Annotated in this window: 118 protein-coding genes, 1 tRNA gene and 1 riboswitch (2 of these 120 cut by a window edge); of the genes, 62 read left to right on the forward strand and 57 right to left on the reverse strand. The window is 63.1% G+C overall.

Annotation, left to right across the window (positions count from 1 at the left end; genetic code table 11):
- The 4 genes from ribB to A0U93_RS10715 all read right to left on the reverse strand — a co-directional run.
- Positions 1-86 carry the beginning of a 3,4-dihydroxy-2-butanone-4-phosphate synthase gene (gene ribB, locus A0U93_RS10700; protein WP_077807334.1) on the reverse strand. Its footprint begins 1,219 nt before the window's first position, so the window shows 86 of its 1,305 coding nt (coding positions 1-86); its start codon is at positions 84-86; its stop codon lies beyond the left edge, outside the window.
- The gene (locus A0U93_RS10705; RefSeq protein ID WP_077807335.1) at positions 83-694 is read right to left on the reverse strand and encodes a riboflavin synthase; all 612 of its coding nucleotides are present in this window, start codon (positions 692-694) and stop codon (positions 83-85) included. The genes ribB and A0U93_RS10705 overlap by 4 nt, the downstream gene beginning before the upstream one ends.
- A complete protein-coding gene (gene ribD, locus A0U93_RS10710; RefSeq protein WP_408887680.1) occupies positions 694-1,719 on the reverse strand; it encodes a bifunctional diaminohydroxyphosphoribosylaminopyrimidine deaminase/5-amino-6-(5-phosphoribosylamino)uracil reductase RibD in 1,026 nt (341 codons plus the stop codon). Before ribD ends, A0U93_RS10705 begins: the two co-directional genes overlap by 1 nt.
- A 131-nt stretch (positions 1,720-1,850) precedes the next feature.
- A riboswitch (FMN riboswitch) is annotated at positions 1,851-1,999 on the reverse strand.
- 141 nt (positions 2,000-2,140) lie between these two features.
- Positions 2,141-2,347: an entericidin A/B family lipoprotein gene (locus tag A0U93_RS10715; protein ID WP_077807337.1), complete on the reverse strand. Its 207-nt coding sequence runs from the start codon at positions 2,345-2,347 to the stop codon at positions 2,141-2,143.
- Between the two features lie 181 nt (positions 2,348-2,528).
- Between A0U93_RS10715 and A0U93_RS10720 the strand changes: the two genes are divergently transcribed.
- Entirely contained in the window at positions 2,529-4,007 is a 1,479-nt protein-coding gene (locus tag A0U93_RS10720; protein WP_245824826.1) for a cryptochrome/photolyase family protein, read from the forward strand.
- Positions 4,008-4,051: 44 nt separating this feature from the next.
- On the opposite strand, the gene A0U93_RS10725 is transcribed toward A0U93_RS10720, so the two are convergent.
- Together A0U93_RS10725 and mutY are read right to left on the reverse strand one after the other, a co-directional pair.
- The gene (locus A0U93_RS10725) at positions 4,052-4,663 is read right to left on the reverse strand and encodes a hypothetical protein (RefSeq protein WP_077807339.1); all 612 of its coding nucleotides are present in this window, start codon (positions 4,661-4,663) and stop codon (positions 4,052-4,054) included.
- Positions 4,660-5,730, reverse strand: a complete 1,071-nt coding sequence (gene mutY, locus A0U93_RS10730; RefSeq protein ID WP_077807340.1) for an A/G-specific adenine glycosylase — start codon at positions 5,728-5,730, stop codon at positions 4,660-4,662. Before mutY ends, A0U93_RS10725 begins: the two co-directional genes overlap by 4 nt.
- Positions 5,731-5,739: 9 nt before the next feature.
- Here mutY and A0U93_RS10735 point away from each other — a divergent pair, with 9 nt between their 5' ends.
- Together A0U93_RS10735 and A0U93_RS16815 are read left to right on the forward strand one after the other, a co-directional pair.
- Positions 5,740-6,279 (forward strand): DUF721 domain-containing protein, encoded by a 540-nt coding sequence (locus A0U93_RS10735; RefSeq protein ID WP_077807341.1) that lies wholly within the window; start codon positions 5,740-5,742, stop codon positions 6,277-6,279.
- A gap of 152 nt (positions 6,280-6,431) precedes the next feature.
- Complete coding sequence (locus A0U93_RS16815; RefSeq protein WP_174807235.1) at positions 6,432-7,019, forward strand: hypothetical protein; 588 nt, start codon at positions 6,432-6,434, stop codon at positions 7,017-7,019.
- A 13-nt stretch (positions 7,020-7,032) separates the two neighbouring features.
- Here the strand turns inward: A0U93_RS16815 and flgH are convergent, their stop codons facing one another.
- The 8 genes from flgH to A0U93_RS10775 all read right to left on the reverse strand — a co-directional run bounded on the left by flgH (position 7,033) and on the right by A0U93_RS10775 (position 13,963).
- Positions 7,033-7,755: a flagellar basal body L-ring protein FlgH gene (gene flgH / locus A0U93_RS10745; RefSeq protein WP_245825188.1), complete on the reverse strand. Its 723-nt coding sequence runs from the start codon at positions 7,753-7,755 to the stop codon at positions 7,033-7,035.
- Positions 7,756-7,855: 100 nt separating this feature from the next.
- Positions 7,856-8,821, reverse strand: coding sequence for a flagellar basal body P-ring formation chaperone FlgA (gene flgA, locus A0U93_RS10750; protein WP_169852748.1), 966 nt, complete (start codon positions 8,819-8,821; stop codon positions 7,856-7,858).
- Positions 8,811-9,599, reverse strand: a complete 789-nt coding sequence (gene flgG, locus A0U93_RS10755; RefSeq protein ID WP_077807344.1) for a flagellar basal-body rod protein FlgG — start codon at positions 9,597-9,599, stop codon at positions 8,811-8,813. The genes flgA and flgG overlap by 11 nt, the downstream gene beginning before the upstream one ends.
- 30 nt (positions 9,600-9,629) lie before the next feature.
- Positions 9,630-10,370 (reverse strand): flagellar basal-body rod protein FlgF, encoded by a 741-nt coding sequence (gene flgF / locus A0U93_RS10760; RefSeq protein ID WP_077808469.1) that lies wholly within the window; start codon positions 10,368-10,370, stop codon positions 9,630-9,632.
- Positions 10,371-10,442: 72 nt separating this feature from the next.
- Positions 10,443-10,610: a hypothetical protein gene (locus A0U93_RS16470; RefSeq protein WP_169852749.1), complete on the reverse strand. Its 168-nt coding sequence runs from the start codon at positions 10,608-10,610 to the stop codon at positions 10,443-10,445.
- Between the two features lie 84 nt (positions 10,611-10,694).
- Positions 10,695-11,846 (reverse strand): GNAT family N-acetyltransferase, encoded by a 1,152-nt coding sequence (locus A0U93_RS10765; RefSeq protein ID WP_077808470.1) that lies wholly within the window; start codon positions 11,844-11,846, stop codon positions 10,695-10,697.
- A gap of 42 nt (positions 11,847-11,888) precedes the next feature.
- Complete coding sequence (locus tag A0U93_RS10770; RefSeq protein ID WP_077807345.1) at positions 11,889-12,353, reverse strand: RidA family protein; 465 nt, start codon at positions 12,351-12,353, stop codon at positions 11,889-11,891.
- A gap of 29 nt (positions 12,354-12,382) precedes the next feature.
- On the reverse strand, positions 12,383-13,963 hold the full coding sequence (locus tag A0U93_RS10775; protein ID WP_077807346.1) for a TSCPD domain-containing protein: 1,581 nt from the start codon (positions 13,961-13,963) through the stop codon (positions 12,383-12,385).
- A gap of 204 nt (positions 13,964-14,167) precedes the next feature.
- Between A0U93_RS10775 and mlaD the strand changes: the two genes are divergently transcribed.
- From mlaD to A0U93_RS16980, 7 genes are all read left to right on the forward strand, one after another.
- Positions 14,168-14,686, forward strand: a complete 519-nt coding sequence (gene mlaD / locus A0U93_RS10780; RefSeq protein ID WP_077808471.1) for an outer membrane lipid asymmetry maintenance protein MlaD — start codon at positions 14,168-14,170, stop codon at positions 14,684-14,686.
- Positions 14,683-14,898, forward strand: a complete 216-nt coding sequence (locus A0U93_RS10785) for a hypothetical protein (RefSeq protein ID WP_077807347.1) — start codon at positions 14,683-14,685, stop codon at positions 14,896-14,898. The genes mlaD and A0U93_RS10785 overlap by 4 nt, the downstream gene beginning before the upstream one ends.
- Entirely contained in the window at positions 14,895-15,665 is a 771-nt protein-coding gene (locus A0U93_RS10790) for a DUF2155 domain-containing protein (protein ID WP_245824828.1), read from the forward strand. Before A0U93_RS10785 ends, A0U93_RS10790 begins: the two co-directional genes overlap by 4 nt.
- 99 nt (positions 15,666-15,764) lie before the next feature.
- The gene (gene otsB / locus A0U93_RS10795; protein WP_077807348.1) at positions 15,765-16,526 is read left to right on the forward strand and encodes a trehalose-phosphatase; all 762 of its coding nucleotides are present in this window, start codon (positions 15,765-15,767) and stop codon (positions 16,524-16,526) included.
- On the forward strand, positions 16,514-17,857 hold the full coding sequence (locus A0U93_RS10800; protein ID WP_077807349.1) for an alpha,alpha-trehalose-phosphate synthase (UDP-forming): 1,344 nt from the start codon (positions 16,514-16,516) through the stop codon (positions 17,855-17,857). Before otsB ends, A0U93_RS10800 begins: the two co-directional genes overlap by 13 nt.
- Positions 17,854-18,357 carry a disulfide bond formation protein B gene (locus A0U93_RS10805; protein WP_077807350.1) on the forward strand — a complete coding sequence of 168 codons (504 nt, stop codon included), beginning with the start codon at positions 17,854-17,856 and terminating at the stop codon, positions 18,355-18,357. Before A0U93_RS10800 ends, A0U93_RS10805 begins: the two co-directional genes overlap by 4 nt.
- 152 nt (positions 18,358-18,509) lie before the next feature.
- Positions 18,510-18,638, forward strand: coding sequence for a hypothetical protein (locus A0U93_RS16980; protein ID WP_255318272.1), 129 nt, complete (start codon positions 18,510-18,512; stop codon positions 18,636-18,638).
- A gap of 3 nt (positions 18,639-18,641) precedes the next feature.
- Here the strand turns inward: A0U93_RS16980 and mtnK are convergent, their stop codons facing one another.
- The 3 genes from mtnK to A0U93_RS10820 are packed head-to-tail and all read right to left on the reverse strand — an operon-like array spanning position 18,642 to position 21,525.
- The gene (gene mtnK, locus A0U93_RS10810) at positions 18,642-19,841 is read right to left on the reverse strand and encodes an S-methyl-5-thioribose kinase (protein WP_077807351.1); all 1,200 of its coding nucleotides are present in this window, start codon (positions 19,839-19,841) and stop codon (positions 18,642-18,644) included.
- Positions 19,838-20,542: a hypothetical protein gene (locus tag A0U93_RS10815; protein WP_077807352.1), complete on the reverse strand. Its 705-nt coding sequence runs from the start codon at positions 20,540-20,542 to the stop codon at positions 19,838-19,840. Before A0U93_RS10815 ends, mtnK begins: the two co-directional genes overlap by 4 nt.
- A complete protein-coding gene (locus A0U93_RS10820) occupies positions 20,539-21,525 on the reverse strand; it encodes an aldo/keto reductase (protein ID WP_077807353.1) in 987 nt (328 codons plus the stop codon). Before A0U93_RS10820 ends, A0U93_RS10815 begins: the two co-directional genes overlap by 4 nt.
- A gap of 111 nt (positions 21,526-21,636) precedes the next feature.
- Here A0U93_RS10820 and A0U93_RS10825 point away from each other — a divergent pair, with 111 nt between their 5' ends.
- On the forward strand, positions 21,637-22,695 hold the full coding sequence (locus A0U93_RS10825) for a zinc-binding metallopeptidase family protein (protein ID WP_077807354.1): 1,059 nt from the start codon (positions 21,637-21,639) through the stop codon (positions 22,693-22,695).
- Here the strand turns inward: A0U93_RS10825 and A0U93_RS10830 are convergent.
- The 6 genes from A0U93_RS10830 to aroB all read right to left on the reverse strand — a co-directional run bounded on the left by A0U93_RS10830 (position 22,652) and on the right by aroB (position 30,853).
- Positions 22,652-23,533, reverse strand: a complete 882-nt coding sequence (locus A0U93_RS10830; protein WP_077808473.1) for an endonuclease/exonuclease/phosphatase family protein — start codon at positions 23,531-23,533, stop codon at positions 22,652-22,654. The genes A0U93_RS10825 and A0U93_RS10830 overlap by 44 nt on opposite strands.
- A complete protein-coding gene (locus A0U93_RS10835; protein WP_077807355.1) occupies positions 23,533-24,204 on the reverse strand; it encodes a carbonic anhydrase in 672 nt (223 codons plus the stop codon). The genes A0U93_RS10830 and A0U93_RS10835 overlap by 1 nt, the downstream gene beginning before the upstream one ends.
- A 104-nt stretch (positions 24,205-24,308) precedes the next feature.
- The gene (gene alaS / locus A0U93_RS10840) at positions 24,309-26,957 is read right to left on the reverse strand and encodes an alanine--tRNA ligase (protein WP_077807356.1); all 2,649 of its coding nucleotides are present in this window, start codon (positions 26,955-26,957) and stop codon (positions 24,309-24,311) included.
- Between the two features lie 79 nt (positions 26,958-27,036).
- A complete protein-coding gene (locus tag A0U93_RS10845) occupies positions 27,037-27,519 on the reverse strand; it encodes a GtrA family protein (protein WP_147150820.1) in 483 nt (160 codons plus the stop codon).
- Positions 27,520-27,716: 197 nt separating this feature from the next.
- Complete coding sequence (locus A0U93_RS10850) at positions 27,717-28,856, reverse strand: OmpA family protein (protein WP_077807357.1); 1,140 nt, start codon at positions 28,854-28,856, stop codon at positions 27,717-27,719.
- 311 nt (positions 28,857-29,167) lie between these two features.
- Positions 29,168-30,853 (reverse strand): 3-dehydroquinate synthase, encoded by a 1,686-nt coding sequence (aroB, locus tag A0U93_RS10855; protein ID WP_077807358.1) that lies wholly within the window; start codon positions 30,851-30,853, stop codon positions 29,168-29,170.
- Between the two features lie 141 nt (positions 30,854-30,994).
- On the opposite strand from aroB, the gene A0U93_RS16475 reads away from it, so the two are divergent.
- The 3 genes from A0U93_RS16475 to A0U93_RS10870 are packed head-to-tail and all read left to right on the forward strand — an operon-like array spanning position 30,995 to position 33,192.
- A complete protein-coding gene (locus A0U93_RS16475) occupies positions 30,995-31,246 on the forward strand; it encodes a hypothetical protein (RefSeq protein WP_077807359.1) in 252 nt (83 codons plus the stop codon).
- Positions 31,247-31,270: 24 nt separating this feature from the next.
- The gene (locus A0U93_RS10865; protein ID WP_077807360.1) at positions 31,271-32,194 is read left to right on the forward strand and encodes a tyrosine recombinase; all 924 of its coding nucleotides are present in this window, start codon (positions 31,271-31,273) and stop codon (positions 32,192-32,194) included.
- Positions 32,195-32,235: 41 nt separating this feature from the next.
- Positions 32,236-33,192 (forward strand): acetyl-CoA carboxylase carboxyltransferase subunit alpha, encoded by a 957-nt coding sequence (locus A0U93_RS10870; protein ID WP_077807361.1) that lies wholly within the window; start codon positions 32,236-32,238, stop codon positions 33,190-33,192.
- On the opposite strand, the gene A0U93_RS10875 is transcribed toward A0U93_RS10870, so the two are convergent.
- The gene (locus tag A0U93_RS10875; protein WP_077807362.1) at positions 33,189-33,944 is read right to left on the reverse strand and encodes a competence/damage-inducible protein A; all 756 of its coding nucleotides are present in this window, start codon (positions 33,942-33,944) and stop codon (positions 33,189-33,191) included. The genes A0U93_RS10870 and A0U93_RS10875 overlap by 4 nt on opposite strands.
- 115 nt (positions 33,945-34,059) lie before the next feature.
- On the opposite strand from A0U93_RS10875, the gene A0U93_RS10880 reads away from it, so the two are divergent.
- On the forward strand, positions 34,060-34,953 hold the full coding sequence (locus A0U93_RS10880; RefSeq protein WP_077807363.1) for an SMP-30/gluconolactonase/LRE family protein: 894 nt from the start codon (positions 34,060-34,062) through the stop codon (positions 34,951-34,953).
- A gap of 3 nt (positions 34,954-34,956) precedes the next feature.
- Here A0U93_RS10880 and A0U93_RS10885 read toward each other — a convergent pair whose 3' ends face one another.
- From A0U93_RS10885 to A0U93_RS16820, 3 genes are all read right to left on the reverse strand, one after another.
- Complete coding sequence (locus A0U93_RS10885; RefSeq protein WP_245824832.1) at positions 34,957-35,913, reverse strand: bifunctional GNAT family N-acetyltransferase/(deoxy)nucleoside triphosphate pyrophosphohydrolase; 957 nt, start codon at positions 35,911-35,913, stop codon at positions 34,957-34,959.
- Positions 35,910-36,977, reverse strand: coding sequence for an aromatic ring-hydroxylating oxygenase subunit alpha (locus A0U93_RS10890; protein ID WP_147150863.1), 1,068 nt, complete (start codon positions 36,975-36,977; stop codon positions 35,910-35,912). Before A0U93_RS10890 ends, A0U93_RS10885 begins: the two co-directional genes overlap by 4 nt.
- Before the next feature lie 161 nt (positions 36,978-37,138).
- Positions 37,139-37,642, reverse strand: a complete 504-nt coding sequence (locus tag A0U93_RS16820; protein ID WP_245825245.1) for a hypothetical protein — start codon at positions 37,640-37,642, stop codon at positions 37,139-37,141.
- Here A0U93_RS16820 and A0U93_RS10895 point away from each other — a divergent pair.
- Positions 37,572-39,971 (forward strand): TonB-dependent receptor plug domain-containing protein, encoded by a 2,400-nt coding sequence (locus tag A0U93_RS10895; protein ID WP_245824834.1) that lies wholly within the window; start codon positions 37,572-37,574, stop codon positions 39,969-39,971. The genes A0U93_RS16820 and A0U93_RS10895 overlap by 71 nt on opposite strands.
- Before the next feature lie 39 nt (positions 39,972-40,010).
- Here the strand turns inward: A0U93_RS10895 and A0U93_RS10900 are convergent, their stop codons facing one another.
- Entirely contained in the window at positions 40,011-40,853 is an 843-nt protein-coding gene (locus A0U93_RS10900; RefSeq protein ID WP_077807366.1) for an ATP-binding protein, read from the reverse strand.
- Between the two features lie 37 nt (positions 40,854-40,890).
- On the opposite strand from A0U93_RS10900, the gene yajC reads away from it, so the two are divergent.
- Positions 40,891-41,289 (forward strand): preprotein translocase subunit YajC, encoded by a 399-nt coding sequence (gene yajC, locus A0U93_RS10905; RefSeq protein WP_077807367.1) that lies wholly within the window; start codon positions 40,891-40,893, stop codon positions 41,287-41,289.
- Positions 41,290-41,321: 32 nt separating this feature from the next.
- On the opposite strand, the gene A0U93_RS10910 is transcribed toward yajC, so the two are convergent.
- The 4 genes from A0U93_RS10910 to A0U93_RS10925 form a co-directional block, all read right to left on the reverse strand.
- On the reverse strand, positions 41,322-41,930 hold the full coding sequence (locus A0U93_RS10910; protein ID WP_077807368.1) for a superoxide dismutase: 609 nt from the start codon (positions 41,928-41,930) through the stop codon (positions 41,322-41,324).
- A gap of 106 nt (positions 41,931-42,036) precedes the next feature.
- Positions 42,037-42,936, reverse strand: a complete 900-nt coding sequence (locus A0U93_RS10915; RefSeq protein WP_077807369.1) for an NAD(P)-dependent oxidoreductase — start codon at positions 42,934-42,936, stop codon at positions 42,037-42,039.
- Between the two features lie 63 nt (positions 42,937-42,999).
- The gene (locus tag A0U93_RS10920) at positions 43,000-43,572 is read right to left on the reverse strand and encodes a uracil-DNA glycosylase family protein (protein WP_077807370.1); all 573 of its coding nucleotides are present in this window, start codon (positions 43,570-43,572) and stop codon (positions 43,000-43,002) included.
- Entirely contained in the window at positions 43,569-44,168 is a 600-nt protein-coding gene (locus A0U93_RS10925; RefSeq protein ID WP_077807371.1) for a LabA-like NYN domain-containing protein, read from the reverse strand. Before A0U93_RS10925 ends, A0U93_RS10920 begins: the two co-directional genes overlap by 4 nt.
- 226 nt (positions 44,169-44,394) lie before the next feature.
- On the opposite strand from A0U93_RS10925, the gene rpoZ reads away from it, so the two are divergent.
- From rpoZ to gloA, 19 genes are all read left to right on the forward strand, one after another.
- Positions 44,395-44,772, forward strand: a complete 378-nt coding sequence (gene rpoZ, locus A0U93_RS10930) for a DNA-directed RNA polymerase subunit omega (protein ID WP_077807372.1) — start codon at positions 44,395-44,397, stop codon at positions 44,770-44,772.
- 90 nt (positions 44,773-44,862) lie between these two features.
- Positions 44,863-47,133 carry a RelA/SpoT family protein gene (locus A0U93_RS10935; RefSeq protein ID WP_077807373.1) on the forward strand — a complete coding sequence of 757 codons (2,271 nt, stop codon included), beginning with the start codon at positions 44,863-44,865 and terminating at the stop codon, positions 47,131-47,133.
- 7 nt (positions 47,134-47,140) lie between these two features.
- Positions 47,141-47,551, forward strand: a complete 411-nt coding sequence (gene acpS, locus A0U93_RS10940; RefSeq protein ID WP_077807374.1) for a holo-ACP synthase — start codon at positions 47,141-47,143, stop codon at positions 47,549-47,551.
- 54 nt (positions 47,552-47,605) lie between these two features.
- A complete protein-coding gene (gene lepB, locus A0U93_RS10945; protein WP_077807375.1) occupies positions 47,606-48,412 on the forward strand; it encodes a signal peptidase I in 807 nt (268 codons plus the stop codon).
- The gene (gene rnc, locus A0U93_RS10950; RefSeq protein WP_077807376.1) at positions 48,409-49,161 is read left to right on the forward strand and encodes a ribonuclease III; all 753 of its coding nucleotides are present in this window, start codon (positions 48,409-48,411) and stop codon (positions 49,159-49,161) included. Before lepB ends, rnc begins: the two co-directional genes overlap by 4 nt.
- Positions 49,158-50,048, forward strand: a complete 891-nt coding sequence (gene era / locus A0U93_RS10955) for a GTPase Era (protein WP_077807377.1) — start codon at positions 49,158-49,160, stop codon at positions 50,046-50,048. The genes rnc and era overlap by 4 nt, the downstream gene beginning before the upstream one ends.
- 110 nt (positions 50,049-50,158) lie before the next feature.
- Positions 50,159-50,896 (forward strand): UMP kinase, encoded by a 738-nt coding sequence (gene pyrH, locus A0U93_RS10960; protein ID WP_077807378.1) that lies wholly within the window; start codon positions 50,159-50,161, stop codon positions 50,894-50,896.
- Positions 50,897-50,947: 51 nt separating this feature from the next.
- Positions 50,948-51,514 carry a ribosome recycling factor gene (gene frr / locus A0U93_RS10965; RefSeq protein WP_077807379.1) on the forward strand — a complete coding sequence of 189 codons (567 nt, stop codon included), beginning with the start codon at positions 50,948-50,950 and terminating at the stop codon, positions 51,512-51,514.
- Positions 51,515-51,522: 8 nt separating this feature from the next.
- Positions 51,523-52,281, forward strand: coding sequence for a polyprenyl diphosphate synthase (gene uppS, locus A0U93_RS10970; RefSeq protein WP_077807380.1), 759 nt, complete (start codon positions 51,523-51,525; stop codon positions 52,279-52,281).
- 9 nt (positions 52,282-52,290) lie between these two features.
- Entirely contained in the window at positions 52,291-53,157 is an 867-nt protein-coding gene (locus A0U93_RS10975) for a phosphatidate cytidylyltransferase (protein WP_077808475.1), read from the forward strand.
- Between the two features lie 26 nt (positions 53,158-53,183).
- The gene (gene dxr, locus A0U93_RS10980) at positions 53,184-54,389 is read left to right on the forward strand and encodes a 1-deoxy-D-xylulose-5-phosphate reductoisomerase (protein WP_077807381.1); all 1,206 of its coding nucleotides are present in this window, start codon (positions 53,184-53,186) and stop codon (positions 54,387-54,389) included.
- On the forward strand, positions 54,382-55,491 hold the full coding sequence (gene rseP, locus A0U93_RS10985) for an RIP metalloprotease RseP (RefSeq protein ID WP_077807382.1): 1,110 nt from the start codon (positions 54,382-54,384) through the stop codon (positions 55,489-55,491). Before dxr ends, rseP begins: the two co-directional genes overlap by 8 nt.
- Positions 55,492-55,673: 182 nt before the next feature.
- Positions 55,674-58,112, forward strand: a complete 2,439-nt coding sequence (bamA, locus tag A0U93_RS10990; protein ID WP_077807383.1) for an outer membrane protein assembly factor BamA — start codon at positions 55,674-55,676, stop codon at positions 58,110-58,112.
- A gap of 59 nt (positions 58,113-58,171) precedes the next feature.
- On the forward strand, positions 58,172-59,074 hold the full coding sequence (locus A0U93_RS10995; protein ID WP_077807384.1) for an OmpH family outer membrane protein: 903 nt from the start codon (positions 58,172-58,174) through the stop codon (positions 59,072-59,074).
- A gap of 7 nt (positions 59,075-59,081) precedes the next feature.
- Positions 59,082-60,131, forward strand: coding sequence for a UDP-3-O-(3-hydroxymyristoyl)glucosamine N-acyltransferase (lpxD, locus tag A0U93_RS11000; protein WP_077807385.1), 1,050 nt, complete (start codon positions 59,082-59,084; stop codon positions 60,129-60,131).
- Between the two features lie 144 nt (positions 60,132-60,275).
- The gene (gene fabZ, locus A0U93_RS11005) at positions 60,276-60,779 is read left to right on the forward strand and encodes a 3-hydroxyacyl-ACP dehydratase FabZ (protein WP_174807234.1); all 504 of its coding nucleotides are present in this window, start codon (positions 60,276-60,278) and stop codon (positions 60,777-60,779) included.
- A 13-nt stretch (positions 60,780-60,792) separates the two neighbouring features.
- Entirely contained in the window at positions 60,793-61,653 is an 861-nt protein-coding gene (gene lpxA / locus A0U93_RS11010; protein WP_077807386.1) for an acyl-ACP--UDP-N-acetylglucosamine O-acyltransferase, read from the forward strand.
- Positions 61,650-62,501 (forward strand): LpxI family protein, encoded by an 852-nt coding sequence (locus A0U93_RS11015; protein ID WP_077807387.1) that lies wholly within the window; start codon positions 61,650-61,652, stop codon positions 62,499-62,501. Before lpxA ends, A0U93_RS11015 begins: the two co-directional genes overlap by 4 nt.
- 2 nt (positions 62,502-62,503) lie before the next feature.
- Positions 62,504-62,899, forward strand: a complete 396-nt coding sequence (gene gloA, locus A0U93_RS11020; protein WP_077807388.1) for a lactoylglutathione lyase — start codon at positions 62,504-62,506, stop codon at positions 62,897-62,899.
- Positions 62,900-62,903: 4 nt separating this feature from the next.
- On the opposite strand, the gene A0U93_RS11025 is transcribed toward gloA, so the two are convergent.
- Complete coding sequence (locus A0U93_RS11025; RefSeq protein ID WP_245824836.1) at positions 62,904-63,092, reverse strand: hypothetical protein; 189 nt, start codon at positions 63,090-63,092, stop codon at positions 62,904-62,906.
- A 147-nt stretch (positions 63,093-63,239) separates the two neighbouring features.
- Between A0U93_RS11025 and rpmH the strand changes: the two genes are divergently transcribed.
- The 6 genes from rpmH to argB all read left to right on the forward strand — a co-directional run bounded on the left by rpmH (position 63,240) and on the right by argB (position 67,527).
- Positions 63,240-63,374: a 50S ribosomal protein L34 gene (gene rpmH / locus A0U93_RS11030; protein WP_077807390.1), complete on the forward strand. Its 135-nt coding sequence runs from the start codon at positions 63,240-63,242 to the stop codon at positions 63,372-63,374.
- Between the two features lie 36 nt (positions 63,375-63,410).
- Entirely contained in the window at positions 63,411-63,758 is a 348-nt protein-coding gene (gene rnpA, locus A0U93_RS11035) for a ribonuclease P protein component (RefSeq protein ID WP_077807391.1), read from the forward strand.
- Positions 63,755-63,988: a membrane protein insertion efficiency factor YidD gene (gene yidD, locus A0U93_RS11040; RefSeq protein WP_077807392.1), complete on the forward strand. Its 234-nt coding sequence runs from the start codon at positions 63,755-63,757 to the stop codon at positions 63,986-63,988. The genes rnpA and yidD overlap by 4 nt, the downstream gene beginning before the upstream one ends.
- Positions 63,989-64,157: 169 nt before the next feature.
- Entirely contained in the window at positions 64,158-65,936 is a 1,779-nt protein-coding gene (yidC, locus tag A0U93_RS11045; protein ID WP_077807393.1) for a membrane protein insertase YidC, read from the forward strand.
- The gene (gene yihA / locus A0U93_RS11050; protein WP_077807394.1) at positions 65,933-66,622 is read left to right on the forward strand and encodes a ribosome biogenesis GTP-binding protein YihA/YsxC; all 690 of its coding nucleotides are present in this window, start codon (positions 65,933-65,935) and stop codon (positions 66,620-66,622) included. Before yidC ends, yihA begins: the two co-directional genes overlap by 4 nt.
- On the forward strand, positions 66,619-67,527 hold the full coding sequence (gene argB, locus A0U93_RS11055; RefSeq protein ID WP_077807395.1) for an acetylglutamate kinase: 909 nt from the start codon (positions 66,619-66,621) through the stop codon (positions 67,525-67,527). Before yihA ends, argB begins: the two co-directional genes overlap by 4 nt.
- Positions 67,528-67,574: 47 nt before the next feature.
- On the opposite strand, the gene A0U93_RS11060 is transcribed toward argB, so the two are convergent.
- Positions 67,575-68,897, reverse strand: coding sequence for a GGDEF domain-containing protein (locus A0U93_RS11060; RefSeq protein ID WP_211274005.1), 1,323 nt, complete (start codon positions 68,895-68,897; stop codon positions 67,575-67,577).
- 178 nt (positions 68,898-69,075) lie between these two features.
- Between A0U93_RS11060 and A0U93_RS11065 the strand changes: the two genes are divergently transcribed.
- The 4 genes from A0U93_RS11065 (at position 69,076) to A0U93_RS11080 (ending at position 72,045) form a co-directional block, all read left to right on the forward strand.
- Positions 69,076-69,315 (forward strand): hypothetical protein, encoded by a 240-nt coding sequence (locus A0U93_RS11065; RefSeq protein ID WP_077807397.1) that lies wholly within the window; start codon positions 69,076-69,078, stop codon positions 69,313-69,315.
- 144 nt (positions 69,316-69,459) lie between these two features.
- Complete coding sequence (gene dapD, locus A0U93_RS11070; RefSeq protein ID WP_077807398.1) at positions 69,460-70,290, forward strand: 2,3,4,5-tetrahydropyridine-2,6-dicarboxylate N-succinyltransferase; 831 nt, start codon at positions 69,460-69,462, stop codon at positions 70,288-70,290.
- A gap of 4 nt (positions 70,291-70,294) precedes the next feature.
- On the forward strand, positions 70,295-71,425 hold the full coding sequence (gene dapE, locus A0U93_RS11075) for a succinyl-diaminopimelate desuccinylase (RefSeq protein ID WP_077807399.1): 1,131 nt from the start codon (positions 70,295-70,297) through the stop codon (positions 71,423-71,425).
- Positions 71,422-72,045, forward strand: coding sequence for a hypothetical protein (locus A0U93_RS11080; protein ID WP_077807400.1), 624 nt, complete (start codon positions 71,422-71,424; stop codon positions 72,043-72,045). Before dapE ends, A0U93_RS11080 begins: the two co-directional genes overlap by 4 nt.
- On the opposite strand, the gene truA is transcribed toward A0U93_RS11080, so the two are convergent.
- The 3 genes from truA to def are packed head-to-tail and all read right to left on the reverse strand — an operon-like array spanning position 72,020 to position 74,277.
- Positions 72,020-72,826, reverse strand: coding sequence for a tRNA pseudouridine(38-40) synthase TruA (gene truA, locus A0U93_RS11085; protein WP_245824837.1), 807 nt, complete (start codon positions 72,824-72,826; stop codon positions 72,020-72,022). The two genes, A0U93_RS11080 and truA, sit on opposite strands and share 26 nt — an antisense overlap.
- Positions 72,819-73,724: a methionyl-tRNA formyltransferase gene (fmt, locus tag A0U93_RS11090; protein WP_077807402.1), complete on the reverse strand. Its 906-nt coding sequence runs from the start codon at positions 73,722-73,724 to the stop codon at positions 72,819-72,821. The genes truA and fmt overlap by 8 nt, the downstream gene beginning before the upstream one ends.
- 4 nt (positions 73,725-73,728) lie before the next feature.
- Complete coding sequence (gene def / locus A0U93_RS11095) at positions 73,729-74,277, reverse strand: peptide deformylase (RefSeq protein WP_077808477.1); 549 nt, start codon at positions 74,275-74,277, stop codon at positions 73,729-73,731.
- A gap of 201 nt (positions 74,278-74,478) precedes the next feature.
- Here def and A0U93_RS11100 point away from each other — a divergent pair, with 201 nt between their 5' ends.
- From A0U93_RS11100 to A0U93_RS11110, 3 genes are all read left to right on the forward strand, one after another.
- Entirely contained in the window at positions 74,479-74,973 is a 495-nt protein-coding gene (locus A0U93_RS11100) for an Hsp20 family protein (protein WP_077807403.1), read from the forward strand.
- A 66-nt stretch (positions 74,974-75,039) separates the two neighbouring features.
- Positions 75,040-75,294 (forward strand): DUF1150 family protein, encoded by a 255-nt coding sequence (locus A0U93_RS11105; protein WP_077808478.1) that lies wholly within the window; start codon positions 75,040-75,042, stop codon positions 75,292-75,294.
- A gap of 4 nt (positions 75,295-75,298) precedes the next feature.
- On the forward strand, positions 75,299-75,652 hold the full coding sequence (locus A0U93_RS11110) for a RidA family protein (protein WP_077807404.1): 354 nt from the start codon (positions 75,299-75,301) through the stop codon (positions 75,650-75,652).
- Here the strand turns inward: A0U93_RS11110 and A0U93_RS11115 are convergent.
- Together A0U93_RS11115 and A0U93_RS11120 are read right to left on the reverse strand one after the other, a co-directional pair.
- Entirely contained in the window at positions 75,630-76,598 is a 969-nt protein-coding gene (locus A0U93_RS11115; protein ID WP_077807405.1) for a hypothetical protein, read from the reverse strand. The genes A0U93_RS11110 and A0U93_RS11115 overlap by 23 nt on opposite strands.
- Positions 76,599-76,609: 11 nt before the next feature.
- Positions 76,610-77,485 carry a hypothetical protein gene (locus A0U93_RS11120; RefSeq protein WP_149026879.1) on the reverse strand — a complete coding sequence of 292 codons (876 nt, stop codon included), beginning with the start codon at positions 77,483-77,485 and terminating at the stop codon, positions 76,610-76,612.
- A gap of 235 nt (positions 77,486-77,720) precedes the next feature.
- On the opposite strand from A0U93_RS11120, the gene A0U93_RS11125 reads away from it, so the two are divergent.
- From A0U93_RS11125 to A0U93_RS11135, 3 genes are all read left to right on the forward strand, one after another.
- Positions 77,721-79,196, forward strand: coding sequence for a mannose-1-phosphate guanylyltransferase/mannose-6-phosphate isomerase (locus A0U93_RS11125; protein ID WP_077807407.1), 1,476 nt, complete (start codon positions 77,721-77,723; stop codon positions 79,194-79,196).
- 72 nt (positions 79,197-79,268) lie between these two features.
- A complete protein-coding gene (locus A0U93_RS11130; RefSeq protein WP_077807408.1) occupies positions 79,269-81,476 on the forward strand; it encodes a glycosyltransferase in 2,208 nt (735 codons plus the stop codon).
- 93 nt (positions 81,477-81,569) lie between these two features.
- Positions 81,570-83,279 (forward strand): glycosyltransferase family 4 protein, encoded by a 1,710-nt coding sequence (locus tag A0U93_RS11135; protein ID WP_169852750.1) that lies wholly within the window; start codon positions 81,570-81,572, stop codon positions 83,277-83,279.
- A gap of 21 nt (positions 83,280-83,300) precedes the next feature.
- On the opposite strand, the gene rpoN is transcribed toward A0U93_RS11135, so the two are convergent.
- From rpoN to A0U93_RS11170, 7 genes are all read right to left on the reverse strand, one after another.
- Positions 83,301-84,692, reverse strand: a complete 1,392-nt coding sequence (rpoN, locus tag A0U93_RS11140; RefSeq protein WP_077807410.1) for an RNA polymerase factor sigma-54 — start codon at positions 84,690-84,692, stop codon at positions 83,301-83,303.
- 12 nt (positions 84,693-84,704) lie between these two features.
- Positions 84,705-85,481 carry an LPS export ABC transporter ATP-binding protein gene (lptB, locus tag A0U93_RS11145; protein ID WP_077807411.1) on the reverse strand — a complete coding sequence of 259 codons (777 nt, stop codon included), beginning with the start codon at positions 85,479-85,481 and terminating at the stop codon, positions 84,705-84,707.
- Positions 85,478-86,437 carry an LptA/OstA family protein gene (locus A0U93_RS11150; RefSeq protein ID WP_077807412.1) on the reverse strand — a complete coding sequence of 320 codons (960 nt, stop codon included), beginning with the start codon at positions 86,435-86,437 and terminating at the stop codon, positions 85,478-85,480. The genes lptB and A0U93_RS11150 overlap by 4 nt, the downstream gene beginning before the upstream one ends.
- Entirely contained in the window at positions 86,434-87,210 is a 777-nt protein-coding gene (gene lptC / locus A0U93_RS11155; RefSeq protein WP_077807413.1) for an LPS export ABC transporter periplasmic protein LptC, read from the reverse strand. Before lptC ends, A0U93_RS11150 begins: the two co-directional genes overlap by 4 nt.
- A complete protein-coding gene (locus A0U93_RS11160; RefSeq protein WP_077807414.1) occupies positions 87,207-88,232 on the reverse strand; it encodes a KpsF/GutQ family sugar-phosphate isomerase in 1,026 nt (341 codons plus the stop codon). Before A0U93_RS11160 ends, lptC begins: the two co-directional genes overlap by 4 nt.
- A gap of 72 nt (positions 88,233-88,304) precedes the next feature.
- Positions 88,305-88,952: a ribonuclease D gene (locus tag A0U93_RS11165; RefSeq protein ID WP_077807415.1), complete on the reverse strand. Its 648-nt coding sequence runs from the start codon at positions 88,950-88,952 to the stop codon at positions 88,305-88,307.
- Between the two features lie 65 nt (positions 88,953-89,017).
- Positions 89,018-89,104: transfer RNA gene (locus A0U93_RS11170), tRNA-Leu, on the reverse strand.
- Positions 89,105-89,242: 138 nt separating this feature from the next.
- Between A0U93_RS11170 and A0U93_RS11175 the strand changes: the two genes are divergently transcribed.
- The 3 genes from A0U93_RS11175 (at position 89,243) to gltB (ending at position 96,285) form a co-directional block, all read left to right on the forward strand.
- Positions 89,243-90,160: a complex I NDUFA9 subunit family protein gene (locus A0U93_RS11175; protein ID WP_245824839.1), complete on the forward strand. Its 918-nt coding sequence runs from the start codon at positions 89,243-89,245 to the stop codon at positions 90,158-90,160.
- A gap of 165 nt (positions 90,161-90,325) precedes the next feature.
- A complete protein-coding gene (locus tag A0U93_RS11180; RefSeq protein WP_147150817.1) occupies positions 90,326-91,768 on the forward strand; it encodes an NAD(P)-dependent oxidoreductase in 1,443 nt (480 codons plus the stop codon).
- Positions 91,769-91,773: 5 nt separating this feature from the next.
- The gene (gene gltB, locus A0U93_RS11185) at positions 91,774-96,285 is read left to right on the forward strand and encodes a glutamate synthase large subunit (RefSeq protein ID WP_077808479.1); all 4,512 of its coding nucleotides are present in this window, start codon (positions 91,774-91,776) and stop codon (positions 96,283-96,285) included.
- A 44-nt stretch (positions 96,286-96,329) separates the two neighbouring features.
- Here the strand turns inward: gltB and A0U93_RS11190 are convergent, their stop codons facing one another.
- Both A0U93_RS11190 and A0U93_RS11195 read right to left on the reverse strand, forming a co-directional pair.
- Positions 96,330-97,256, reverse strand: coding sequence for a glycosyltransferase family protein (locus tag A0U93_RS11190; RefSeq protein WP_077807418.1), 927 nt, complete (start codon positions 97,254-97,256; stop codon positions 96,330-96,332).
- Between the two features lie 45 nt (positions 97,257-97,301).
- Positions 97,302-97,730: a DUF6525 family protein gene (locus A0U93_RS11195; protein WP_245824841.1), complete on the reverse strand. Its 429-nt coding sequence runs from the start codon at positions 97,728-97,730 to the stop codon at positions 97,302-97,304.
- A 155-nt stretch (positions 97,731-97,885) separates the two neighbouring features.
- Between A0U93_RS11195 and A0U93_RS11200 the strand changes: the two genes are divergently transcribed.
- From A0U93_RS11200 to A0U93_RS11215, 4 genes are all read left to right on the forward strand, one after another.
- Entirely contained in the window at positions 97,886-99,334 is a 1,449-nt protein-coding gene (locus tag A0U93_RS11200; protein WP_077807419.1) for an AMP nucleosidase, read from the forward strand.
- Positions 99,335-99,406: 72 nt separating this feature from the next.
- Positions 99,407-99,823: an MAPEG family protein gene (locus A0U93_RS11205; RefSeq protein WP_211274006.1), complete on the forward strand. Its 417-nt coding sequence runs from the start codon at positions 99,407-99,409 to the stop codon at positions 99,821-99,823.
- A gap of 46 nt (positions 99,824-99,869) precedes the next feature.
- Positions 99,870-101,732, forward strand: coding sequence for a M3 family oligoendopeptidase (locus A0U93_RS11210; protein WP_245824842.1), 1,863 nt, complete (start codon positions 99,870-99,872; stop codon positions 101,730-101,732).
- Positions 101,729-103,096, forward strand: coding sequence for an ABC1 kinase family protein (locus A0U93_RS11215; protein ID WP_077807420.1), 1,368 nt, complete (start codon positions 101,729-101,731; stop codon positions 103,094-103,096). The genes A0U93_RS11210 and A0U93_RS11215 overlap by 4 nt, the downstream gene beginning before the upstream one ends.
- 150 nt (positions 103,097-103,246) lie before the next feature.
- Here the strand turns inward: A0U93_RS11215 and A0U93_RS11220 are convergent, their stop codons facing one another.
- Together A0U93_RS11220 and A0U93_RS11225 are read right to left on the reverse strand one after the other, a co-directional pair.
- Positions 103,247-103,537, reverse strand: a complete 291-nt coding sequence (locus A0U93_RS11220; protein WP_077807421.1) for a hypothetical protein — start codon at positions 103,535-103,537, stop codon at positions 103,247-103,249.
- 176 nt (positions 103,538-103,713) lie between these two features.
- Positions 103,714-104,118 (reverse strand): hypothetical protein, encoded by a 405-nt coding sequence (locus A0U93_RS11225; RefSeq protein ID WP_077807422.1) that lies wholly within the window; start codon positions 104,116-104,118, stop codon positions 103,714-103,716.
- Between the two features lie 274 nt (positions 104,119-104,392).
- Between A0U93_RS11225 and A0U93_RS11230 the strand changes: the two genes are divergently transcribed.
- The 3 genes from A0U93_RS11230 to A0U93_RS11240 all read left to right on the forward strand — a co-directional run bounded on the left by A0U93_RS11230 (position 104,393) and on the right by A0U93_RS11240 (position 105,612).
- Complete coding sequence (locus A0U93_RS11230) at positions 104,393-104,734, forward strand: hypothetical protein (protein WP_077807423.1); 342 nt, start codon at positions 104,393-104,395, stop codon at positions 104,732-104,734.
- 105 nt (positions 104,735-104,839) lie between these two features.
- Positions 104,840-105,298: a hypothetical protein gene (locus A0U93_RS11235; RefSeq protein ID WP_077807424.1), complete on the forward strand. Its 459-nt coding sequence runs from the start codon at positions 104,840-104,842 to the stop codon at positions 105,296-105,298.
- Positions 105,295-105,612 (forward strand): transcriptional regulator, encoded by a 318-nt coding sequence (locus A0U93_RS11240; RefSeq protein ID WP_077807425.1) that lies wholly within the window; start codon positions 105,295-105,297, stop codon positions 105,610-105,612. Before A0U93_RS11235 ends, A0U93_RS11240 begins: the two co-directional genes overlap by 4 nt.
- A 66-nt stretch (positions 105,613-105,678) precedes the next feature.
- Here A0U93_RS11240 and glpK read toward each other — a convergent pair whose 3' ends face one another.
- From glpK to A0U93_RS11275, 7 genes are all read right to left on the reverse strand, one after another.
- Complete coding sequence (gene glpK / locus A0U93_RS11245) at positions 105,679-107,214, reverse strand: glycerol kinase GlpK (protein WP_077807426.1); 1,536 nt, start codon at positions 107,212-107,214, stop codon at positions 105,679-105,681.
- 41 nt (positions 107,215-107,255) lie between these two features.
- Positions 107,256-108,137 (reverse strand): MIP/aquaporin family protein, encoded by an 882-nt coding sequence (locus A0U93_RS11250; protein WP_077807427.1) that lies wholly within the window; start codon positions 108,135-108,137, stop codon positions 107,256-107,258.
- A 39-nt stretch (positions 108,138-108,176) separates the two neighbouring features.
- Positions 108,177-109,760: a glycerol-3-phosphate dehydrogenase gene (glpD, locus tag A0U93_RS11255; RefSeq protein WP_077807428.1), complete on the reverse strand. Its 1,584-nt coding sequence runs from the start codon at positions 109,758-109,760 to the stop codon at positions 108,177-108,179.
- A gap of 124 nt (positions 109,761-109,884) precedes the next feature.
- Positions 109,885-110,664, reverse strand: a complete 780-nt coding sequence (locus A0U93_RS11260; RefSeq protein ID WP_077808482.1) for a DeoR/GlpR family DNA-binding transcription regulator — start codon at positions 110,662-110,664, stop codon at positions 109,885-109,887.
- 63 nt (positions 110,665-110,727) lie between these two features.
- The gene (locus A0U93_RS11265) at positions 110,728-111,042 is read right to left on the reverse strand and encodes an antibiotic biosynthesis monooxygenase family protein (RefSeq protein WP_077807429.1); all 315 of its coding nucleotides are present in this window, start codon (positions 111,040-111,042) and stop codon (positions 110,728-110,730) included.
- Positions 111,043-111,063: 21 nt separating this feature from the next.
- On the reverse strand, positions 111,064-111,249 hold the full coding sequence (locus A0U93_RS11270) for a hypothetical protein (RefSeq protein WP_077807430.1): 186 nt from the start codon (positions 111,247-111,249) through the stop codon (positions 111,064-111,066).
- 3 nt (positions 111,250-111,252) lie between these two features.
- Positions 111,253-111,413 carry the 3' end of a class II fumarate hydratase gene (locus A0U93_RS11275; RefSeq protein WP_077807431.1) on the reverse strand. The gene runs 1,243 nt beyond the window's last position, so the window shows 161 of its 1,404 coding nt (coding positions 1,244-1,404); its start codon lies beyond the right edge, outside the window; the stop codon is at positions 111,253-111,255.

Raw genomic sequence — 111,413 nt, forward strand, 5'->3', positions numbered from 1 at the left:
TCGTTCTCGCGATCTTCATCGTCGACCATCATCACCATGCGGCCATCGCGCATGGCCGAGATGGCGGCGGCGAGTTGCGGCGTCATGATGTTCTCCCCGCGGCCAGAAGGCTTTCGACATATTTGGCCAGCACGTCCACCTCCACGTTGATCGGATCTCCGGCCCGCAGGCCGCTGAGGCTGGTATGTGTCCAGGTATGCGGAATGATCATCAGCTCGATCGCGGCGTTCTCGCCGTCCACCGGCCCCAGCGCATTGACCGTCAGGCTGATGCCGTCCAGCGCGATCGAGCCTTTCTCCACGACGTAACGCCGCAGTGCGTGGGGGATCGTGACCGTCAGATGATGGGATTCCCCCACGGGCGCCACCGAGGCCAGACGCCCGATGCCATCGACATGACCCTGAACGATATGGCCGGAGAGCCGCGTGGCCGGCGTGCTGGCGCGTTCGAGGTTCACGCGCGCGCCTTCCGCCAGGCGATGCAGCGCCGTGCGGTCCAGCGTCTCGGCGCTGAGATGGAAGTCCGCATCGCCATCGGGCGTGAATTCGGCAACCGTCAGGCAGACGCCGTTGACGGCGATGCTTTCGCCGAGATCCAGATCGCGCAGGCCGGTCGCCACCGTGAGTCGCATGTCCTGCGCCGTGCGCATGGCGGTGCGGACGGTGCCGATCCGTTCGATAATGCCGGAGAACATCAGGAAGCTCCTTCGAAATAACGCGGTGTCTCGTGTTCGAGACCGGTCAGGAAGCGGAGGGGGGATACGCCGCGAGCGCGGATATCGTGCGTGTCCGGCTGCGCGGCATGTTGCTGGATTGTCAGCCAGTCGTCCCAGAGACCAAGTCGATCGATTTCGCGCAGCAGCCCGGGTCCGGCCTCGACCATCGCCCAGTTGACGCCATGCGCGGCCAGCCGTGCCGGGACGCCGGCGATGTCATCCGTGACCTGCACGTTGAAACCGGCCTGTGTCATCGCTTTCCTGTAATCCGGCGGGGTGCGGCCATGGCGGTCGCAGATGACGAGCAGGCGCGGCGCGCGCGGTTCATGGTCGGCGACATGGCGGACATTGAAGCGCGGTCGGTCGGCCAGGACGGTGCCGATGCCGGTGACGATGGCATCCGTCGCGCGGCGCAGACGATGCGCCAGAACCAGCGAATCATGGTCTGTGAACGTCGTGCGACCGGCGGGCGGAATCATGCCGCCGTTGACATCCAGCGCCTGTTTGACGGTAAGCCAGCTTCGGCCGGTGACGACGCGCCTGGCGAAAGGGGCGATCAGCGCCTCGCAGTCGCGGCGATACGCACCAAGCGCCGGATAATCGGCAAGCCGGTAGACGTTCCTGCCACCCGGCTGCTGCCGGAGGCGGGCGATGCCGCCGGCGGCGATGGCATGTGGATCCTCCACCCCGAGCCAGATATCCTCGACGGGGCTCTCGCGGAGGGCTTCCGCGCAGGGCGGCGTGCGGCCTATATGATTGCAGGGTTCCAGCGTGACGAGGGCGGTGTGCGCCTGCGCCAGAAGGCCCTTCTCGCGCGCTTCCTGCAAGGCGCGTGCCTCCGCATGCGGGGTGCCGGCACGATGATGCGCGGCCACGACGAGAATCCGGCCTTCGCGGTCCAGCAGGGCGCATCCGACGGGTGGATTGGGGGCGGTCGCGCCGATATAGGCGCTGGCGGCATCGATGGCGGCGCGATAGCCGCGCCCCACGCGTGCCAAAGGCAGGCGCGGCGGCTGAACGTCAGGCGGTCCGATCGTGCTGGCTTGCTGCACGCGCTCTTGCTCCATCCCTGTTGGACGGACTCAGGGCGTCAGGGCGCACTGCCGGCACGACGCAACGCGCCGTTTCGACGGGGCCGCGTTCTCTTTCATCCGGACTATGACCGTCGGCTCCGGAGTTCGACCGGATCTGCTGACCCTCCGGCATTGTGCCGAAGGCGCTCGCGGGCTCGCGCTTGTCGCGCCTACCGCCGGTGGGGAGTTCCACCCCGCCCTGAGAACGTCTCAAAATTAACTAAAAATCATATGGGCGCGGCGGATCGCTTTGGCAAGAGTGTTCATGGAATGCAAAAAGCCGGGCCTCGCTCCCGCGAAGTCCGGCTTCCTGCGTCAGTCAGGCGCACCCGTTTTCGGATGCGCCGTGTTTTCAGTGTGTCGCAGCACTTGGCTGGGCGTTGTGCCAGGCCTGCTGCGTGCCGTTCGCGCCGTTGGAGACGTCATGACCGATGGAACTGACATCCTGTCCTGCACCACGCATCGTGTTGCATGCCGAAAGACCGGCGGCACAACCCGTCATCAGCGCCAGCGTCAGAAAGAAACGAGCGAGCGGACGGGTCTTTGTGCGGGTAATCATTAAAATGCTCCTATGAACGATTGTTCATGTGCAGATACGCCAGAGCGGCCCGGAAGTTCTTCTTGCGCATCGAAAATCCGGCCTGTCGCATGACCGTCTCGCCGAATCGTGATGCATGAATGAACAGATGACAACGTGGCGCGTCCTAATGCCTGTCCACAACAAAAGGATTCCATCGCCTGTGTCGCCACACGCTTCCACCGACCGGGAAAAGCCGGTCATCGTCTGGTTTCGCGATGATCTGCGGCTGGCCGATCATCCGGCACTCCACGATGCCATCGATTCCGGTCGTCCCGTTATCGCGGTTTATGTTCTCGATGAGGAAACGGGTGGCGTGCGCCCGTTGGGTGGCGCGGCCCGCTGGTGGCTGCATGGTGCGCTGGCCGCATTGCGCGCGCAGTTGAATGACATGGGCGGGACGCTCCTGACGTTTGCCGGCCCGGCGCCGGAGACCCTGGATCGGCTTGCGGACATCAGCGGCGCCGGCGCGCTGTATTGCCACTACCGCTACCAGAAGGAAGCGCGGGATCAGGATTCAGCGGTGTTCGACCGTCTCGCCGGGCGCAGGGTCGAGATCGTCCAGCGCCACGGGACATTGCTGCGCGCACCGGACGCTGTGAGGACGAAGACGGGCACGCCCTATCGCGTGTTCGGCGCCTACTGGAAAGCGGCCGTCAAGCTGGGGCCGCCACCCAGGCCGCTGGCCGCGCCGGGCCGGATAAGGTTCTGGTCGTCACCGACGCACTGGCCGAAAACCATGCGGCCGCTGGACGAGGATGCCCTGTTGCCGCGCAAGCCGAACTGGGCGGGCGGTCTGGAAGCCGACTGGACACCGGGCGAGGCGGCGGGTCGGGAAATCCTTCGCGATTTCGTGACGCACGCTCTGGCACACTACGATACAGGGCGAAACGAGATGGCGGCGGAAGGCAGTTCGCGCCTGTCTCCCTATCTGCGCTTCGGCCATGTATCCCCACGGCAGGTCTGGGACGCGGTATCACACATCAAGGGCACGGATGCCGAGGTGTTTCGTGGTGAGATCGGCTGGCGGGAATTCGCCTGGAACACGCTCTACCATGCGCCCGACCTGCCGCATCGTAACCTCAAGCCGCGTTTCGATATAATGCGGTGGCGTCGCGACGAGGGGGACGTGCGGGCCTGGCAACAGGGCCGGACCGGCATACCGATCGTGGATGCGGGCATGCGGCAACTCTGGGAGACCGGATGGATGCATAACCGTGCGCGGATGATTACGGCCTCCCTGCTGGTCAAGCATCTGCTGATCGACTGGCGTGTGGGGGAAGCGTGGTTCTGGGATACGCTGGTGGATGCCGATCCGGCGAACAATGCCGTCAACTGGCAATGGGTTGCCGGCACCGGCATCGAGGCGACCCCGTTCTTTCGCGTCTTCAGTCCCTTGCGGCAGTGCGAACGGTTCGATCCGGATGGCGACTATATGCGCCGCTGGGTGCCGGAACTGGCAAAGCTGACGGGCAAGGAAATTCCCGCGCCATGGACGCTGTCGCAGCAGTCCCTGCGGCAGGCTGGCGTCACGCTCGGCAAGACATATCCGGAACCGATCGTCGATCTCGATGGCGGTCGGCAACGGGCGCTGGACGCGTTGAAGGCGACCGCGCGAACACGAGAAGACGAGGCCGCGTAGGATCGTTCCGTGCCACATCGGCCGCGTGGGTGACGTCCGGTTGCCTACCGCCGCGTGAAGGTCAGGGTGTGCGTCTGGTCGCCGCTGCGGATATCGATGGTCGTCGATGCGCCTGGCGGCAGGCTGGCGATATCTTCGAGCGCTTCCGTATGGTCGCGGAGCGAGAAGACGAGGCCACCGATCGAGGCGCAGTAATTCCACTCGACCTGCAAGGGCGGCTGAGCCTCACCCATCGCATTGGTAATCGAGAGAAGCTGGGGCTGCGCAAGAATCAGCAACGCATGCAGCATGCGCTCGGACAGGACATAGAACCGTTCCCACGCGTTGATGGCGTTCGCCTGGAAATCCGCGCCGCCATTCTGAATGCTGCGCAGGTAGCGGGGCGACTCCTCGTCGCGGATTTCCAGGGAGATCAGCCCCGCTTCGTCGGACACGGCGCGCAGTGGCGGGAATGGGGCGGGGAGTGAGATGGCCTTGCGCAGATCGACGTCATACGGCACGGCCCGGCTGTCTTCCGTGAAGAAGAAAATGCCCGGATAATGGGCCGCGGCACTGAGCTTGCGGCAGTAGATGTCGTCGCGGAACGGATCGAGATCCAGCACCTCACCGAAAACATCCAGCAGCCAGTGGCGCGATCCGGTCATCGAATGGCTCATCGAGTGGTCTCCAGTAGCGTCGCAGAGTCCTGCGACAGGTCGAGGCACTTCCGCATCACGGTCGGGAGCGATTGCCCGGCCAGGTTGTCGGCCGGGCAGGCGAACCCAGCCATATCCGGGGCGAATCGATCGGTTCGTCCCTCGAATACGGTCAAACGAAGGGTCAGATGCGTGAAAACATGCGTGATGATCCCGAGTTCGCGAAAACGCACCGGCATGGGCGCATCGCGCATGGCGTCGGCCGGTCGCCATGGTGTCTCGCGCCAGGCAGTGCCCGGAAATTCAGCCATGCCCGCGAGCAGGCCCGTTTCCGGACGGCGGCGCAACCACACCGCGCCGGAGGCATCGCGCAGGATGAAGCAGGCGCCGAACCGCTCCGGCTTCGGTTGTTTCCGGGCGCGGCGCGGCAGGCTGGCGGCGATGCCGCGTGCATGGGCGGCGCAGGCCTCGCGCCATGGGCACAGACCGCATGCCGGATTGCGCGGCGTGCAGATCGTCGCGCCGAGGTCGAACAGGGCCTGGGCGAAATCGCTGGCGCGCGCCCGGGCCTGCGCACCGTCATTGAGTGTGGCGGCGCGTTGTGCGATCTGCCGTCTGCTTTGCGGCAGGGGTTCCTCGATCGCGAAGATGCGTGATGCGATGCGTTCGACATTGCCATCGACCGGAATAACCGGCACGCCGAAAGCGATCGCCGCGATGGCGCGCGCGGTGTAGTCGCCGATACCCGGCAGGGCGCGGAGTCCATCGACCGTCTGGGGAAACGCGCCCTGATCGGCCAGAAGCCGGGCGCAGGCATGCAGGTTGCGGGCGCGGGTGTAATAACCAAGCCCTGCCCAAAGGGCGAGCACGTCGTCACGCGGAGCCTGTGCCAAGGCGTCGACCGTCGGGTATTTTTCGAGAAAGCGTGCGTAATAGGCTTTGACGGTGGCGACCGTTGTCTGTTGGAGCATGATTTCGCTCAGCCAGACGTGATAGGGTGTGGCCTGTCGACCGGGACGCGCGCGCCAGGGCAGGTCGCGTCGGTGCCGGTCATACCAGTGAAGCAGCGCGGAATCGGAAGGAATCACGCTCGCGATATGACGAAGGAAACGCAGCGCGGCAAGAGGCGCACCACCACAGCACCGGCGCCGGTGTGGGAAAAACGCAGCTTCAAGGCGCGCACGCTGGGCAGCATCCTGCCGACCGTCACGCAGCCCGCCATGCGCAGGAATAACGGCGCTGCGGTGCGTCTGCTGCTGGACTGGCCGGATATCGTTGGTACGGCGCTGGCGCGTGAGACCGTGCCGCGGCGCCTTTCGGCCGGGACGCTGACGGTCGCCTGCTCGGGGCCGGTGGCGATGGAGTTGCAACATCTTGCGCCGCAACTGATCGAACGTATCAACGCCCATTGCGGTCCGAATCGCACGGGGCCCCTGTTCGCGCAGGAACAGGCGCTGGTGGTGCGGCTGAAGATATTGCAGGACGCGACCGTCGCCCAACCGGCACGGCCGAGCCCACAGGCACCCCCGGCGCCTGTCACGCTGCCCGATATGGCGGATGGGCCCCTCCGCGATGTTCTGGCGCGTCTTGGCGGGCATGTGCGTCATCGACGAGCCAGCGCGCGCAACAAGATATGACATCCATGGCGGGAAACCGTGTTTCTTTGTGACAGTTGGATGCAAACACGTATCAGGTCCGCCCTTTTCCCGGCGTAATACACAAACAATATCTGCTCGATGATCGATTGCCCGTTTAGTCCCGCACAGACATGGGACATGGAGGAAACAAAATGACGATGAGGAAAAAAGCCATCCTGTTGGTTGCGGCCTTGTCGATCGATGCTTCGTTTCCGGTCGCTTATGCGCAGCATGGCGGGGGTTTCCATGGTGGTGGCGGCTTTCACGGTGGCGGCGGCGGTTTCCATGGCGGCGGTTTTCGCGGTGGCGGGTTCGGTGGTCCGGGTTTTCACGGGGGCCCGGGCTTTCACGGTGGCATGGGCGTAGGGTTTCGCGGCGGTCCCGGCTTTCATGGCGGACCGGGTTTCGTCGGACGACCGGGCTTTTATGGCGGCTATCGTGGCTTCGGCGGCTGGGGTCGGCGTTGGGGCGGCGGCTGGCGTGGGCCCGGCTGGGGCTGGGGTGGCCCCGGGTGGGGCGGCTACGGCTGGGGGATGCCCGGCTGGGGTGGCGGCTGGGGCTGGGGCGGTTGGGGCCTTGGTTTCGGCCTGCTGACCGGTGCGGCCATCGGCGCCGCAGCCGCCTCCCCCTATTATAACGGTTACTATGGCGGAGGATATTACCCGCCGCCTGTCGCTTATGGTTATGCTCCCGGCTATGCGCCTCCGGTTTACACAGAGCCTTACCCCGGCGGTTACTGAGTCCGCATGAACGCTAGAAGGGCAGTACGGCGTCCATGAACTGCTGCCCGTAGCGCGGTTGTTGCAGTTGGGTGAGCGTGCCGCGCCCGCCATAGGAGATGCGGGCCTCGGCCATTCGGTCGTGCGTGACGGTGTTGTCGGCGGTAATATCCTGCGGTCGCACGATCCCGCTGACATTCAGCTCTCGCAGCTCGCTGTTCACCCGTACTTCCTGACGCGCCATCACGACGAAATTGCCATTGGGCAGCAGCTGCGTGATGGTGCCGGCCAGCCGGAGCGTCACGGTCTCGTTGCGTGTGATCTTTCCTGTCGATGCAGCGTCGTTACTGCTGCTGGTCGACAGTGAGTTAGCACCTGTCAGCTGCGCCACCACCTTCTGCTTGACCCCGAAAAGATTCGGAATGCCGAATTTCTCGTTGCCGGTACGTTGTGCGGTCGTGTTGTTGTTGAGGCTGGCGGTATCTGTGATATCGACCACGACCGTAACGAGATCGCCGACCTGAGATGCCCGTTGATCCTTGAAGAAGGCCCGGCTTCCACTACGCCACAGGCTCGCGGGTTCGGAAGGTGGTGCCTGCAGGGGCGGCATCGGCATGGTCAGAGGCCGGTAGCTGGCTGCCAGGGTCGGGTCCGCGATTTGTGTCATGCGCGGCGGCCGACCGATTTCCGCGATCTGCGCAAGATTGCCGCAGCCGGCCAGAAGCGGCAGGGCGAGCCATATCGGCCATCTGACGATCAACCGTGTTCCTGCTGTCTTCCGGTGCTCCATGGCATCATATCAGCATGTCGATGGTAAACCGCCGGTTAACATGGCCGGGACTGGCGGACATGGAAGATCAAAAATCATGCGCGGTGCCAGAGTGGTTGTCGAACGGCGTCGGGACCATGCCGGGAATGACCTCGATAACTGAATGATCCACGATACGACCGGTGACGACCATCCGCGTTCCGGGATTGAGCGCGCGAATCATGTCGTCGCGACCGCCGCTCTCCAGCGCAAGCCCGGAGACGGTCACGTGCATCGAGGGTGTGTTGTAGGACATGACAACCGGCATGTTCTTGCGGATCAACATGGGGTGGACAAGCTGGCGCGCCCCGACCGGGGAGCCCGCGCCGATCGTGCCGCGGGCTGTCAGGCCCAGGGCCTCCGTCGCGTCGTGCAACGTGTCGTCCGCCAGTCCGTCTTCGCGCATCATGACAAGGGTGACGTTCTCCGGAAGCACGGGATCGCCCTGTCGGATGGCATGACGCAGGACCACGACCTGCGTGCTGCGCGTGACGTCGCCGACAAGATGGAACTCGGTCGGCGTGGGCAGATCGAATGCAAGCAGGGCTGAAAAATGCCCGCTGATATTCGGTGTGTAACTGATATGCGTCAGGCGCGGCGTGGCCCCGGCATCGAGGGAAACGACGATCGGCGTGAAGTTGGATAGTTCGATATCAGTGTCGTTTTCAGGCAGATGGAGGGCGTTGCGCAGCAATCGCACGATGTCGTTCCGCCCATATGTCCGCGCACCGTGAATGACCGTCGTGCTGACCAGTGGCGATGCCTCCGGCCAGTCCACGCCATACTGTGCCGCGATGGCGGTGAGTTGCGGACCGCCGACCGTATAGCTTTTCCCAAGCTCGGGCGCATCGCCGAGCGTGGCGTCCTGCCCGGGCGGCAGGCCACCGAACAGATCGGAAAGGCGCACCTTGTCGCCATGCAGGACGACTTCCGTATGCAACGTGGCGGCGCCGGCGGGTGCCGCGCCGAGCGTCGCCAGCAGGCCAAGCACGCGGAGATGGATTTTAGCGGCCAAGATTGGTCAGCGTCTGCATCATGTCGTCGGAAGCGGTGATGACCTTGCTGTTCATTTCATAGGCGCGCTGGGCGCTGATCAGGTCGGTGATCTCGGTGACGACGTTGACGTTCGAACTTTCGACATAGCCCTGCATGACGGACCCGAAGCCGGTCGTGTTCGGCGTGCCGACGATGGGATCTCCCGATGCCTCGGTCTGGACGAAAAGATTCTGCCCCATCGCCGACAGGCCGTTCTCGTTGGCAAAGGTCGCGATCTGCATCTGGCCCACGATCTGGGGCTGGGTCTGTCCGGCGACGGTGACGCTGATCTGCCCCGACTGATCCACGGAAACGGACTGTGCGTTGTTCGGCACGTTGATCGGCGGATTGAGCGCATAGCCATCCGCCGTGACGATCGTGCCGTCATTGGCGAGCGACAGCGTGCCGTCGCGTGTATAGGCCGTCTGGCCCGAGGGCAATGTGACCTGGAAATAGCCCTTTCCCTGGATGGCGAAATCCAGGGAGTTGCTTGTCTGCTCCAGATTGCCCTGTTCGTTGATGCGATAGATGGCGGCTGTCTTGACGCCCAGACCCACCTGCGCGCCCGCCGGCACGATCGTGCCGGTATCCGAACTGGTGGTGCCGACGCGGCGCATGTTCTGATAGATCAGGTCCTGGAATTCCGCACGGGAGCGCTTGTAGCCGGTGGTCGTCATGTTGGCGATGTTGTTGGAGATCGTCTCCACGTTGGTTTGCTGCGCCTGCATGCCGGTGCCGGCGATATCGAGAGATCGCATGAGCGGATTATCCTAGAGAAGGTCTGAAGATCAGGACTGGACCTGGACGATCTTGGCGATGGCGTCCTGCTGGCGCGTCGCTTCGCTGCTGACGAATTGCGAGACGAACTGAAAATCGCGCTGGATCTGCATCATGTGCGTCATCTCGGACATGATCTGCACGTTGCTGCCTTCGATCATGCCCTGCATCAGTTTCGGGTTGTCGGCGGGGCGGGTTGGCCCTTCGGCCAACAGGAGTTTGCCGCCTTCGGACGTCATCCTGTTGCTGTCCTGCGGCATGACGATGCCGATCTGTCCGGCGATGCCGCTTTCGGTCGTTATCGTGCCGTCGGCGGAAACGGTGACGTCATGATCGGCGGCGGGCAGGCGAATGGGCTGTCCGTCGCGATCCAGAAGGGGGTTTGCGGCTTCGTCCGTAACCGTGCCGTCCGTCAGGCGTTCGAACCGTCCCGACCGTGTCAGACGGGTGCCATTCGGTGTCTGGACCGTGAAGTAGCCTTCCCCGCCAATCGCGAGATCGAGCGGATTGCCGGTCTGCTGTAGTTGCCCCTGTGCGAGATCGCGGAACGTGGCCAGATCCTGCGTGTAGGCCTGGGTCTCGCCGCCTGTCGTCACGTTGTCGCCGTCCTGCCGGGACAGATAGTCACTGAACAGGACGTGCTGGCCTTTGTAACCAGCCGTCGAGGCATTGGCGATGTTGTTGGCCACGACGCTCATGGCGCGTTGCTGGGCATCGAGTCTCGACAGGGCGATATAGGTGGCGTTTTCCATGAACCGGTCCTTGCGTTCCGGCGCATTATGGCCCGTCAATCCTTGCCAAAAGGTTGACGTCCGGACGTGATCCTATGCCGGTGACGCGCGTTCGTCGGCTTTTTCGTCAACCGGCGCCCGATCGGGGTCGAGGCCAAGAAACTCCCATGCCGACGACCAGTCCAGACTCGTTCGACGGGGTGCGGTGATGGCGAGGAGGTGAGCGATTTCCGAGGCGCCGGTCGAGAGATGTCGGATCATGCCAGAGGCTTTCATTCAGACGATGTCTGCCGCCACCATAACGATAATGATAATCGTTCTCAACAAACAAATATATCGAAGGTCTTAGTTGTCTTGCCGGTAGGGGGAGAAAGACGACAGCGCGTCGATCTCCGCATGAATGGCCAGGCGCTCGTGTTCGAGGAAATCCGCCACGGCATCGCGCAGGGCCGGGTCGCGGATGTAATGGGCGGAGCGGGTCAGGCTCGGCAGGTAGCCGCGCTGGATTTTGTGTTCGCCCTGTGCGCCGGCCTCCACGCGTGAGAGGCCTTGCGCAATGGCGAAATCGATGGCGCGGTAATAGCAGAGTTCGAAATGCAGGAAGGGCCAGTCGCCCGTGCATCCCCAGTTGCGGCCGAACAGCGTGTCCGTGCCGATCAGGTTCAGCGCGGCGGCCACAGGCGCGCCGTCATGCTCGGCTGTCATTAACACGACACGGTCGCCAAGTCGTTCGGCGAGGCGGGGAAAGAAGCTCTCCGTCAGATAGGCGCTGCCCCATTTCCGATCGACCGTCGATTGATAGAAGCGATAGAAGGCACGCCAGTCAGCCGATGTGATGGCATCGCCCTGCTTGGTATGGAAGGTCAGGCCGCAATTCTGCGCGTCACGGCGTTCGCGGCGGATGCTCTTGCGTTTGCGAGAGGAAAGGGCGGCGAGGAAATCCTCAAAATCGCCATAGGCCCGGTTGTGCCAGTGATACTGCACGCCCAGACGCGGCAGCCAGCCATCTTCCGCGAGTTGCGCCTGCTCGTTTTCGAGGCAGAACGTCGCATGCACGGAGGAAAGACCGAGTTCCCCACAGGCCTGCGCGATGGCCTGGCCCAGTGCCTGTGCAACCGCATCGGGCGCGGGCTGGTCGGGATGGACGAGCAGGCGGGGGCCCGGCACGGGTGAGAACGGGACGGCAAGCTGGAACTTGGGATAGTAGCGCCCGCCGGCCTCTTCGTAGGCATTGGCCCAGGCGTGGTCGAAGACGTATTCGCCGAAGGAATGCCCCTTGCCGTAGAGCGGTGCGACAGCGGCGACGGTCTCGTCCCCATGGCGCAGCACGGCATGGCGCGGCAACCAGCCGGTACGCGGACCGACCGAGCCGCTGTCTTCCAGGGCTGAAAGAAAGCCGTGGGTGACGAAAGGATTGTCCGGTCCCGCGCAGCGGTCCCAGAGAGCGGGGTCGATCTCGTGGATCGAGGCATGAAGCGTGAGCGACCAATCCGGCATGACCCCGAATGTGGGCCGCGCACGCGTCAAATGCAAAAACTATCAGCCGATCTCGAGGATCGCCTCGACTTCCACGGGCGCATCCAGTGGCAGGGAGGGCACGCCGATGGTCGAGCGCGCATGACGGCCGGCATCGCCGAACACGGCCACCGCCAGATCGGAGGCGCCGTTCATCACGGCGGCATGCTGGGTGAATTCCGGCGTGCAGGCGATGAAGCCGCCCAGCCGCACCACGCGCTTGACCCGGGAGAGATCGCCGATCGCGGCTTCCACCTGCGCCAGGACGTTCAGCAGGCATGCCTGCGCGCATTCCTTGCCGGTTTCGGGCGAGATGGCGGCGCCGAGTTTGCCGGTTGCCTTGAGTTTGCCGTCGACCAGCGGCAACTGGCCGGAAACCACCAGCGTGCTGCCGGTCTGCACGGCAGCGACGTAGGTGGCAACCGGGGCGGCGGCCTGCGGCAGGGTCAGGCCGAGGGCTTTCAGGCGATCCTGAGGTGTTTCGGACATGGGTGATCGGTCTCCGTTCGGGTACATCGTCAGCCGACGAGGCGCAGGCCGGGCTTGCGGCGCGGCGGGGTCGAATCTTCGGGCATGGCAAGGGGCAGCATCGGGTCCGGCTCGGCCGGTTCGACGGCATCGGGCGCGGCATCCGGCAGGCGTTTGCCGAGATAGGCGTCCGACAGGGCGCGGAAGGCATAGTCGAGCAGGGACGTCGCGTAGGCGGCGACCGGATCGCCCTCCACCGTGCCGCCGGGTCCGAAGCGCGTGTGGGCGAATCGTCCGACATACTCGTCCAGCGGCGCGCCATATTGCAGGCCGATGCTCACGGCCTGCCCGACGCTCTCCAGCAGTCCCCGCACCATGGCGCTTTCGCGTGCCGGCACGATGGCGATCTCGCCGAGCGAACCGTCCTCGTATTCGCCGGTGCGCAGGTAGAGGCGATGGCCACCGACGGCGGCGCGTTGCGTGAAGCCGCCGTGCCGCGCGGGCAGCGGGCGGCGCACGCCGCGTTCCAGCCTGACGCGGGTCGTCAGTGGCGCCAGCGGGTCGGGGCGTGCGGGCATGCGGTCCACAAAACCCGTCAGCGCCCGGTGCATGGCGAGATGTGCCATCGGGCCCGGCTGCGGCAGGGGCGTATCACCTGCCAGCGCGGCAGCCAGAGCGGTTTCCGGCGTCAGGCCGCGATGGGCAAGGCGCGCGATCGTGCTGGGTCGCAGCCGGCCATCCGCCTGCAACGGAGAAAACACCGGGGCGAGGCCGCAGGCTTCCACCCCGAGCAAGGCGTCGATGGGGCCGGGCACGGAGAAGCCGGTCTCCACGGGCGCGCGGCGTGTCGCGTCATCGTCCGCGTCGATCTCGTCGCGGATCTGTGCGCCGACATCCGCCAGACCGGGGATTGGAAAGGCGGCGGGCGGGAGCGGCACAGGTCCCGCACCCTGACGGGCGAGGGACGATGTCAGCCATGTGAGCGCGCAGGCTGCGTCACGCCCGATGTCGCTGTCATAGTCCAGGCCAAGCTGGGCCAGACAGGCGTCCAGGTTGGTCAGCAACAGCGTTCCGGCGGGACCGCTTGGCGCTTCGGCATCTGCCGCTACCGGCGCATTCGCCTGCTGTGGCGCGTCGAACAGGGGCAGTTCGCCGTTGAGGGAATCGGCGGTTTCGGTCTGCAGGCGGCGGAGCATGTCGCAGGCCAGCCGGATGGCCGCCACGAAAGCATCGCCTGCGAAAATACCGTCGAAGACGAAAGCGGCGAGATTGATGACGAAGCCCGGTCGCCGGTCGTGCAATCCCTGCCAGAGCGTTGCGCTGGGCGCGAGTTGCCGCAGCAGCAGCAGGCAGGCCAGCGAACGCCCGGGACTGGCGGTGTCGGTCGTGCCGGGCGACGCTTTCAGCGCGTCCAGTTCCGCAAGCCAGCGCCCGGCTTCGGTCGAGAGCCGGACGGGGGCCGTCGAATCCGTGCCGCGCGTGGGGGCGAGCTGCAGCAGGGCGCTGGCGGCGTCGTCGTCCCATGCGGCTGGCAGGGTGACCGTGTGGGGAATGGGATCGTCCGGGTCGGCCGTCACCTGCGCCGTGCGCATGCGGACGCCGCTCCAATATTGGCGGGCTGTCATGGACATGACTCTAGTACCACGGTCGTGCCGGCGAAAGCATGAAATGCGTGTCGGTCATCCCGGTAATGCCCCGCATAACGGGGATATGGGGGATAACCTGATGCCGGGCGGGTTGGCATGTTCAGACATGGACGGCACGTGCGATAGTCTGTAGTGCTGGACCCCGATGTTCCATCCGGTTTCAGTCATGATGTTTATCGAGGTCTTTTCATGAGTGCAGCGTCCGGCGCACGCGCGCGCCCAGATACTCTCGAACTCGTGACGGGGATGCTCGTCATGGGCGTTCTCATCGCCCTCGTCGTCCTGGCCATGGCGGGCCGCCATCACAAGGGTGGGGACGGCTACCCCCTGCGGGCCGTGTTCAGCCAGATCGATGGGCTGGATGTCGGCGCTGACGTGCGGCTTGCGGGTATCACCATCGGGCATGTGACCTCGGAGACCGTCGATCCCAAGGATTTCCGCGCCCGCGTGATCTTCACGGTGCGCAAGGATGTCTCCCTGCCTGACGACAGCGCGGCGATCGTCACCTCCGACAGCCTGTTGGGCGGTAAATATATCGCCCTGTCGCCCGGCGGCAGCGATGCGATGCTCAAGCCGGGCGCGGTGATGGTGCAGACGCAGGGATCGATCAGTCTCGAGCAGCTTCTGAGCAAGTTCATCTTCTCCGTGACGGACAACCTGCCGAAGTCGAAGGGGACGGCCCCGAAAGCGGGGGATGCCGGTCCATGACGGTCGCGGAACAGGGCGCGGTCTGGCTCGATCGGCAGGGGCAGCCGATCGGCTGTGTCGAGAAGCTCAAGGTCCTGCGCGAAAATGACGCGGAACTTCGACAGAACATGCAGGATGCCTTCGAGGATGCGCTGCTGATGGGTGTCGCGCCCGACGCGATGCGCGAGATCCTGACCGATATGGTGAAGCGACTGCGCGAGCCGGGCGCATGATGACCGGGCGCATGATGAAACGGATCGCCCTGTCCGCCATCTGCGTGACGGCGCCTGTTCCCGGGCCGATGCCGGCCCTGGGTGCCACGATGGTCGCGCCGCCGGCGATGTATCCTGCGACGATGTGGCAGGGGCGCGGGCAGGCGGTGATCCGGATTCTGGACCGGATGGATTCGCATGTCACGATGCTGACCGTGCCGGCAGGCGGCGAGACGGATTACAAGACGCTGCATATCGCCGTGCATCGTTGCGTGGATCGGCCGCCGACGCTGGCATCGGACGCGGCGATCCAGGTCAGCATCGCGGACAACACCGACAGGAACATGCATTTCGACGGCTGGATTCTGGCGGCCGAGCCGGCCCTGTCCGTTTTCCCCAGCCCGCTTTATCAGGTGCGCGTGGTCTCGTGCGCGGGTGATACCGTGGCGCCGCTGGTGCCCCCCTTGCCGCAGCCGGCCGTGCCGCAGACCGTTTCCGCCACGCCCAGCGGTGCGGACGACCAACCCGGCGACACGGGCGATCAGCCCGCCGTGCCACCACCTGTGGCGCATGGTCCAATGCCGCTGACGCCCGATGCCCCGACAGGGGGGCACACGGCGCCGCCTGCCGGCCCCATGCAGCTTGCGCCACCGGCAAGCGATGCGCCGCCGGCAGGTTCGTCATCCGGCGCCCAGAGCGGCCCGATGCCGTTGACGCCGCCCGCCGATGCACCCACGCAGACGCCCGAACACCTGCCGCCGCCACAACCTTTTCCGGACGGGCAATAATCCGGCCATATTATGGCCGTCTTGCCGTGACAGCCGGAAGGGGACCCTTCAAGTCCCTATCGCTGTGAAACCCGCTTTCATGGAGGAAGTTATTAGACCATGACTGCCGTGCCCCCCGCGCCTCATAGCGCCGCATTACGCCCCCGGATCGGTTTTCCACCGGATCAGACAGCCATTCTCCTCGATTTCGACGGGACCCTGGTGGATATCGCGCCGACGCCGGAGAGCGTCGTCGTGCCGCCGGGCCTGCGCGAAACGCTGCTGACCCTCCGCGAACGTTGCGGCGGCGCATTGGCCGTCGTGACCGGGCGGCCGATCGAACAGATCGATCATTTCCTGCCTGGCGTGCCGACCGCCGTTTGCGGAGAGCATGGCATTGCCATTCGCCGGCACCCCGGTGCGCCGATCGAACGCGCGCCGCTGCCGGAAGTGCCGCAGGCCTGGCGTGACGAGGCTGAAAAGATCGTGCGCGGCTGGCCGGGCGCGAGTGTCGAGCCGAAACGTGCCGGATTCGTCCTGCATTATCGCGGCGCGCCGGACGCGCAGGAACCTCTCCGCGAGGCCGCCGAGGGCTGGCTGGCCGGAGATGACAGCTTCGAAATACAGGCGGCCAAGATGGCATGGGAAATTCGCCCGTCGGGCGTGGACAAGGGGCATGCCGTCGAGGCGCTGCTGGAACAGGCGCCCTTCGCCGGACGCAAGCCGCTTTTCGTCGGCGACGATGTGACGGATAATGACGGTATTCGTGCGGCGCGTGCGGCCGGTGGCGTCGGATTTCGCATCCCCGACGATTTCCCGACCGCGCAGGCTTTCCGCGACTGGCTCAAGCATTATTCGGAGGCCCCGCAATGGGACGTCTGATCGTCGTTTCCAACCGCGTTCCATCGCCGCGCGAACGTACGCAGCCGGCTGGCGGCCTGACCGTTGGACTGAAGGATGCCGTTCGCGGGGTTGAAAGCCTGTGGTTCGGCTGGTCCGGTGAATATTCGGATGATGTCGAGCACCAGAAGCCCAATCTCGACAAGGTCGAAGGCGTCACCTACGCCACGATCGATCTGACGACGGAACAGCACGAGCGGTTCTACGAGAATTTCTCGAACGGTCTGCTCTGGCCGCTATGTCACTATCGCATCGGCATCATCGACTTCCACCGCGAGGATCTGCGGGTCTATCGCGAAGTCAATGCGTTGTTCGCCGATCAGCTCGTGCCGCTGTTGCGTCCCGACGATACGATCTGGGTGCACGACTACCATCTGTTTCCCCTGGGTGAGGAACTGCGCAAGCGGGGCGTGAAGAGCAAGATCGGGTTCTTCCTGCACATCCCGTTTCCGCCGTGGAGCGTCACGCGCGTGCTGCCCTGCGCGGCGGAATTCCTGACAGACATGACGAGCTACGACCTCATCGGTGTCCAGACCGACGAGGACGCTCACAATATGAGCGACTGCTTCCATATGTGCGGCCTGGAAAAGGATGTGCATGCGTTTCCGATCGGGATCGATCCGAAGGAATTCGCGGAGCAGGCCATCAGCAGTCTCGAAACGCCGGAAGTCAACCGGCTGCGGGCAAGCCTGCGCAATCGCAAGCTGATCATCGGTGTGGACAGGCTGGATTACTCCAAGGGCATCCCCGAACGCTTCCATGGCTATGAGGCCCTGCTGAAGCGCTATCCAGAGCACATCAACAACGTCATCTTCCTCCAGATCACGCCGGTCTCGCGCGGTGGGGTGGCGAGTTATCAGGCCCTGCGTCGTGAACTTGACGAACTGGCGGGACGCATCTGCGGCGATCATGCCGATTTCGACTGGACGCCGATCCGCTATCTGACCCAACCGGTGCCACGCCATATTCTGGCGAGTTTCCATCGCCTGGCCGATGTTGCTCTCGTGACCCCCCTTCGGGACGGCATGAACCTGGTGGCGAAGGAATTCGTGGCGGCGCAGGATGCGGAGAATCCCGGTGCGCTGATCCTGTCGCACTTCGCGGGTGCCGCGCCGGAGATGAGCGAGGCGCTGCTGATCAATCCCTACGATTCCGACGACATTGCCGATGCGCTGAATACGGCATTGACGATGCCGCTCGACGAGCGCAGGCGTCGTTGGGAAACGCTGGATGAGGAAGTCACGACGCGGACGGCCGCACATTGGGCGCATGGTTTCCTCGTGAAATTGCAGGAGTCGAACGATACGCCATGACGGCAGGAGTTATGCAGCGCGTTCTCGGCGCTATCCTGATTGCGGCCAGTATCGTGGCTCTCGGGAGCGCCTGGTATGGACAACATATCGATGGTTATGTGCCCTGCGAGTTGTGCCTGCTTGAACGCGGGCCGTGGCGTCTGGTGTTCCTGCTGGGCATTTTGGCCCTGATCGTACCGGGCCGTGGCGGTCGTTGGGCGGCGATCCTCTCCCTGCCCGTGCTGGCGGCTGACATGGTTCTGGCCGTTATCCACGGCGGGGTTGAGCATAAATGGTGGCAAAGCCCGCTGCCGTCCTGCCATGCGCCGATCTTCCATCGCGGCACTTTCCATGCCCGCATGGCCAGCATGCCACTCCGGCCGAGCAAGCCGTGTGACGATCCGACCTACCTGTTCAATCTGCCTTTCTCCATGAGCGTGATGGGCGGACTGTTCGCGCTGCTTATTTTCATCATCGCGACCTATGGACTGATGCGCTACCGGCCACGATCGAGAATCTGAGCTTCCGACCGGGACGTTGAACGGGCGTTCCGGGTCATGGGCATGGTGGCGCGATACTGGACCCGTTTTCCGGATGGCGTAATTGTCATGCCCGAAGCAACTATCGGCAGCGGGCGCGCTTGTGGTGTCATACTGCAGGAGGAACATGCAACATGTCCGACACCGACAGGCAGAATCCACCGCCGACTTCGCCGCCCTATCCCAATCCACCGATCGATCGCCCGGATGTGCCGCCGTCGGACGAACCAAGCGGCTTTCCGGAACCGGCGGAAAAATCCTGATTTCTACAGCGTGATGAGATCCAGCAGGGCGCCCGGTGTTTCCGTGCGTCCGGCATGGAGAATGAGCGCGCGCCCCTGCATCAGTGCCTCCCGCATGGCTTCGGCGCGTTCTGCCCGGTTCGGGCGTGCGTCGTAATCCGACACCTGCGCATAGCCGATCGTGCGGCGGATCATCTCCAGCCCGGCAAATCCGGTCAGATCTTTCATGATGGCGTGGCAGGCGGCAACCTGCGCCTGTTGCTGGCCGCTATCGTCGAGCAGCGCGCCGATATCGCCGCTGCGTCCACGCTCGGACCACAGCGTGCGATAATTGCGTTCGAAATGGCGCCAGAACGTCTCGATCTCATCGCACATCCAGTCGAGACGGCCCGGATTGGCAGCGGCATGGAGCAGCAGGTTGCCGACGTAGAGACCGGCATCGAAACCGATCGGGCCATAGAGCGCGAACTCCCCGTCGATGACGCGCACGTCGTCACCATCCACCATGATCGACCCGGTATGCAGATCGCCGTGCAGCAACGCCTGCGGCGCGGTGAGGAAGCGTTCCTGCAAGCGGGAGACAGCGCTCGCCAGTTGAGGATCGGATTGCAATTCTCCGACGATATCGTCCAGTTCCGGTGACAGCCAGTGATTGCGCTTGCAGCCCGCGCGGTAGGGGGCGGTCAGCACCAGGTCGACCGTGATCCGCGTCAGGGTCGTGTTGGCAGCGAAAGCCGCGACCTGCTCGGTGACCGCCTCGAAAGGACGGGCCCGCCACGATGTGAGAAACGCGGCACGTCCGACATATTCGCCAATTCGGGCGGAAAATCCGGCGGCCGCCACGCCGGTGGCCAGCGCGCCACGCAGGACGCGGTGCGGCGTCAGGCTCTCCATTGCCAGAAGATGAAGATCCGGGTCGAAATGATATAGCGCGGGCATCAGATGGCCGACATGCGGCGCGACGGCCCGCATGTAGCGGGCCTCGAAATCCGTGCGGGTGAGCGGCATCTTCCAGTCCGGATCGACGCGGACATGCGGGAGCGACTGCTTGCAGCACAACCCGCCCAGCGGGCCGCTGACGAGAAAGACGTTGTTGAGGTTGCCATCGCTGACTTCGCGCAGTTGCCACCCCTCCGACCGCCCGCCGAGGCGCGACGCCAGATCGGGCGTGCTAGCGAGATAGGCGCGCCAGCCTTCGATATCGAGCGTGCGGTAGGCGGTCATGGTGTCAGGCGTCCGATCATGGCGCGTGTCGTGGGGACGACGTCCGTTGCATCATGCAGCGACAGCGGGTGCGCGATGCATTCCAGCGCATCGTATTCGTCGTTGCCATGGCGTTGCCAGATGTCGTGGATGGTGGCGAAAGGCAGGGCGCAGTCGAAGGGAATGCCGATATCGACGATATGCGTTCCGGGGTGCTCGCAGGTCAGCAATGGGGCGTGAATGACCACATCGCGGGCGGACAGTCCCAGCTCCTCCTCGATTTCGGCCGCAAGTTGCGCGGCAAGGTCAACGGGCCGATCGCCATTACGGGATTCGATACTGCCGGCCGGCACGCTCTGGCGCAGATCGGGTTGATAGATCGCTTTCGCGGCCCTGCGGCCCAGCACGATGCCATCCGGCGTGCGCATCAGGCCATTGACGGCAAGCGGGCGCAATTGCAGCACCTCGAACAGATCGGGATCGAGCATCTGCGCGAGGGCAAGACGATATTCTGTCCAGCGTCCCGCGATGCGATCCGGCGCGATCTCGGTCGCGCAGAACACCCGACCATTATAGAGGCTGGGTCGTGTCGCGCATGCCCTTTCCCAAAGCGCGGCGACATGCGCGGCTGTGTCCGCGTCCAGTGCCGGGCTGTCGTCGAGCGTGGCAACAGACACATCCGGGTGCAGTTCGACGACCGGCCATTCCGTCGCCGCCATCATGCGCGGGGCTTTCCGCCATGGGCCGCCAGCACATCGGCCACGGCCTGGCGTTCGGCGTCATCCAGCGGGCGTTCGGCGGCCCGCACATTGTCCGTGACCTGTCGTGCGGTGGTGGCACCCGCAATAACCGAGCCGACCACATCGATGTCCAGCAGCCAGCCGAAGGCGAGCTCGGTGAGTGAGCGGTCGAAATCGTCCGCCACCTTCCGCAGGGCTTCCAGAAGCGTCCATGTGGCATCGTTGTCGTAGCGCGTGTGGAGGTAGCTCCAGGCGGCGAGACGGCTGCCTTCCGGTGGTGGTTGATGGCGGTGGTACTTACCCGTCAGCATGCCGCTGGCCAGCGGGAAATAGGGCAGAAGCCCCAGCCCGAAATGGCGCAGGGCGGGAACCAGGTCGTCCAGCGCGTCGCGCGAGATCAGCGAGAGTTCGTCCTGGCAGGAGACGATCCCGGCGTAATCCCGGCGCTGCGCGATATGCCATGCATCCGCCACCTGCCAGCCCGGCAGGTTGGAGACGCCGGCATAGCGGATCTTTCCGGCCCGGGTCAGGTCATCGAGTGCGCGGAGTGTCTCTTCCAGTGGCGTCAACGGATCGGGGGCATGGAGCTGGTAGAGGTCGATCCAGTCCGTCCCGAGTCGTTTCAGGCTGGCTTCGACGGCGCTGACGATATAACGGCGCGATGCCCCGGAGGTGCGACCGTCCGGGTCGTCGCCCGCGCTCATTTTCATGCCGAACTTGGTTGCCAGCACGATATCGCGGCGACGCGGCCCCAGTGCACGGCCAAGCGCCTCTTCCGAAGCGCCCGCATGGGCATCGCGACGGCCATAGACATCCGCCACGTCGAACAGCGTGATGCCCTGATCCAGCGCGTGATGCACGACGCTGGTCGAGGCCGCGTCATCGATGCGGCCGCCAAGGTTATTGCAACCCAGCCCGACGGCCGAGACGCTGAGGCCGGAGTGGCCCAATCGGCGAAACTGCATGGCAACGCGCCTTCTCATGCATAGGAGACAAGGTTGATATGTCGGGCATTCTGGACCGAGCGCAGGAATTCACGCAACTCTGGCAAGCGTTTTTCCGTAGAACGCCCCATCATGCGTATCTTTTCCTGCCCGTCCTGCGGCTGCACCCTGATTTTCGAAAACCGGCATTGTTCACGCTGTGGCCATCGGATCGGCTATGAGCCGGAGAGCGACCGCATGGTTGCCCTGAACGCTGCCGGCAATGACTGGATCGACACGCGCCATGGCGGACAGTTCCGTTTTTGCGAAAATGCGGAACTTGAGGCCTGTAACTGGCTGTTGCCTGCGGATAGCCGATATCGTTTCTGCCTGGCGTGCCGTCATAACCGCACGGTGCCCAATCTCAACGATTCCGCCAATATCAACCGCTGGCGTGTTCTGGAGCAGGCGAAGCACCGTCTCTTCTATACCCTTCGGCGGCTCGACCTGCCGTTGGTCGACCGACATACGCGCCATGACGGGCTGGCGTTCGATTTCCTGGCTGATCCGCCTGGCGGCCCGCGCGTCATGACCGGGCATGCCAGCGGGCTGGTGACGATTGCGCTGCGCGAGGCCGACGATGTCGAGCGTGAGCGGATGCGTGTCGAGATGGGCGAGTATTATCGAACGGTGCTCGGCCATTTCCGGCACGAGACAGGGCATTATTTCTGGAACGTGCTGGTGCGCGACGGGGGGCGGCTTGATGCCTGCCGGGCCCTGTTCGGCGACGACCGGGCGGATTACGCCGAGGCCCTGCAACGCCATTACGAGAACGGCGCGCCGACCGACTGGCAGGCGGATTTCGTCTCCGCTTATGCGACCATGCACCCCTGGGAGGATTTTGCCGAAACCTGGGCGCATTATCTCCACATCGTCGATACGCTGGAGACCGGGGCAAGCTATGGCCTGTCGATCACTCCGCATGTCGCGGAGAAGGCCTTGCTCTCGACGCGGATCGACTTCAATCCGTTTGCGGTCGAGGACTTCACGACCCTCTCCGATGCCTGGCTGCCGATGACCTATCTTCTCAACAGCCTTAACCGGGCGATGGGACTGCGGGACGTCTACCCTTTCGTCCTGACCCCCCGGATTCTGGAAAAGATGGCGTTCATCCACCGGCTGGTGCGGGATCATCGGGCAGGCGCAGCGTGACTGAAACCGGACAGTGATCCGAGAGGCGCGCGCGATCCTCTTCTTTCGCATCCCGATACAGCATGACGCGCAGGCTGTCGGGCACGAGCCACTGTCGTGCCGCGTTGCCCAGTAGAATGTGGTCGATGAAATACTCGCCGCCCCAGCAGGGGCTGGCATGCCCTGCCGTGGTCAGCGTCATAGGCGCATCGGCTTCAAGCGCCTGCATCATGGGATCCGCCAATGTCAGGCGTCGATTGAAGTCGCCGAGGATGGCGAATGCCTCGCCCTCATCCTGGCGTTCCAGCACCCAGTCGTCCAATACGGCGAACTGTTGGCGAAGGGTGGGGCAGGAATATGCCTTCTGCGTCAGCGGTTGATCCCAGCAGCCGGTCTTGAGATGCACCACAAGCACGCGCAGGGTTGCCGAACCTCCGCGCAGTGTCATGTCCAGACCGCCACGCAGGGGGTGGCTGGCCTGTGGGCCGGTCACGTTCAGGGCTGTCAGTTCCGGGTTGACCGTCACGGCAATATCGCCGCGGACCGCAAGGCCCACGCGCTGCGATACCGGATCGTCCGTCAGGAAGAGACGATAGGCGTCGGTCGGGAAAACACGCCGGGCAACCGCAGGGCCGTCGACCTCCTGAAACGCGACCACATCGGCGTTCAGCCGGCGTGCATAAGCTGCCAGCCGCGCGAAGTCCTGGTCCGTGCGGCGACCGACATCGGGTGGAATGGCTGGATCGCCCGCCGGGCGGACGGTCAGCCAGTCCAGATTCCAGGTGGACAGTTTGATGTCATGCGCCTGGGCGGTCCCGACGAGACAGAGAAGGCCGAATGCGCGTGCGTATCGGCCGATCAACGGCTCTGGAAATGGGCGATCGCCTCGTCGACGGAATAGGACTTGCGGGTTGCCTCATCCAGGACCGTGATCTTGCCGGTGGCGATGTCGTAGAACCAGCCTTGCAGTGCCAGTTCACCGCGCGCAAGAGCACCGACGACGGCCGGGTGAGTGCGCAGATGCGTCAGTTGCAGCAGCACGTTCTGTTCGGCCAGGCTACGGATCGTCTCCGGTCCGACGTCTTCCGCCTGAAGCGGACCGAAGGTCGCGCGGGCGGCTTCGGCGGCACGCAGCCAGCGGCGCACGGTCGGCATGCTGTCGAATTTCTTGCTGGACAGGTCGCAGAGCGCGTTCATCGCGCCACAGTTCGAATGGCCGCAGACGATGATGTTGCGAACCTTCAACACCAGCACCGAATATTCGATGGCCGATGAAACGGCGCCCAGCATGTCGCCATAAGGCGGCACGATGTTGCCGACGTTGCGGACGATGAAGAGTTCACCCGGCTCGGTTTGCGTAATCAGGCTTGGATTGATGCGGCTGTCCGAGCAGGTGATGAACAAGGTGGATGGCGACTGACCGGTTGCCAGGCTTTCGAACAACTCCTGATGGTCGGGATAGACGTCGCGATCGAATTTCTGCACGCCCTCAAGAAGTTCGATCAGACTCTGCCGTGGGGTTGACGCCATTGTTCACCTCTTTCCATCAATAAGAGCCTGCGGCGGGCTCAGATGACTGGATGCCGTCAATTGCGGCGACGTGTCTACCCCTCGGGACACGCCGCCATACTACGTCATGCCGACAACGTTTTGCGCAACATATCGAAGACGGCTTCGGCATTGGCATCCGGGCCGCCGGCCTGTGCCATGTCGCGACGTCCGCCGCCGCCCTTGCCGCCCATCACGGCGCTGGCTTCACGGACCAGTGCTACAGCGTCGAAGCGTTCTGTCAGGTCCGGCGTCAGGGCGATGACCACGCTGCCCTTGCCGTCGGCGCTGGAGACAAGGGCGACGATACCCGAGCCGATCTGCTTGCCGATCGCTTCGGCCATGCCTTTCAGTTCACGGGGGGAAACATCGCCCAGATCGCGCGCGGCCAGCGTGACGCCGTTGATCGTCTCGTTACCGGTTTCGGCCGCGCCCGTGGCAAGGCGGCGTTGCAGTTCGGAGACCTGGCGCTCCAGATTGCGTCGCTCTTCCACAAGGGCCGCGAGCCGGTCCGGCGCTTCCGCGACGGTCGATTTCAGCAGATCGGCCATGCGTGCCAGCCGCGCGTCCGCTTCCTGCGTCAGACGATCGGCGGCCAGTCCGCAAACGGCCTCGATGCGGCGCACGCCGGCGGAGACGCCGTTTTCGGAGACGATACGGAATGGGCCGATCTCACCCGTCCGGCCGACATGCGTGCCACCGCAGAGTTCGACGGAGTAAGCGGTGCGTTCTTCATCGCCAAGACCCATCGAAACGACGCGGACCTCATCGCCGTATTTCTCGCCGAACAACGCCATCGCGCCTTCGGCCACGGCTTTCTCCGGCGTCATGATCCGGGTTTCCACCGCCGTGTTCTCACGGATGCGCGCATTCACCGCGGCTTCCACCGCCGCCAGCTCGTCCTGCGTGATCGGGCGCGGCTGCGACACGTCGAATCGCAGACGATCGGGCGCATTCAGGCTCCCTTTCTGGGTCACGTGCGTGCCCAGTTGCCGCCGCAGCGCCTCATGCAGAAGGTGGGTGGCGGAGTGATGGCCGCGCACGGCCTGGCGACGGTGATGATCGACTTCTGCCGTCACGGCCATACCGGGCTTCAGCGTGCCTTCCACGACACGGCCGTAATGCACCAGCATGTCGCCGTTACGCTTTTGCGTATCGGTGATCTCGACGCGCAGACCCGGCGCGATCAACGTGCCGTGATCGCCGACCTGGCCGCCACTCTCGCCGTAGAACGGCGTCTGGTTGAGCAGCACCGCCACGTCCTGACCCGCATCGGCATGGTCGAGAATCTCGTTGCCGCGTGCGATCATGCGCACCTCGGCGTCGCTGCGTTCGGAGACGTAGCCGAGGAATTCGGACGGACCGAACTTATCGCGGGCATCGAACCAGACGGTTTCCGTTGCCGTGTCGCCGGAACCGACCCATGCGGCACGTGCGCGCTGGCGCTGTTCGGTCATGGCGGCGTCGAAGCCGGACACGTCGACCGTCCGGCCCTGCTCGCGCAGGGCATCCTGCGTCAGGTCCAGCGGGAAACCGAAGGTGTCGTAGAGCTTGAACGCCACATCGCCCGGCAGTGCCTCGGACGCGCCGAGACGGCTGGTCTCGTCGTTGAGCAGGGACATGCCGCGTTCGAGCAGCGCGGTGAACCGCTCTTCCTCGCCGCGCATCGTCTCGGCGATCAGGGCCTGATGCTGCACGAGTTCGGGATAGGCGCCGCCCATCTGTCGGATCAGAGCCGGGAGCAACTTGTAGAACACCGGCTCATGGGCGCCCAGGCGTTGAAGGTGGCGCATGGCGCGACGCATGATGCGGCGCAGCACATAGCCACGACCGTCCTTCGCCGGCAGCACGCCGTCGGCGATCAGGAAGGCGCTGGAACGCAAATGATCGGCGACCACGCGATGGCTGGCGCGCAACGGCCCGTCGGCGTCCTGGTTCAGCGTGTTGGCCGAGGCCTCGATCAGGGCGCGCAGGGTGTCCGTGTCATAGACGTCGCGTTTGCCCTGCATGACCGCGGCGAAGCGCTCAAGGCCCATGCCGGTATCGATCGAGGGTCGCGGCAGCGGGGTACGGGTGCCTGGCGGATCCTCGAAATACTGCATGAAGACGAGGTTCCAGATCTCGACGAACCGGTCGCCATCTTCATCCGGCGAGCCGGGCGGGCCGCCGAACACTTCCGGACCGTGATCGTAGAAGATCTCGGAGCACGGACCGCAGGGGCCGGTATCGCCCATGCGCCAGAAATTGTCGCTGGTGGCGATGCGGATGATCTTGTCGTCCGGCAATCCGGCGATTTTGCGCCACAGCCCGGCCGCTTCCTCGTCTTCGGCATAGACGGTCGCCAGCAACTTCTCCTTGGGCAGGCCGAAGTCCCTGGTCAGGAGGGTCCAGGCAAACTCGATCGCCTCGGCCTTGAAATAGTCGCCGAAGGAGAAGTTGCCCATCATCTCGAAGAAGGTGAGATGGCGGGCCGTGTAGCCGACATTGTCGAGATCGTTATGCTTGCCGCCGGCGCGAACGACCTTCTGCGCCGTGGTCGCGCGTGAATAGGGGCGCGTCTCCTGGCCTGTGAAGACATTCTTGAACGGCACCATGCCCGCATTGGTGAACAGGAGCGTCGGATCGTTCTGCGGCACCAGGGAGGCGGAAGGAACAATGCGATGCCCCTGTTCCCCGAAATAGTCGAGGAATGTGGCGCGAAGGGAATTGGTGGAATTGGGCGTCGAACTGGTCATGGAGAACAGGCGGTTCCAAAAGCGGCAGGAATTTGTCTTCCACTAGAGCATCGCGCGCCTAAAGGAAATCGCCTGACGATCAGTTCGGTCCGGAACCCGTGTCGCGGTCACCGAACGGCAGCACCGAACCAGGAAGTTCGACCGTCATGCGCGCCAGTTCGAGCGGGGTTTCGGGAGTCTTTTCCCGGAAGACCAGCCGGCGGGAGAGTGTGAAATTCGTTCCCATTCCTGCGAACGCGCCCACGGCCAATGGCAGAACGGGATAGCTTACGCAGATCGGCAGCGTGAAGCACAAGGCGAAGACGGCGCCGCGATTGAGAAGGAAGCCGAAGCTGTTCGCGGCAAGGAACTGCAACCATTGCAGGATGATATGGCCGCACGGTCCCACGCCGCGGAATGTCCAGAAGCGGTTGAAGAGCCAGTTGATGGTCGCGGCGACGAAATAGGAGATCAGGACGGCGGCGGTCAGGCCAATGACCGGTCTGAGCGCGTAGGTCGTGCCGGCATCCCACACGAAGCCCATCGCACCGACGACACCGAAACGGAAGAACTGTCCAAGCATTGGACCGCGCCCGCGCGGATAGAAAATCCGGCCTTTACGCAAGAGCTTCGTTCCCCATGCCTGTTTCGGTGCGGCTGATTACGCGCACATCATGCGGCATACAAGATGGAAACCGCGCACAAAAAAAGGCACCCGAAGGTGCCTTTCTCTGAGCTTGCCCTCTGCCGAGGCAGAGAACGTCGCGATCTCGAGCGGGATTAGCGCAGGATGATCTCGACGCGGCGGTTCTGCGGCTCGCGGGTGTTCGGGCCCGTCGGAACCAGCGGATGCTCTTCGCCGTAGCCATGAACGTCGATCGCAGCAGCCGGAACGCCGTCACGGATCAGTTCGGCCTTCACGCTCTGGGCGCGACGGACGGAGAGGCCCAGGTTGTACTTCTGACCGCGCGGACCCGGGTGGATCGCGGAGTTATCAGCATAACCGTTGACTTCGATGCGCGTCGTCTGGACGTGGGTCGAAGCCTGAGCTGCCTGGGCAACGATCTCGCGTGCACGGCCCGTGAGGTTCGACTTGTCCCAGTCGAAGAACACGAGATAGGTGCGTGCCGGCGTCGGAGCAGGCGGCACAACGACCGGAGCCGGCGGCGGCGGCGGCGGCGCCGTGTCGAACGCGTAGCGCAGGCCCAGGATGAACTGGTGGTTGAAGCGGTGGTCGAAGTTCACGTTGCCCTTGTGAACGCCGGTCGCGTTCCAAGCGGTCGAGTGATATGCACCATCCGTAAAGGTCTGGCCGATCATGCGATATTCGGTCGTGAGCGCGAGGCCCGGGACGCCCGGAATGTCGTATGCCGCACCGGCGATGCCCTGATAGGCAAAGCCACCGTTCGTGCCGCCAACGCGGTTCACGGCGCCGTTGTTATAGGTCGTGGTGATCGGGTTGTAGTGCTGCCACAGGTAGCCTGCACCGACACCGACGAACGGCGTGACCGGCACGTTGATGCCGAACTGGGCCAGATCGATGTCATACAGCACGTTCACGAAACCGCCATAAGACTGGTCGGAACCGCTCGTCGAGCCGTTGCCGTTGGTCGGGCGACGGTGGTTGATCTGCGAGTAGTTATACACGCCCTCAACTTCAGCGCGCAGGCCGTTGCCGAAGCCCCAACCGAAAGCACCGAAGCCCGTGAAGCCGTCCTTGTGACGGAAGCGGGACTTGGTCTGGCCGTTGCCGGTCGAGCCGTCAGCTTCGCTGAAAGGCGAGAACTTGGCATGCTGCTGCTGAACGAGGTTGTACCCGCCGCCCAGGTCGACATACGGGCCGGTGATGGTGCTCGCCATTGCGACAGTCGGGGCGGCTGCCATCGACGTCATGGCCAGAAGTGCCGTGCGGAGACGCATTTATTTCGTCCTCAAAAATTCATCCATTCGAACTGCCGCCGGAAACCCGAAAAGGGCGCCGTGCGACAAGCTCAGCGCGATGCATAAGTGCGTATAGATCGCTCGGTTCCGCCGGAGGAAGGCTGTTACATGCCCTGAGGCCCATTACGACAAGGACCCGTGGCTAAACTGCAACAGTTCGTTCCGGGATGGGGACGAGTCGACCATCGCGCGGTCGTTCGTTAGAGGACAGGCGGCCGCCTGTCCCATCACGGAGATGTTATGCTGCCCGTTTGTGGGTGCCCTGTGACCAGGAAGCCGCAAGTTACGTTTCAGGAGCGACAACCTTCGCGAATCAGGAAGTCGCGGACAATCTCCATCGGGACGTCGCGCGTCGTGAAGCAGTCTCCGATATCGCGCAGCAGAACGAAGGACAGACGGCCATCGCGCATCTTCTTGTCACGCGCCATGTGATTGAGAAGCTCCTCCGCGCTCAAGGCGTCCGCGAACCAGTCCAGACCTGCCGGCATGGCGCGGGTGCGCAGGTGCGAGTCGAGGCGCAGGAGCACGCTTGCGTCGCAGAAGCCGAGTCGCACGGAAAGACCGACAGCCAGGTGCAGTCCGATGGACACTGCTTCCCCGTGCAGGAGACGCCCGTCGTAGCCGAAACTCGCTTCGAGGGCGTGGGCGAAGGTATGGCCAAGATTGAGGAGTGCGCGACCGCCCTCCGCCGCCTGTTCGCGTTCATCCGCCTGCACCACGCCCGCCTTGAAGAGGCAGGCGCGTCGCACGGCTTCGGCCAGGGCGGCCGGATCGCCGCTCAGCACTGCCGCGCCATGGTTTTCACACCAGGCGAAGAGTTCCACACCGTCGATCAGCCCGGCTTTGACGATTTCGGCGTAACCCGCCACGCGCTCGCGGCGGGAAAGCGTGGCGAGTGCGGAACTGTCGGCCAGGACGGCCAGTGGCTGATGGAAGGCGCCGATGAGGTTCTTGCCGCTACGTGCATTGATGCCCGTCTTGCCGCCGACGGAACTATCGACCTGCGCCAGCAAGGTCGTTGGAATCTGGACGAAAGGCACGCCACGCAGAACGGTGGCAGCCACGAATCCGGCGAGATCGCCCACGACGCCACCGCCCAGCCCGATAACGGTCGTGCGGCGTTCGATTCCTGCCGTGATAATGTCGTCGATCAGCGCGCCGTATTGCGCCAGCGACTTCGATTCCTCGCCGCCCGGCACGACGAAATCGCGCGCCTCGACGCCGGTCTCCGCAAGGGCGGTCATGAGCCGGGGCAGATGCAGGGCGGCGACATTCCTGTCAGTGATTACGATGGCGCGTTTCTGGGGCAGGACAGGTGCGAGGAACGCGCCTGCACGGCTGATCAGGTCGGCGCCGATGGTGACGTCGTAGCGATGCGTGTCCAGTTGCACCGGCACGCGCACCGGGTGGCGATGCTGCTCCAGAGCTTCCAGCACGCGCCGGGCGCTCGTATCCACACTGTCATCACCGCAATCCACGATAATATCCGCCTCCGCGTAAATGGGGTGCCGCACAGCCTGGAGTGCGGCGAGAATGGTCTTGTGATCCCCTTGGGCCAGCAGGGGGCGGCCCTGTCGTCCGCTCAGGCGTCGCGCCAGTACGGGCAGGGCGCAGCGTAGCCAGACCGAACGGGCATGCTGGCGCACAAGTATGCGGGTCTGTGTGTCCATGAAGGCGCCCCCGCCCGTGGCGAGAACGCAGGGTGGACCCTGCAACAGGCGTTTGATGACACGTCGTTCGCCGTCGCGGAACGCCGGTTCGCCATGGCGCGTGAATATTTCCGAGATCGTGCAGCCCGCTGCCCGTTCGATTTCGACATCAGCGTCCACGAATGGCAGGTCGAGACGCGTCGCGACGCGCCGGCCGATCGTTGTCTTCCCGGCGCCCATCAGGCCGACGAGGACGATGGTTTCCGTCTGGGCCGGGGTCGATACCGGGGAGGGCGTATCGGATGTGGAGGCGAGATGGTCCATCATGACGATAACGATATGGAAGAGAAACGTGACATTTTCACGAGGCTACCATAGAGGGGATCGAGTCGCCATGCAGTTGCCGTACGCCACGCGTGCGCACGCGTGGCCGTTGCCCCGATTCCGCTGCGCCTTTCTGGAGCTTCCATGTCCGTCACTGCCCCCAAAATCGCTATCGTCGTGGTTGTTCTGATCGTTCTGGGCCTGGGTGGCGGTTTCCTGTCGCTGGGCATGAACGCGATGCCCCCGGCGCAGGCGCCTGTGCACAAGGACCTGCCGCCGGGACGGTTCGCGACGGAAACGGCCGCGCCCGCTGCTGCGGCGTCATTGCCGGCGATGCCCCCGCCGGCAGCGGCGCCGACCGCCATCCCGGCGCCTGCGCCCGCAGCCGCGCATTGATCCGATTGTCCGTAAGTCATCCGCATGAGCGCTGCGCCCGGACGGCACGCGGAGGCCTTTCTGGAAATGCTGGCGGCAGAACGGAATGCCGCCCCGCGCACCCGCGCGGCCTATGCGGCGGATCTGGCGGATTTCGCGAGCTATAGCGCGACTCGCGGTTTCGTTGGTCCGGACGCGCTGCTGAATGCCGATGGCGCCTGTGTGCAGGGCTATCTGGCATCGCTTTCCCAATCCGGTCTTTCAGCGCGGACGAGCGCGCGGCGTCTGTCCTGCCTGCGGCAGTTCTACCGTTTCCTGCTGCGGGAAGGCCACCGCGCGGATGATCCGACCGCCCGTGAGCGGGCGCCAAAACTGCCGGACAGTCTGCCGAAGGTTCTTTCCGAAGACGAGATGCGGCGTCTGCTTGCGCGGGGGACGCGCGGTCATGACGATCCGCGGCGCGACCTGGTGTCGCGTGCGGCGCTGGAACTGCTCTACACGACCGGTCTGCGTATCTCCGAACTGCTGTCCCTGCCCAATACCCTGCCGCTCAACAAGGCGCCGATGGTGATGGTGCGCGGCAAGGGCGGCCGGGAGCGTCTCGTGCCCATTTCCGAGGGCGCGCGCGAGGCCGCGCTGGCGCTGCGCCGGCATGATCGCGATATCGACAGCCGTTATCTGTTTCCGGGTCGGGATCCGGCCAGGCCGCTCACGCGACAGGGATTCGACAAGATTCTTTATCAGTCCGCCATCCTCGCGGGGCTCGATCCTGCGCGGGTGACGCCGCATGTGTTGCGTCATTCCTTTGCCAGTCATCTGCTGGATCGCGGCGCGGATTTGCGGGCGTTGCAGATGCTGCTGGGCCACGCGGACATCGCCACGACGCAAATTTATACGCATGTTCTGAGCGAGCGCCTGAAACAGCTCGTGCGCGAGCATCACCCGCTCGCGCAACAGAAGAGCGGGTAACGGATTGTTGGATACCCCGCGCCCGTGCTATCGGGCGCGCCATGCGTCAATATCTCGATTTCGAAAAACCGGTCGCCGAGCTGGAAAACAAGATCGTCGAACTGCGCCAGATGGCGAAGAACGGCGAGGGCATCAACATTGCCGAAGAAATCGGGCGATTGTCGGAAAAGGCCGACAAGCAGCTTCGCGCGGCCTACGCCAAGCTGACGCCGTGGCAGAAAGTGCAGGTCGCCCGTCATGCGCAGCGACCGAAGGCGCTGGACTATATTCGCGATCTGCTGACGGATTACACGCCACTGTCCGGTGATCGTCTGGGCCATGAAGATCTGGCGGTGATCGGCGGGCTGGCCCGGTTCCGCGGCACGTCGGTGGTCGTGATCGGGACGGAACGCGGGTTCGACATGGAGTCGCGCCTGAAGCACAATTTCGGCATGCCGAAGCCGGAAGGCTATCGCAAGGCGCAACGTCTGGTGGCACTGGCCGCCCGTTTCGGCCTGCCGGTGCTGACATTCATCGACACGTCCGGCGCGTGGCCGGGAATCGACGCGGAGCAGCGCGGTCAGGCGGAAGCCATTGCCCGCTCGACGGACGCTTTCCTGCGTGCGCCGGTCCCCGTGATTGCGACCATCATCGGCGAGGGCGGTTCAGGCGGCGCCGTGGCGCTCGGCGCGGGTGATCGCGTGATGATGCTGGAGCATTCGATCTATTCCGTGATCGCCCCGGAAAGTGCCGCGTCGATCCTGATGCGCGATCCGAAGCAGGCGAACCAGCTGGCCGAGGCCCTGAAACTCACGGCGCAGGACCTGCTGAACCTCAAGCTGATCGACCGCGTGATTGCCGAGCCGCTGGGCGGCGCGCAGCGCTTCCCGCAGGAGGCGATCGCCGCTGTTGGCGATGCGATTGCGGCCGAACTGCCCGATCTGGAAGCGCTGGACCCGGCGGCGCTCGTGTTGCGTCGCCGTGAGAAGTTCCTGGCGATGGGCCGCGACGCGCTCTAGGCAACCGGCTCGCCCTCGATCGGCGTGTGGCCCAGCTCGACGATGAAATCGTGCAATTGCGTGCCGGCAGCCGCGACGCTCCCTGCGTCGTAGCCCTTGGCTACGAGGGTCACGCCGCGCCGGCCGTCGGGGCGTTCGAACGGATAGGAACCGAGGTCGAGGGCAGGGAATGCCGCCTGGATGGCGGTCAGGCCTTCGGCAAGCGCGCCTTCCCGTAGATCGATGGCGTGCCATCCCACAGATACCAGTGGCGCGCCGTGCTCGAGCGTTGGCGCAAGGGCCGTGAACATGGCCTGCATGACGCGTGGAATGCCGGCCATCACGTGGACATTGGCAATGGTGAAGCCTGGCGCGACGGAAACACTGTTGGGAATGGGTGTGGCACCACGTGGCAGCATCGCCATGCGCTGACGGGCCGGGTTGAACTTTTCCTTCCCCAGATAATCTTCGAGCAGACGATAGCTTTCGGGGTGGATTTCGAGCGGCACGCCCACTGCTTCCGCCACGCAGGCGGCCGTGATGTCATCATGCGTCGGGCCGATGCCGCCGGTCGTGAAAACATGATCGAAGCGCGCGCGGCATTCAGTCACGGTATTGACGATACGTGCGGGGCGGTCCGGAATGACGCGGACTTCTTCCAGGGCGATGCCGAGTTCGCCGAGTCCGGTCGCGAGGAAGCGGATATTGGCATCCTGCGTGCGGCCTGAGAGGATTTCGTTGCCGATGACGAGAAGGCAGGCGGTAGTGGGCATGGGCATCGTTCCGTGCTGGTTCTGACGACAGGGTTGTCTGTGTTTTTGCATCAACCATGATGGGTCACCAGACGTTGCCGCCACACGGCGGTTTGATTCCGCAGGAGCAGGAGAAATGACTATGTCCAGCAAGATCGTGCCCGGTTGCCTTTTTGACGTGAAGGTCACTCTTGGGGAGGGGCCGGTCTGGATCGCGGAGGAGCAGGCTCTCTATTTCGTGGATATCCCGGCCAGCACCATTCATCGCTATCATCCCGAAACGGAAAAGCACGACACATGGAAAGCGCCGAATCGTGCGGCCTTCCTGTTGCCGGTAACGGACGGCACCTTTCTCTGCGGCATGCCAGACGGATTGTATCGCTTCGACCCGCGTGACGGCCGGTTTTCCCATGATGCGGTCGTCGAGCCCGGCAAGCCCGGCAATCGCCTGAACGACGGCTGTGTCGACCCGAAAGGGCGCGTGTGGTTCGGCAGCATGGATGACAGCGAACAGTCGCCCACGGGATCGATTTATTGCGTGCGCCATACGCCGGGCGGTCTGGACATTTCCCACCATGACGAGGGTTATACTGTGTCCAACGGCCCTGCCGTCTCGCCGGATGGCAGGATACTGTATGTCTGCGACTCTCCGGAGCAGACAATCTATGCCTTCACGGTGACCGAGACTGGCGACCTGTCCCAGGAACGTATTTTCGCCCGGCTTGACCAGGGTTATCCGGATGGCATCGTGACGGACAGCGAAGGCGGACTCTGGTGCTGCGTCTGGGGCGGGAGTCGTATCCTGCATTTCGCACCGGATGGCACGTTGCTGGAGACGATTGCCATGCCGTGCTCCAATGTCACGAAGCTGGCCTTCGGTGGAGAGGACTATCGCACGGCCTTCGTGACAACGGCGCGACGCGGTGTGCCGGAGGCGCAACTGGCCAAAGAGCCGCATGCCGGCAGCATCTTCTCGTTCCGCGTCGAGGTGCCGGGCATCCCGCAGCAGAAATTCCAGCTGGCGAACTGAACCCTAGAGCAGTTCCTGCAGGAGCGGGATCAGGGGGCGATCGGGCGCGGGCATCGGGTAATCGGCCAGACGGTCCGCCGGCACCCAGGCAAGTTCCTGACCTTCCCTTGATTGAGGAGTATTGCGCCAGCGCCGACAGAGATACAGCGGCATCAACAGGTGGAACCTGCCGACATCCTGCGAGACGAAGGTAAAGGGGGCGAGGCAACTCTGCGCAATGTCGATGCCCAGCTCCTCCTGTAGCTCCCGCGTCAGGGCCTGCTCGGGATTTTCTCCGGCTTCCACCTTGCCGCCCGGAAATTCCCAAAGCCCGGCGAGCGGCTTGCCCTCCGGTCGTCTGGCCAGAAGAATACGCTGCTGCGCGTCCACCAGCGCCGCGGCCACGACCAGAACGGTTCGGCGGGTGTTGTTCGTTGTCGTGGCAGGCTCCGGCGCGATGTCCTCTCGTGATCCGGTGAACAGTTGCACCGGATGCTCGCTGCCGCGCGAAAGGAAACTCTTGCGTCCGGTTCCGGCCTCGCGGAAGCCGATTTTCCGGAGGACAGCCGCGGAAGCATCGTTGTCGAAAGCAACGTCGGCGGTCAGATGTTCGATCGGGAGGGCAGCGAGGGCCCACCGCGCTGCCCGGCCCGCCGCCGCCGTCGCGACGCCCTGTCCCCAGTGGGCGCGACCGATCCAGTAGCCAAGGCTGGCGGTGCGCCGATTGCGTTCCAGCACGATCCCCACGCATCCGAGCAGCGCATCGTCCTTCGTGACGGCGAAATGGAACGCTTCGCCACCGCTGCTACTGCGACGTGTTTCGGCGAGCCATGCATCGGCCAGTTCGCGCGGGTAGGGAAAGGGCAGATGACTGAGCATCCGCACCACGCTCCAGTCGTTGATGAGCCGATGCACGGCGGGCGCATCGGTTTCCTGAAGCATGCGGAGCGTATAGGGGCCCGCTTCGAGCGTTGGTGTCACGAAGCCTCGTGAACCGGTGCCACGCCACAGCGGCGCAGCAGGTCGCGCAGCATGTTGATGACGGGGAACACTTCCTGGTTATGGTCGCCCCCCAGTTCCCGCCACGCCTGCTGTTCCAGCTCCACGATATCGCGGTCCTCGCGGAAAATCCGCTCGGTAAACGCGACGAGGAACGGCCATGCCAGTTCCAGCGCGCCTTTCAGCTTGGGCCGGCGGATGGACAGAAGGCCGAACACGCGACAGGTCAGTTGCGCCTCGTCCTGCGGGACGTAGACGATCCACAGGTCCATGACGGGGGGTGCGCCGTCGGTGCTGATGCGCAGCGTCTGGTAAGGATATTCGGTGCGGATCGTCATGACGTCGCGATGGGCGTATTTGGCGCTGTTGTCGCGGCGCTGCCCGAAAATGATCGTCTCGCCCCAGGGCTGTTTGCCATCCGTGCGGGCGAAGCTGTAGCGCGCTTCGACCATCGCCGGCTGAATGTCGTTGCCGAGGAACCGCGGCTTCATTTTGCCCATCTGCTTCATGTGCATGAACTGATGATTCATATCCATCAGGTTTTCATGCATGAAGCTGTAATGGCAATCGACATGTCGCCCGAAGCGGCGTGTCTTGTATTCCGGGTCCTCCGCGCGTGCGAGGGACGGGAGGGGAACGCTCGCCGCAAGATCGGGATCGCCAGGGAAGACGAAGATCAGCCCGCCGACTTCCCGGCACGGATAAGTGCGCACGCCGTTCGGCAGCTTGCCCTTGCCGAGATACGGCACGTCGATGCAGCGGCCTGAACGGCCATAGGCCCAACCGTGATAGCAGCACTGCACGGACTCGCCTTCGACGCGGCCTTTGCTGAGTGGCACCTGACGGTGCGCGCATCGGTCTTCGAGGGCAAAGACCTCGCCTTCCTGGGGGCGGACAAGCGCGATGGGCTGGCCGGCATAGCGTGTACCGATTGTCTTGCCGCGCTTGAGTTCATGCGACCAGCCAACGGGATACCAGTAGTTCGGGTCGCACTTGATCCGACGCAAATCCGCATGACCGTCACTCGACGCGCCGTCTTCCGCCATGATGGCGGTGGACGGGACAACGTCGTTGTCGAATTCGATCTCGGGAGCGAGGCTCTGCGTCATGGACTTCCTTCAGGCGCGGTGATCGGCGTGATCCGGATCGCGAACGGCCGGTGAGCGCGATCCTAGCAGCCTCGGGCGGGCCGCGGAAAGAGCATGCTTCAATCGCCTGAAAAAGTTTCGGACAAATAATGAAACGCATCACTGCGAATGCGGGTTTTCCGCACCATAGTTCCGGAAAAGTCGAACTCCGAGAAACATAATTCCTTTAAAATTGGGTCAAACGTATCTTTTATGTCGCAGGTTACCAAAATCCGGTCGGAAAAGATGTTGCGAGCTTGAAACCTTACTGTTTGATGTCGTAACGAACAGATATCCATCCACGAACGCCGGAGCATCAAATCCAAGATGTCATTAAAGCGCAGCCTTTTCGCCGCTACCATTTTGGCATTGCCTTTCGGTGTGGCCCATGCGGCGACCCCGTCGCAAACGAAGCATAAGCACGCTTCGCATAAGACTGCCCCTGCCGCCCGTAGCGCCTCCACGCCAGGCACCGTTGCGTCCGCTGCACCAGCGGCTGTTCCGGCACCATCGATGACATCGTCACGGACGCGTCGTCGCAGCTCGGCACGCGATGCAAGCGGCGACGCCGGCGAGTCGGTCATCGTGACCGGGACGCATGCCTTCAATCGACGTGCGCGTGACAGTTCATCGCCTGTATCGGTGGTATCGAGCGCCGCGCTGCGTCGCTCCGGACAGCTCAATCTGGCCGATGCCATTACGCGCGTCGATCCGTCGATCACCATGATGGCCAACGGCTCCGACGCCGGTGCGCTGACATCGTCGATTCGTATGCGCGGCCTGAATCCGAATGAGGTGCTGGTTCTGGTGGACGGCAAGCGCCGTAATACGACGGCCAACATCTATGCCGATGCCGGGCCGCAGATGGGCTCGACGCCTGTCGACCTCAACATGATTCCCGCTGGTGCGATCGATCATATCGAGATTCTTCGTGATGGCGCGGCGGCGATGTACGGTTCCGATGCGATCGCGGGCGTCGTGAACATCATTACCAAGAAGACGTCGCATGGGATCAATACCGTCGCGCAGACGGGTGCGAACGCTTATAATGGCGATGGCTGGCAGTATCTTGTCGGCGCGGATGGCGGTACGAAGCTTGGCAAGGACGGCTTCCTGCATATCAGCGGGCAGGTGTACCACACCGACCATATGGTGGTGAATTCGCGGAGCGCGGCGGATAATCGCGCCGACAAGACCCTGTATCCGCAATATGCGAAATATAATTTTCCGGCGAATTCCAACAAAATTCTCAGCAATCCGGAGGAGACGCGCGAAAACCTCTCGATCGAATGGGGCAAGGATATCACCGAGGGGATCAACACCTATGGTTTGATCACCTATGCGCATCGCCATGCCGAAGCTTATGAGAATTATCGTGTTCCTTCGGTGGCGCCTTCTGCCTATCCCTATGGTTTCTCGCCGCTTGAGACGATCGAGGAAAACAACTTCCAGGCCAACCTCGGCATCAAGGGTGACAATCTTTTCGGTTTCCACTGGGATCTGAGCACGCTTTACGGCGAGGACGACGACGATATCGGGAACAAGAACACGTTCAATCCGAACTACTACAAGCAATATGGATCGTCGCCGACGACAGTTCGCGGCGAGAGCTATAAGCTTGCGCAGTGGACCAGCAATTTCGACATGCGGCGTAATTTCAATATTGCCAATGTCGTGCCCATGACCCTGGCGATGGGTGCCGAACATCGTCTTGAAATGTATCATGTCTACGCCGGTGAACCGGCATCGTATCTGTTGGGCGGTACACAGGGTTACGCGGGCCTGACGCCGCAGAACGCAGGCCAATGGCAACGCAATGTCTGGGCCGGTTATATCGACGGCGATTTCCATCCTACGAAGAAGTGGGACCTCGATTTCGCGGGTCGCTTTGAACACTACACGGACTTTGGCAATACGGAGAACGGCAAGGTCACGACGCGTTACGACTTCACGAAACAGATCGCGATCCGTGGCACGATCAGCAACGGGTTCCGCGCGCCGACCTTGCCGGAAGAGCACTTCAGTTCGCTGAACGTCTCGCCGACCGGCGCTTCCGGGCTTCTGTCGACCACCAGCGTCGCGGGCCGTACCATCGGCGCCCAGAACCTCAAGCCGGAGCGCTCGACCAGCGCGGAGGGTGGCATCATCGTCGAGCCGGTTCCCGGTTTCCATGTCTCGGCGGATGTCTATCAGATCAATATCCGCGATCGGATTATCGGATCGGCGACGGTCAACGGACAGACCGCTTACGATGCGATTGCGTTGACGGGCGTTCAGGTGCCGTCCGGCGATATCGCCCTGTCGGACGTGACGGCCAACTACTTCGCCAATGCGGCGAGCACGCGTACGCAGGGTCTGGATATCGAAGCGGACTATCTGTTGCATATGCATCGCTACGGTAATCTGAACCTGTCGATGATGCTCAACCTGAACCGCACGCGCATTCATCACGTCAACACGGATGCGTTCGGCAACCCGTTGGTGAATGCGCAAACGCTTGGTTATCTGACCACAGGTTCACCACGCAGCAAGATCATCCTCAATGCCTACTGGACCTATCATCAGTGGGATGTGAACGTTCGCCAGACGCGTTATGGTCAGACGACGTCCATGCTGTCCTACCAGAACCTGGCCTCCACGACGCAGACCTGCCAGGGGCAGCCGTTGCAGTATTCCAACGTCTGCTGGGCGCAGTTCAACAACACGCCTGTCTGGCTCACCGACCTCGAGGTGGGATATCGCTTCAACGATCACTGGCATCTGGCGATCGGGGCGAACAATATCTTCAATGAGCGGCCACGTCACGTGAACCGGGTCAACAACTATCTCGGCCCGAAAATCTACGACACCGACTCTTCGGGCATCCCCATCGGAGGCGGATATTATTACGGGCGTATCAACGCCAATTTCTGAACGCCAAAGAAAAGCCGGGCATTCGCCCGGCTTTTTTCTTCAACCCAGTTCCGCCGACATATTGTCTATGAATTGTGCCGCAACGCGGCCCGACCGGCTTCCGCGTTCCATCGACCATTGCAGTGCCCGGCGATGCAACGTCGCACGGTCGACCGGCAACCTGCGATCGGCGGCATAGGCGTCGACCATCGCAAGATATGTATCCTGATTTGCGCCGTGGACGCCGATCCACAAGCCGAAGCGATCCGAAAGCGACACCTTTTCCTCAACGGCTTCATGCGGGTTGAGCGCGCTGCCGTTTTCGTTCTCGATCGCGTCGCGCGGCATCAGATGACGGCGATTGGACGTGGCATAAAATACGACGTTGTTCGGACGACCCATGATGCCGCCGTCCAGAACTGATTTGAGGGATTTGTAATCCGCATCCTGGCTTTCGAAGGAAAGGTCGTCGCAGAAGACGATGCAGCGGCGCGGTTGCTGACGCAGAATCGTCAGAAGGCGGGGAAGGGTCGAGAGGTCGTCGCGCTGGATTTCGATCAGGACCAGAGCATCGGGCGTTTCAGCGTTGATCCGGGCATGCGCTGCCTTGACGAGGGACGACTTGCCCATCCCGCGCGCCCCCCAGAGCATGACGTTATTGGCGGGGCGCCCGGCCGCGAAATGGCGCGTATTTTCCAGCACCAGCCCGATCTGGCGTTCAACGCCCCGCAAGAGGGCGAGATCGACTCCTGCGACATGCGGCACGGGTGTGAGCGTGCCGGTCTCGCCCTGCCAGACGAAGGCGTTGCATGTTTGCAGCGTGTCGGCGTTCGGCAGCGGCGGTGCAAGACGTTCCAGCGCCCCGGCGATACGCTCGAGTTGGGTGAGCCACGATGCATCCATGTGCGCTTTCCTTTCCGCAGGCGACAGCTTGACGTGAATGGCGCAGAAACTATGGTCCCGGCTTGTTCCCGGCAAGCCGGTGCCTGCTCCGGCGTTTCTCACATTAAACGGAATTCTCATCATGCTCGCCAATAGCGGCATCATCTCCTTCCTTCCGATGATCCTGGTGTTCGTCGTTTTCTATTTCCTGCTGATCCGGCCGCAGCAGGCGAAGCAGCGCGAACTGCGCGCGCAACTGGCGGGTCTGCGTCGTGGCGACCGCGTGCAGACATCTGGCGGCATCATCGGCGTGGTGCAGGCGACGCGTGACGGTGCGAAGGAGATCGAGATCGAGATTGCGCCGGGCATCCGCGTTCAGTGCGTGCGCGATGCGGTGACCGTGGTTCTGTCGAGCAGTGCGAAGCCTGCGAACGATCTGGCTAAAGCGAAGAAATAAAAAAGGCCGGACAAGACGTCCGGCCCTTTCTTTCAGGCGGACTGCAATTCCGCCTCGGCGAATTCGTAATTCGCCAGCTTGTCCAGATAGTTCGTGATGTAATCCGGACGGCGATTGCGGAAATCGAGATAATAGGCGTGTTCCCACACGTCCAGACCGAGCAGTACCTTGCCCTGGCCTTCCGCCAGCGGGTTGGAGCCGTTCGGCGTCTTGGTCACGACCAGCTTGCCGCTGGGATCAAGCACCAGCCAGGCCCAGCCGGAGCCGAACTGCGTGGTGGCAGCCTGCTTGAAGGCCGTCTTGAAGGCATCGAGGCCACCGAAATCGGCATCGATCTTCTCGGCCAGCTTGCCCGGCAGCTTGCCGCCTGTCGGAGACAGGTTCTTCCAGAAGAGGATGTGGTTCCAATGCTGGCCGGCATTGTTGAAAACGGGTGCCTGCGCGGCATCGCCCTTCACGGCGAGGATGATTTCTTCCAGGCTCTTGCCCTGAAGTTCGGGCTTGCTTTCGACGAAGCCGTTCAGGGCCGTGACATAGGCCTGATGGTGCTTGCCGTGGTGCAGTTCCAGCGTTTCCTGGCACATGCCGGCCGCGGCAAGGGCGTTGGTCTGGTAGGGAAGGGAAGGCAGTTCGAAGGCCATGGCGCCTCTCCATTTCTGTCAGCGTGACAGCACGGGACGGGGTTGCCCGCGCTTTGCTCTATCGCAGCTATGAGCGCCGGAGACGCCCGTCAAGGTTTCGCCGCGATCACGAATCCTGATGCGGCACGATGCTATGCTCCATTGCGCCGATCAGCGACCCGTAATCGTCATTGGCATGGCGACGGTTCGCCAGAGCCAGGGCCTGGGCAGCGACGGCCATGCCGGGCATGAACGCCCCGACGTCGCGGCCCGTATCGATCAGCAGGCCCATGTCCTTGGACATCAGGCGCGTCGGGAACTGTGGCGGGAAAGCACCTTTCTGTGCGGCCAGAAGCTTGCGTTTGTGGTGCGGGGAAATTACCGCCACCTGAGCGAGCGCGTCATAAAGGGTATCGCGATCCAGGCCCGCGCAGAGTCCATAGATCACGCCTTCTGACACGATGTTGAGCGTCGCGCCCATGATGCCGTTGACAACCAGTTTGAGCTTCGTGCCAGCCCCGCTGGGGCCGGCATGGACAATCGCCTTGCTGATGGCTTCCAGAACCGGTCGTGCGGCGTCGACGTCGGCGGCCTCGCCACCGACGAGCATCACGAGTTCGCCCTTTTCCGCCTCCGGCGTGCTGCCGGACATCGGCGCGTCGAGCACCCGGACATCGTGTTCCTTTCCGGCCTTCTGAAGGGCGTCGGTGGCTTCCGGGGAGACTGTGCTGGTGTTGAGGACCAGCATGCCGGGGCGCGCACCGGCGAAGATGCCCTCCTTACCGTCGGCGGATCTGGCAAGCGCGGCATCGTTGGGCACGCAGACGATTATCAGATCGGCCTGTTCGGCGACGGCCTTCGGCGTCGGGAGAAGGGTCGTCTGATCCTCGTCGGTCTTGCCGGAGGGAACGAAGGCGATGATCCGGTATCCGGCCTTGCGGAGGTTGGCGCCCATGCGAATGGCCATGGCGCCGTAGCCGATGAAGCCGATTGTCCTGACGGATGTGTTCACTGCCGCGTTACCCATGATTGTTGTTCCGATCGTCGCAAATGTCGTGACCTACACGCCTTGACGATCAAGGAGTTGCGATCATGACATCAGCTTAGGATTGTCGCCGGTGGACTCAAGCGCATTGGCGATACGTGCAAGCAGGGGTAACAGGGCGGACGGGCGCTGAACGGCCGGATGTGTCGTATCGGCGAGCAGCAGGCCATCGGGCAGGCAGGTCAATGTATCGGGCCGGAAGGGAATGCGGTGACGGGGCACGCCGCAGGCCTCGACGACGGCGGTGTGGGCAGCTACCCCCAATGCAACTGCCACCCTCAGGTAGGGGATGGTGCGGAAGGCTTGTGCGATGATGGCGGCGCTGGTCATCGCTTGCGTGACCGAAGGTAATGCACAGGGCGACGCGTTTTCTCCACCAATAACGAGAAACCGCGTCCTGATGGCGACCCGGTTTTCCTCTCCCTGACGAACATCGGCGTCATGCCCGACCAGAAAGCCGTTGTTTTCCAGTAACGCGTGCAGACGGCGCAGTCGCGCCGGTGCACAGGGGCCGACCATGACGAACATGGCCTCGGTCGGCGGTGTCGCCACGTCGATGGTGGCGACATGATCGAACGTATCGAAGGCGGGAGCAGAAGCTGGGGGCTTGAAGGTCAACTGGTACTCGATTCGTCGATGGAGATATCCGCCGGATGTCGGACCGGCCCGGCCTTGGGGCGTGTTTCCTGTGTCTGCCGTCTGAAATGACTGGCGATGTCTCCCAGTTCGACGAACTGATCGACCTGACGGCGAAGATCGTCGCCGATCAGGGGCGGCGACGCGCGGAGGGACGATATTGCCGTCACCCTTACGCCCCGCCGTTGCACGGCTTCGACGGCGCGGCGCAGATCGGCATCGCCGCTGAAGATCACGGCGTGATCGATACGTTCGGCCTGTTCGAGCAAATCGACGGTCAGTTCGACATCCATGTTGCCCTTCATACGTCGACGTCCTGAATAATCCGTAAACTCCCGCGCGTTTTTGGTGACCAGGCGGTAGCCGTTATAGGCCAGCCAGTCGGTCAGGGGCTTGAGGGGGGAATAGTCGTCCGTCTCCGGAAGCGCGGCGTAATAGAAGGCGCGCAGCAGGCGGCAATGTTTCTGGAAATATGTCAGCAGACTGCGGTAATCGACATCGAAACCAAGTGTGCGGGAAGCGTAGTAAAGGCTGGAACCATCAATGAAAATCGCTGTACGTTCATCGCGATGAAGCATGAAGAATAATCTCTTTCTTAAAATCCGCGCCGGGCATCCGGCTGCCTGATCAATCATTATTGGCCACGAAAGTTGCCTTGGCCCCTTCGACAGCGCACCTACCATAACGCAAAACAGTCGTTCACAAGACGTTCTTTTGAAATGCGGATTTGGTTTGCGATTGCCGGACCCGCATGTTACTGCTCACCTCTTATCCAATTTACCGTTTGTCTGGGAGTCGGTCGTCATGGCGCGCGTTACCGTCGAAGATTGCATTGAAAAGGTTCCGAACCGCTTCGAACTCGTGCTGCTGGCGGCGCAGCGCGCGCGGGGCCTGTCGCGTGGCGAGGAGATGACGCTGAGCCGTGACAACGACAAGAATCCGGTTGTGGCACTGCGCGAGATTGCCGAGGAAACGGTTGGTCTGGACAATCTGCGCGAAGGCATCGTGCGCTCATTGGCCCGTGCGCCGGAGCCGGAGCCGGTCGATGAGGAAGTGATGGACCTGATCCCGACGGACCAGAACATCTTCGGCCTGCAGGACATCTCGTCCGAGGAAGAAAACGCCCACATGGCGGAGACGATGTCGCAGGAAGAAATCAGCGCCATGGCGAATCACCGCTGAGGCGAGGCCGGATTCGCCGATCCGACATCGGGTTTCCGACGGCAGGTCAGGCAAGGCGCCGTGCCTGCCACGGTCTAGGGGAGTCGTGATATGTCGGAAATCCTCTCCCAGAAGCCGAATGCTTCCGTAGTCGAGACGACGGGAGCAAAAGACGCCGCTGCGCCTTCCATCGGCAATCTTCTCCGCCGCGTGGCGGCCTATGCGCCGGAGGCCGATCTCGAACTGATTCGTTACGCCTATGCCGTGGCGGAAGAGGCGCATCGCAGTCAGGCACGGGACAATGGCGACCCGTATATCACGCATCCGATCGCCGTCGCGAACATCCTGGCCGGATTTCGCATGGATGCAGCCTCCATCGCCGTGGGGCTTCTGCATGATACGGTAGAGGACACAGGCGTTACATTCGCCACGCTCAAGGCCGATTTCGGTGAAGACATTGCGAGCCTGGTGGACGGCGTCACGAAACTGACCCGCCTGGAGCTTCAGTCCGACCGAACGAAACAGGCTGAAAATTTCCGCAAGCTGGTTCTGGCGATGTCGCGCGACATTCGCGTGCTGATCGTCAAGCTGGCGGATCGTCTGCATAACATGCGGACCCTGCATTACGTGCAGCGGACGGATCGCCGTCAGCGTATCGCGCGCGAAACCATGGATATCTATGCGCCGCTGGCCGAGCGGATCGGCATGGACCGGGTCAAGACCGAACTGCAGAACCTGTCTTTCGCGCAACTGGAACCCGAAGCGGATGCGACGATCCGCGCGCGGCTCAACTACCTTCGCGGACATGGCGCCGATATCATCGAGCAGATCCGCAAGGAACTCTCCCAGCTATGCGCGGAAGCCGGGCTGCCGGGCATCGAGGTGACGGGTCGCGAGAAATCGCCTTTCTCGATCTGGGAGAAGATGCAGAAGCGCAATGTCGCGTTCGAGCAACTCTCGGATATCATGGCGTTCCGTCTGCTCGTGCCGACGCGGGATTCCTGCTACGTGGCGTTGGGCGCGATCCATGGCGCGTATCCGATGATCGCCGGGCGCTTCAAGGACTATATCTCGACGCCGAAAAGCAACGGGTATCAAAGCCTGCATACGGGCGTTACGCTTCGGCATCCACGCAACCAGAAGATCGAGGTGCAGATCCGCACGCCGGAGATGCACGATCTTGCCGAGAACGGCGTGGCATCGCACTGGGCCTACAAGGAGCGTGCGGTCGCGGTGGATACCGAGGTGGTGGCCCTTGGCCTGCACAAGCTGCGCTGGGTGCAGGACCTGCTGGAGATTCTCGAGGACTCGGGCGCGCCGGATGAATTCCTCGAAAACACCAAGCTCGAACTCTATCAGGACCAGGTTTTCTGTTTCACGCCGAAGGGTCAGCTGATTTCGCTGCCGCGTGGGGCGACACCGGTCGATTTCGCCTATGCCGTGCATAGCCAGGTCGGCGATGCCTGCGTCGGCGCGAAGATCAACGGCCGGCTGATGCCGCTGCGGCACGAGTTGCAGAACGGCGATCAGGTCGAGATCATGACCGCGCGCGGCGGTACGCCATCGGCGTCCTGGGAACGATTCGTCGTCACCGGCAAGGCGCGTGCCCGTATCCGCCGCCATGTCGCGTTGCAGCAGCGCCAGGTCCATATCGATAACGGGCGTGCCGCTCTGGCGAAGGCTTTCCGCCAGGAGGGTGTGGATGGCAGCGAGAAGGTGCTCGAATCCCTTCTCAAGGATTTGCGGCAATCCACGGTCGAAGATGTCTATGTCGCGGTCGGCAATGGGCAGATCGGCCCGCGCGATGTCGTCAACACGGCCTATCCGGAGTTGCGCCAGACGACACGCGCCCCACGCATGGTGCCGGGATTGTCGCCACGGATCGGCACCGGTCAGGCGACGGCGCGCAGCGGTGGTCACAGTGCCGTCGTCACGGGAATCGGATCGGGCATCGCCACGCATTTCGCGGGATGTTGCCATCCATTGCCGGGCGATCCGATCGTGGGGATCATCGCGCAGAGCAAGGGCGTGACGATCCACACGCGCGACTGTCATAACCTCGGGGCTTTCGCCGCCAGTCCGGAGCGTTTTCTGGATGTGGACTGGGATGACGAGGCCGTGGCCCATAGCCGCGGCAGTGCGCCCCATGTCGGCCGGATCAGTGTCGTGGCGGTGAACGAGCCGGTTGTGCTGGCGACGCTGACCAACACCGCCTCCAAGCATCATGGCGCGGTGATCAATCTGAAGATCGTGCATCGCCAGCTCGATTTCATGGAGATCCTGGTCGATCTCGAGGTTCGGGATGCGCGGCATCTTTCCGCGATGATCGCCGGATTGCGGGCGGCGCAGGGCATCATGCAGGTCGAGCGGGCGAAAGGCTGATGGCGGCATGATCGTCGGTATCGGATCGGATCTGTGCGATATGCGCCGGGTCGAACGCATGGTGGCGCGTTTCGGCGCGCGTTTCCTGGAGCGTGTTTACACAGCCACGGAGCGCGCGCATGCGGAGCGACGCACCGGCGACGCGCGCATCGGCACCTACGCCAAGCGTTGGGCCGCCAAGGAGGCCTGTGCGAAAGCATTGGGGACCGGCTTCTCCCAGGGGGTCTTTCTTCAGGACATCCGGGTTCGCAACAAGCCCGGTGGCGCGCCGACCGTGGAACTGGCCGGTGGCGCGCTGGCGGCGTTGCAGCGCCTGCTTCCGCCGGGCCGTTCGGCGGACATTCAACTCAGTATGACCGACGAGACGCCTTATGCGCTGGCGCATGTCATCATTCAGATATTGCCGAGCGATGGCTAAGCTTCGTTTTGGCCCATCGCCAAACAGTCGTTCCTTGCGCTATGAACCGATGCCATGAGCCAGAATCAATCGTCCGGGCAGTCGACCGACGCCCAAAAGGAAACGCGCCGCGAGACGCCGGCGGAGATGTTCCGTTTCATCATCGTCTGGTTGATCATCATCGTCGGTGTGCGCTCCTTTATTGTTGAGCCCTTCAACATCCCGTCGGGCTCGATGATCCCGACGCTTCAGGTTGGCGATTACGTGGCGGTGACGAAGTATAGCTACGGCTATTCCCGCTTCTCCCTGCCGTTCGGGCTGAACCTGTTTCCGGGGCGCGTGTTCGGCAGCACGCCGCATCGCGGTGACGTGGCCGTGTTTCGTTTCACGAAGGACAATTCGGTCGATTACATCAAGCGGATCGTCGGACTGCCGGGTGACCGTATCCAGGTGCGTGGCGGGGAACTTTATCTGAACGGTCAACTGGTGCCTCGCCGTTCGCTTGGCGACTATGCGGCCTATGATGAAAATCGGACGCGTCTGGCCGGCACGCGCTACGTGGAGACGCTGCCCGGCAGCGCCGGCCGTGGTCCCGTCGCCCACCAGATCCTCAAGCTGACCGATGACGGGCAGCAGAACGACACGCCCGAATACGTCGTGCCGGCGGGCACGTTCTTTGCCATGGGGGACGACCGGGACGATAGCGCTGACAGCCGCTTCCAGGGCGACGATCCTGAGGATCTGGGCTACGTCCCCATGCAGAATCTCGTAGGCAAGGCGCAGTTCGTCTTCCTCTCGCTGGATGAGCGTTATCCCGTCTGGCAGATCTGGGAATGGCCGTTCGAGATCCGCTGGTCCCGATTGCTGTCGGCCGTTCGATGACAGCCATTCGCACGCCGATCGACCAGCTTCAGGAGACACTTGCACACCGCTTCAAACGGCTGGAACTCCTCGAGCAGGCACTGACGCATCGCTCCGCGGTTGCCGGTCGTCATCCGCGGCGGGGGCGGGCCAGGACGATCGTGGCGCGCGATACGGAATCGAACGAACGGCTTGAGTTCGTCGGCGATCGTGTGCTGGGCCTGTTGATGGCCGAATGGCTGCTCGAATATTTCCCGAACGAGCCGGAAGGGGGACTTGGGCCGCGCCATGCGCATCTGGTCTCGCGCACCGCGCTGGCGGGTATTGCGGAAACGATCGGGCTGCCGGTGGCGCTTCGTATCGCGACGCATGAGGAACAGGCCGGCATCCGTCAGTTGGCCAATGTTCTGGCCGACGCACTGGAAGCCGTGCTGGGCGCGCTCTATCTCGATGCCGGTCTGGGGCCGGCGCGTGGTTTCGTGCGCAGATACTGGCACGATCTGATGACCGGGCAGATCGACCCGCCCAAGGATCCCAAGACGGCCTTGCAGGAATGGGCGCTGGGCAAGAATGCCATTCTTCCGGTGTATGAGACTCTTTCGATGGAAGGCCCATCGCATGCGCCGCGCTTCACCGTGGCGGTGACGGCGCTGAATCAGCGTGGGGAAGGCGTGGCGGGCAGCAAGCGGCTGGCGGAGAGCGCCGCCGCGGCGGACCTGCTCGCGAAATTGAACCGGCGTTCCGTCCGGACGCCGAAGGAGAAGACATGACAACTCGCTGCGGTTTCGTGGCGCTGGTGGGCGCGCCGAATGCGGGCAAATCCACCCTGCTGAACCGGATGACCGGCGCCAAACTTTCCATCGTCAGCCCCAAGGCACAGACGACCCGCTTCCGCGTGCTGGGTGTGCTGATGCGTGGCGCGACGCAGATCCTGCTGGTGGACACGCCCGGCATCTTCAAGCCGCGCCGCAAGCTCGACCGTGCGATGGTCGCGGCGGCCTGGACCGGCGCGCAGGATGCGGACGTCACACTGCTGCTGGTGGACGCGAAGGCCGGCCTGCGCGAGGACGTGCGCGCGGTCGTGGAGGCATTGGCCAAGCAGAAGCGCCGGGTCTGGCTGGTCCTGAACAAGACGGATCTGGTGAGCGCGGCGCAGCTTCTGCCGCTGACCAAGGAAATTTCCGGCATGGTCAATGCCGAGCACGTGTTCATGTTGAGCGCGCGCACCGGCGATGGCGTGACGGATCTGGTGGACCGGCTGGCCGAGGCGCTGCCGGAAGGGCCTTATCTTTATCCGGAAGACGATCTGACCGACCTGCCGGACAGGCTTCTGGCGGCGGAACTCGTGCGCGAACAGATTTTTCTGCAGACGCATGAGGAAATTCCCTATCAGGCCACGGTCGAGACCGAGAGCTTCAAGGAGCGCGACGACGGCTCCGTCCGGATCGATGCGACCATCTATGTGTCGCGTCCGGGCCATAAGGCCATTCTGATCGGCGAGGGCGGTCGCAAGATTCGCGGCATCGGCGAGAAGGCGCGGCTGGACCTTTCGCGGCTGCTCGAACGGCCCTGCCATCTGTTCCTGAACGTGCGCGAACGGGCCGGATGGGACGAAGAGCGGGCGCGATTGCGTGCGATCGGCCTGGATGACGCCTAAACCGCGCTTGTGAGGTCGGGGTCGCGTCTGTAAGACAGGCGCTTGGACGTTCCGCCCGGCAACGGGCGCGGTGCGCCGACCGATCCTGCCTGATGAGACGATAGGGGCCGATGACCGATACGACCATAGCAAATTCACAATACCGCCGGGTCCTGCTCAAGGTGTCGGGCGAAGCCCTGATGGGGCAGGGCAGTTTCGGCATCGAGCCGGGCATGGTCGAAATGATCGCCGACGATATCGCGGCCGTGTCCCGTTCAGGGGTGCAGGTCTGCCTGGTGATCGGCGGCGGCAACATCTTCCGGGGTGTCGCGGCGGCGGCCAAGGGTATGGACCGGACGCAGGGCGACTATGCCGGCATGCTGGCAACCGTCATCAATGCCCTGATGATGCAGAATGCGCTGGAACGCGCCGGAATCGACACGCGCGTGATGTCGGCGATCCAGATGTCCGCCATCGCCGAGCCCTATATCCGCCGCCGCGCCGTGCGGCACATGGAAAAGGGGCGGGTCGTGATCTTCGCGGCCGGCACGGGCAATCCGTTCTTCACGACCGATACGGCAGCCGCGCTCCGGGCCAATGAGATGGAATGCGATGTTCTGTTCAAGGGAACGCAGGTGGATGGGGTCTATTCCGCCGATCCGCGCCGTCATCCGGATGCGCAGCGATATGACAGCCTGTCCTATCAGGATGTGCTGGCACGGCAGCTGAACGTGATGGACGCGGCGGCGATCTCGCTGGCGCGTGAGAATGCGCTGCCGATCGTGGTGTTCGATATCCATTCGGCCGGCGCGTTCCCGAAGGTTCTGCGTGGCGAAGGCCGATTCACCAAGATCATCGAAACGAAGTAACATGGAAACGACGCCCCTTCAGGGCGTCGATGAATGCAAGGAGAGCCGGCAATGTCCGCCGATCTGAATGCCCTGATGGAAGACTTGACGCGCCGTATGGACGGTGCGCTGGAAAGCCTGCGCCGCGACCTGTCGGGGTTGCGCTCCGGTCGCGCCAGCCCGAACCTGCTGGAGCCGGTTCGCGTCGAAGCTTACGGCAGTGAAGTGCCGCTGAGCCAGGTGGGATCCATCGCGGTTCCGGAAGCGCGCATGCTGACGGTTTCCGTCTGGGATCGCAGTGTGGTTGGCGCCGTCGAGCGTGCAATTCGTGATGCCGGGCTGGGTCTCAACCCGGCGGCTGATGGCCAGACCGTGCGCGTGCCGATTCCGCAACTGACGGAAGAGCGCCGCAACGAGCTCGCGCGTGCGGCGGCGCGCTATGCCGAGAACGCGAAGATCGCGGTGCGCGGCGTGCGACGCGACGGCATGGACCAGTCCAAGACGCTGGAAAAGAAAAGCGAGATCAGCCAGGACGACATGAAGACCTGGACGGAAAGCATTCAGAAGCTGACCGACCAGTATGTGAAGCGCGTCGATGAAATCCTTACCGACAAGGATCGCGAGATCCGGCAGGTCTGACAGTCGCCATGTCGGCGCATCGGCAATCCCAACCCCGCCGCGACATCCCGTCGCCCACGACCGGCCAGACGCCGCAGCATGTCGCGTTCATCATGGACGGCAACGGGCGGTGGGCGCGCGCCCGGAGTTTGCCGGTTCTCGCGGGTCACCGCGCCGGGGCGGAGTCTGTGCGCCGTTGTATTCATGCGGCCATCGAACACGGCGTCCAGTATCTGACGCTTTATGCGTTCTCCTCCGAAAACTGGCGACGCACGCCGCAGGAAGTCTACGATCTGACGACCCTGCTGCGGTTCTATCTGCGGCACAGGGTGGCCGAACTGCATGCACAGGGTGTGCGGCTGCGCATGATCGGGGACATGGACCGATTCGAGCCGGGCTTGCGGGAGGAGATGACGCGTGCGGAGGGGCTGACGCGACATAATACGCGCCTGACGCTGGTGCTCGCGCTGTCCTATGGCGGTCGTGCGGATATCGTGCAGGCCGCACGACGCATGGCCGAGGCTGGCGCGAGGGGCGAGGTCGATCTCGCATCGGCCGATGAGGCCGACCTGTCGCGCTATCTTCAGACGGACGGCATGCCGGATCCGGACCTCGTTGTTCGCACGAGCGGTGAATGTCGGCTGTCGAACTTCCTGCTCTGGCAGTGCGCCTATGCCGAGCTGGCCTTTCTCGACGTGCTCTGGCCCGATTTCGACGAGACGCATTTCGCAACGCTCATGACCGACTTTGCCGGGCGCGAGCGACGTTTTGGCGGTCGGACGGGCTGATTGCATACGATGGCTTCGTCCGTTTCCAAGACCAACTGGCACGACTTGCGCGCACGGCTGATCTCGGCTGCCGTAATCGTGCCGGTCGCACTGGCCTGTATCGTGGTCGGCGGTGCTGCTTTCGACATCATGGTGGCGCTTGCAACCGTCGGCATGGTGCATGAAGGTGCGACCATGCTTGGCCAGTCCTGGCAGGTGCGGGCGGGGAACTGGCGCGGCCTCCTGCTGCTTGCCTGGCCGGCGGTCGCGATGATCGCCGCCCTGCGCGACCAATGGGGCGCGGCAATCGGTGTCATGTTCGCGGGCTTCATCTTCGGCGCGGCCAGCTGGGCCGTATTGTGGGTGGCGATCCTTGGCGGCCTTTCGCTGCTTTGGCTGCGGCATCTGCCGTCCTACGGAACCGTGTCCATCCTGTTCGTCATTCTTGTCGTGATCGCCAGCGACACGTTCGCCTATGTTGCGGGTCGCCTGTTCGGCGGACCGAAGCTCGCGCCCCGCATTTCGCCCGGCAAGACCCGCTCGGGCGCTCTGGGCGGACTGGCCGGGGCGGCGGTGGTCGGGGCGATGGTCGCGGCGGTCTCCGCGCCGGGCACATGGGCAGGCGGTCTGGTTTTCGGCGCGTTGCTGGGCGTGGCGTCGCAATGCGGCGACCTGACGGAAAGCGCGGCCAAGCGTCGGCTGGGCGTCAAGGATTCCGGCCGTATCATTCCCGGTCACGGTGGCCTGCTGGATCGGTTCGATGGCCTGCTGGCCGCGGCGCCGCTGGCCGCTCTGTTCTCCCTCGCTGTCTCGGGACGTCCGTTCTGGTCTGCGACAGCCGCCGATCTGGCGCATGCGTTGTTCAGCGTGCCGGTCGGCTTGTTTCCCGCATCCTGAACGGATCAAGCAGGAGTATCCCTCTCATGGTTTCGACCCAGCCGCGCAGCGTCAGCATTCTCGGCAGCACCGGTAGCATCGGCGGTTCGACGATCGACCTGCTGCTGGCCAATCCGGACCGTTTCCGGACACGGGCGCTGGTCGGTGGCCGCAATGTCACGGTTCTGGCCGAGCAGGCCAAGGCCCTGCGCGCCGAATTTGCCGTCATCAATGACGAGGCGCAGGGCGAGGCGCTCAGGGATCTGCTGAAAGGTACCGGCATTCGTTGCGGCAGCGGTCGTGCGGCGGTTCTGGAAGCTGCGTCCCTGCCGGCGGACTGGACGATGGCCGCCATCACGGGCGCGGCGGGGCTGGAGCCGACGCTGGCCTCCACGCGTAACGGCGGCGCCATCGCGCTGGCGAACAAGGAAGCGCTGGTCTGCGCCGGCGATGTCATGTTGCGCGTGGTGAAGGAAGCGGGCGCCACGCTTCTACCGGTTGATTCCGAGCATAATGCCATTTTCCAGAGTCTGGCCGGCGCGCCGATCGACAGCGTCGAGAAGATCGTGCTGACGGCATCCGGTGGGCCGTTCCGGTGTGCGCCGCTGGACGTCATGCGCGCGGCGACGCCGGAAGTGGCGCTGAAGCACCCGACCTGGACCATGGGCGCGAAAATCACGATCGATTCCGCGTCGATGGCCAATAAGGGGCTGGAAGTCATCGAGGCGGCACGGATCTTCGGCCTTGCCGAACCGCAGATCGACGTGCTGGTGCATCCGCAATCCGCCGTGCATGGCATGGTGCAGTTTCGCGACGGCAGCCTGATCGCCCAGCTTGGCGCACCGGACATGCGCGTGCCGATCGCCAATACGCTGGCCTGGCCGGAGCGCATGAGCACATCCGCGCCGCGTCTGGACCTGGTGGCACTGTCCCGGCTGGACTTCGAGGCGCCTGATGAAGTGCGTTTCCCGGCGCTGCGTCTGGCGCGCGAAGCCTTGCGTGCCGGCGGTGCCGCCCCCACTGTTTTCTCTGCGGCCAATGAGATCGCTGTCGAGGCGTTCCTGACGCGGCGCATCGGTTTCACCGCTATCGGCGATGTCATTGCCTATGCAATGGAAAAGCTCGGTGCGCCGACCGTCGATGATCTTGATGCCGTTCTGCATTGGGACGCCGAAGGGCGGCGTGAGGCGGAGGCTTTCGTGCAACGCCCGCAACGCAATACCGTCGAGGGAGCCTTCCTGGTCCATGCATGATCTCATCCGCACGATCATCGCCTATGTCCTGATCCTGGGACTTCTTGTTTTCGTGCATGAACTTGGTCATTACCTCGCCGCCCGCTGGCGCGGCGTGAAGGTCGAGACGTTCTCGATCGGGTTCGGCCCCGCACTGTATCGCTGGCATGATCGTGTCGGGACGGAATGGCGTCTCAGTGCGATCCCGCTGGGGGGATACGTCAAGCCGCATGGCTTCGAGGGGCCGGAGGATGCGACTCCGGAACAGCAGGCCGCCTGGGAGGCAGGCCGGACGTTTCACGACAAGCCGGTCGGCTCCCGCGTCATCGTGATCGCGATGGGCCCGGTGTTCAATTTTGTTTTCGCAATATTGCTCTTCACCCTGTTCTTCGCCCTGTCGGGCCGACCGGAACTGAAGAACGAGATTGCCGCCGTCGAGGCTGGCAGCCCTGCCGCGCAGGCGGGTGTGAAGCCGGGTGACGTCATCACCCGGATCGGTGATCTGGCCGTCTTCAATTACGCCGATGTGCAGGCGCAGACCGCCAGCCATCCAGGGCTCGCCACCACGCTCGGAATTCGTCGGAACGGCGCGGATCTGACCCTGCCGGTCACATTCGCCACGACGCCGGGCAAGTCCCCGGGAAGCGCGCCGGTCGGCCATCTGGGCGTCATGGCGCAGGCCTTTCCGGGCAAGCCGATGCCGGTGCCGAAAGCGTTCGTGGCGGGCGTCGAGGAGACCTGGACCGTTTCCGTCGAGACGCTGCAAGGGCTTTGGCAGATCGTCACCGGACACCGGAGCGCCCGGGAACTGGGCGGGACGATTCGTATCGCCCAGATGTCCGGTCAGGTCGCGCAGTACGGCTTCGCCAGTGTCGTGTCCTTCATGGCGCTGCTGTCCGTCAATCTTGGTTTGATCAACCTGTTTCCGATCCCGATTCTCGATGGGGGAAGGCTGGCGTTCTACGCGGCGGAAGCCATTCAGGGCCGCCCTGTATCGCGTCGGGTTCAGGAGATCAGTTTTCAGGCCGGCTTCGCGTTGATCGCCGGACTTTTCCTGTTTTCGACCTTCAATGACCTGAGCAATCTCGGGCTGTTCAACTGGCTCTCGAAGCGTCCCGGGTAATCTGTTGCATTTCATATGGTTCAGGGTGCTTGCGCGATCCGTGGAAAGTCGGATACCTCCGCGTTGGACGCGCGTGCCTTGAGACCGGCGTGCCCTGCCGATACGATCGGTATGTCAGGTCTTTCACGCCGAAGTCGATGAAGTGAGGAACGCCCGTCTTGTCAGGTAAACGTTTCGTTCTAATGGCCTCCGTCTGCCTTCTGCCGGTCATTGCCGCGAAGGCTGATGCGCAAGGGGCCGCGCGCGGGCGCCATCATCATGCCAATACGCCTTCGGCGCATAAGCAGCGTCCCGCCAACGGGAGTGTGATCGAGGCGATCTCGATCAACGGCAACAGCCGTATCGAGACCAGTACGGTCCTGTCCTATATGGTTGTGCAGCCGGGCGACAATTTCAACCAGGACAACCTCGACCGCTCGTTGAAGACGCTTTACGCGACGGGTCTGTTCAAGGATGTCACGTTGCGCCGCGACGGCAATACGCTGGTGGTCGACCTGGTGGAGAATCCGATCGTCAACCGCATTGCTTTCGAGGGCAATCACGCGGTCAAGGACGAGGACCTTCGCAAGGAGATCGCCCTGCGTCCGCGCGCCGTGTTCTCGGCGCAGGCAACGGCTGCGGACCGGCAGAAGCTGTTGAATCTCTATGCGTCCAAGGCGCGATTCGGTGCGACGGTCACGCCGCAGATCGTCAAGCTGTCGCATAACCGTGTCGATGTGATCTTCAAGATCAACGAGGCGCAACAGACGCTGATCAACAAGATCGTTTTCGTCGGCAACCATGCATTCAGCGAAGCCCGTCTGGCGCAGGTGATCTCGTCGAAGGAGACCGAATGGTATCGGTTCTTCTCGTCGTCCGACGAATACAATCCCGAGCGCATCAAATACGATGCCGAACTGCTGCGTCGTTTCTACCTGCATAACGGCTTCGTCGATTTTCACATGATTAACGCGACGGGCGAGCTCTCGCCCGATCGCAAGTCGTTCTATGTCACGTTCACGCTGTCGGAAGGTGCGCGCTACCGGATCGGCAAGATGGATGTGCGCTCCAGCCTTCGGCATGTCGAGCCGCCCGAGCTGCGGCAATACATCACGCTGTTCCCGCATCAGTGGTATGACGGCACCGCCATTCAGAACAACGCGACCGGCATGCAGGAACGCCTGCAGGCGACGGGTCATCCCTTCGCGATGGTGCGTTCCGAAATCGCGCGCAATCCGGAGAAGCATATCGTCGATCTGTTGTTCGACGTGACGGAAGGTCCGCGTGTTTATGTCGAGCGCGTTGACATCAATGGCAACACGATTACGCAGGACAAGGTGATCCGTCGCCAACTGCCCATGGCGGAAGGCGACCCGTACACCCCGTTCGACCGGAAATATTCCAAGGCGGTTCTTCAGGACCTCGGCTACTTCAGCACGGTGTCGATCGACCAGACGCAGGGTTCCGCGCCTGACCGGGTGAACGTCTCGGCCAACGTCGTCGAGAAGCCGACGGGCGAATTCTCGTTGGGCGGTGGTTATTCGACGGACGTCGGCATTCTGGGTAACGCGTCGGTCAAGCAGCACAACCTGCTGGGCACAGGCATCGATGCCGGTATTTCGGGCACGGTTGCGTATTACGAGAAGCAGGTCGACCTGTCGGTCTCCGATCCGTATTTCCTCAACCGCAACCTGGTTGCGGGCATCGATATTTACGGCATTCAGAACAACTACCAGACATACCAGAGCTATAAGGAAGGCCGTTACGGTGGCACACTGCGTCTGGGCTATTCGTACAACAATTACCTGTCGCAGTCCTGGAGCTATTCGCTGATCGATCGTGATGTCGGCAACTTCTATAGCCCGTCCGATGCATCGCTTTACGGTTACGAATATGTGCCGTCGATCTACGTGCAGCAGTCCGCCGGCTGGTCGCTTCTGTCCCAGCTCAGCACGACGTTGAGCTACGACCGTCGCGACAACCGCATGAATCCGCGTAAAGGCTACATGCTGCAGGTTGCGGGCGATTTCGCGGGGCTTGGTGGCAACACCAAGTATGTCCGCGCCAAGATTGATGGCAATTACTATCTGCCGCTCGATGCCATCACCGGCAGCCACGACTGGACGATGCAATTCAAGGGTGGTGCCGGCTATATGACCGACTGGGGCGATGGCAACGTCAACATCATCGATAACTTCTATCTCGGCGGCCAGAACCTGCGCGGCTTCCTCCAGGGTGGCGCCGGGCCGCGTTCGGCGCACTATGGCAAGTATCCGAATGCGCAGCCGGCCGAAGGCCAGGAAGATCTGCTCGGTGGCAAATTCATCTATACGGCTTCCGCGCAGCTGAATTTCCCGCTGCCGATGGGGGATGATGTCGGCATCTCCGGGCGTTACTTTGTCGATGCCGGTGGTCTGGCCGGTCTGCGTCTGCCGCATGGTCGCCTGACGAATGCGGCCAAGGATGGTGCGCTTTACACGCCGATTTCCGGTGATTCGCTCACGCCGCGTGTCTCGACGGGTTTTGGTATCTCGTGGAAGAGTCCGTTTGGCCTCGTCAACATCGATGCTGCCGTGCCGATCCACAAGTCGCGCAACGATCGTCTCTATCCGATCCGCTTCGGTTTCGGCCAACAATTCTGAATGTATGACGGCGCGGCATCGGTTTCTCATGTCGCGCCCATTATTGCTTAGAGGTTTCGATGTCCCTGTCTTTCGGCTCGCGCGTCGCGGCCACTGCTCTTCTCCTTGCCTCAGTCAATATTTCGGGGATCGTCTCCGCCGAAACGGCGCACGCGCAGTCAGGTAATGGTGGCTGGTTCGTGCCCAAGACGGCGCAGCCGCCTGCGGCACCGGCGCCGCGTGTCGTGCGCCGGGCGGTTCCGCAGGCGACGGCACCCGACGAGGGCGAGGAGCAGCCGCAGCAGCCTGAGACGCCGCCCGTTCTGCCAGCACCGCCGATTCCCGATTCGCCCGATCTGCCGAAGGAAGTGGCCCCGCCGACTGCCGTGATCGGCGTGATCAGCATCCCGACGGTGATGCGCATGTCCACGGCCGCGGAAGAGGCGCAGCGTATTCTCGGCGCACGGCGTGACAAGCTGGCCGCTGCCGCGCAGCGGGAACAGGCCGGCTGGCGCGATGAGCAGCAGAAGCTGCAGAACGATGCGCGCACGCTGACGTCCGAACAGGTGCAGCTGCGCGAGCGGCACCTTCAGGAGCGTCGGAACCGTGCCCAACGTGACTTCTCGAATCGTGCGCGCATTATTCAGGAAGCGGCGAATGTTTCGCTCAACCAGATCGAGCGTGAGTTGATTCGTCTGGTTCGCCAGGTTGCCGCCGCGCATGGCATGAACCTCGTCATGCATAGCGAGCAGGTGGCGCTCCATGTTCCGGGGCAGGACATTACGGACGAGACGGCGGCGCAGCTGAACAAGATTCTGCCGCATGTCTTCATTCCGGCGGAAGATGTGGACCCGGAGGTGCTGGCGAAATCAGGCAAGATGCCGACGACGGCAGATGAGGATCGCGCCAACCAGCAGCCGGCAGCCAGCGCGCCGGCACAGTCGGCCAGCGTACCCCAGTCGGTCCTGCGTCAGCATCAGTGATCCATTCATGAGCCGCGACTCACTTCCTGGCGATCCGCGCTTCTTTCAGCGTCTGGGGCCGTTTTCGGTTCAGGCGCTGGCGGAGGCGGCAGATGCCGAAATCGTCGGCAATGGGGATGCCCTTCGTCCCCTGAAGGGTGTTGCGCCGCTGCAATCCGCTACGGCGGAAGAGGTGAGTTTCTTGGACAACCGGCGTTATCTGCCGCTGTTGGCCGAAACCAGGGCGGGTGCCGTCATCCTCGGGTCGGCGTTCCAGGATAAGCTGCCGCCCGGCTGTGTCGGGCTGGTCGCGAAAACGCCCTACCTCGCCTGGGCGCGCGTCGCTGCCCTGTTCCACCCCGTTGCGCCGGCCAGACCGGGCATCCATCCAAGTGCGATCATCGCGGAAAACGCCGTTATCGCGCCGGATGCGGAAATTGGTCCGCTGGCCGTGATTGGCGATCGCGTCACGATCGGCGCCGGAACCGCTATTGGTAGTCACGTCGCGATCGGCGACGGCGTATCGATCGGTGCGCGTTGCCGCATCGGTTCGCATGCGAGCGTGTCCCATAGCCTGATTGGCGATCGGGTGGCACTCTACCCCGGTGTCCGGCTGGGGCAGGACGGGTTCGGGTTCGCGGTCGGTCCGGCAGGGTTCGAGACCGTGCCACAGCTTGGTCGTGTGGTGATTGGTGATGACGTCGAAATCGGCGCCAACGCCACGATCGATCGCGGGTCGATGCGCGATACGGTGATCGGCGCGGGCACGCGGATCGATAATCTCGTGCAGATCGGTCATAATGCCCAGTTGGGACGTTGCTGTATTGTGGTGTCGCAGGCGGGCATCTCCGGATCGACGGAACTGGGCGACTTCGTCACCATCGCCGCGCAGGCCGGGTTGATCGGCCATATCAAAATCGGCGACAAGGCGCGGATCGGCGCGCAATGCGGCGTGATGTCGGATGTCGATGCGGGCGCGGATGTGATCGGCAGTCCGGCCATGCCGTTTCGTGAATTCTTCCGGAACGTCGCTTTTTTACGAAAAATGGCGAAACGGCCGGAAAAGGACGATAGCTGAAAGCGTTGCGTCGGGACGGTGGCAAGGACTTTCGTCCTTTGCTAAGGGAAGCGGCTTGGCGCGGTGGCGTCATGAAAGACTGATGTCATCAATACGGCGCGGATCTGAATGCTCGGTGGCGCTGTTACAGGAGTGAATGCGACAATGGACTCAGCGGCGGAAAAGACGGAGGCCAAGGCGCCGAACACAACGCAGACGACGCCGGTCACGATCGATTCCATCGACATCATGCGGATCATGTCGGCGATTCCGCATCGCTACCCGTTCCTGATGATCGACCGTATGGTCGATATCGAACTGGGTCAGTCCGCCGTCGGCCTGAAGAATGTGACGATCAACGAACCGTTCTTCACCGGGCATTTTCCGGCACAGCCTGTCATGCCCGGCGTGCTGATCGTCGAGGCGATGGCGCAGACGGCGGCCACACTGGTCGTGCTGACGCTGGGCGATGCCTTCGAGGGCAAGCTTGTCTATTTCATGACGATCGAAAGCGCGAAATTCCGTCGTCCTGTCGGGCCGGGAGACCAGCTGCGCATCCATGTCGAGAAGGAACGGGCGCGCGCCAATGTGTGGCGGTTCAAGGGTGTTGCGAAAGTCGATGGCGTTGCGGTCGCGGAAGCGACGTTCAGCGCCATGATTATGGGCTGATCGGACGTCATTCGTGAAGCAGGTTCTGCCAGAAACCGCCGCCGTTTCGATCCACCCCAGCGCCATCGTCGATCCGCAGGCGCAGATCGGGCCGGGCACGACGATTGGCCCGTGGTGTCATATCGGCCCCGATGTCTCGATCGGCGAAGGCGTGCGACTGCATGCCAATGTCATCGTGGACGGCCATACGCGTCTCGCCGACGGCGTGGAGGTCTATCCCTTTGTGACGATCGGCCTTGCGCCGCAGGATCTGAAATATGCCGGTGAGCCGACGCGCTGCGATATCGGTGCGCGAACCGTCATCCGCGAGAATGTCACGATCCATCGCGGCACGGCACAGGGCCATGGGCTGACGAAGGTCGGCGCGCATTGCCTCATCATGGCCAATGCGCATGTAGCGCATGACTGCACGATCGGCGACGGCGTCATCATCGTCAACAACGTGGTAATGGGTGGTCATGTCGAGATCGGTGATGGCGCGCGCATCATGGGTGCGGCAGCGCTGCACCAGTTCGTCCGTATCGGACGCGGCGCGCTCGTCGGCGGTGTCTGCGGTGTCGAGTCCGACGTCATCCCTTATGGCAGCGTGCTGGGTAACCGGGCACGGCTGGTGGGGCTGCACTGGATATGGTTGCGCCGACAGGGCGTCGATCCATCGGAAATCCATGCGATGCGCCGGGCGTTCCGCATCCTTTATCCCCGGCAGGGTGGCGGTGAAGGCGTTCTCGATGCGCGTCTGACGGAAGTGAAGCGCGATTTCGCCGAGGTTGCGCGTGTGCAGGAGATCGTTGCGTTTATGGAAGCGCCTAGCCGGCGTGGCCTCGTGCGCGGTGCGCGACCGTCGAGCAATGTTCTTGAGTCGGAGGGCGCGTGAGCGCAGCGCCCATCGGAATTCTTGCCGGGGGCGGTCCGCTGCCCGCGCAGGTTGCCGAAGCCATCGAAGCGACGGGTGGCAGCGTTTTCATTGTCGGATTCCAGGATTTTGTCGACGTGGCGCGAATCGCGCACTGGCCGCATCGGGTCGTGCGTCTGGCGGCGGCAGGCGAATTGCTGACGGCGCTGCGGACAGCGGGATGTCGCGATATTGTCCTGATCGGTCCCGTCAAACGTCCGGCATTGCGCGATCTGCGTCCCGACGCCGAGGGCGCGCGCATCATGGCGCGTATCGGTCGTGCCCTTTTTTCCGGCGACGATGGATTGCTGGGTGCTCTGGTGCGCGTACTTGGCGAGGAAGGTTTTCGCATCCGCGGGGCGCATGAGTTCCTGACTCGCTCGACGGGACAGGTCGGCGCGTTGGGGCAAATCGCGCCGGACGATCAGGCACGGCAGGATATCGCGCGGGGAATTAGGGTTATCCGTGCGCTTGGCGCGCTGGACGTCGGTCAGGGCTGCGTCGTGCAGGATAATCTGGTGCTGGCCGTCGAGGCGCTGGAAGGCACGGATGCCATGCTGTCGCGGTGCACGGCGCTGAAGCAGCCTGGGCCGGGTGGCGTGCTGGTCAAGACGCTCAAACCCGGACAGGAACGCCGCGCCGATATGCCGACTATCGGCCCGAGCACGCTGGACAACGCCGCTGCAACCGGTCTGCGCGGCGTCGCGTTCGAAGCGGGTGCGACATTATTGACCGACCCCGAAGCCTGTGTGGCGCGCGCCAACGCGCTGGGGTTGTTTCTTTACGGTATTGGCCCGGACATGATGCGTGCGGGCCTGCAAGGAGAATGACGATGGCTTCCTATCTGCATACGATGGTTCGCGTGCGCGATCTCGAACGCAGTGTGGCGTTTTACAAGGTTCTCGGCATGCGCGAAATTCGTCGCCGCGAAGTGCCGGACGGTCGTTACACGCTGGTTTATATGGGTTTTGACGACAACGCGCATGGTCAGGCCGAAATCGAGCTGACCTACAACTGGGATCAGGAAGACGTCTACGATCTGGGCAATGGTTTCGGTCATTTCGCGGTCGGCTTCGACGATGTCGCCGCAGCGGTGGACAAGGTGCGCGAGGCCGGCGGCAAGGTAACGCGCGAGGCGGGGCCGGTGAAGTTCGGGACCACCGTGATCGCGTTCGTTGAGGATCCGGACGGCTACAAGATCGAATTCATTCAGCGCGGCACGCACTGAGCCGCTACTTTCGCTGACCTTTCAGGCGGGCTGTTGCCGATTCGATGGCGGCGATGATGGTTTCGGCCTGTCGTCGCACTGCCGGATCGGCATGCGCGCTCAACAGGTCTGCCGCCAGAAGGGCTGTGGCCAGCATGTTGCGGACGTCGTGCCGCATGCTCGGATCGTCTGAAGCGGGTTGCTGGTCGCTCACGAACATTTCTCCACCGATTCGGTATCGTCAGGTTTGTTGACAGTCTCGCCTGCGGCCCGTAAAAGCCCGCGCTTTAGATAACGGCGTCTCAAGGCGCCCGTTCTTGTGCGGCGCACGCCGCGCGTCAGCCGTATAGGGATCGATAACATGAAGCGCACTTATCAACCGTCCAAGATCGTTCGCAAGCGCCGTCACGGCTTCCGCGCCCGCAGCGGCACGGTCGGTGGCCGTCGCGTGTTGGCGAATCGTCGTTCCAAGGGCCGCGTCAAGCTCTCTGCCTGATCGAAAAGACCGTTCGAGGTTGAAAGGCGACTGTCGATGCCCGAGCAACCTCGAAAACTGAAAACGCGACCGCAGTTCCTGCGTGTCGCGGGTCGTGGCCGGAAGGTTGCGATGCCGGGCCTGGTTTTGCAGGTTCTGGCACAGGACGATGCCGTCGCGGCGCGCGCGGGTTTTACCGTCACAAAAAAAGTCGGCAATGCCGTGGTCCGTAACAGGACGCGGCGCATCCTTCGGGAAGCGTTGCGGCAGGTTGCGCGCGAAGAGGCCGTCGGGGCCGTCGATCTGGTTCTGATCGGGCGCGATGCGACACGCAAGCGCCGCTTCTCGGATGTGGTCAACGATCTGCGCCATGCCATGCGAAAGGGCGGCGCCCTCTCGTCATGACGCGCCGCAGTCCGTTGGCCGCCTGTTTGCTGGCCCTTCTGCGCTTCTACCAATATGCGATCAGCCCGCAACTGGGGACGAACTGCCGGTTCACGCCGACATGCAGCGCCTATGCGCATGAGGCGATTATCCGGCGTGGCGCGATACGTGGTGGCTGGCTGGCCATGCGGCGTCTTCTCCGCTGTCATCCGTTTTCGCGTGGCGGTCATGATCCGGTGCCGGACCGCTGATGGCCGGGCGGCCTATTTATTCCCCCGTGCCTATTGTTTTGCACGCGAAATTCGGCCAACTGACGCGTAATCCTCGGGATGTCGTGCTGACGCGTCCTTCCCATCCTCATCCTATCGTGGCGGATCGTCAGACCGTCGCGTTCCAAGAAGAAAGGCCGGCATTCGGCTGATGGACATCAAGCGCATCATCACAGCCACTGTGATCTCCGCCCTGATCCTGATCGGCTTCGATTACTTCGTGCCGCAGCATTCGCAGCAGACGGTCGAGAATCAGTCGAAGACGCAGACGAGCGGAACCCCGCCCAAGCAGGATGAGCATAACGGCCCCGCGCCGACCCCCGGCGCCAGCACGCCGCCGGCCAACACCGCGGATGCCGCACCGGCGGCCGCGGCGGTTCGTCTGCCGATCGAGGGACCGGACGTCACCGGCTCGCTCGACCTGCGGGGCGCGCGCTTCGATGATCTCGTGTTGACGCATTATGGCGAGACCCTGGCCAAGGACAGCCCGCTGGTGCGGTTGCTGGAGAAAGCCGATGGGCCGCAGCCGAGCTTCGTGGAGATCGGATGGCAGAATGCGCCGGGATCGTCCGCCCGCGTGCCGGACGCCAGCACGGACTGGACGACTGACGACAAGGCGCTCTCGCCCGATCATCCGGTGACGTTGCGCTGGGATAACGGTCAGGGTCTGCTGTTCTCGATCACGATGACGGTCGATCGTCGCTATCTGTTCGATATCGCCCAGAAGGTGGAGAACAAGGGCGGACAGGCCGTTTCCCTCGTGCCGTATCAGCGCGTCGAGCGGGACTACAAGCCGGAGGAGACGGGCGGCTTCATCGTGCATGAAGGACCGTTGTCCGTCATGAACGGTCGCCTGAACGAGGATTCCTACAAGAACATGCGCAAGGGCGCGACGCAGCCCGGCTATCAGGCGTGGGCAGCGGCGGGTAACGGTGGCTGGGGCGGTATCACCGACAAATACTGGCTGACGGCCATCGTGCCCGATCAGGCGGCGCCGGTTGCCGTGCATTACAGCTACGTGCCGAACAGTGGCGCGGGGGCTTATCGCGTCGATTTCACGTCGCAGGCGCCGCTTCCGGTTGGCGCGGGTGCGACGGTGGCGACGTCGAGCCGCATTTTCGCCGGCGCGAAGGAGGTCAATCTCCTCGACCAGTATACTGACGCCTTGCACATTCCTTATTTCTACAAGGCCGTGGACTTCGGGTGGTTTGCGTTTCTGACGCGGCCGATGTTCCATGTGCTGCACTGGCTGTTCAGCCATCTGGGCAATTTCGGCCTTGCGCTGCTGGCGTTGACGCTGATCATCAAGCTCATCCTTTATCCGCTGGCGACGAAGTCCTTCGCGTCCATGGCGAAGATGCGGACGCTGACGCCGCGCATCCAGTCCATCCGCGAACGGCACAAGGACGAGCCGATGGTCGCGCAGCAGCAGATCATGGCGCTCTACAAGGAAGAGGGGGTCAACCCCGCCGGTGGCTGTCTGCCGCTTCTGATTCAGGCGCCGGTGGCGTTCTGCCTGTATAAGGTGCTGAACATCACCATCGAGATGCGGCATGCGCCGTTCTATGGCTGGATTCACGATCTTTCCGCTGCCGATCCGACCAATATCTTCACGTTGTTCGGGCTGATCCCCTTCGATGTCACGGCGATTTCGCCGATGCTGCATATCGGCATCTGGCCGATCCTGTTCGGCCTGACCATCTTCCTGATGCAGCGCCAGACCAGTGTTTCGATGGACCCGGCGCAGCAGCGCATGATGCAGTTCATGCCGATCATCTACGTCTTCTTCATGGGGCGCCTGTCGGCCGGTATCGTCATTTACTATACGTGGAACAACCTGCTGACCTTCGCGCAGCAGAGCCTGATCCAGCGCCGCGCCAATGCCGCGGTGCCGGCACAGGGTGGCAAGAAGGTGGTGCGCAAGCCGTGACCGATGCGCCTGATCCGACAGTATTCACGGAGGAGGAGATCGAGGCGGGTCGCCTGCTGTTCGCAGCAGACTGCCAGTTCTTCTTCGGATCGCAGACGATCGACCAGTTGCCGCCTGCCGAGCGCCCGGAAATCGCGTTCGCAGGCCGGTCGAATGTCGGGAAATCCAGCCTGATCAATGCGCTGACCGGCCGTAACCGGCTGGCGCGCGCTTCCTCCGAGCCGGGCCGCACCAAGCAGCTGAATTTCTTCGACCTTGGCGAGCGGGTAACGCTGGTCGACATGCCGGGATATGGCTTTGCCAAGGCCGCCAAGGCGGTCAAGGAAGACTGGCAGAACACGATGTTCGCCTATCTGCGTGGCCGCACGACACTGTCGCGCGTGCTGTTGCTGTTCGATGCGCGGATCGAACTCAAGAAATCCGATCGCGATGTCATGGACCTGCTCGATCGCGCCGCGGTGCTGTTCCAGATCGTGCTGACGAAATGCGATTCGTTGAAACCCGGCAAGCTGGAAAGCAAACGCCGGGAGGTTGCGGCAGAAATCGGCAAGCATGCGGCGGCTTATCCGCATATCGTGCTGACAAGCAGCGAGACCGGGATGGGCATCGATCTTCTGCGCGCCGAGATTGCGCGTCTGGCTGAAAAACCGACACAAACCGTATCGTTGCCCGGGAAACCGTCATGACCGAAACGCCTCAGGATATTCGTGAGGATGGACAGCGGCAGGCTGCCATCCTGGCCAGCGCCTTGCCCTATCTGCGCCGCTATGCCGGCGATACGATCGTCGTGAAGTACGGCGGTCACGCCATGGGCGTGGACCACCTGTCCAACGCGTTCGGGCATGATATCGCCCTGCTCAAGCTGGTGGGTGTCAATCCGATCATCGTGCATGGCGGTGGGCCGCAGATCAGTGCCATGCTGGAGCGGTTGCAGCTTCGCTCCACTTTTATCGACGGTCTGCGCGTCACGGATGCCGCGATGGTCGAGATCATCGAAATGGTGCTCTCCGGCAGCGTCAATAAACAGGTTGCGGATCTGATTAACCGTGCCGGTGCGCTGGCGGTGGGCATTTCCGGCAAGGACGGCGGTCTGATCCGTGCACGCAAGCTGACGCGCACGGTACGCGATGAAGATAGCCTCATCGAACGGGAGCTCGATCTGGGTTTCGTTGGTGAACCGTCGAAGATCGATCCTCGCGTACTGTATTCGCTGCTGGGATCGGGGCTGATACCCGTGATCGCGCCCGTTGGCGTGGGCGATCAGGGCGAGACGTTCAACATCAATGCGGATACGGCGGCCGGTGCGATCTCAGGCGCGGTGAATGCGTCGCGCCTGCTGATGTTGACCGATGTTCCGGGTGTTCTTGACGAAAACGGCAAGCTGATCCCTGAACTCACGGCCGAGGACGCGCAGCGCCGGATCGAGGCCGGTCAGATCACGGGCGGCATGATCCCCAAGGTGGAGACCTGCCTCAAGGCCGTGCGGGAAGGCGCCAAGGCGGCGGTCATTCTGGATGGTCGCGTGCCGCATGCCTGCCTGCTCGAACTCTTTACGAAGAGCGGCTCGGGCACACTAATTCGCGGCACCTGAGAAATCGCCATGTGGGCCGCCCCGTTACAGGGCGGTCGTCACGCCTTTCAGGGCGCTTCGTGCGAGAAAACCCACTTCCTGTCGCCGCCCTGCGCCTCCCTTAGCGCCAGCGTTGCCCGTTCGAGGTAATCGTCCAGCAGGTCCGTGCTCTGCGGTTCGCGTGTTACGAGCCCGATACGCACTGGCAGATGATGGGTGGTATCGAGCAGGATAGGAGCACCGTGGGTCGTCATGCGCTCGGCGCGCTCGGCTGCTGCGAATCGATCGCCGCCATCGAGCCAGAGCAGGAAGCATTCCGTGTTGAGGCGCCCCACGATATCCGTCGGGCGTACGGCGTTGCGCACCAGTGAGACAACCTGATTCAGCGCATCGCCGGCATGGAGACCGTTTTGGTCCGACAGCAGGTCCGACAATCCCTGAATGCATATGACGATCATCGTGGCCGACATATATTCGCGGTCGAGGCGTGGGAGGCGACGGGCAATTTCCTGTTGGAAGCCATGCCAGGTGAGCAGATGCGATGCCGGGTCGAACGGCGCGTCGAATATCGCGCGTCGATGCAGGGCGTCGAGTTCCAGCTGCCCGGCCATCATGCCGACAAGCAAGGTTGCGGTTTCTTTCTCGGCGGCGGACCAATCTTCTGTCCTGCGGAGAAGAAGGCCTACGCCGCCGCCGAAACGCAGGCGCGCGCTTGCCCAGAGGAAGGCCTTATCGTCAAGGCGCCATGCGCGGCAGGTCGGATGGTTGGTGGCGTTGTCCAGCGGCTTGTCCGTGTCCATGAACGTCCCGCCCCATTGACGCAGGGGTTGCCACATATTGTCCGTCATGGTCTCGACGTCGCCCGGCACGTCCTGGGCCAGCATGACGGCACCACCGTCCACGCCAAGATCGCGACACAGCGATTCGGAAGCCGCGACGGCGCCGTTTACCGGTGTTGTCTCATCGCGCAGGGCGGCCAGCGCCCGCTGCAGGGCTGACGGCAGGTTTTCCCTGATCGGGGCGGTTGCGGCGGATGGTGCGGGGTCGGCGTAAAGCAGCCCGGCATAGGCGCCCTGGCATTCACCCTCCTGGTTGAAGCGCGGCAGAACCGAAAGATAGATACCCGCCGCCACCGGAAAACGTTTCCGCACCATGCGCGGATCAAACGATGTCTGCTCGCCCGACGACCATAGCCGATCCGCGGGTTGTCCCAGCAGTTGTTCAGACGCGATGTCGTGTCTGTCGATTGGAACGAGCATGGTCAGGCGCCCGCGTTCGTCCGTTTCGAACAGCACGTCGAAGGCCGTGCGGCTCAATTGACGCCAGCGCTCGCGGCTGTCGATCAGGGCCTCCAGAAGGGCGACGTGATCGCTGTCGTCCGGCGACGGCATCGCGGTATCGGAGCTTGTTACGGGCAAGATTTGGGGCATGCCAGGCAAGATACGACATGAAAAATTAAAGACCCGTTAACGCCCGCGATCTATAAGCGCGCTACCAACAAAATCGATGCAGTACGCGATCTGAGTGGTGCGGCTGCCTGCACAGGACCGAACGGAAGGATCATTGTAAATGGATCGAATTGGCCCGACGCCCGATCGGCATGCCGAGCAGAACCGGCAGGACATCAAGAAATTCAAGTCCAGAACACTTGGGATGGCGATCGGATTCGTGCTGTTCGCCGTCTTTCTGGGGCTGGGATGCTATTACACGACGATCGATGAGCAGAACCATCTGCATTACAATCTCGGCCTCTTCATTGCCGCGATCGTCTTCGGGTGCGTCTTTCTCTACCATATGTGCACCTCATAAGTGCCGGGGCGTGTGGCGGAGCGACGTCATTTTTCCAAAAAATATCCGGTGATGCCGCGATAGGGGACCAAGACGCGTTGACTCCATCGTTGGCGGTCCGCATGGTCCGGCCGAAATTCTTGCGCCGAATTCCGGGAACAATCCATGCCTCATACCCAGCTCCGCACGACGATCGAAACGCTTTGGGAGCGCCGCGATGCGCTGAATGCCCATACGGAAGGTGCGGATCGTGACGCGGTCGAGACGGCGCTGGACCTGCTCGACAAGGGGGAGCTGCGCGTTGCATCGCCCGAAAACGGCGGCTGGATCGTTCATGAATGGCTGAAGAAGGCCGTGCTGCTGTCTTTCCGTCTCAACGAAAGCCGCGTGGTCGAGCGTGCCTGTGCCGGGGTGCCGGGCTTCGACAAGGTGCCATTGAAATTCGATGGTTGGGATCAGTTCCGTTTCGCCGAAGCCGGGTTTCGCGCCGTTCCGGGTGCGGTTGTGCGTCATTCCGCCTTTATCGCGCCGAACGTCGTGTTGATGCCGAGCTTCGTGAATGTCGGCGCGCGCGTTGACAGCGGCACGATGGTGGACACCTGGGCGACGGTCGGCTCCTGCGCGCAGATCGGCCGCAATGTGCATATCAGCGGTGGCGCGGGGATTGGCGGCGTCCTGGAGCCCTTGCAGGCCGCGCCGGTCATCATCGAGGATGACTGCTTCATCGGTGCCCGTTCGGAAGTGGCCGAAGGCGTGATCGTCGAGCGTGGGGCCGTGTTGTCCATGGGCGTGTTCATCGGTGCGTCCACGAAGATCGTGGATCGGGCGACCGGTGAAATCCATATGGGTCGCGTTCCGGCCTACTCGGTCGTCGTGCCGGGCACGCTGCCGGGCAAGACGCCGGAAGCGCCGCACCTCGCCTGCGCGGTGATCGTCAAGCGCGTGGACGAGCGTACGCGCTCCAAGACGTCCATCAACGAACTGCTGCGCGACTGAACGCATGACGCTGGACGTCACGGCCTTCCTTCAGACACTTCTGGCCTGTCCGTCCGTCACGCCGGTGGACGGGGGCGCACTCGATGTCGTGTCCTCCACGCTGGAACGGCTTGGCTTCGTCGTGACGCGGCTCGACTTCGGTCCGGCAGATGCGCCGACGCCGAATTTATTCGCCCGCCTGGGTGACGGCGGGCCGCATCTCTGTTTCGCCGGGCATACGGATGTCGTGCCGCCCGGCGCGTCATGGCGATACGGGCCGTTCGACGGCATCGTCGCGGACGGTATCCTCTATGGTCGCGGCGCGGTGGACATGAAGGGCGGTATCGCCGCGTTCATTGCGGCAGTCGCCGATGTCGTGGCGCGAGGCGGGCCGAATGGCACGATCAGCCTGTTGATTACCGGGGATGAGGAAGGGCCCGCGCGGCATGGGACGCGTGAGGTGCTGCCCTGGATGGCCGCGAATGGCCATATTCCGGATTTCTGTCTGCTGGGTGAGCCGACCAATCCATCCGCCATGGGCGAGATGATTAAAATCGGGCGGCGCGGCAGCCTGAGCGCCACGATCACGGTGCGTGGCGTGCAGGGGCATGTCGCCTATCCGCATCGCGCCGATAATCCGAATCATCGGCTGATCGATATTCTGCACGATCTGACCCATCACGTTCTGGACGAGGGCACCGAGGCCTTTGAGCCGTCCTCCCTGCAGATCACGAGTATGGATGTCGGCAATCCGACGACGAATGTCATCCCGGCCATCGCGCGCGCCAGTCTGAATATCCGCTTCAACGACCGCCATCGCGGCGACGATCTGGTAGCCTGGATCGAACGGGTCGTAGCGCGTCATGCGCCGGATGCGGAGGTGGACGCGCGAATCAGTGGCGAGGCTTTCCTGACCGCGCCGGGCGAGGCCGTCCGTTGCCTTTCGGCGGCGGTCGAGAAGGTGACGGGACATGCACCGGTGCTGGATACCGGCGGTGGCACGTCCGATGCGCGCTTCATCGCCGCGTATTGTCCAGTAGCGGAATTTGGTCTTGTCGGCGCGAGCATGCATAAAGCCGATGAGCACGTGGCGCTGGCGGATTTGCGCCAGCTGCGCGACATCTATCGAGAATTCATGGAGGCATTCGGCCTGTGACGTCTGAATCCGGTTCGCCTACGCCCCGTGGACCGCTGGCATCGATCCCGCGCGGTGTCCTCCTGCTGGGTCGTGGGGATGCGGCCGGACTGAACTGTTTCCGTTCCGGTCGCGACGCCGTGCTTTCCGCAATGGCACCGAGCCTGGCGCTTTTCCTCGTGGTGGTGGTGTTGCAGTTCCTGCAAGGCCCCTCCGCGCGGGAACTGACGAAGATCATGCTACTGCTGACGGCCCTGTTGCTGCGGCTGGTGGTGACGCAGGCACTCGCTGCCCATTGGTCGCGGCAAGGGCTCTGGACACGATATGCCAGTGCCATGCTGTGGAGCGACTGGCTGCCGCCGGTCCTGTCGCTGACCGCCGGGGGTCTTCTGCACGTCATCGCGCCCGCGATTGCCGATACGAAAGGGGCGACGCTGGGCGTGCTGATCGTGATCGAGGCGTATGACCTCTGGCTCAGCTGGTTCGTGGCGCGCGCGGGACTGGTCCTGCGCTGGTCCCAGGCTCTTCTGCTGGTTGGCATCGTGCTGACCACGACGATTGCGCTCTATTACGTGGCGGCGATGCTGCCGCCGCATTACAACGTCTGGACGGAACTCACGACGCCGATGTTCCAGCGCTGAACGGGTCGGCCGGGTAGCCGACCGCCGTCAGGCAGAGGCCTTCGGAAGGGGCGGTCGGTCCGGCTTGCCGCCGGTCGCAGGCCGCCAGAACGGCGCCGAGTTTTGCGGGCGACCACTGGCCGATACCGACCAGTTGCAGCGACCCGGCCAGATTGCGCACCTGATGATGCAGGAACGACCGTGCCATGGCGTCGATCGTCACGATCTCACCCTCGCGGCGCACATCCAGCACATCCAGCGTGCGGACCGGTCCGCTTGCCTGACAGGCAGCCGCGCGGAAGGACGAGAAATCGTGCCGTCCGATCAGGAGTGCCGCACCCTCGCGCATGGCCTCGACATCCAGGGGCCGTCTGACATGCCAGACGTGGTTCATTTGGAGAACCGGGCGGGTCGGGCGGTTGAGGATCGTATAGCGATAGGCGCGCGACGTGGCGGAAAACCGGGCGTGCCAGCCCGGTGCCGCGGGCGCGGCCGCCAGAATGGCCACGCGATGCGGCTTGAGATGAAAGCTGATTCCATCCCGGATCTGCCGTGCATCCGTCACCGCATCGTCCGGCAGGTCCAGTTGCACGACCATGCCCGCTGCATGCACGCCGGCATCGGTGCGACCGGCCGTGGCGCTGGACAACGGGCGGCCGCCGATTAGCCGTGCCGCAGCACTTTCGAGCAGTTCCTGAACCGATACGCCGTTATTCTGGCGCTGCCAGCCGACCAGCCCTGTGCCGTCATATTCCAGTTTCAGCGCCCAACGGCGAAAGCCGGGTGCGGGGTCGTCAGCCAAGGCGGCTACCTTTGGGAATGACCTGCCCGCGCAGGAAGGCATCGGCGTCCATCATGGCGCGACCGGGCCGTTGCAGGCGGGACAGGCGCAGCGCGCCCGTGCCGCAGGCGACCGTCAGCGTATCGTCCAGCAGGGTGCCGGGTTCGCCGCTGCTGGAAACGAGGGTCGCCGCGCCGATTTTCAGCACCATGCCGTTCCACAGCGTGAAAGCGCCCGGCCAGGGCGTCAGGCCACGGATCTGCCGTTCGATCTCCCCGGCGGGGCGGGACCAGTCGATACGGCCGCTGTCGCGCGTCAGACGTTCGGCGTAGGTCACGCCTTCGCTCGGTTGTGGCGTGGCATGAAGCGGCTGGGCTATGGTTCGGGTCAGGAGATCCGCACCCAGCGCGGCCAGACGGTCGTGCAGCGTGCTGGCGGTTTCATCGGGTGCGAGATCGACGGCGGCTTCGGCCAGCACCGCGCCCGTATCGAGTCCTTCGTCCATCTGCATGATCGAGATGCCGCTGCGTGCATCGCCTGCCAGGATGGCGGACTGGATTGGGGATGCGCCACGCCAGCGCGGCAGCAGGCTGGCATGGATGTTCAGGCACCCCAGACGCGGCGCAACCAGCATCGCGACGGGCAGGATCAACCCGTAGGCCGCGACGATCGCCGCATCGGCGTTCAGTGCGGCGAAGGCTTCATGCGCCGCAGTGTCGCGCTTGACCCGCTCGGGCGTGCGGACCGGCAGGCCGAGGGCATCGGCGGCCTCGTGCACGGGCGAACGTCGGACGGCCTTGCCGCGACCGGCGGGCCGGGGCGGTTGCGTGTAGACGGCGGCGATGTCGTGTCCGGCATCATGCAGAGCCGTCAGCGACGGCACCGCGAAATCCGGCGTTCCCATGAAGATCAGCCGCATCGGATCAGCGCCGGGCTTTCTGTTCCTTGGCCAGGCGCCGCATGAGCATGTTGCGCTTGAGCGAGGAGAGATGGTCGACGAACAGGATGCCGTCCAGATGGTCGATCTCGTGCTGCATGCAGGTGGCCAGCAGGTCGTCGGCGTCGCGTTCCTCCACCCGGCCGTCCAGCGTGCGATAGCGGACACGCACGGCATGCGGACGGACCACTTCCGCATACTGGTTGGGCAGGGACAGGCAGCCTTCCTCGCGCGCGGCCATTTCGTCCGATTCCGAGATGACCTCCGGGTTAATCATCAGGATCGGATCGCGCGTGCCTTCATCGGCCACGTCCACCAGGGCGAAGCGCAGGCCCAGCCCGATCTGCGGGGCGGCAAGCCCGATGCCGGGCGCCTTGTACATGGCGGAAAACATGCCCGGCAGGCTGTCGCGCAGAAGGCTCATATCCTCCGGGCGTACCGGTCGGGCAGGCGTGCGCAGCACGGCTTGCGGCGCGATCAGGATCGGGGTCGGCGGCACGTCGTCGACGCTGCTCAGGAAATCGAACTCAGTCATCGCTCGCGATGTAGCGAGGCATTGCGGGAAATGCCAGACGCGAATCCGACGAAAGCGACGCATCGGCCCACCAATCCGGACGCCATCGGTCTGATTGGCGCTCTTGCGTGTGACCACGACCTCACCATATCTTGTTTCGGAAGCGTGGCGCCGATCTGCGGGCCGCGCGGTTTTTCGTCTCGCTCTTGGAGGAGGCTCGTGTTGTCCGGTCGTTTATTCACATCGCCGATGTTTCTGGGGTTCGATCATCTCGAGCAGATGCTTGAGCGCGCCGCCAAAACCGCATCCGACGGGTATCCTCCCTACAATATCGAACAGCTCAACCAGACCACGCTGCGCATCACGCTGGCCGTGGCGGGTTTCGTCATGGACGATCTGCATATCACGCAGGAGGATAACCAGCTCGTCATCCGTGGCCGGCAGACGGATGACAGTCAGGGGAAGGTATTCCTGCATCGCGGGATTGCCGCGCGACAGTTCCAGAAGGCTTTCGTACTGGCGGAAGGTATCGAGATCGGCGATGCGTGGCTTGACAACGGGCTTCTGCATATCGACCTTCATCGTCCGCAACCTGAAGTGCGGGTGAAGCGGATCGCCATTACGCAGGGCCGACAGAACGGCGCCTCGAATGGCCAGCAGATCGATGTCCCCAAGCCGCGCCGGTCGCGCGCTGTACGCGACATCGATGAAGAATAAGGAAAACTTAACCGCGTTGGTGTCATATCCATTTCAGGCATGCGCCTTCGCGTCAGGATCAAGATCATGAGCAATCCTTTCCAGGACGACTTTTCCGACACGAAGGAAAAGATTCCGGCCGACCTGCGTCGGATCACGAACCGCGAACTGCGTAATCTCGGCATGAGCAAGCTTGCCTATGTCAAGGCCGTGACGTTCGAGGGGGAAGATGCCTTTGCCATTCACGCGGCCGACGGCACGCCGATGGCTCTGGCAGAAGATCGCGACAGCGCGGTGGAGGCTATCATCGATCATGAGATGATCCCGGCGTGGATTCATTGATCGCATGACGGCCGACATCAAGCGGTTCGCCGAGGAAAATCGCCTGAGTGGCGCCGTCCGTCATGGCGGCGTCCTCTATCTGGCCGGTCAGGTGGCGGACGATGCGACGCTGGATACGGAAGGCCAGACGGCTGACATACTGCGTCAGATCGACGCGCTGCTGGCCGAAGCGGGCACGGACAAGTCCCGCCTGCTTTCGGTGCAGATTTTCCTGACCGACATCAATGAAAGCGTGGCCATGAATCGTGCCTGGGACGCATGGCTTGATCCACGCCATAAGCCGGCGCGTGCGACGGTCGAAGCCAGGCTGGTCGATCCGGCCTGGCGGGTGGAAATCACCGCGATCGCCGCCTGCTGAACCATTCGGCAACCGGCCGGTCGAAAGCAACGGGACAGAGTTGCGGGTCCAACCCATGATCGATATGGCTCAGGGCCTGTAATTCGACGACCGGCACGGCATCGGCCACGATGTCTCCGGCGCCGGCCGCCGAGAACATCTCCGGCAAGGTCATTTTCTGATGCGCGGCGATGGATATCACGTCGAAGGCAAGCCGATTGATGACGTCGCCGAACACCATGCAGCCGAATGGCGTGCGGCAACGCGAGGCTTCGGCGCAGGCTTGCACGTAGTCGACGACGGCAGTCTTTTCATAAGGCTTGCTGAAATAACGACGGTTCCAGCGCTGCGCCCAGCCGAACTCGCGCTCGGCATGCAGGTGCTGCTGCAAGGTGGCACAGCAGCCGGTGCCCGGACAATGACAGGTCCAGGCCGCCAGCCAGGCGGACGTGAAATCCCGATAGCCTGACTGCGCCCATGCGGGATCGGCCGGATCGCCCGGTAGGGTGAAGCGGAAGCGGCGTTGGCCGTCCAGGCCGAAGAGCAGGCCCGGCTCTCGCATGTCGTGGCCGATGATCAGAATGTGATCCGTAGCGCCACGGCGCATATACGACTGGCATGTGAAGAGATCCAGGAATGCCTCATCGTCTGCCGATCGCGCTGCGTGTTCCTTGACCATCGTCAGGAAGGCTGGATTTCGGACGCCTGTGACGGCACGGGGACAGAACGCCAGATCCCACCAGCAGGACATCTTCACCAGATGGAATGCCAGGGCGTTTCGGAGTGAGATCAGGTCCTCGCCCGCGTTGTGCGATGCGCAAAACGCCTGGATGTCGTTGAAACGCCGGATCAGCGTGTCGAGTTGACGCGAAAGCGGGCGACAGGGGTCAAGATAATCGAGCAGTTTCCCCGGTCGGGAGTGCGTCAGATGCCAGGCCGCGTCCCGCGTGGGTTGTTTGTCGTCCATGGTGGCGCTTCTCATTGGGCTGCCAACGTATCGAGCATGATCTCGTACGCCTCTCGCGCCGTGGGCGTGATCGTGGTGCGCACATGCTGTCGCGCCTGTTGCTTGATGAGCATCCGAACACGAAGCGAGTCCTGCAACTGGCCCGAAGCCTGAATGAACTGCCGGAGGGATTGGCCAGTATCGCCGGCCCTTCGCGCGATATCGAAAGCCAGTTCCTGCACGATGCGTTCGAATTCGACCATACCGAAGGTCGAGCGGCAACTGGCGGCGAGAGCGGTTGCGGCACGATAGCGTGTGGTCAGCCTGGTATCGTCGGCATGATCGGCATAGCGGTTCCACAACATGGCCTGGGCGTGCTCACGGCGGGTGGAAAGCCATTCGTCCCGGTCGAAAAGATGGTGGCCCTTCTGGCTGATCATGACGCGCACGGCGATCCATGCGCTCAGGAAATCCCGAAACTGCTGGGGAGACCAGTGCGGCATTTCCTCCGCCACCAACCAGCCGAAACGAAACTGGCGCGATCCGTCCACGCCGAACAGGATGTTCAGCGGCAAGGTCGTCTCGCGTCCGAGGATCAGGATATGATCCGCATCGTTGGCACGCAGATGATGCTGTGTCGTCAGCAGATCGAACAACGCCTCGTCTTCCATGTTGCCGGATGCATGCATGGCGGCGAGATCCTGCAAGGTTGCCTGCGTGATGCCGAGGGCGCTTCCGGGATCGAAATCCACATGCCACCAGTGGACGGCCTTCAGAATGTGAAAGGCCAGTTCATTATGATAGGCGGAACCGTTCTGGCAGGTACGGACATCCCGGAAGCGCACTACGCAGTGGTCGAGTGCGGCCCGCCAGGACTGGCGTGGGTCAAGATAATGGATCGCCGGCATCAGACGGGCCCTCTTCGGAGGCCATGCCGTATTCGCATTGTGGATCAGCGCCATCGGAGTCGTCCTGTTGTCGAAAACGAGCGCAACTTAAATGAGAACGACTATCAATTGCAAAAAAAATCGACTGAGAAACTCCGTTTCCTGATGAACTGCTGACCGACCGGTCGGCGCGGCATTATACAAACCCGATCGAGAAGGATATAACGCCACGCTCGGCTGGTATTGGGAATGTAAGATGAGCGAACGCCCTGTGGATCTGACCATCAAGCCTGTAGTATCCGGCGCGCCGCGTATCGTGCCGGTGATCCTGTCGGGCGGCTCGGGCAGCCGGCTGTGGCCGATCTCGCGCGGGAGCTATCCGAAGCAGTTCTGGCCGCTGCTGACGGACAAGACGCTGCTGCAGGAGACGGCGCTGCGCGGCGAGGGCGCGGGCCTGTCCGCGCCGATCGTGGTGTGCAACGCCGAGCATCGTTTCATCATCGCCGAGCAGCTGCGTGAGGTCGGCATCCACGATGCGCGCATCGTGCTGGAGCCGGTGGCGCGCAATTCCGCCCCGGCGATCGCGGCGGCCGCCTTCCTGGTGGCCGAGACGGATCCGGACGCCGTGCTGTGGGTGATGGCGGCGGATGCGGCCATTACCGATGCCGGGGCACTGGGGCAGGCGCTGCAAAGTGCCGTATCCGCGGCCAATGACGGCCTGTTCGTCACCTTCGGCATGAAGCCCACGCGACCGGAAACCGGCTACGGCTATATCGAGCGCGGCGAGGAAATCGCGAATCTCGCGCATGTCTATCGCGTGGCGAAGTTCGTCGAGAAGCCGAGCGCCGCCGATGCCGAGACGCTGGTGGCGGACGGGCGGCACCTGTGGAACTCGGGCATGTTCGTGGCCCAGGCGAAGACCCTGCTGGCCGAGACCCAGGCCCATGAGCCGCAGGTGTATGAGAACGTGCGTCGCGCCGTGGCCGAACGTCAGACCGATCTGGATTTCGAGCGTCTCGGCGCCGCAGGCTTCGGCGCGGCGCCGGACATCTCGGTGGACTATGCGATTGCCGAGCGCACGCAGCGGGCCGCGGTGGTGCCGGGCGATTTCGGCTGGTCGGACATCGGCAGCTGGGATGCGCTGTGGGAACTCAGCCCCAAGGACGACGACGGCAACGCCACCTATGGCGACGTGTTCCTCGACCGTGCCCGGAACTGCTATGTCCGCTCCGACGGCATCGTGGCGACGGTGGCCGGCGTGGAGGACCTGATCGTCGTGGTGACGCAGGATGCGGTGATGGTCTCGCATCGCGACCGTGCGCAGGACGTCAAGCACATGGTCAGCCGCCTGCGGGCTGCCGGCCGCAAGGAAGCGCTCAGCCATAACCGCAACTATCGCCCCTGGGGCTTCTACGAGGGGCTGATCCAGGGCGATCGCTTCCAGGTCAAGCGCATCGTCGTCGAGCCCAACCAGAAGCTGTCGCTGCAGAAGCACTTCCATCGCGCCGAGCACTGGGTGGTGGTCGAGGGCACGGCGATCGTCACGCGCGACGAGGAACAGCACATGGTGCGCGAGAACGAGAGCATCTACCTGCCGCTGGGCTGCGTGCACCGGCTCGAGAACCCGGGCAAGATCCCGCTGACCCTGATCGAGGTGCAGTCCGGACCCTATCTCGGCGAGGACGACATCGTCCGCATCGAGGACGTCTATAGCCGGGTGCAGCAGGGCTGAGTCTCGCGCCCTCACGCGGTGGCCGTTCCGGTCGATTGATATCCGCATGACAGCAAGCCGGAGAGAACGAGAGTGAAGGTTGCGATTCTGGCGGTGGCCATGTCGGAGCGATACGATGCCGTCTGCAACGATGTTGCCCATCACTATCGGCTGTTGTCGGAAACGTGTCCGCTGGTTGAGGAGGTACGTGTTTTCGCGGGCGCATACGACGTCACGGCGTTTCCCGATGTGCCGGTAGAGACCTTTGAGCGCGCGGAGCAGTGGCTGGCGGACGATAAGGGGATCGTCGTGCTGCTGCATTATTGCGATGGCCACTTGCCGCAGGGCGCGCAATGGCGTGCCGAAGGCCGAAAGCTGATCGTGCGCTGGCACAATGCGACGCCGCCCTGGTTCACTTTCGGCGTGCAGAACCAGAACGCCAATCATGCGCTTCTGGGTTATCGCACCGTCATGGCGTTCATCGACCGGAGCGAAACCTGGTTCTGGGGAAATTCCGACTTCACGCGGGAGCAGCTTCTTGCATTGGGCGCATCGGCGGAGCGGTGCCGGGTCGTCTATCCGGCCAGCCGCTACCTCGATTCCGAAACGAGCTGGCCGACGGCGGATGACCCGACGAATGCCGGCGACGGTTTCGACCTGCTGTTCGTCAGCCGCGTGGTGGCGCACAAGGGACATACCAACGCAATCGCTCTGGCCGACCGTGTCCGGGAAATAACCGACCAACCCGTTCGGCTGCATATCGTGGGAAAAGGGTTCGACGAGCCGAGCGCGTTCTCCACGAAACTACGCGATGCGATTAAGGCAGCCCGCGCCGAAATCGTGGTGCATGGCGCCATTCCGGATGATGCGCTGATGTCGCTCTATCGGCATGCCGATGCGTTCATCTGTCTTTCCGAACATGAAGGCTTCGGTTTGCCGGTTTTCGAGGCCATGCGCCATCGATTGCCCGTCGTCGCCTGGGCGACGACCGCGTTCCGCACGTTACTGGCCGATCATCCATTCGCTTTTCCGAATTTCGATCTGGATCTTTTCGCCGCTGCCGTCGCTGCCCTGAAACAGCCGGGCGTGAAAACGCAACTGCTGGAGGTGCAATATGCGATCGCGCGGCAATATACGGCCGCAATGATCGCCGGGCAGGTCAATGATGCGCTGGCGGCCGTCGAGAGCCCGTGGGGACAACCTGCCAACGACGACCTGATGCGTGCCGCCGTCCGCTTCCGGCCCAATATCGCGCAGGCGCTGGATACGGCGCATCGTCGCATGCTGGAAGTCCATCCGAAGAGCTTCGACGATACCGTGGCGTTCGACGCGCACATCAACGTCACATCGCTTTACGACCTGCGGATGTTCAAGGATTTCATCCGGCAGAAGCAGGACATCATTACCGCCTTGACGACACCCGTCGCGCGCCCGTCGGTCATGTTTCCACCTGCCGAGTTCTCCTTGCATCGTCACGTTGGGACGAAAAGCACGTCGGCTGAGGGCAATGGCCCGACGGCGCAGACGATGCCCGCTGCGTATCTCGTTTTCGGACCTTATGCGCGGTTGCCGGTCGGGCAATACGAGGCCACGATGGACGCCGTCCTGACCATCGATTCCGACGGTATTTTCGCGTTCGAAATCGACGTCAGCGCGGACGGGCAGGAATGCGTCAAGCGTAGCCTGACGCTTGGACAGGGTATCTACCGGCTGGATGAGCCGATCGCGTTCGGCTGGGCGCAGGAAGGCGCACGGATGGAATTGCGACTGCGCGCGGTGGAGCCGTTCCTTGGCAGCCTGGTCTTCTCCGGCGCCACAGTGACGAAGACCGATGTTCCGGCAACCGTTGGCAAGGCGGCACCGGCGAGCGGCGTGCCGTCTTTCACGTTGCCGACATTAACCTGGCCCGCATGGGGCACGGCGTTGCGGCGGATGCCGGGCAAGCGACGCGCCCGCAGGACATTCCGGCAAGGCAATGCCGCGCGCGACGCCGGGCAATGGGTGGAGGCGGCACGGCTATACGATGCCGGGCTGGAAGACGATCCCGATAACTTCGCCTATCTCGTGCAGGCCGGGCATATGTACAAGGAAGCGGGTGTGAACGAAACCGCGCTGTCCCGTTATGCCGCCGCGTACCGGCTCAATCCGGGCGATGCCGATCTGTGCCTTCAGATGGGCCATTTCTTCAAAATGACCGGCGACAAGAAGAAGGCGCGGGATTTCTATGAAAAGGCCCTTTCGGCATGCGGCGACATTGCGGCGGACGCTGGCGGCGAGCTTGCGTCGATGGGTGGCGGCTGACGCGCCGGACGGCACGAAATTCGAACGTCGAAAGGCGTTTGCGAAACGATGATCCGCTTGCATGGCGGCGCTGGGACGGACTTGGACACGGTCATGAAAATAGCTTTCCTCGTACAAGGGCTATTCGAAAAAAGCGACTCGATCGGTTACGATTGCGTCTACGAATATCAGCGCGTGAAGAACTTTTTCCCGGACCTGCCGCATGACATTCGCATTTTCGCGGAGCGTTTCGATACCGGGCATTATGCCGGCGTGCCGATCGAAGGGCTGATGGCGTTTCATGACTGGTGCCGCAACAATCCTGACGGCACGGTGATCTATCATTACTGCGGCGCATGGCGCGAGATGGACGAGTTCCTCGTTCGGCGTCCCGCGCGTTCGGTCATTCGCTGGCACAACAATACGTCGCCATGGTTCTATTTTTCCAAGGAGGCATACCTCGTTCATACGATCGAGGGCTTCGACAATATCGTCGATATCGCCGACAAGCCGAACCTGTCTTTCTGGGTGAATTCTTCCTTCACGCGCGATCAGTTCATTGCCCTCGGTGGCCAGGCATCGCGTTCGGCTGTGGTTTTCCCCGCCAGTCGCTATCTCGAGAAAGCGGATGAGGGGCCTGCGAAAGCGCGCGTTTTCGCGCCGGATGGCACCATCAATATGCTTTTCGTCGGGCGTGTGGTGCAGCACAAGGGACATAAGGCGATCATTGCCGTGGCCCGACGCGTGCACGAGACGACAGGATGGCCGGTCACCGTGCGCTTCGCGGGGCGTGAAGACGACGTGAAGGAAGATATCGCGGCTTTCGCGCAGACGATTGACGGCGTGGAGACCATCTTCTGTGGCGAGGTCTCCGAGGCGGCGCTGGAGGAGCTTTATCGCATCTCCGACGTTTTCCTGTGTCTATCGGAGCATGAAGGTTTCGGGCTGCCGGTTTTCGAGGCCATGCGCTGCGGCCTGCCGACCGTCGTCTGGTCCACGACCGCACTGCGTGAACTGATGGTCGATCACCCTTTCGGTTTCCACCTTTACGATCTCAACATGTTCGCCGCCGCCGTGGTGTCCCTGCGTGACGACAAGGTCTATCGCGCGGTGCTCGATGCCCAGCGCCATGTTCTGGCGACATACACGGCGGCGATCGTGGACGGGCAGATCCGCGATGCCCTGTCCGCTCTGGAAAACCTGAACGCGCACGACGTGTATGCGTCCCTGCCGACCACATTGCGTGCGATGCCGCAGCTCGCGGCAGCTGTCGCGGGTCAGATGCAAAAAGCGCTGAGCCACCCGACGGAGACGAAGGCGATCGAGCGGGACAGCGGGTACAACCTTTTCTCCCGTTACGATATCGAGACATTCAGGATGTTGTTCGATCGTGCCGATCGCCTGCGCTTCGCCCCGTTCGAGAATATTGGAAGTGGTGGGGGTTATCGGATTGCCGCCAGGGATTTTCGTCACAAGGGCGGCGAGGTGGAAGATGGGTGCCTGAGCTTCCCCTGGGGTCATTATCCGAAGGGGCACCTGATTTTCGGACCATATATCGAATTACCGCCTGCGCATTATGTCGCGACATTCGATTTATCCGTGCGGATGGAGGGCGGCAGGACGATCGAGGTGGATGTCGCCTCCGTTCGGCACGGCACGCTGGCACGGCGTAAAATCACGCTGCGCAAGCTGGACGCGTCGCCGCCGAGCGTAGCGTTCGAAGCGAAAGAAGCGGGCGATACATACGAGTTCAGAGTGAAATTTCCGCAGGGCTGTAATGGCGAGCTGACGTTTCGTGGCGTCTCGCTCGGCCAGGGCGCATAACCCATCCGGATCAAAGCCGATCTAACGGCGGAGTTTTGCCGCGCGCCGACGGTGGGCCGAATTGGGAATGCCGAGGCTCTCGCGATATTTGGCGACCGTGCGGCGCATGATGTCGATACCGTCCGCCTGAAGTCTGGCCGCCAACGCATCGTCCGACAGGATGTCCGTCTCCGCATCGATCAGGGCACGCAGGCGGTGTCTGATTGTCTCCGCGCTTTGTCCGCCATCGGTCGTCGTACCCACGGCATTCGAGAAGAAGGCACGCAGGGCGATGACGCCTCGGGGGGTATCGATAGAGCGTGAAGCGGTGATGCGACTGACGGTGCTTTCGTGCAGGCCCGTTTTTTCCGCGACTTCACGCAGGGTCAGCGGGCGCAACGCGGAGAGGCCCGTTTCGAGGAAAGGTGCCTGATGCGTCACCAGCACGCGGGCGACCGCCAGCAGCGAGCGTGAGCGCTGGGCCATGGCCTTCATCAGCCAGTTCGCATGGCCCGATCGTTCGCGCATATAGGCTTTTGCCGATCCGTCGGCGGCAGCCAGGCGCGTGGCAAATGTGGTGTCGATCCGCACGCGCGGCAGGGTCTCTTCGTTGAGTTCGACGGCGAAGCCGCGATCGTCCCGATAGGCGATGACGTCCGGCACGGCGGGCTGTCCGGTGAATTCGGGGTCGAAACCCGGCTTCGGGTCGAGGGCGCGCAACTCGGCGAGCATGTCGGCGAAATCCTCATCATCGACGCCGCAGCGTTTCTGCACGCGGGCGCGTTGCCCGTCTGCCAGCAGGTCGAGATTTGCCAGCAGGATCTCGACAGCGGGGTCGTATCGGTTTTTCGCGTGGAATTGCGCCGCCAGACATTCCGCGAGATTGCAGGCGAAGCAACCGACGGGCTCGAATTGCATCATGATCCGCCGGACGGCCTCGACCTGCCCGACAGGCAGGCCCAGCATGTCGGCCACGTCCTGCGGCGTGCCTTCCAGCCGTCCGTTGGCGTCCAGCATGGTCAGCAATATCTCGCCGATCGTTCGTTGCGTTGCATCGAGCGCGGCGAAGCGCAGTTGCTCGGCCAGTTTTTCGCGTACGGATGGCGTGGTCGCGCGCTCCAGCGGGGAGAGATCGTCGGCCGTGCGGTCCGGGTCCTCGTCGTGGATCAGGGTATCCAGCGGTGCATCGTCGAGGCTGTCGCCAATGCGGTCCGTCTCTGTGGCGATGTCGTCGGATATCGGCGCGTCGTCAGGCGGCTCGGCTGTCTCGCCGAGGCCGATATCGACGATCAGCAGCGGGTTGGTCTCGGCTTCCGCAAGCAGATAGGCGAGGGCTTCCTGATTGGAGCGCTGCAACAGGCCGATTGCCTGTTGCAGGCGCGGCGTCATGGCCAGCGTGCCGGTTTGCCGAAGAAGGAAGCCGGGCGCTTGCATGGCTGGCGGTGGCTAGAGCGAGAAGTTCTCCCCGAGATAGACGCGCCGAACATCCTCGTTGGCGACGATCTCCTCAGGGGTGCCTTCGGTCAGGACCTCACCGCTATGCATGATGTAGGCCCGGTCGATGACCTCCAGCGTTTCACGCACGTTGTGGTCGGTGATGAGCACGCCGATACCGCGATCCTTCAGATGCGAGACCAGATCGCGGATTTCGCCGACGGCGATCGGGTCGATGCCCGCCAGCGGCTCGTCGAGCAGGATGTAGTTCGGCTGGCTGGCCAGGGCGCGGGCGATTTCAAGCCGTCGCCGCTCGCCACCCGATAGTGCCAATGACGGCGAACGGCGGAGGTGGGAGATGCCGAACTCGGCCAGAAGCCCGTCCAGCATGGTTTCGCGGCGTGCGAAATCGGGCTCGACGACCTCGAGTGCCGCCAGAATGTTCTGTTCGACGTTCAGGCCCCGGAAGATGCTGGCTTCCTGCGGCAGGTAACCGATTCCAAGCCGGGCGCGGCGATACATCGGCAACTGGGTGATGTCGGCGCCGTCGAGTGTGATGACGCCCGCATCCGGCTGCACAAGACCGACGATCATGTAGAAACTGGTGGTCTTGCCCGCGCCGTTCGGCCCCAGCAGGCCCACGGCCTCGCCACGCTGAACCTGTAACGAGACGTCGCGCACGACCGGGCGCTTCTTGTAGCTCTTGCCGATGCCATGCGCGATCAGGCCGTCCTTCAGGAGCGGGTTCGGCGTCGTATGTCGGGCGGTGAATGTATTCTGGTCGTTCACTTGGTGCCACCGGGCTTGCTGCTGTTGGCCTCGTTCGGGATCACCAGGCCTTCGATACGCTGGCCCGGCATCGGGTTCATGATCGCCACGCCGGTTTTCATGTTCACGATCGCGGAGGCGCCGTTATTCTGGTTCTGCCCGCTCGTGACGTGGACATGGCCGATCAGTCGGGCCATCTGCGTATCGAACATATAGACGCCGCGATCGCCGGTCGCGGTCTCGTTGGGGGTGCGAAGCAGGACATGGCCCCAGCCATAGGCGCGGTCCAGCTTCGTGTTGCCGCCCATCGGGCCATTGCCGGCACCGTTTGCATCGCCGCCATTCGCGGGGGCTTTCGGCGATGCATCGTCCGGCTTGCTGAACGCGACCAGCACGTCGGCACGGACCCGCTTGCCGTCGTTGGTCGTCACGGTCGCGTCGCCGCGCCCGACGGACATGCGGGTATCCGAGTGATATTCCATCACGTCGCGGGCCGTCATGACATCCTGCGGTGTGACGAGCTTCAGCGCCTTGCCGGTCATGACCATCGTCGCCTGATCGATGTCGTAAAGTGCCTTATCGCCCCAGGCCTGATCCGTGGGCGTATAGATGTGGACATGGCCGACCGCTTCCATGCGGTAGAGCTCCATGCTGCCACCCATCGTGTCGTTGCCGCCATTCTGATCGGCGGTCGCGGGCTTCGGTGGCGGCGCGCCCGGCGGCGGGGCCTTCTTGCGCAGGAAGCCGATCAGCTGGTCCGCGTCGATCGTGACATCGCCACGAACCGCCCGCGCGCGATCGACGAATGTGACCGTCTGCGCATCGTGATCGTATGTCTGGGGGCCGGCGGAGCTGATATGCACCTGCTCCCCGTGCGAAAGGTCGATGCCCTGCGCCCGCGCGCCCATCGTGGTCACGGCGACCGTGACGGCCAGCAGCGGTGCCGCCATCGCTGGCAGGCGTCCGATCGTGCTCATGGTGTCGCCCGCTTGTCGGTCGGCGAGGCGTCGGGCCGGGCGTTCGGCGTGCCCATGGCGTCTTGGTCGTCGTTGCGTATCACGCGTTCCGGTCCTGTGAATTGCAGCAGTCCAGCATGCTGATCGAGAAAGTAGCCCTGTGCGTCGAGAACGCCAAATGGTCCCTCGGCATGGACGCCATCATTCGATGCGATGACGCTGCGCTTGAGGTCGATATCGGCGGTCGGGCCGTTCATCAGCGTGCCGTCGTCGCGATACAGCACGACATGCCCGGTCAGGTTGAGTGTCTGCTCACGCTGCATATACACACCATGATCGGCGCGCACGTCGGCCCAGCTGTTGCCGCCGAGGAAGATGTCCGCCACGGGATCTGTCATGTCGATCCGGTCCGGCCCGTTCTGCTGCGTCACGCGCGAGGTAATCATGTACGGCCGGTCATGGGCATCGAGGCCGCGATAGGTCGCGCCTTCCATGTTCCCGCTCTCGACCTTCATGCGCGACATCTCGCGGATTGCGGCGCGGTTCTCGTTCATCAGCCGGGCGATCTCCGGCCAGACGGCGATCGACCCCAGCAGAAGAAGCGCCAGACTGGGAAGCGCCCATTTCGCCGCCCCCAGCAGCGAACGACGGCGTGCCATGTCCGCCGCGGTCGGAACCTGGCGGTTGCGACGATCGCCCTGGGCGCGCATCGCCTCGCGCAGGGCCACCAGTCTCGCGGTGTTGCGCTCGAAATCGCTGCGCTGCGGTCGCTGGTCGGAGTCGTCGGTGCTCACGCGATGCCTGCCCGCAGGAGATCGTGCACATGCACGATGCCGATCGGCCTGCCGTTTTCGTCGAGAACGAACAGACTGGTGATCGGCTTCGTCCGCGCATTCATGACGCGCACGGCTTCCTGGGCCAGCGCGTCCGGCGTGATGGTAATCGGCCCGCGGTTCATGATCGTCTCGGCACGCGTGGTGCTGAGATCGTGCATCAGGGCGGGTCGCAGGTCGCCGTCGGTGATGAGGCCGATCAGCCTGTCTTCGTCGTCCAGCACACCCATGCAACCGAACGCCTTGCGCGTCATCTCCATGATGACGGCCGAAAGCGGCATGTCACCGCGTCCCAGCGGCAGGGCCTCGCCCGTATGCATCAGCGTCTGGACGGGACGCAGTTTCGCGCCGAGCTGCCCGCCGGGGTGGAAGGCGCTGAAGTCGTTCGCCGTGAAACCGCGCTGCTCCAGAAGGGCGATGGCCAGCGCGTCGCCCAGCGCCAGCTGCATCAACGTGCTGGTGGTCGGGGCCAGTCCCATGGGGCAGGCCTCACGCGCACGGGGGATCGTCAGGACGTAGCTGCTGGCGCGCGCCAGCGTCGATTCCAGCATGGCCGTCACACCGACGATCGGCAGATCGTGCCGCACGCCATATTCCAGAAGCGCCGCCAGTTCGCTTGTTTCTCCGGATTGCGACAGGATGACGAGCACATCGTCATCGCCGATCATCCCGAGATCGCCATGTGCGGCTTCCGCCGGGTGCACGAAAAGGCTGGGCGTGCCGGTGGAAGCGAGAGTCGCCTGAATTTTGCGGGCGATATGACCCGATTTGCCGATTCCGGAAAGAATCACCCGTCCGGAACAGGTCAGGATGCGCTCCACGACCGCGGCAAAGGCGCTTCCGAGGCCATCCGTCGCGGCCAGCGCATCGCGCAGATGCTCCAGCCCATGGCGCTCGGCTTCCAGCGTGGCCGCCGCGCTCCGCAGACTCCGCGTCGCGCGATCGGCGGCATGTTGCTGCGATAGGAGGTTGAACTCGGTCATAGCCGCTGTCATCCCGCTTTGTGACCTATCGGTCAATCGGCAACCGGGTTCCGATATATTACCGTGTCACTCTTATGCACGATGCGAAAAGATGTCCGGCTCTTCGTAGCCCAGAAGGTCAAGCCGTGCGCGGGCCGGCAGAAAATCGTAACAGGCCTGCGCCAGATCCCGGCGCCCCTCGCGGATCAGCAGGGCTTCCAGCTTCTCCCAGAGGGCGTGCAGATGCAGCACGTCGGACGCCGCGTAGCTCTGCTGCTCCGGCGTGAGCGTCGCCTGACCCCAGTCCGACGTCTGCTGATGCTTGGCGAGTTCGACCCCCAGCAATTCACGGCAGAGTTGCGCCAGACCATGACGTTCGGTGAAGGTGCGGACCAGACGCGCGGCGATTTTCGTGCAGATGACCGGCGCGACGGTGATGTCCAGCGCGTGTTGCAGGATCGCGACGTCGAAACGGGCGAAATGCATCAGTTTGGTAACGCTGTCATCGGTCAGAAGGGCTTTGAGATTGGGGCAGTCGGCATAGCGGCCACCAAGCGAGACAGGTCGGATCTGCACTAGATGCGCCTCGCCGTCGCCAGCGGAAAGCTGCACCAGGCAGAGGCGGTCGCGATGGGGGTTGAGACCCATGGTCTCGGTATCGATTGCGACGACCGGGCCGAGGTCGAGGTCGTCCGGCAGGTCGCCGTCATGAAGATGAAAGACGGCGCTGGCTCGGCTCATGGCGTTTCGCAATCTTCGCTGAAAGCACGGAAGCCGGCGATCGCTCGCCGGCTTTCCCGTTGTGCTGGTGCCCAGAAGAAGACTCGAACTTCCACGTCCTTGCGGACACAGGTACCTGAAACCTGCGCGTCTACCAATTCCGCCATCTGGGCTCAGAGGCAACCCGGTAATGCGAAACCCGATCGGGTTTTGGCATCCGGGATGGTGTCGAGGCGTTTAGCCGCAAGGTTGGGTGGCGTCAACACCCTGCGAAGAAAATTCGACAGGCGATGATGAGTGAGGGAACAGGCATGACGAAACGTATTGCGACCGTAATCGGCGGCCATGGCTTTATCGGCCGCCATGTCGTGGAAGGGCTCGTGGCCGAGGGCTACACGGTGCGTGTCACCTCGCGTCGACCCGACCGGATTCGCCGTCTCCGCCGTCTGGGTGGCGGAAACAAGGTGATACCGGTCTATGCCAGCGTCACCGATGCCACGACGTTGCATGCCGCAATCGATGGCGCGGAGGGCGTCGTCAATCTCGTCTCGATCCTGACGGAAAGCGCGCAGGCGACTTTCCATGCCATCAATGGGCAGGCTGCCGGGCGTGTGGCGCGGATCGCGGCGGAACATGACGTGGCACGCTACGTGCACGTCTCGGCCATCGGGGCCGATCCGCAGTCGCCCTCCGCATACGGTCGCAGCAAGGCGGAAGGCGAGGCAGCGGTGCGCCGCATTTTCCCTCATGCCGGGATCATCCGTCCGTCCGTCGTGTTCGGGCCGGAGGACAGGTTCCTGAACATGTTCGCCACAATGGCGCGTTTTCTTCCCGTAATGCCGGTATTTTGCGGTGATACTCGTTTTCAGCCGGTCTATGTCGGCGATGTGGCCGCGGCGATCGTGACGCTGCTGGACGAGCCGCAGGTGTCTGCGCGTCTGGTCGAGGCCGGCGGACCGGATATCCTGACGATGCGCGAAGTGATGCGATATGTGATGACGCAAACAGGCCATCAGCGTCCGCTCCTGACAGTGCCGTTGCCGCTCGCCCGTCTGGAAGCCAGTCTGTTTGAACGCCTGCCCGGCAAGCTGTTGACCAATGACCAGATCAACATGATGCAGAAGGATAATGTCGTGGCGAGCGAGGCCGTGACCTTGGGTGAGTTGGGGATCGAGCCTACGCCGATGAGCAAGATCGTGCCGCAATATCTGCATCGTTCAGCCAGATAGGGCCGAACCGGACATAACGCCGCAAGAAAATTGCGCCTCCGGAGAGGGAAAAAAGCGGATTTATCCTGAAAGGTCAGTCTTGCTGACTTAAAAAAAGATCATGCCTGAATTAGCTGACGCCGACCGGTGGAACAGGTTCGCCGTAGCTGATGAAGGAACGCGCCCGTGGCCGAGCGTATGCTGCAATTCGTCTCTCTGCCGCAGGAAATGCCGGAGAAGCGCGCCGTGGCGGAACGTCGCGCGGATTTTGGCGAGATTTATCGGGCTTTCGCTGTCGAGCGTGCCGAGCAGCAGGCCAGCCGGTGCTCGCAATGCGGCATTCCGTTCTGCTCCATCCATTGCCCGCTGGGCAACAATATCCCTGACTGGCTGAAGCTGACGGCGGAGAACCGGCTGGAGGAGGCATACGTCGTCTCCGCCGCAACGAATACTTTCCCCGAGGTTTGCGGACGCATCTGCCCGCAGGACCGGCTGTGCGAAGGCAATTGCGTCATCGAGAAGGGCTTCGAAAGCGTTACGATCGGCGCGGTCGAGAAGTTCATCACCGAGACGGCATTCGAGAAAGGCTGGGTAAAGCCCAATCTGCCGCAGCGGGAGCGGTCACAGAGCGTCGGGATCGTCGGTGCGGGGCCGGCCGGTCTGGCGGCGGCCGAGCGCCTGCGGGCGCTGGGCTATCAGGTGCATGTGTATGACCGGCATGATCGTGTCGGCGGGCTGATGGTCTACGGCATTCCGAGCTTTAAGCTGGAGAAGCACGTCGTGTCGCGGCGGCATGCCCTGCTGGAGGAGCAGGGGATCGTTTTTCATCTCTCGACGCCGATCGGCGCGGCGCCGGGCGAAACACCGCTCGAGGAATTGCGGGCGCGCCATGACGCGGTGTTCGTCGGAACGGGTGTCTATCGCTCACGGGAAGTGCGGGTGCCGGGCGTCGGGTTGGGTGGTGTCGTGCCGGCCATCGATTTCCTGACGGCGTCCAATCGGCGCGGCTATCATGAGGAGCCGGGCGACGATGCCCACCTGCATGCGCGCGGCAAGCGTGTGGTGGTGATCGGCGGTGGCGATACGGCCATGGACTGCGTGCGCACCTCCATCCGGCAGGGCGCGGAAACCGTGACGTGTCTGTATCGGCGCGATCGCGCGAACATGCCCGGCTCCTTGCAGGAAGTGACGAATGCCGAGGAGGAAGGCGTGCAGTTCACCTGGCTGTCCACGCCCGAGGCTTTCCTGGGCGACGTGGATGTCACGGCTGTTCGCGCTCATCGGATGCGCCTGAGCCTGCCGGATGCGAGTGGACGGCAATCCGTGGAGCCGGTGCCCGAAAGCAGTTTCACGGTGGAGGCCGATCTCGTGGTCAAGGCGCTCGGCTTCGATCCGGAACCGCTGCCCGAAATGTGGCAGGCGGACGATCTGGCCGTGACGCGCTGGGGCACGCTCAAGGTGCGTCCCGGTCATTTCGAGACGAGTCTGCCGGGTGTCTTCGCCGGGGGCGACATCGTACGCGGGGCATCGCTGGTCGTCTGGGCGATTCGCGATGGGCGCGATGCGGCGGCGGAAATACATCAATGGATTTCGGCGCGGGCCGAGAAGAATCTGGAAGCGGCGGAGTGAGCGATATGTCGGAGCAGAATTTCGTTGCGGCGTATGACGAGAACCGCCGTCGTCTCGAAGGGCTTTACGATGCGTCGCAGGAGCGGGATGCCTGCGGCGTGGGGCTGGTCGCCGCACTGGACGGCAAGCGCCGGCGCGATGTGGTGGTGGCCGGTATCGATGCGTTGAAGGCGCTCTGGCATCGCGGGGCGGTGGATGCCGACGGCAAGACCGGTGATGGTGCCGGCATTCATGTGGAAATTCCGCAGGATTTCTTCGCCGCCGCCATTCACAGCGCGGGTGACGACCATATCGAGGGCCGCATCGCCGTGGGCATGGTATTCCTGCCCAAGACCGATCTGGCCGCGCAGGAGGCGGGGCGCGCGATCATCGAGCGCGAGATCCTGGATTTTGGCTACGGCATCTACGGCTGGCGGCAGGTGCCGATCGACACGGCGTGCATCGGCGAGAAGGCGAATGCCACCCGTCCGGAAATCGAGCAGATCATGATCCGCAACCGGCTGAAGCGCTCGGAGGCGGAATTCGAACGCGACCTTTACGTCATCCGTCGCCGGATCGAGAAGGCGGCGGCGACGGGGCATGTGGACCTGTATGTCTGTTCGCTGTCCTGTCGCTCGGTGATCTACAAGGGCATGTTCCTGGCGGAGAACCTGACCGATTTCTATCCGGACCTGCTGGACGAGCGCTTCGTCTCGCGTTTCGCGATCTACCATCAGCGTTATTCGACCAATACCTTCCCGACATGGAAGCTGGCGCAGCCGTTCCGTCGCATCGCGCATAATGGTGAGATCAACACGATCTCCGGCAATGTGAACTGGATGCGCAGCCACGAAACGCGTCTGGCCGATCCCGAACTTGATCCATACATGGCCGATCTCAAGCCTGTCGTGCAGGCGGCGGGTTCGGACACGGCGATGCTCGATAACGTATTCGAGTTGCTGACCTATGCCGGGCGCGATGCGCCGATGGCCAAGACCCTGCTTGTGCCGGCCAGTGCCGGCGCGAACTCGGCGATGACGTCGAAGCAGAAGGCGCTGTTCGCCTATTGCAATGCGGTCATGGAGCCGTGGGACGGTCCGGCGGCGCTGTGCGCGACCGATGGGCGCTGGGTGATCGCCGGGCTGGACCGCGCCGGCCTGCGTCCCCTGCGTTACACGATCACGCGGAACGACCTGCTGGTCGTGGGGTCCGAGACGGGGATGGTGCGTTTCAAGGATGCCGAAATCCGCCTGCGCGGGCGCCTTGGGCCGGGCGAGACGCTTGGTCTGGACCTGCAGGAAGCGAAGCTCTACGCGCCGGAAGAACTGCTGAACCTGCTGGCCGAACGGCAGGACTTCACCGTCTGGACACGCAATATCCGCAACATCGGCTCGGTGGTGCGCGATGATGTGGCCGAGCCGGTGCTCTTCTCCAGCGATATGCTGCGTCGTCGCCAGCTCGCCGTCAGCCTGACGCATGAGGAGATGGAGACCATTCTCCACCCCATGGTGGAAACCGGCGCGGAAGCCATCGGCTCGATGGGCGACGACACGCCGCTTCAGGTGCTTTCCAGCACTTATCGCGGTCTGGCGCATTACTTCCGGCAGGGGTTCAGCCAGGTCACGAACCCGCCGATCGATTCCCTGCGTGAAACGCGCGTGATGAGCCTGATTACGCGGTTGGGCAATCTCGGCAACGTGCTGGACCAGTCGCCGGCGCAGTGCGACCTGCTGCAACTGCCGAGCCCCGTGCTGACGAGTGGCGAGTTCGATGCGCTTCGCCAGTTCTGCGGGCGGGATGGCGCGCTGGTGGATTGCACTTTCGATGCCGCGTCGGGCGAGGAAGGGCTGCGTGATGGAATTGCGCGTATCCGGCGGGAGACGGAGGATCATGTGCGCGGCGGTTGCACGCATCTGTTCCTGTCCGACGAGAACCAGAGTGCGGAACGCGCCGCGATTCCGATGATTCTGGCAACGGCGGCGGTGCATGTGCATCTGGTGCGCCAGTCCCTGCGCACCTTCACCTCGCTCAACGTCCGCTCGGCGGATGCCATGGACGTGCATGCGATCGCGGTGACGATCGGTGTCGGCGCGACGACGGTCAATCCCTATCTGGCGCAGGAATGCATCCAGGATCGCCTGAACCGTGGCCTGTTTGGGGACATGACGCTGCGTGAGGCGGTGGAACGTTACCGCAAGGCGGTCGACAAGGGTCTGCTCAAGATCATGTCCAAATCGGGCATCTCGATCGTCTCGGCTTATCGCGGCGGCTATAATTTCGAGGCGATCGGCCTGTCGCGGGCGCTTGTGGCGGAGTTTTTCCCCGGCATGGCGTCGCGCATCTCCGGCATCGGCCTGCCCGGCATCGCGCGCAATGTGCTGACGGCGCACGAAACGGCCTGGGGTGGCGCGGTGGAGGCACTGCCCATCGGCGGTCTCTACAAGCTGCGCCGCAGCGGTGAGGTGCATGCCTTCAACGGCCAGCTCGTGCACATGCTGCAAACGGCCGTGGCGACCGACAGCTTCTCGCTGTTCCGTCGTTATGCCGATGCGGTGCGCCAGCAGCCGCCCGTGGCGCTGCGCGACCTGCTGGACTTCCGCAGGGTGCGGGAGCCGATCGCGGTGGATGATGTGGAGAGCATCACGCAGATTCGTCGCCGTCTGGTCGCGCCGGGCATCTCGTTGGGTGCGCTGAGCCCCGAGGCGCACGAGACCCTGGCGATCGCCATGAACCGCATCGGCGCCAAGTCGGATTCCGGCGAGGGTGGCGAGGATGCTTCCCGCGCCAGGCCGCGCGCCAATGGCGATAATGCCTGTTCGGCAATCAAGCAGGTGGCGTCCGGCCGGTTCGGCGTGACGGCGGAATACCTGAACAATTGCCGCGAAATCGAGATCAAGGTCGCCCAGGGTGCGAAGCCGGGCGAGGGCGGCCAGTTGCCGGGTTTCAAGGTCACGGAACTGATCGGCAAGCTGCGCCACGCCACGCCCGGCGTGACGCTGATTTCCCCGCCGCCGCATCATGATATCTATTCGATCGAGGATCTGGCGCAGCTCATCTATGACTGCAAGCAGATCAATCCGACGGCGACGGTGACGGTAAAACTCGTGGCGCGGACAGGCATCGGCACGATCGCGGCGGGCGTGGCCAAGGCCAAGGCGGATGCCATCCTGATTTCCGGTCATTCCGGCGGCACGGGTGCCAGCCCGCAATCGTCGATCAAATATGCCGGTCTGCCGTGGGAGATGGGTCTGAGCGAAGCGCATCAGGTGCTCATGCTCAACCGTCTGCGTCACCGCGTGACGCTCCGCACCGATGGTGGTCTGAAGACCGGCCGGGACGTGGTGATCGCCGCGATGCTGGGCGCGGAGGAGTTCGGCATCGGCACGGCGGCGCTGGTGGCGATGGGCTGCATCATGGTGCGGCAGTGCCACTCCAATACGTGCCCGGTCGGCGTCTGCGTTCAGGACGAGGCGTTGCGCGCCAAGTTCGAGGGCACGCCGGAGAAGGTCATCAACCTGTTCTCCTTCATCGCCGAGGACGTGCGCAATATTCTCGCTGAACTCGGTTTCCGGAGTCTGGCGGAGGTGATCGGTCGCACGGATCTGCTGCGTCAGGTGTCGCGTGGTGCGGATTATCTCGACGATCTGGACCTTAATTCGCTGCTGGTCCAGGCCGATCCGGGGCCGCATGCGCGCTACTGCACGCGTGACGGGCGTAACGAGGTGCCGGAGACGCTGGATGCGCAGATCATTGCCGATGCGCGCCCGCTGTTCGATCATCGCGAGAAGCTGCACCTGCATTACACGGTGCAGAACACGCATCGTGCCATCGGCACGCGGGTGTCGTCACTGATTACGCGCCAGTTCGGCATGCATGCCCTGCCGGCGGACCATCTGACCTTGCGTCTGCGTGGTTCGGCGGGTCAGTCGCTCGGTGCCTTCGCCGTGCAGGGCCTGAAGCTCGATGTGGTGGGCGATGCGAACGACTATGTCGGCAAGGGGCTGTCGGGTGCGACGATCGTGGTGCGGCAGTCACCGACGGCGGCGCGCCGTTCGGAGGAGAATGCCATCATCGGCAACACCGTCCTCTACGGTGCGACGTCGGGGCTGCTTTTTGCGGGCGGACAGGCGGGCGAACGCTTCGCTGTGCGTAATTCCGGTGCCACAGCCGTGGTGGAAGGCTGTGGCTCGAACGCCTGCGAATACATGACCGGCGGGACGGTGGTCATCCTTGGCCGGGCGGGTGACAATTTCGGTGCCGGTTTTACCGGCGGCATGGCGTTCGTGCTGGATACCGACGGCAATTTCGAAAGCCGCATCAATCCCGATACGCTTTTATGGAATCGGGTCGACGGCGCCGAATACGAGACGATGCTGCGTGAGTTGATCGAGCGTCATGCCCGGGAGACCGGCAGCGCCTATGCGACGGAACTTCTGCATCGCTGGGAGACGACGCTGGGCCGCTTCTGGCATGTCGTGCCGCGCGATTATGCCCGGATCATCGGCTATCAGCCACCAGCCGCAGCGCAGGCGGCCTGATCCGCGACCTGACGAACCGGCCATCCGGTTCGTCAGGCGGGCCTTCAGGAGAGGGCGCGACCTTCCGCGTAGCCGAAGCGGAGGTAATGATGGAAAGGGCCTAATTCATAACCCTGAACGTCCGGGTTGGCAGCGAGGTAGGCGGCTGAATCCCACAGCCGGTATTGGCCCCGCGCGTGCAGCACCGTACGCCCGCCGTGGGAGGGGGCGTAGAAGGTCACCTCGTCGGCGTATTTGTTGTAGTATTCGGCGGGTTCCATCAGCAGAAGATCGATGAGATGCACCCCCGGTGCATTGGGAGTCTGCTTGTAGGCGAGCAATGCCTCGCGGTCGGTCAGGTCGGCGGCGCGTGGTTCCATCTTGCGCCGGGCGCGTTGCTGGGTTTCCTCGAACGACGCGTTGTGCCAGTGCAGATAGGTCAGCGGCACGGAAACGTAACCGGGTGTTTTCGACTGGGGATCGTGCTGGCCGTTGTCGATGATCTCCATCGTCCGCGCGGGAAGGAACCCTTTGTGAAACGCGCGATCTGGTGCGAACCAGCCTGGACGCCCCGGAACGTTGAACATCAGCATGTCCATCCGGCAGGATTGCGACAGTCCTTTCAATTGGTTGAGCGTGCGGTGGATATCGGCCTTATCCGTGCTGAGGCCGTTATCCGTTACGGCCGCGAGGATTTCGTCGCAATCGAGCGGCAAGGCAAAGTCGTAGTCGAAGGTATTGTCCCAGGATTTGACGATGTTGCCGAAGTGGCCGCCCTTGTTGTGGAAGTCGTTGAGCGTGTCATATCCCCAATAGATACGCACCCCTGCCTTTTCAGCTTCCTTGAGAAGATCGATCGTCATCGGATCGACCGATCCGTTATCCATGATCTCAAGGTTCGGGAAATCGAACAGATTGCCATAGTGGGTGAGCCAGCGCGCGAGATTGTCTCCCTCGTCGCGTTGCATCATGATAACCCTGACTTTGGCCATGTGATCCAGGTATCCAGTAATTGGCGAAGTTTACGACCATTCTCATCAAAAGCCTTGCGAAGCAACATGTTCCGAACCCGGTCGTCTTCGACCGGATGCACCGGATGCACCGGATGCACCGGATGCACCGGATGTGGCGTTGTCGTAGCGCAACACGCTGGCACGTGCGGCAATATGGGGCAGCGTCTCATGACGTTCGGCGAACGCGTCGCGCTCCAGCCGCTCGCAATAATCGAGATAGCGAAGCAGGGCGCGCTCCGCCCGGTTTCCCGGACCGTGGACGCGTTTGTAATGCCGCCACAGCATCAGGACATTGACCGACCATGCGTCATAGGCGTGTTCCATCAAGCGACGGCGAACGGCCGTCGGTAACTGGTCGAATGCTGCCCAGTCGTCGCCATCGAAGCGTCGCCAGATTTCTTCACGACGTGTCTGATCGTTTGTTGTGACGTGATCCATTCGCGGAGTTGGCATGAACACCGGGTGCCTCTTTAAACGTCCAATGAGTTAGTTATGATATAACATACCATTTAATATTGTCATGCGTCCGTCATCGTGCACCGCTTGCCAGACATGCCTGATCCGTCCTTTTCTTTTGCCGAAGCCGGAGCCTGGGGAGTTCGCACCGTATGTCCACTCGATCGATGGAATCGTTCTTCGATCTCGTCGGCACTGATTTCGTGCCGTTCAACGAGGTCGATGGCGCCCTGGAGCGTATTGCTGCCCTCTATCACGAAGGCGTGGCGAAACTTCGGGCCGCGTTCGCGGCACGTGAGGCTGTGACGACCTTCTATCCCTATCTCGCATTCCCGTTGGCACGTGGCGTGACGCCGACCGATATCCGGCCCCCTTTCGACAATATCCTGGAGCCCGCCTTCTACGGCACCACGCTGACACGCCCATCCCTGTTCAGGACTTACTGGCGCGCGCAGATCGAAGACCTGCTGACGCATTACCGGCAGCCTGTCTATGTCGGTCTGTCCAAACGCCCGATGCCGTTATCCTACGTCATGGAAGATGCCGTTACCGGGCTGGCGGAAAGTGACATGCGGATCCTGCAGAATCGCTTCGCGCTGCCCGATCTGCACGCGACGGACGATACGATCGCCAATTGCGAGATCGTGCCGCGTCCGGACCAGCCGCGTCCGTTGGCGCTGTTCACGGCCGAGCGCACCGATTATTCCCTGGCGCGGCTGCATCACTATACCGGAACCGCGCCCCGGCACTTCCAGCGTTTCATCCTGCTGACCAACTATCAGCGCTATGTGGACAGCTTCCGGGAGTATGGCCGCGCCCAGGTCGATCTCGGCACGGAATACGATGCTTTCGTCGAACCGGGAGATGTCGTCTATCGCGAGGGCCGGTCGACCGGCACGCCGCTGGCCAGCCTGCCGCAGATGCCGGCCTATCACCTGCGCCGCCCGGATGGCGACGGCATCACGCTGGTCAATATCGGCGTCGGCCCGTCCAATGCCAAAACCATTACGGACCATCTGGCGGTGCTGCGGCCGCATTGCTGGCTCATGGTCGGGCATTGCGCCGGCCTGCGCCGCTCGCAGGTCCTGGGCGACTATGTTCTGGCGCATGGCTATGTGCGAGACGATCATGTGCTGGACGACGACCTGCCGCCCTGGGTGCCGGTGCCGCCGATCGCCGAGGTTCAGGTGGCCCTGCAAAAGGCCATGCTGCGCGTCACCGGGCTGGACGAGCGCGATATCAAGACGCGCCTGCGAACCGGCACGGTCATGACCACCGACAACCGGAACTGGGAACTGCGGCTGCAGGCGCTGTTCGCGCAGATCAACATGAGCCGGTCGATCGCCGTCGACATGGAATCGGCCACCATCGCCGCGAACGGTTTCCGCTTCCGCGTGCCATACGGCACGTTGCTCTGCGTCTCCGACAAGCCGCTGCATGGCGAACTCAAGCTGCGCGGCATGGCCAATGCGTTCTATCGCGAACGCGTCAGCCAGCATCTGATGGTGGGAATCGAGACGATGCGCGATCTTCGGGCGCGAGGCATGACCAGCCTGCATTCCCGGAAGCTGCGCGGCTTCGACGAGCCGCCGTTCCGGTAGGCCGCATCGCAAGGCGGAAAGGCTTTTCCCGCGGCAGGCGACATTACGGCGGTCGGCGCGTTGCAGACGCACATGCCCATCGCGAAAGGCGCCTTCATGACGACGGAACTCGGCCTTCTTATCGTTACCATTGTCTTCGGCCTGTTTCAGGTTCTGGGGACCGGCATGGTCGTCAGCCAGGAGCGCGGACTGAATTTCTCCATGAGCGCGCGGGATGACGAACGCCCGCTGACCGGCGCGCGGGCGCGTATCCATCGGGCCTACCGCAATTTCATGGAGACGTTCGGCTTCTTCGCCGCCGCCGTGCTCGTCGCGGGGCTGCTGGGACGGCATGACGCCCTGACACTGTCCGGCGCGTGGGTCTATGTCATCTCGCGGTTCATCTACTGGCCGCTCTATGTCTGGGGCGTGCCGGTGATTCGCTCGCTCGTCTGGGGTGCGTCCGTGGTCGGGATCGTGCTTGTCCTGCTGGGGATTGTCGTCGGATGAAATGCGATGTGCCGCCTTCCGCAATATTCGGTTTGACCCGCCCGCCATGCGCTCTAATCTCGGCATCATGAACAGTCATCTTTCCCGTCCCCGCCATGACGCCAATGCCGGTTCGTCCGCGACACCCGACGACGGTGCAACACCGCGCTGGGATCTTTCGGATCTCTATGCCGGCCTCGACGATCCGGCGATCACCGATGATCTGGCGGCCTGTGAAGCGCGCGCCCGGCGTTTCGCCGAACGCTGGAAGGGCCGGATCGCGACGGTCACGGCGCCCGATCTGGCCGAGGCGTTGGCCGAATATCAGGCCATCGACGAGGGGCTGGGCCGGTTGGGTTCGTTCTCGCAGCTCAGCTTTTCCGCGCATACGACGGACCCGGCCACCGGGCGTTTCGCGCAGGATATCCAGGAACGACTGACGGATATCTCCGCGCATCTTCTGTTCTTCACGCTCGAACTCAACCGCGTCGAGGATGCGCCCCTTGCCGCGCTGACCGCCGATCCGGCGCTTGCCGGATGGCGGCCATTCCTGCGCGATCTGCGGGTGTTCCGTCCCTATCAGTTGTCGGACGATGTCGAGCAGGTCCTGATGGAGAAATCCGTCACCGGTCGCGCGGCGTGGAACCGGTTGTTCGATGAGACCATGGCGACCCTGACGGTGACGCTCGACGGCGAGGAAAAGCCGCTGGGCGAGGCGCTCAACCAGTTGTCCGACGCCGACCGGGAGAAGCGCCGTCTGGCTGCCGGGCAGGTCAGCGCCGTGCTGGACGGCAACAAGCGGCTGTTTGGGATGATTACCAACGTGCTCGCCAAGGACAAGGCGATCGGCGACGGCCTGCGTGGCTATCCGCGCCCGACCTCCAGCCGCAATCGCGGCAACATGGTGGAAGACGAGGTCGTGGATGCGCTGGTGGCGGCGGTGGATGCGGATTATCCGCGTCTGGCGCATCGCTATTACAGCATGAAGGCGAAATGGCTCGGGCTCGACAGGCTTCAGCACTGGGACCGCAACGCGCCGCTGCCGGGCGCCGACGATCGGAGGATCTCCTGGCCCGATGCCAAGAACATCGTCCGGTCGGCCTACGATGCCTTCGATCCACGCCTTGGCGAGATCGTCGGGCGTTTCATGACCAATCCCTGGATCGATGCCGCCGCCGTGCCGGGCAAGTCGTCCGGCGCGTTCGCCCATCCGACGGTGCCGGGCGTGCATCCGTATATCCTGATGAACTATCATGGCCGCACGCGGGATGTGATGACGCTGGCGCATGAACTGGGGCATGGCGCACACCAGATTCTGGCGGCAAGGCAGGGTTATCTGCAATCGGCCACGCCGCTGACGCTGGCGGAGACGGCATCTGTCTTTGGCGAGATGCTGACGTTCCAGTCCCTGCTGGATGCCGAAACCGACCCGCAGCGTCGGCGCCTGATGCTCGCGGCGAAGGTGGAGGACATGCTCAATACGGTCGTTCGCCAGATCGCCTTCTATCAGTTTGAGACCCGGCTGCACGACGAACGCAGGAAAGGCGAGATTTCGGTCGAGCGCATCGGCGAAATCTGGCGTGAGGTGCAGACGCGCAGCCTGGGGCCGGCCTTCGAATTCACGCCGGATTACGACATCTACTGGTCCTATGTGCCGCATTTCGTCCATTCGCCGTTCTATGTCTACGCATATGCCTTCGGCGATTGTCTGGTGAATGCGCTTTACGGCGTGTTCCGCAATGGCGCGCCGGCGTTTCAGGACAAATATATGGCCATGCTGGAAGCGGGGGGCACGAAGCGCCACAAGGAACTGCTCGCGCCTTTCGGGCTGGATGCGACGGACCCGGCCTTCTGGCGCAAGGGCCTCGATGTGATTGCGGGCTTTATCGACCAGCTTGCCCAGGATGAACCGGAGGCACGCCGGTCATGAGCGAACCCAACGATCTGGACCAGACCGGCCTGCTTGGCGAACTGCGTCGTATGGCGCGCACGTCCGGGGCCGTCGGTGGCATTGCGGCGCGGTTTGCCGGAAGTCGCCTCGGCATACGCTCCAACAAATCCGTCCACGCCAATGATCTGAAAGCGGCGCTTGGCGGCCTCAAGGGGCCGTTGATGAAGGCGGCGCAGCTGCTGTCCACCATTCCGGGGGCGCTGCCGGATGAATATGCGGAAGAACTTGCCCAGTTGCAGGCGAATGCACCGCCGATGGGATGGAGCTTCGTCCGTCGGCGCATGACGGCCGAACTGGGCGCGGGATGGGAACGGAAATTTCGCTCCTTCAGCCATGATGCCGTTGCAGCGGCCAGCCTCGGGCAGGTGCATCGTGGCGTGACGGCGGACGGGCGAGCCGTTGCCTGCAAGTTGCAATATCCGGACATGACAGCCGCCGTCGAATCCGATCTGCGGCAGTTCAGGGCGGCGGTCGGGCTGTTTCAGCAATTCGCGCCGGTCATCAAGCAGGAAGACGTGCTGGTGGAACTGACCGAGCGTCTGCGTGAGGAACTGGATTACGAACGGGAGGCGTCGCATCTGCGTCTCTATCACCTGATGCTGGCCGATACGCCGGACGTTTCCGTGCCGGAGCCTGTTGAGACGCTTTCCACCAAGCGGTTGCTCACCATGGACTGGGTCAGCGGGCGCGGGTTGCAGAAAGTGCTGGATACCAATCCCACGCAGGAGCAGCGCGATGCCATCGCGCGTGCCCTGTTCCGCGCCTGGTATACGCCCGTCTATCGCTATGGCGTTATTCATGGCGACCCGCATATGGGCAACTTCACGGTGCGCGATGACTTCGGCCTGAACCTGCTGGATTTCGGTGCGATCCGGATTTTCCCGGCGCGATTCGTCAAGGGCATCATCGAACTGTTCACGGCGCTGAGCGAGAAGGACGAGGAACGCGCCTTCCATGCCTATGAACTCTGGGGGTTCAAGGGGATCACGCGTGAGACGGCGCGGATTCTGAACGAATGGGCCAGTTTCCTTTACGGTCCATTGATGGATGACCGCGAACGCCTGATCCAGAACAGCGACAATCCCAGTGAAGGGCGTGAATTGCTGGAGAAGGTCTATGAAGGCCTCAAGCGGACAGGCAGCGTGCAGCCGTCGCGTGAGTTCGTTCTGGTGGACCGCTCGGCCATCGGTCTGGGGAGCGTATTCCTGCGGCTGGGGGCCAAATTGAACTGGCACCGGATGTTCCAGGAACTGATTGCCGACTTCGACGAACATGCCTTGGCCGAGCGGCAAAAGAACGCCCTTGCGGCGGCACGTGTGCCACCACCGTTGAGCGGGATTTAAAGTCGGGGCGTCCCCCCGGCATAAGGGCAACTTCGAAGCCTGATGCAAGGGGCTGAAAGCGCCGCGCGACCGGAAATACGAAACAGGGGCGTCGATATCGGTCATCGTAGTGCAGAGCATGCCCGTGGGTTCGCGAGAGGGGCTGGACGATCAGTCCGGATCGCCCCATCGCCAACGCCAGCCACCTTTCGTGCGCGACTTACATATCCATACGAAGATGGCTGTCACGGCCAGGTCGTTGAGAATAACGGCAAGTCCCGCATATCGGCGCGGCGGTCGATGCAGGAACGGGATGGCAAGCGATGGAAAAACCGTTAGCGAGATAAAAATACCGAGGCTGACCCAGCCTTGCCATGTGATGGGAAGGCCGGCGCCATAGCCATATCGCTTCGGCTCAAACCACGCGCCGGATGTCGTATCGGGATCATTCAGTTTGCGCATCGCGTTCCTCCGGAGACGAGTCCTGTGATGATGTCAGGTCGGTTCGGAGGAGCTTTCCGAAAAAATCATGGAAAAGCAACGTGACCGGATGCACTTCCTGAATATTGATGGCGACGCGCCGGAAAAGTCGTCGGATGTTTCGTCAACGATTCCAAACAGGCCGCCGTCAAGACGGTTCAGAAGATCTCCTTGATCAGATCGTCACCGATTCCGAAACCGGCGCCCGCCTCGACAGAACGGGCAAAGCCGGAATTGAGGAAATTGTTGAAGAAGCCGCCGCTTTGCTGGGCGGGTGCGGGCTGCTGCGGGGCATCGATCTGCTGAGCGTAGTTCGGCTGGTATTGTTGGGCCTGATTGGCTACGGCGCCGCGCAGGGCTTGCAGCAGATTGGCGACCTGTTCCTGCTCCGCCCGGAAGGACAGGGCCAGTTCCCGGAGATCGAGCGACCATTCACGCGCCTGCTGATCGCCGCTGTTCGCCGCCGCCTGCAACTTGTTGCCCAAAGTCTGCAACGCCTGCGCCGATTGCTGCGCCTGCCCCTGAAGTTGCGTGTAGATCTGGTCAATGCTCTGGACGTCCATCCCGGGTTCCTGTCAAAAGATTGCTGATGGGCGGTATAAAGGCCCGGCTGCACATTTTCCGCAAGGGGGAGAGGTGAGGTCCGGCATGACCGGTCGCCGCAAGCGAGGGCCGGTCAAAAACGCGCGAGACATGTCCGCGCCCAGGCGGCGATGCCGTGTCGCCGTCGCAGCTTGCGCTATGTTTGAAACAGGACATTGCGGCTGCAGGTCCCGGATCGTCCGGAGCCGATAATCGGGAAGCAGTCCGAGAGCCCATGATGACAGGAAGACCGACATGCTGATGGCCACCACCCTATGCTATACTCTCGCTGTTGCCATGGGCATCTGGCTCGGTCTTCAAGCCATGCAGAAGCGGCGGCCATTCGCGTTCCTGAAGCCGCTTCACGTCCTGTTCGCGGCGGCCGGCACGGTATTCATGCTGATCGCACTGGCGCACGGTCATGAGAGGGTCATGCTGGATGTCGCCCTTGTCATCGCCGTCATTGTCTTCGGCGTCATCATGAGCGAGGCGAGGCGGCGCGGTTACATGATCCCGCCTCTCTATGTGTGCCATATCCTTCTTGCCGCGATACTCTATATTTCGGTCGTTTGCTTCACGATATTCCCCAATTTCTGAGATGATCAATCGACTCCTCATTTTCCAATTCGGAAAATAACGGCTTTCCAAAATGGAAAATCAGATGCAGGAATAGCTTTCCAAAATGGAAAGTGAGAATCGGCAATGAATCGCGACGACGCGCAAGGGGCTTTACAGGACATCGACAGTTCACGGCGGCGTCTGGCCGATACGGTGGCGCAGGGCTATCCGCCGGTCCGGCACGCGGCTTTCGCGGCTATCATGGCCGGGCTCGTTGCCTGCGGTTCGGTGCCACTTCCCTGGAATCTGCTGATGGAAGCGTTTCTTCTGCTGAGTATGTTTATGATCTACCGCTGGGATCTGCGGCGCAACGGCATGTTCATTAACGGATGGCGACAGGGATCGACGCGACGGCTGACCTGGATCTGTCTCGTGGTGACGCTGGCATTGTATCTGTTGGGCGCATGGGAAATGCAGGTTTACCATCGTCCATGGGCGGGTTTGCTGGGCGCTGTGCCCGCTTTCATTATGGCTTATGGCACTAGTGCCCTGTGGATGCGCGTCTATCTGCGTGAATTGCGGGCGGGAACGCCGGTCGCATGAGTGGTTTGCCGAAAGGCTTCGATCCCGTCATTCACGTTCCGTCGCGCCTGCAACTCGTTGCCATACTGGCCGGCGTTTCCGAAGCGGAGTTCGCCACGTTGCGGGAGATGGCTGCCATCAGCGATTCCGTGCTGTCCAAGCATCTTTCGGCCTTGGCGGAGGCTGGATATGTCAAGGTGATGAAGGGGGCGGTGAACGGCCGTCAGCGCACCTGGGCCAAACTGACGCATCGTGGGCGGCGGGCATTCAATGCCCATATCGCCGCGCTCAATGTTCTGGCGTGTCTGGCCGGCGCCAACGTGGCCGGCGAATAAAAAGCCGCGCGCCGGTGAGAGACGGCGCGCGGCATGCAATGTGTCGCTGACGGGTGTCGGTGACGTTTACGCGGCGCGGAACTGCGTCACGTTGGACGTGACCGGTGCGGGCTGCTCCGGGGTCAGCGTGCGGCGCACGGCGTCCTGCCAGCCATCCAGCATGCGACGACGCTGGCCGGCATCCATACGCGGCTCGAAAAGGCGTTCCTGGCTCCAGGTTGCCGCCACTTCCTCAAGGTTTTCCCACACGCCGGTTGCAAGGCCAGCCAGGAAAGCCGCGCCGAGCGCCGTCGTTTCCAGGTCGCGGGGGCGTTCCACGCGGGCCTGAAGCATATCGGCCAGGAACTGGCTGAACCAGTCATTGGCCGACATGCCGCCATCGATGCGAAGCGTATCGGCATGGACCGCGCCGTCCTCATCCATCGCATGGGCGAGGTCGTAGGTCTGGAACGCCACCGATTCCAGTGCGGCACGCGCGATGTGCGCCTGCGTGGATCCAAGCGTCAGGCCGCAGATCAGGCCACGTGCGTCCGGATCCCAGTGCGGTGCGCCCAGGCCGACGAAGCCGGGGACCATGTAAACGCCATGGCTGTCCGGCACCCGGGTGGCCATATCGTCGGTCTGCGAGGCATGGGTAATCAGATGGAGGCCATCACGCAGCCACTTGATGGCGGCGCCCGCAACGAAGATCGAGCCTTCGAGCGCATAGGTCGTCTTGCCGTTGATACGATAGGCGATCGTCGTGAGCATCCGGTGATGGGACTCGACGGCTTTTTCGCCCGTGTTGGTCAGCATGAAACAGCCGGTGCCGTAGGTCGACTTCGCCATGCCTTCCTTGAAGCAGGCCTGACCGACCATGGCGGCGTGCTGGTCGCCCGCCATGCCGCCGATGACGATCGGCTGGCCGAAGAGGGCCGGGTCCGTCTCGCCGAGATGGCCGCTATTGTCGCAGACTTCCGGCAGGAGCGCACGGGGCACCTGGAACAGTTCGAGCAGTTCGTCATCCCATTTCTGTTCGTGGATGTTGAACAGCGCGGTACGACAGGCATTGGTGATGTCCGTTGCGTGCGTCTTGCCGTCGGTCAGGCGCCACATCAGGAAACAGTCGATCGTGCCGCAGGCGAGTTCGCCTTTTTCCGCCCGTGCGCGCGCGCCTTCGACATTGTCGAGGATCCACGCGATCTTCGTGGCGGAGAAGTAAGGGTCAAGAAGCAGGCCCGTCTTGGACCGCATCATGGCTTCCTTGCCTTCCTGTTTCAGCCTGGCGCACGTCGAGGCCGTGCGGCGGTCCTGCCAGACAATGGCCTTGTGGATCGGTTCGCCGGTCGCGCGGTCCCATACGACAATGGTTTCACGCTGGTTGGTGATCCCGACACCTGCGATGCGCTCGATGCCGCCCGCCTGTTCGATGGCTTCGCGTGCCGTGTCCACGACATCGTTCCAGATATCTTCCACATCGTGCTCGACCCAGCCCGGTTCGGGGTAATGCTGGGGAAATTCACGGCGGGAGACGGAGAGCGCGTTGGCGCTCTTGTCGAACACGATGGACCGGGTCGATGTCGTGCCCTGGTCGATGGCAAGGACGCAGTCTTTGTTAGGCATGAGAGGAAACTCCGTTTTGAGATGAGATTGCGTTGCCGTGTTCAGGAGGCGCGGTTGCTGACGACGCTGGCCGGTTCGTTGGCGACGACCAGCACGGGCTCCGCCGGGTTTACGCCTTGCATCGCAGGGGACGCCATGTAGTTCGGCATGAAGGGCCGCAACACATAGTGATAGATGCCACCACCGATCGGACCACCGATCATCGGTGCTGCGATCGGCACCCACCAGTAGGAACCCGGTGCGGGCAGGGCCGAGGAGCCCCAGCCGGCGAAGAAGCAGAACAGGCGCGGACCGAAATCGCGGGCCGGGTTGATGGCCCATGCGTCCAGATAGCCGCAGGATGCGCCGATCGTCGCGACCAGCAGGCCGATGATGAGCGCGCTGGAATTCGCCTGCGGTGCCTGGGTGTTATACTGGCAGGTGATCGCGAAGATGCCGAACACCAGCACGGCCGTCAGAACCAGTTCGTCCACGAAAGCATGGCTGACCGTCACGAAATCGCCGGGATGGGTGAAGAACACGCCCGCCGAGCCGCCATCGATCGCACGCGTCAGGTGATGCGTCATGTTGTAATGGTCGATCACCGGATTGTAGAGCAGATAGACCAGCGTCGCACCGGCGAAACCACCCAGCACCTGCGCGCCCATGTAGGGAAGTACCTTTTTCCAGGAGAAGCCCCGGAACAGGGCCAGCGCCATGGTGACGGCCGGATTGGCATGCGTGCCGCTGATGGCGCCGGTTGCGTAGATCGCGACCGTGACGCCCAGGCCCCACACGATGCAGACGCCCCAATAGGCCGTCTTGTAGGGACTGGGGTCATAGAGCGAATACATCGCGGCGACACCGTCACCGAAGAGGATGATGATCGCGACGGCGAAAAATTCGGAGATCAGTTCGCCGATAAAACGTTTTTTCTCTGACATGGCCAGATGCTCGTCACAGAGATGTTGGAGAAAAGAAGCTCAGGCGACGTTTTGCCGCCATTCGAGATCCTGCTTGGTCTGCGCCGACAGCGACGGAACGTTGCGGCGCGCGATGTAGTCCTGGATGCGTGTGGCATCCTCTTTCGAGACGAAAAGTCCCAGCTTGGAACGTCGCCAGAGGATATCCTCCGCACTGCGTGCCCACTCGTTGTCGATCAGATAATCGACTTCGCGTTGCGTCAGTCCGGCGCCAAAATCCTCTCCCATTTCTTCGATGGTTTTGGTGGCGATATCGAATGCCCGCGTGCCGTAGTTGCGCGCCAAGCGGTAGGTCGTCCTTGGGTCGAGATGCGGCGCATGGTTTTGCAGGCGGTCCACAAGCGCCTTGAACTGACGGCCGTCGAAATCCCCGCCCGGCAGAGGCTTGTCGGCCGTCCATTCCGGCTTGTTCAGGACCGGAAGATGGGGCGCCAGTTTCTCCAGCGCGTGCTCGGCCAGTTTGCGGAATGTCGTGATCTTGCCACCGAACACCGACAGGATCGGCGCGGCGGAAGCATCGACATCCAGCACATAGTCGCGCGTGACGGCGGAGGCGCTGCCGGAATTATCGTCATAGAGCGGACGCACGCCGGCATAGGTCCACACCACGTCGTCCGCCGTGATGGCGCTCTTGAAATAGCGATTTACGCTGTCGCAGAGATACGTCACTTCCTCCGGCGATATTTCGACATGCCCGGCGTCCTGTTCCCAGGCAACATCGGTCGTGCCGATCAGCGTGAACCTGCCTTCGTAGGGAATGGCGAAGACGATGCGCTTGTCGGGGTTTTGCAGGATATAGGCCTGCGTTCCCTCGAACATTTTTGGCACGACAATGTGGCTGCCCTTCACAAGACGGACCTTGTTGCGGCTGGCCACGTGCACCTTGTCCTGCAGAAGTTCCGCCACCCATGGGCCGGCGGCGTTGACGATGGCCTTGGCCCTGACAGTCCGCGTTGAACCCGTGTCGCTGTTTTCGATCGTCGCTTCCCAGATATCCGCGCGCCGTTTGGCATTCACGAGTTTGGTGCGCGTGCGGATTTCCGCGCCATGGGCGGCTGCATCCATGGCGTTCAGCGCAACGAGGCGGCTGTCCTGAACCCAACCATCGGAATAGGCGAAGCCCCGGGTGTAATCGTCCTTGAGCGGACGGCCCGTGGGGTCTTTCCGGAAGTTGAGCGCGCGCGTCTTGGGAAGGGACATGCGCGGGCAGAGATGATCGTAAAGGAACAGGCCCGCGCGCAGCAGCCACGCCGGCCGAACCAGCTTGGAGTGCGGCAGCACGAAACGCATCGGCCAGATAATGTGCGGCGCGATACGCAGCAGTCGCTCGCGTTCGATCAGTGCTTCCCGGACGAGACGGAACTCGTAGTATTCCAGATAGCGCAGACCGCCATGGATGAGCTTCGTGCTGGCGGAGGATGTATGGCTGGCGAGATCATGCTGCTCGACCAGTAAAACCCGTGCGCCACGTCCTGCCGCATCGCGGGCGATGCCGCAGCCGTTGATGCCGCCACCCACCACCAGCAGATCGTATGGCGCCGACCCCGCCGGCGCTGCATCGGGCATTTCCCGAATGGACGACATATTGCATAACCTTCACAAAAGTTCGTATGCGAACCTTATGCGCGGTTTCTTCAATCATATCGAGCAAAAACGAACATAAATGCGCGGATTTCACGCTTTCGTGTTCTGAAGTTAACAAGAGGTGTTACGGGCGGGCGACGTGAAGCGTGACGTTGGCCGCAGCCATGCGTGCCTGAAATTCCGGCGATGGTGCCTGATCGGTGACGAAATCGTCGATGTCCGAGAGGTCGCCCACGCGTCCCATGGGGTGACGCCCGAATTTGGTATGATCGGCCAGAAGGATCACACGCCGGGAATGGCGGATGATGGCCCGCGCGCACTGGATTTCATCGAGGTCGAAATCGAGAAGCGTGCCATCCTCCTCGATGCCGCTGATGCCGATGACCCCGAATTCAGCGCGGAAAGATTCGAGCGACTCAATGGCGCTCGCGCCGACGATTCCGCCATCGGCCGGCCGGATGCTGCCGCCGGCGACGACAGTCCTGAAATCCGTCCGACGTGACAGGATCGAGGCGACATGCAGGTTGTTTGTCACGACCCGCAGATCGCGATGCTCATTCAGCGCGCGTGCGAACGACTCCGTGGTGGTGCCGATATTGATGAAGATCGTGGACCGGTTCGGCACAAGTTCCGCCGCCACGCGGCCGATGGCATCCTTGGCGCGCTGGTTGAGTACCTGACGCTCGTCATAAGCGATGTTCTCGATCGAGGATGGCAGCCCCGCGCCGCCATGATGGCGCGCCAGATAACCCTGGTTCGCCAGCAGATTGACGTCGCGCCGGATTGTCTGCACCGCGACGTCCAGTTGCTGGGCGAGGTCCTCGTTGGACATGTAGCCGCGCGTCTGCACGAGCATCAGGATTTTGCGATGACGTGGCGTCGTGGGGAGATTCTGTGTCGGCATGGAAACGTTGATGCCGCTCGCCGTGCTCGTGGTCAATGACGCCGCTTCTCGTTGCCGGGTCTCTTATGGTTCGACGTTCTGGAGTACCTCGAACCCTTCAAAAACCGGCGGTCCGACGGTCAGGGGCTTGCCCTGGCCCGCGCCCGCATGGGCGGTGCGAAACGGCTCGGACTGGGTCCAGTCGACAAACGCCTGATGCGAGGCCCAGACCGTATGCGACGCGTAGAGAACATGATCCTCGCGCGTCGGGCCTTTCAGGAACTGGAAGCTGACGAAGCCGGGAACGGTTTTCAGCAGGACCTCACGTTCGAGCCAGCGCTGCTGGAAGGCTTCTTCGCAGTCGGGACGGACCCTGAAGCGGTTCATGGCAATATACATGGCCGTTTTCTCCTGTTGTCGTCAGATATCAGCTCTCATCCGACATGGGCGAAGCAAGCCCAGGATGGCGAGGCCGATCATCACGCCGACGATCAGGCCTTTCGCGGCATCGGGCAGAGGAGCGCTCCGGGATACGATATTCGGGACGACCGCCGCGAGCGCGACGAGCGGAACGAGACGGCGTATCGCTTTTGGATGGCGCTGCATGGCCTAGCGGGCCGCGATGTTGGGTTGCACCATGGCGCGCGCGTCCACCAGCCGGTCGAAATCCTCCGGCGAGATCGCCTTCAGGGTCAGGGCCGCCTCCCGCAGCGTGCAATCATGGTCCATCGCGTAATGCGCCACCCTGGAGGCTGTATCGTAGCCGATCG

The organism is Neoasaia chiangmaiensis, assembly GCF_002005465.1.
GTDB classification, from domain to species: domain Bacteria; phylum Pseudomonadota; class Alphaproteobacteria; order Acetobacterales; family Acetobacteraceae; genus Neoasaia; species Neoasaia chiangmaiensis.

Excerpts from the sequence above, each read along its gene's own strand:
- A0U93_RS10835 (WP_077807355.1), bottom strand. The coding sequence starts at position 24,204 with ATGGCGTCAACCCCACGGCAGAGTCTGATCGAACTTCTTGAGGGCGTG.
- A0U93_RS10725 (WP_077807339.1), bottom strand. The coding sequence starts at position 4,663 with ATGAGCCATTCGATGACCGGATCGCGCCACTGGCTGCTGGATGTTTTC.
- mtnK (WP_077807351.1), bottom strand. The coding sequence starts at position 19,841 with ATGACCGCCTACCGCACGCTCGATATCGAAGGCTGGCGCGCCTATCTC.
- A0U93_RS10870 (WP_077807361.1), top strand. The coding sequence starts at position 32,236 with ATGCGTCAATATCTCGATTTCGAAAAACCGGTCGCCGAGCTGGAAAAC.
- A0U93_RS16980 (WP_255318272.1), top strand. The coding sequence starts at position 18,510 with ATGTCCGACACCGACAGGCAGAATCCACCGCCGACTTCGCCGCCCTAT.
- A0U93_RS16820 (WP_245825245.1), bottom strand. The coding sequence starts at position 37,642 with ATGACCGACTCGCCGGCGTCGCCGCTTGCATCGCGTGCCGAGCTGCGA.
- A0U93_RS11270 (WP_077807430.1), bottom strand. The coding sequence starts at position 111,249 with ATGCAGCGCCATCCAAAAGCGATACGCCGTCTCGTTCCGCTCGTCGCG.
- fabZ (WP_174807234.1), top strand. The coding sequence starts at position 60,276 with ATGGACTCAGCGGCGGAAAAGACGGAGGCCAAGGCGCCGAACACAACG.
- argB (WP_077807395.1), top strand. The coding sequence starts at position 66,619 with ATGACCGAAACGCCTCAGGATATTCGTGAGGATGGACAGCGGCAGGCT.
- A0U93_RS11060 (WP_211274005.1), bottom strand. The coding sequence starts at position 68,897 with ATGCCGTCGCCGGACGACAGCGATCACGTCGCCCTTCTGGAGGCCCTG.
- alaS (WP_077807356.1), bottom strand. The coding sequence starts at position 26,957 with ATGACCAGTTCGACGCCCAATTCCACCAATTCCCTTCGCGCCACATTC.
- A0U93_RS11230 (WP_077807423.1), top strand. The coding sequence starts at position 104,393 with ATGCTGATGGCCACCACCCTATGCTATACTCTCGCTGTTGCCATGGGC.
- A0U93_RS10785 (WP_077807347.1), top strand. The coding sequence starts at position 14,683 with ATGACGGTCGCGGAACAGGGCGCGGTCTGGCTCGATCGGCAGGGGCAG.
- A0U93_RS11125 (WP_077807407.1), top strand. The coding sequence starts at position 77,721 with ATGAGCGAACGCCCTGTGGATCTGACCATCAAGCCTGTAGTATCCGGC.
- A0U93_RS10890 (WP_147150863.1), bottom strand. The coding sequence starts at position 36,977 with ATGGCGGAAGACGGCGCGTCGAGTGACGGTCATGCGGATTTGCGTCGG.
- aroB (WP_077807358.1), bottom strand. The coding sequence starts at position 30,853 with ATGATGGACCATCTCGCCTCCACATCCGATACGCCCTCCCCGGTATCG.
- A0U93_RS11135 (WP_169852750.1), top strand. The coding sequence starts at position 81,570 with ATGAAAATAGCTTTCCTCGTACAAGGGCTATTCGAAAAAAGCGACTCG.
- A0U93_RS11240 (WP_077807425.1), top strand. The coding sequence starts at position 105,295 with ATGAGTGGTTTGCCGAAAGGCTTCGATCCCGTCATTCACGTTCCGTCG.
- A0U93_RS11215 (WP_077807420.1), top strand. The coding sequence starts at position 101,729 with ATGAGCGAACCCAACGATCTGGACCAGACCGGCCTGCTTGGCGAACTG.
- rpoN (WP_077807410.1), bottom strand. The coding sequence starts at position 84,692 with ATGCAAGCGCCCGGCTTCCTTCTTCGGCAAACCGGCACGCTGGCCATG.
- def (WP_077808477.1), bottom strand. The coding sequence starts at position 74,277 with ATGACTGAGTTCGATTTCCTGAGCAGCGTCGACGACGTGCCGCCGACC.
- rpmH (WP_077807390.1), top strand. The coding sequence starts at position 63,240 with ATGAAGCGCACTTATCAACCGTCCAAGATCGTTCGCAAGCGCCGTCAC.
- A0U93_RS11195 (WP_245824841.1), bottom strand. The coding sequence starts at position 97,730 with ATGCCAACTCCGCGAATGGATCACGTCACAACAAACGATCAGACACGT.
- A0U93_RS11220 (WP_077807421.1), bottom strand. The coding sequence starts at position 103,537 with ATGCGCAAACTGAATGATCCCGATACGACATCCGGCGCGTGGTTTGAG.
- A0U93_RS10875 (WP_077807362.1), bottom strand. The coding sequence starts at position 33,944 with ATGCCCACTACCGCCTGCCTTCTCGTCATCGGCAACGAAATCCTCTCA.
- A0U93_RS10900 (WP_077807366.1), bottom strand. The coding sequence starts at position 40,853 with ATGGATGCATCGTGGCTCACCCAACTCGAGCGTATCGCCGGGGCGCTG.
- A0U93_RS10975 (WP_077808475.1), top strand. The coding sequence starts at position 52,291 with ATGGCTTCGTCCGTTTCCAAGACCAACTGGCACGACTTGCGCGCACGG.
- A0U93_RS10865 (WP_077807360.1), top strand. The coding sequence starts at position 31,271 with ATGAGCGCTGCGCCCGGACGGCACGCGGAGGCCTTTCTGGAAATGCTG.
- A0U93_RS10815 (WP_077807352.1), bottom strand. The coding sequence starts at position 20,542 with ATGATGGCGGCGACGGAATGGCCGGTCGTCGAACTGCACCCGGATGTG.
- rpoZ (WP_077807372.1), top strand. The coding sequence starts at position 44,395 with ATGGCGCGCGTTACCGTCGAAGATTGCATTGAAAAGGTTCCGAACCGC.
- A0U93_RS10735 (WP_077807341.1), top strand. The coding sequence starts at position 5,740 with ATGACGAAGGAAACGCAGCGCGGCAAGAGGCGCACCACCACAGCACCG.
- A0U93_RS10765 (WP_077808470.1), bottom strand. The coding sequence starts at position 11,846 with ATGCCGGATTGGTCGCTCACGCTTCATGCCTCGATCCACGAGATCGAC.
- A0U93_RS10825 (WP_077807354.1), top strand. The coding sequence starts at position 21,637 with ATGCGTATCTTTTCCTGCCCGTCCTGCGGCTGCACCCTGATTTTCGAA.
- A0U93_RS11065 (WP_077807397.1), top strand. The coding sequence starts at position 69,076 with ATGGATCGAATTGGCCCGACGCCCGATCGGCATGCCGAGCAGAACCGG.
- A0U93_RS10800 (WP_077807349.1), top strand. The coding sequence starts at position 16,514 with ATGGGACGTCTGATCGTCGTTTCCAACCGCGTTCCATCGCCGCGCGAA.
- rseP (WP_077807382.1), top strand. The coding sequence starts at position 54,382 with ATGCATGATCTCATCCGCACGATCATCGCCTATGTCCTGATCCTGGGA.
- A0U93_RS10770 (WP_077807345.1), bottom strand. The coding sequence starts at position 12,353 with ATGTCCGAAACACCTCAGGATCGCCTGAAAGCCCTCGGCCTGACCCTG.
- A0U93_RS11110 (WP_077807404.1), top strand. The coding sequence starts at position 75,299 with ATGACGGCCGACATCAAGCGGTTCGCCGAGGAAAATCGCCTGAGTGGC.
- A0U93_RS11200 (WP_077807419.1), top strand. The coding sequence starts at position 97,886 with ATGTCCACTCGATCGATGGAATCGTTCTTCGATCTCGTCGGCACTGAT.
- A0U93_RS10805 (WP_077807350.1), top strand. The coding sequence starts at position 17,854 with ATGACGGCAGGAGTTATGCAGCGCGTTCTCGGCGCTATCCTGATTGCG.
- A0U93_RS10850 (WP_077807357.1), bottom strand. The coding sequence starts at position 28,856 with ATGCGTCTCCGCACGGCACTTCTGGCCATGACGTCGATGGCAGCCGCC.
- A0U93_RS11115 (WP_077807405.1), bottom strand. The coding sequence starts at position 76,598 with ATGGACGACAAACAACCCACGCGGGACGCGGCCTGGCATCTGACGCAC.
- A0U93_RS10715 (WP_077807337.1), bottom strand. The coding sequence starts at position 2,347 with ATGATTACCCGCACAAAGACCCGTCCGCTCGCTCGTTTCTTTCTGACG.
- A0U93_RS10845 (WP_147150820.1), bottom strand. The coding sequence starts at position 27,519 with ATGCTTGGACAGTTCTTCCGTTTCGGTGTCGTCGGTGCGATGGGCTTC.
- bamA (WP_077807383.1), top strand. The coding sequence starts at position 55,674 with ATGGCCTCCGTCTGCCTTCTGCCGGTCATTGCCGCGAAGGCTGATGCG.
- A0U93_RS10820 (WP_077807353.1), bottom strand. The coding sequence starts at position 21,525 with ATGCAGTTTCGCCGATTGGGCCACTCCGGCCTCAGCGTCTCGGCCGTC.
- A0U93_RS11150 (WP_077807412.1), bottom strand. The coding sequence starts at position 86,437 with ATGAGCACGATCGGACGCCTGCCAGCGATGGCGGCACCGCTGCTGGCC.
- A0U93_RS11120 (WP_149026879.1), bottom strand. The coding sequence starts at position 77,485 with ATGCCGGCGATCCATTATCTTGACCCACGCCAGTCCTGGCGGGCCGCA.
- A0U93_RS10910 (WP_077807368.1), bottom strand. The coding sequence starts at position 41,930 with ATGGCCTTCGAACTGCCTTCCCTTCCCTACCAGACCAACGCCCTTGCC.
- A0U93_RS11175 (WP_245824839.1), top strand. The coding sequence starts at position 89,243 with ATGACGAAACGTATTGCGACCGTAATCGGCGGCCATGGCTTTATCGGC.
- A0U93_RS11205 (WP_211274006.1), top strand. The coding sequence starts at position 99,407 with ATGCCCATCGCGAAAGGCGCCTTCATGACGACGGAACTCGGCCTTCTT.
- A0U93_RS16470 (WP_169852749.1), bottom strand. The coding sequence starts at position 10,610 with ATGATCCGACATCTCTCGACCGGCGCCTCGGAAATCGCTCACCTCCTC.
- rnc (WP_077807376.1), top strand. The coding sequence starts at position 48,409 with ATGACAGCCATTCGCACGCCGATCGACCAGCTTCAGGAGACACTTGCA.
- acpS (WP_077807374.1), top strand. The coding sequence starts at position 47,141 with ATGATCGTCGGTATCGGATCGGATCTGTGCGATATGCGCCGGGTCGAA.
- yidC (WP_077807393.1), top strand. The coding sequence starts at position 64,158 with ATGGACATCAAGCGCATCATCACAGCCACTGTGATCTCCGCCCTGATC.
- dapD (WP_077807398.1), top strand. The coding sequence starts at position 69,460 with ATGCCTCATACCCAGCTCCGCACGACGATCGAAACGCTTTGGGAGCGC.
- gltB (WP_077808479.1), top strand. The coding sequence starts at position 91,774 with ATGTCGGAGCAGAATTTCGTTGCGGCGTATGACGAGAACCGCCGTCGT.
- A0U93_RS10790 (WP_245824828.1), top strand. The coding sequence starts at position 14,895 with ATGATGACCGGGCGCATGATGAAACGGATCGCCCTGTCCGCCATCTGC.
- pyrH (WP_077807378.1), top strand. The coding sequence starts at position 50,159 with ATGACCGATACGACCATAGCAAATTCACAATACCGCCGGGTCCTGCTC.
- era (WP_077807377.1), top strand. The coding sequence starts at position 49,158 with ATGACAACTCGCTGCGGTTTCGTGGCGCTGGTGGGCGCGCCGAATGCG.
- fmt (WP_077807402.1), bottom strand. The coding sequence starts at position 73,724 with ATGCGGCTGATCTTCATGGGAACGCCGGATTTCGCGGTGCCGTCGCTG.
- A0U93_RS10705 (WP_077807335.1), bottom strand. The coding sequence starts at position 694 with ATGTTCTCCGGCATTATCGAACGGATCGGCACCGTCCGCACCGCCATG.
- flgF (WP_077808469.1), bottom strand. The coding sequence starts at position 10,370 with ATGGAAAACGCCACCTATATCGCCCTGTCGAGACTCGATGCCCAGCAA.
- mlaD (WP_077808471.1), top strand. The coding sequence starts at position 14,168 with ATGAGTGCAGCGTCCGGCGCACGCGCGCGCCCAGATACTCTCGAACTC.
- A0U93_RS10915 (WP_077807369.1), bottom strand. The coding sequence starts at position 42,936 with ATGGGTAACGCGGCAGTGAACACATCCGTCAGGACAATCGGCTTCATC.
- uppS (WP_077807380.1), top strand. The coding sequence starts at position 51,523 with ATGTCGGCGCATCGGCAATCCCAACCCCGCCGCGACATCCCGTCGCCC.
- A0U93_RS11225 (WP_077807422.1), bottom strand. The coding sequence starts at position 104,118 with ATGGACGTCCAGAGCATTGACCAGATCTACACGCAACTTCAGGGGCAG.
- A0U93_RS11105 (WP_077808478.1), top strand. The coding sequence starts at position 75,040 with ATGAGCAATCCTTTCCAGGACGACTTTTCCGACACGAAGGAAAAGATT.
- flgG (WP_077807344.1), bottom strand. The coding sequence starts at position 9,599 with ATGCGATCTCTCGATATCGCCGGCACCGGCATGCAGGCGCAGCAAACC.
- A0U93_RS16815 (WP_174807235.1), top strand. The coding sequence starts at position 6,432 with ATGACGATGAGGAAAAAAGCCATCCTGTTGGTTGCGGCCTTGTCGATC.
- A0U93_RS16475 (WP_077807359.1), top strand. The coding sequence starts at position 30,995 with ATGTCCGTCACTGCCCCCAAAATCGCTATCGTCGTGGTTGTTCTGATC.
- otsB (WP_077807348.1), top strand. The coding sequence starts at position 15,765 with ATGACTGCCGTGCCCCCCGCGCCTCATAGCGCCGCATTACGCCCCCGG.
- A0U93_RS10775 (WP_077807346.1), bottom strand. The coding sequence starts at position 13,963 with ATGTCCATGACAGCCCGCCAATATTGGAGCGGCGTCCGCATGCGCACG.
- A0U93_RS10995 (WP_077807384.1), top strand. The coding sequence starts at position 58,172 with ATGTCCCTGTCTTTCGGCTCGCGCGTCGCGGCCACTGCTCTTCTCCTT.
- A0U93_RS10895 (WP_245824834.1), top strand. The coding sequence starts at position 37,572 with ATGACATCGTCACGGACGCGTCGTCGCAGCTCGGCACGCGATGCAAGC.
- A0U93_RS11250 (WP_077807427.1), bottom strand. The coding sequence starts at position 108,137 with ATGTCAGAGAAAAAACGTTTTATCGGCGAACTGATCTCCGAATTTTTC.
- A0U93_RS11160 (WP_077807414.1), bottom strand. The coding sequence starts at position 88,232 with ATGACCGAGTTCAACCTCCTATCGCAGCAACATGCCGCCGATCGCGCG.
- A0U93_RS11260 (WP_077808482.1), bottom strand. The coding sequence starts at position 110,664 with ATGCCGACACAGAATCTCCCCACGACGCCACGTCATCGCAAAATCCTG.
- yidD (WP_077807392.1), top strand. The coding sequence starts at position 63,755 with ATGACGCGCCGCAGTCCGTTGGCCGCCTGTTTGCTGGCCCTTCTGCGC.
- glpD (WP_077807428.1), bottom strand. The coding sequence starts at position 109,760 with ATGTCGTCCATTCGGGAAATGCCCGATGCAGCGCCGGCGGGGTCGGCG.
- A0U93_RS10935 (WP_077807373.1), top strand. The coding sequence starts at position 44,863 with ATGTCGGAAATCCTCTCCCAGAAGCCGAATGCTTCCGTAGTCGAGACG.
- gloA (WP_077807388.1), top strand. The coding sequence starts at position 62,504 with ATGGCTTCCTATCTGCATACGATGGTTCGCGTGCGCGATCTCGAACGC.
- frr (WP_077807379.1), top strand. The coding sequence starts at position 50,948 with ATGTCCGCCGATCTGAATGCCCTGATGGAAGACTTGACGCGCCGTATG.
- A0U93_RS11265 (WP_077807429.1), bottom strand. The coding sequence starts at position 111,042 with ATGTATATTGCCATGAACCGCTTCAGGGTCCGTCCCGACTGCGAAGAA.
- A0U93_RS11235 (WP_077807424.1), top strand. The coding sequence starts at position 104,840 with ATGAATCGCGACGACGCGCAAGGGGCTTTACAGGACATCGACAGTTCA.
- A0U93_RS11210 (WP_245824842.1), top strand. The coding sequence starts at position 99,870 with ATGCGCTCTAATCTCGGCATCATGAACAGTCATCTTTCCCGTCCCCGC.
- lpxD (WP_077807385.1), top strand. The coding sequence starts at position 59,082 with ATGAGCCGCGACTCACTTCCTGGCGATCCGCGCTTCTTTCAGCGTCTG.
- A0U93_RS11190 (WP_077807418.1), bottom strand. The coding sequence starts at position 97,256 with ATGGCCAAAGTCAGGGTTATCATGATGCAACGCGACGAGGGAGACAAT.
- dxr (WP_077807381.1), top strand. The coding sequence starts at position 53,184 with ATGGTTTCGACCCAGCCGCGCAGCGTCAGCATTCTCGGCAGCACCGGT.
- dapE (WP_077807399.1), top strand. The coding sequence starts at position 70,295 with ATGACGCTGGACGTCACGGCCTTCCTTCAGACACTTCTGGCCTGTCCG.
- A0U93_RS10880 (WP_077807363.1), top strand. The coding sequence starts at position 34,060 with ATGACTATGTCCAGCAAGATCGTGCCCGGTTGCCTTTTTGACGTGAAG.
- lepB (WP_077807375.1), top strand. The coding sequence starts at position 47,606 with ATGAGCCAGAATCAATCGTCCGGGCAGTCGACCGACGCCCAAAAGGAA.
- rnpA (WP_077807391.1), top strand. The coding sequence starts at position 63,411 with ATGCCCGAGCAACCTCGAAAACTGAAAACGCGACCGCAGTTCCTGCGT.
- A0U93_RS10925 (WP_077807371.1), bottom strand. The coding sequence starts at position 44,168 with ATGCTTCATCGCGATGAACGTACAGCGATTTTCATTGATGGTTCCAGC.
- yajC (WP_077807367.1), top strand. The coding sequence starts at position 40,891 with ATGGCGCAGAAACTATGGTCCCGGCTTGTTCCCGGCAAGCCGGTGCCT.
- A0U93_RS11165 (WP_077807415.1), bottom strand. The coding sequence starts at position 88,952 with ATGAGCCGAGCCAGCGCCGTCTTTCATCTTCATGACGGCGACCTGCCG.
- glpK (WP_077807426.1), bottom strand. The coding sequence starts at position 107,214 with ATGCCTAACAAAGACTGCGTCCTTGCCATCGACCAGGGCACGACATCG.